The 115,343-nt window shown below is 68.7% G+C and carries 100 protein-coding genes and 2 pseudogenes (1 of these 102 running past the window's edge); 40 read left to right on the forward strand and 62 right to left on the reverse strand.

The annotated features are described in order from the left end of the window. The 7 genes from ACP7BP_RS00005 to ACP7BP_RS00035 all read right to left on the reverse strand — a co-directional run. Positions 1–3,011 (reverse strand): DUF7507 domain-containing protein (locus ACP7BP_RS00005; RefSeq protein ID WP_426241289.1); only part of this gene is annotated, 3,011 nt, incomplete at its 3' end. Positions 3,012–3,332: 321 nt separating this feature from the next. Further along, positions 3,333–3,851, reverse strand: coding sequence for a gluconokinase (locus ACP7BP_RS00010; protein WP_426241291.1), 519 nt, complete (start codon positions 3,849–3,851; stop codon positions 3,333–3,335). Further along, positions 3,848–5,251 (reverse strand): GntP family permease, encoded by a 1,404-nt coding sequence (locus ACP7BP_RS00015; protein ID WP_426241292.1) that lies wholly within the window; start codon positions 5,249–5,251, stop codon positions 3,848–3,850. The genes ACP7BP_RS00010 and ACP7BP_RS00015 overlap by 4 nt, the downstream gene beginning before the upstream one ends. A 113-nt stretch (positions 5,252–5,364) precedes the next feature. Beyond that, positions 5,365–6,483, reverse strand: a complete 1,119-nt coding sequence (gene prfB / locus ACP7BP_RS00020) for a peptide chain release factor 2 (RefSeq protein ID WP_426241294.1) — start codon at positions 6,481–6,483, stop codon at positions 5,365–5,367. Between the two features lie 81 nt (positions 6,484–6,564). Continuing rightward, complete coding sequence (locus ACP7BP_RS00025) at positions 6,565–6,933, reverse strand: nuclear transport factor 2 family protein (protein ID WP_426241296.1); 369 nt, start codon at positions 6,931–6,933, stop codon at positions 6,565–6,567. Positions 6,934–6,944: 11 nt separating this feature from the next. Next, on the reverse strand, positions 6,945–7,403 hold the full coding sequence (locus ACP7BP_RS00030; RefSeq protein ID WP_426241298.1) for an SRPBCC family protein: 459 nt from the start codon (positions 7,401–7,403) through the stop codon (positions 6,945–6,947). Further along, positions 7,396–7,743 carry an ArsR/SmtB family transcription factor gene (locus ACP7BP_RS00035; RefSeq protein WP_426241300.1) on the reverse strand — a complete coding sequence of 116 codons (348 nt, stop codon included), beginning with the start codon at positions 7,741–7,743 and terminating at the stop codon, positions 7,396–7,398. Before ACP7BP_RS00035 ends, ACP7BP_RS00030 begins: the two co-directional genes overlap by 8 nt. Positions 7,744–8,218: 475 nt before the next feature. Here ACP7BP_RS00035 and ACP7BP_RS00040 point away from each other — a divergent pair, with 475 nt between their 5' ends. Then, a complete protein-coding gene (locus ACP7BP_RS00040; protein ID WP_426241302.1) occupies positions 8,219–8,347 on the forward strand; it encodes a hypothetical protein in 129 nt (42 codons plus the stop codon). A 12-nt stretch (positions 8,348–8,359) separates the two neighbouring features. Here ACP7BP_RS00040 and ACP7BP_RS00045 read toward each other — a convergent pair whose 3' ends face one another. The 3 genes from ACP7BP_RS00045 to ACP7BP_RS00055 form a co-directional block, all read right to left on the reverse strand. Further along, entirely contained in the window at positions 8,360–9,721 is a 1,362-nt protein-coding gene (locus ACP7BP_RS00045) for a helix-turn-helix domain-containing protein (protein WP_426241304.1), read from the reverse strand. 164 nt (positions 9,722–9,885) lie between these two features. Next, positions 9,886–10,611, reverse strand: coding sequence for an ANTAR domain-containing protein (locus ACP7BP_RS00050; protein ID WP_426241306.1), 726 nt, complete (start codon positions 10,609–10,611; stop codon positions 9,886–9,888). A 37-nt stretch (positions 10,612–10,648) separates the two neighbouring features. Continuing rightward, positions 10,649–10,786 (reverse strand): hypothetical protein, encoded by a 138-nt coding sequence (locus ACP7BP_RS00055; RefSeq protein ID WP_426241308.1) that lies wholly within the window; start codon positions 10,784–10,786, stop codon positions 10,649–10,651. A gap of 644 nt (positions 10,787–11,430) precedes the next feature. Here ACP7BP_RS00055 and ACP7BP_RS00060 point away from each other — a divergent pair. Continuing rightward, positions 11,431–12,624, forward strand: a complete 1,194-nt coding sequence (locus ACP7BP_RS00060; protein ID WP_426241309.1) for a hypothetical protein — start codon at positions 11,431–11,433, stop codon at positions 12,622–12,624. A 95-nt stretch (positions 12,625–12,719) separates the two neighbouring features. Here ACP7BP_RS00060 and ACP7BP_RS00065 read toward each other — a convergent pair whose 3' ends face one another. The 8 genes from ACP7BP_RS00065 to ACP7BP_RS00100 all read right to left on the reverse strand — a co-directional run bounded on the left by ACP7BP_RS00065 (position 12,720) and on the right by ACP7BP_RS00100 (position 18,617). Then, entirely contained in the window at positions 12,720–13,187 is a 468-nt protein-coding gene (locus tag ACP7BP_RS00065; RefSeq protein ID WP_426241311.1) for a Tad domain-containing protein, read from the reverse strand. Beyond that, positions 13,144–13,650, reverse strand: coding sequence for a TadE/TadG family type IV pilus assembly protein (locus tag ACP7BP_RS00070; RefSeq protein ID WP_426241313.1), 507 nt, complete (start codon positions 13,648–13,650; stop codon positions 13,144–13,146). The genes ACP7BP_RS00065 and ACP7BP_RS00070 overlap by 44 nt, the downstream gene beginning before the upstream one ends. Further along, a complete protein-coding gene (locus ACP7BP_RS00075) occupies positions 13,647–14,051 on the reverse strand; it encodes a TadE/TadG family type IV pilus assembly protein (RefSeq protein WP_426241314.1) in 405 nt (134 codons plus the stop codon). The genes ACP7BP_RS00070 and ACP7BP_RS00075 overlap by 4 nt, the downstream gene beginning before the upstream one ends. A 2-nt stretch (positions 14,052–14,053) precedes the next feature. Then, positions 14,054–14,260 carry a hypothetical protein gene (locus ACP7BP_RS00080; RefSeq protein WP_426241316.1) on the reverse strand — a complete coding sequence of 69 codons (207 nt, stop codon included), beginning with the start codon at positions 14,258–14,260 and terminating at the stop codon, positions 14,054–14,056. A gap of 28 nt (positions 14,261–14,288) precedes the next feature. After that, the gene (locus ACP7BP_RS00085; RefSeq protein WP_426241317.1) at positions 14,289–15,230 is read right to left on the reverse strand and encodes a type II secretion system F family protein; all 942 of its coding nucleotides are present in this window, start codon (positions 15,228–15,230) and stop codon (positions 14,289–14,291) included. Continuing rightward, positions 15,227–16,081: a type II secretion system F family protein gene (locus tag ACP7BP_RS00090; RefSeq protein ID WP_426241319.1), complete on the reverse strand. Its 855-nt coding sequence runs from the start codon at positions 16,079–16,081 to the stop codon at positions 15,227–15,229. The genes ACP7BP_RS00085 and ACP7BP_RS00090 overlap by 4 nt, the downstream gene beginning before the upstream one ends. Then, entirely contained in the window at positions 16,081–17,346 is a 1,266-nt protein-coding gene (locus tag ACP7BP_RS00095) for a CpaF family protein (RefSeq protein ID WP_426241321.1), read from the reverse strand. The genes ACP7BP_RS00090 and ACP7BP_RS00095 overlap by 1 nt, the downstream gene beginning before the upstream one ends. Positions 17,347–17,579: 233 nt before the next feature. Further along, a complete protein-coding gene (locus ACP7BP_RS00100; protein WP_426241323.1) occupies positions 17,580–18,617 on the reverse strand; it encodes an AraC family transcriptional regulator in 1,038 nt (345 codons plus the stop codon). A 279-nt stretch (positions 18,618–18,896) separates the two neighbouring features. Between ACP7BP_RS00100 and ACP7BP_RS00105 the strand changes: the two genes are divergently transcribed. Genes ACP7BP_RS00105 through ACP7BP_RS00125 form a run of 5 tightly spaced genes read left to right on the forward strand, consistent with a single transcriptional unit; the run spans position 18,897 to position 23,015 of the window. Next, positions 18,897–20,120 carry an acyl-CoA dehydrogenase family protein gene (locus ACP7BP_RS00105; RefSeq protein WP_426241325.1) on the forward strand — a complete coding sequence of 408 codons (1,224 nt, stop codon included), beginning with the start codon at positions 18,897–18,899 and terminating at the stop codon, positions 20,118–20,120. An 8-nt stretch (positions 20,121–20,128) separates the two neighbouring features. Further along, positions 20,129–20,665 (forward strand): flavin reductase family protein, encoded by a 537-nt coding sequence (locus ACP7BP_RS00110; RefSeq protein WP_426241326.1) that lies wholly within the window; start codon positions 20,129–20,131, stop codon positions 20,663–20,665. Between the two features lie 45 nt (positions 20,666–20,710). Further along, the gene (locus ACP7BP_RS00115; protein ID WP_426241327.1) at positions 20,711–21,010 is read left to right on the forward strand and encodes an antibiotic biosynthesis monooxygenase family protein; all 300 of its coding nucleotides are present in this window, start codon (positions 20,711–20,713) and stop codon (positions 21,008–21,010) included. After that, positions 21,007–21,927: a dioxygenase gene (locus tag ACP7BP_RS00120; RefSeq protein ID WP_426241329.1), complete on the forward strand. Its 921-nt coding sequence runs from the start codon at positions 21,007–21,009 to the stop codon at positions 21,925–21,927. The genes ACP7BP_RS00115 and ACP7BP_RS00120 overlap by 4 nt, the downstream gene beginning before the upstream one ends. Further along, on the forward strand, positions 21,924–23,015 hold the full coding sequence (locus ACP7BP_RS00125) for an iron-containing alcohol dehydrogenase (protein ID WP_426241330.1): 1,092 nt from the start codon (positions 21,924–21,926) through the stop codon (positions 23,013–23,015). The genes ACP7BP_RS00120 and ACP7BP_RS00125 overlap by 4 nt, the downstream gene beginning before the upstream one ends. A 41-nt stretch (positions 23,016–23,056) precedes the next feature. Here the strand turns inward: ACP7BP_RS00125 and ACP7BP_RS00130 are convergent, their stop codons facing one another. Together ACP7BP_RS00130 and ACP7BP_RS00135 are read right to left on the reverse strand one after the other, a co-directional pair. After that, the gene (locus tag ACP7BP_RS00130) at positions 23,057–23,563 is read right to left on the reverse strand and encodes an SRPBCC domain-containing protein (protein ID WP_426241332.1); all 507 of its coding nucleotides are present in this window, start codon (positions 23,561–23,563) and stop codon (positions 23,057–23,059) included. A 14-nt stretch (positions 23,564–23,577) separates the two neighbouring features. Beyond that, on the reverse strand, positions 23,578–23,895 hold the full coding sequence (locus ACP7BP_RS00135; RefSeq protein ID WP_426241334.1) for an ArsR/SmtB family transcription factor: 318 nt from the start codon (positions 23,893–23,895) through the stop codon (positions 23,578–23,580). Between the two features lie 609 nt (positions 23,896–24,504). On the opposite strand from ACP7BP_RS00135, the gene ACP7BP_RS00140 reads away from it, so the two are divergent. Both ACP7BP_RS00140 and ACP7BP_RS00145 read left to right on the forward strand, forming a co-directional pair. Continuing rightward, positions 24,505–24,699: a methyl-accepting chemotaxis protein gene (locus ACP7BP_RS00140; protein WP_426241336.1), complete on the forward strand. Its 195-nt coding sequence runs from the start codon at positions 24,505–24,507 to the stop codon at positions 24,697–24,699. Beyond that, positions 24,696–25,124, forward strand: a complete 429-nt coding sequence (locus ACP7BP_RS00145; RefSeq protein ID WP_426241338.1) for a methyl-accepting chemotaxis protein — start codon at positions 24,696–24,698, stop codon at positions 25,122–25,124. Before ACP7BP_RS00140 ends, ACP7BP_RS00145 begins: the two co-directional genes overlap by 4 nt. Positions 25,125–26,580: 1,456 nt before the next feature. Here the strand turns inward: ACP7BP_RS00145 and ACP7BP_RS00150 are convergent. Together ACP7BP_RS00150 and ACP7BP_RS00155 are read right to left on the reverse strand one after the other, a co-directional pair. After that, a complete protein-coding gene (locus tag ACP7BP_RS00150; protein WP_426241340.1) occupies positions 26,581–26,829 on the reverse strand; it encodes a hypothetical protein in 249 nt (82 codons plus the stop codon). A 169-nt stretch (positions 26,830–26,998) separates the two neighbouring features. Continuing rightward, positions 26,999–27,487, reverse strand: coding sequence for an AAA family ATPase (locus tag ACP7BP_RS00155; protein ID WP_426241342.1), 489 nt, complete (start codon positions 27,485–27,487; stop codon positions 26,999–27,001). 324 nt (positions 27,488–27,811) lie between these two features. Here ACP7BP_RS00155 and ACP7BP_RS00160 point away from each other — a divergent pair, with 324 nt between their 5' ends. From ACP7BP_RS00160 to ACP7BP_RS00205, 10 genes are all read left to right on the forward strand, one after another. Further along, on the forward strand, positions 27,812–31,207 hold the full coding sequence (locus ACP7BP_RS00160) for a LamG-like jellyroll fold domain-containing protein (protein WP_426241344.1): 3,396 nt from the start codon (positions 27,812–27,814) through the stop codon (positions 31,205–31,207). Between the two features lie 166 nt (positions 31,208–31,373). Then, entirely contained in the window at positions 31,374–32,882 is a 1,509-nt protein-coding gene (locus tag ACP7BP_RS00165) for a helix-turn-helix domain-containing protein (RefSeq protein WP_426241346.1), read from the forward strand. Positions 32,883–33,057: 175 nt separating this feature from the next. Next, complete coding sequence (locus ACP7BP_RS00170; RefSeq protein ID WP_426241347.1) at positions 33,058–33,312, forward strand: hypothetical protein; 255 nt, start codon at positions 33,058–33,060, stop codon at positions 33,310–33,312. 62 nt (positions 33,313–33,374) lie between these two features. After that, positions 33,375–34,271, forward strand: a complete 897-nt coding sequence (locus ACP7BP_RS00175) for an ABC transporter ATP-binding protein (protein WP_426241348.1) — start codon at positions 33,375–33,377, stop codon at positions 34,269–34,271. Continuing rightward, positions 34,268–35,632, forward strand: coding sequence for an ABC transporter permease (locus ACP7BP_RS00180; RefSeq protein ID WP_426241350.1), 1,365 nt, complete (start codon positions 34,268–34,270; stop codon positions 35,630–35,632). Before ACP7BP_RS00175 ends, ACP7BP_RS00180 begins: the two co-directional genes overlap by 4 nt. Before the next feature lie 74 nt (positions 35,633–35,706). After that, on the forward strand, positions 35,707–37,284 hold the full coding sequence (locus ACP7BP_RS00185) for an alkaline phosphatase family protein (RefSeq protein ID WP_426241352.1): 1,578 nt from the start codon (positions 35,707–35,709) through the stop codon (positions 37,282–37,284). Between the two features lie 88 nt (positions 37,285–37,372). Then, the gene (locus ACP7BP_RS00190; protein ID WP_426241353.1) at positions 37,373–38,602 is read left to right on the forward strand and encodes an imelysin family protein; all 1,230 of its coding nucleotides are present in this window, start codon (positions 37,373–37,375) and stop codon (positions 38,600–38,602) included. Next, positions 38,599–39,810: an iron uptake transporter deferrochelatase/peroxidase subunit gene (efeB, locus tag ACP7BP_RS00195; protein ID WP_426241355.1), complete on the forward strand. Its 1,212-nt coding sequence runs from the start codon at positions 38,599–38,601 to the stop codon at positions 39,808–39,810. Before ACP7BP_RS00190 ends, efeB begins: the two co-directional genes overlap by 4 nt. Positions 39,811–40,748: 938 nt before the next feature. Continuing rightward, on the forward strand, positions 40,749–41,018 hold the full coding sequence (locus ACP7BP_RS00200; RefSeq protein ID WP_426241357.1) for a hypothetical protein: 270 nt from the start codon (positions 40,749–40,751) through the stop codon (positions 41,016–41,018). 283 nt (positions 41,019–41,301) lie between these two features. After that, positions 41,302–41,721: a hypothetical protein gene (locus tag ACP7BP_RS00205; RefSeq protein WP_426241359.1), complete on the forward strand. Its 420-nt coding sequence runs from the start codon at positions 41,302–41,304 to the stop codon at positions 41,719–41,721. A gap of 673 nt (positions 41,722–42,394) precedes the next feature. Here ACP7BP_RS00205 and ACP7BP_RS00210 read toward each other — a convergent pair. Beyond that, positions 42,395–42,733: a hypothetical protein gene (locus ACP7BP_RS00210; protein ID WP_426241361.1), complete on the reverse strand. Its 339-nt coding sequence runs from the start codon at positions 42,731–42,733 to the stop codon at positions 42,395–42,397. Positions 42,734–43,734: 1,001 nt separating this feature from the next. Here ACP7BP_RS00210 and ACP7BP_RS00215 point away from each other — a divergent pair. Continuing rightward, positions 43,735–44,469: a tyrosine-type recombinase/integrase gene (locus ACP7BP_RS00215; protein WP_426241363.1), complete on the forward strand. Its 735-nt coding sequence runs from the start codon at positions 43,735–43,737 to the stop codon at positions 44,467–44,469. Positions 44,470–44,475: 6 nt separating this feature from the next. On the opposite strand, the gene ACP7BP_RS00220 is transcribed toward ACP7BP_RS00215, so the two are convergent. Further along, positions 44,476–44,685: a hypothetical protein gene (locus ACP7BP_RS00220; protein ID WP_426241365.1), complete on the reverse strand. Its 210-nt coding sequence runs from the start codon at positions 44,683–44,685 to the stop codon at positions 44,476–44,478. Between the two features lie 194 nt (positions 44,686–44,879). On the opposite strand from ACP7BP_RS00220, the gene ACP7BP_RS00225 reads away from it, so the two are divergent. Beyond that, positions 44,880–45,416, forward strand: a complete 537-nt coding sequence (locus ACP7BP_RS00225) for a hypothetical protein (protein ID WP_426241367.1) — start codon at positions 44,880–44,882, stop codon at positions 45,414–45,416. Between the two features lie 120 nt (positions 45,417–45,536). On the opposite strand, the gene ACP7BP_RS00230 is transcribed toward ACP7BP_RS00225, so the two are convergent. From ACP7BP_RS00230 to ACP7BP_RS00240, 3 genes are all read right to left on the reverse strand, one after another. Beyond that, on the reverse strand, positions 45,537–45,977 hold the full coding sequence (locus ACP7BP_RS00230) for a hypothetical protein (protein ID WP_426241369.1): 441 nt from the start codon (positions 45,975–45,977) through the stop codon (positions 45,537–45,539). Positions 45,978–46,401: 424 nt separating this feature from the next. Then, positions 46,402–50,373, reverse strand: coding sequence for an Ig-like domain repeat protein (locus ACP7BP_RS00235; protein WP_426241371.1), 3,972 nt, complete (start codon positions 50,371–50,373; stop codon positions 46,402–46,404). Between the two features lie 213 nt (positions 50,374–50,586). Beyond that, the gene (locus ACP7BP_RS00240; RefSeq protein WP_426241373.1) at positions 50,587–51,972 is read right to left on the reverse strand and encodes a helix-turn-helix domain-containing protein; all 1,386 of its coding nucleotides are present in this window, start codon (positions 51,970–51,972) and stop codon (positions 50,587–50,589) included. Between the two features lie 1,295 nt (positions 51,973–53,267). Here ACP7BP_RS00240 and ACP7BP_RS00245 point away from each other — a divergent pair. After that, on the forward strand, positions 53,268–53,930 hold the full coding sequence (locus tag ACP7BP_RS00245) for a hypothetical protein (protein WP_426241375.1): 663 nt from the start codon (positions 53,268–53,270) through the stop codon (positions 53,928–53,930). Positions 53,931–54,239: 309 nt separating this feature from the next. Next, positions 54,240–55,463, forward strand: a pseudogene (locus ACP7BP_RS00250) (IS110 family transposase). Between the two features lie 724 nt (positions 55,464–56,187). On the opposite strand, the gene ACP7BP_RS00255 reads toward ACP7BP_RS00250, so the two are convergent. The 4 genes from ACP7BP_RS00255 to ACP7BP_RS00270 all read right to left on the reverse strand — a co-directional run bounded on the left by ACP7BP_RS00255 (position 56,188) and on the right by ACP7BP_RS00270 (position 60,892). After that, on the reverse strand, positions 56,188–58,794 hold the full coding sequence (locus ACP7BP_RS00255) for a PQQ-binding-like beta-propeller repeat protein (RefSeq protein WP_426241376.1): 2,607 nt from the start codon (positions 58,792–58,794) through the stop codon (positions 56,188–56,190). Positions 58,795–58,841: 47 nt separating this feature from the next. Next, positions 58,842–59,990 carry a HupE/UreJ family protein gene (locus tag ACP7BP_RS00260; protein ID WP_426241377.1) on the reverse strand — a complete coding sequence of 383 codons (1,149 nt, stop codon included), beginning with the start codon at positions 59,988–59,990 and terminating at the stop codon, positions 58,842–58,844. 90 nt (positions 59,991–60,080) lie between these two features. Continuing rightward, complete coding sequence (locus ACP7BP_RS00265) at positions 60,081–60,317, reverse strand: hypothetical protein (RefSeq protein WP_426241379.1); 237 nt, start codon at positions 60,315–60,317, stop codon at positions 60,081–60,083. After that, positions 60,314–60,892 carry a transposase gene (locus ACP7BP_RS00270; RefSeq protein WP_426241381.1) on the reverse strand — a complete coding sequence of 193 codons (579 nt, stop codon included), beginning with the start codon at positions 60,890–60,892 and terminating at the stop codon, positions 60,314–60,316. The genes ACP7BP_RS00265 and ACP7BP_RS00270 overlap by 4 nt, the downstream gene beginning before the upstream one ends. A 33-nt stretch (positions 60,893–60,925) precedes the next feature. On the opposite strand from ACP7BP_RS00270, the gene ACP7BP_RS00275 reads away from it, so the two are divergent. Both ACP7BP_RS00275 and ACP7BP_RS00280 read left to right on the forward strand, forming a co-directional pair. After that, positions 60,926–64,828 (forward strand): Pls/PosA family non-ribosomal peptide synthetase, encoded by a 3,903-nt coding sequence (locus ACP7BP_RS00275; protein ID WP_426241383.1) that lies wholly within the window; start codon positions 60,926–60,928, stop codon positions 64,826–64,828. Next, positions 64,825–66,129: a M1 family metallopeptidase gene (locus ACP7BP_RS00280; RefSeq protein ID WP_426241385.1), complete on the forward strand. Its 1,305-nt coding sequence runs from the start codon at positions 64,825–64,827 to the stop codon at positions 66,127–66,129. Before ACP7BP_RS00275 ends, ACP7BP_RS00280 begins: the two co-directional genes overlap by 4 nt. Here ACP7BP_RS00280 and ACP7BP_RS00285 read toward each other — a convergent pair. Together ACP7BP_RS00285 and ACP7BP_RS00290 are read right to left on the reverse strand one after the other, a co-directional pair. Next, positions 66,047–66,691: a 4'-phosphopantetheinyl transferase family protein gene (locus ACP7BP_RS00285; protein ID WP_426241387.1), complete on the reverse strand. Its 645-nt coding sequence runs from the start codon at positions 66,689–66,691 to the stop codon at positions 66,047–66,049. The genes ACP7BP_RS00280 and ACP7BP_RS00285 overlap by 83 nt on opposite strands. Positions 66,692–66,715: 24 nt before the next feature. Next, the gene (locus tag ACP7BP_RS00290; protein ID WP_426241388.1) at positions 66,716–69,151 is read right to left on the reverse strand and encodes an esterase-like activity of phytase family protein; all 2,436 of its coding nucleotides are present in this window, start codon (positions 69,149–69,151) and stop codon (positions 66,716–66,718) included. A gap of 167 nt (positions 69,152–69,318) precedes the next feature. On the opposite strand from ACP7BP_RS00290, the pseudogene ACP7BP_RS00295 reads away from it, so the two are divergent. The 3 genes and pseudogenes from ACP7BP_RS00295 to ACP7BP_RS00305 form a co-directional block, all read left to right on the forward strand. Next, positions 69,319–69,681 (forward strand): annotated as a pseudogene (locus ACP7BP_RS00295) (inorganic phosphate transporter); the annotation flags it as partial. A gap of 10 nt (positions 69,682–69,691) precedes the next feature. Then, entirely contained in the window at positions 69,692–69,982 is a 291-nt protein-coding gene (locus ACP7BP_RS00300) for a hypothetical protein (protein ID WP_426241390.1), read from the forward strand. Between the two features lie 3 nt (positions 69,983–69,985). Next, positions 69,986–70,651, forward strand: coding sequence for a DUF3349 domain-containing protein (locus ACP7BP_RS00305; protein WP_426241392.1), 666 nt, complete (start codon positions 69,986–69,988; stop codon positions 70,649–70,651). A gap of 10 nt (positions 70,652–70,661) precedes the next feature. Here the strand turns inward: ACP7BP_RS00305 and ppk2 are convergent, their stop codons facing one another. Further along, positions 70,662–71,552 (reverse strand): polyphosphate kinase 2, encoded by an 891-nt coding sequence (ppk2, locus tag ACP7BP_RS00310; RefSeq protein ID WP_426241394.1) that lies wholly within the window; start codon positions 71,550–71,552, stop codon positions 70,662–70,664. A 173-nt stretch (positions 71,553–71,725) separates the two neighbouring features. On the opposite strand from ppk2, the gene ACP7BP_RS00315 reads away from it, so the two are divergent. Further along, a complete protein-coding gene (locus ACP7BP_RS00315; RefSeq protein ID WP_426241396.1) occupies positions 71,726–72,856 on the forward strand; it encodes a glycosyltransferase in 1,131 nt (376 codons plus the stop codon). On the opposite strand, the gene mptB is transcribed toward ACP7BP_RS00315, so the two are convergent. The 7 genes from mptB to ACP7BP_RS00350 all read right to left on the reverse strand — a co-directional run bounded on the left by mptB (position 72,805) and on the right by ACP7BP_RS00350 (position 81,312). Then, positions 72,805–74,238: a polyprenol phosphomannose-dependent alpha 1,6 mannosyltransferase MptB gene (mptB, locus tag ACP7BP_RS00320; RefSeq protein WP_426241398.1), complete on the reverse strand. Its 1,434-nt coding sequence runs from the start codon at positions 74,236–74,238 to the stop codon at positions 72,805–72,807. The two genes, ACP7BP_RS00315 and mptB, sit on opposite strands and share 52 nt — an antisense overlap. Continuing rightward, positions 74,235–75,713, reverse strand: a complete 1,479-nt coding sequence (locus tag ACP7BP_RS00325) for a hypothetical protein (RefSeq protein ID WP_426241399.1) — start codon at positions 75,711–75,713, stop codon at positions 74,235–74,237. The genes mptB and ACP7BP_RS00325 overlap by 4 nt, the downstream gene beginning before the upstream one ends. A gap of 105 nt (positions 75,714–75,818) precedes the next feature. Then, positions 75,819–77,402: an ArnT family glycosyltransferase gene (locus tag ACP7BP_RS00330; RefSeq protein WP_426241401.1), complete on the reverse strand. Its 1,584-nt coding sequence runs from the start codon at positions 77,400–77,402 to the stop codon at positions 75,819–75,821. 65 nt (positions 77,403–77,467) lie between these two features. Then, a complete protein-coding gene (locus ACP7BP_RS00335; protein WP_426241403.1) occupies positions 77,468–78,739 on the reverse strand; it encodes a hypothetical protein in 1,272 nt (423 codons plus the stop codon). Further along, entirely contained in the window at positions 78,723–79,643 is a 921-nt protein-coding gene (locus ACP7BP_RS00340) for a lysylphosphatidylglycerol synthase domain-containing protein (RefSeq protein ID WP_426241405.1), read from the reverse strand. Before ACP7BP_RS00340 ends, ACP7BP_RS00335 begins: the two co-directional genes overlap by 17 nt. After that, entirely contained in the window at positions 79,640–80,344 is a 705-nt protein-coding gene (locus ACP7BP_RS00345; RefSeq protein WP_426241407.1) for a class I SAM-dependent methyltransferase, read from the reverse strand. The genes ACP7BP_RS00340 and ACP7BP_RS00345 overlap by 4 nt, the downstream gene beginning before the upstream one ends. Then, complete coding sequence (locus tag ACP7BP_RS00350; RefSeq protein WP_426241409.1) at positions 80,341–81,312, reverse strand: glycosyltransferase family 2 protein; 972 nt, start codon at positions 81,310–81,312, stop codon at positions 80,341–80,343. The genes ACP7BP_RS00345 and ACP7BP_RS00350 overlap by 4 nt, the downstream gene beginning before the upstream one ends. A 254-nt stretch (positions 81,313–81,566) precedes the next feature. On the opposite strand from ACP7BP_RS00350, the gene ACP7BP_RS00355 reads away from it, so the two are divergent. After that, positions 81,567–82,886: a hypothetical protein gene (locus ACP7BP_RS00355; protein WP_426241411.1), complete on the forward strand. Its 1,320-nt coding sequence runs from the start codon at positions 81,567–81,569 to the stop codon at positions 82,884–82,886. A 568-nt stretch (positions 82,887–83,454) separates the two neighbouring features. Continuing rightward, complete coding sequence (locus ACP7BP_RS00360; protein ID WP_426241413.1) at positions 83,455–83,898, forward strand: alkaline phosphatase D family protein; 444 nt, start codon at positions 83,455–83,457, stop codon at positions 83,896–83,898. Between the two features lie 31 nt (positions 83,899–83,929). Here the strand turns inward: ACP7BP_RS00360 and ACP7BP_RS00365 are convergent, their stop codons facing one another. The 11 genes from ACP7BP_RS00365 to ACP7BP_RS00415 form a co-directional block, all read right to left on the reverse strand. Beyond that, positions 83,930–84,235 carry a hypothetical protein gene (locus tag ACP7BP_RS00365; RefSeq protein ID WP_426241415.1) on the reverse strand — a complete coding sequence of 102 codons (306 nt, stop codon included), beginning with the start codon at positions 84,233–84,235 and terminating at the stop codon, positions 83,930–83,932. After that, entirely contained in the window at positions 84,220–84,768 is a 549-nt protein-coding gene (locus ACP7BP_RS00370) for a DUF4240 domain-containing protein (RefSeq protein ID WP_426241417.1), read from the reverse strand. Before ACP7BP_RS00370 ends, ACP7BP_RS00365 begins: the two co-directional genes overlap by 16 nt. Positions 84,769–84,906: 138 nt before the next feature. Then, positions 84,907–87,606 carry a choice-of-anchor D domain-containing protein gene (locus ACP7BP_RS00375; protein ID WP_426241418.1) on the reverse strand — a complete coding sequence of 900 codons (2,700 nt, stop codon included), beginning with the start codon at positions 87,604–87,606 and terminating at the stop codon, positions 84,907–84,909. Next, the gene (locus tag ACP7BP_RS00380) at positions 87,603–90,872 is read right to left on the reverse strand and encodes a DUF3616 domain-containing protein (RefSeq protein WP_426241420.1); all 3,270 of its coding nucleotides are present in this window, start codon (positions 90,870–90,872) and stop codon (positions 87,603–87,605) included. Before ACP7BP_RS00380 ends, ACP7BP_RS00375 begins: the two co-directional genes overlap by 4 nt. Before the next feature lie 161 nt (positions 90,873–91,033). Beyond that, positions 91,034–94,471, reverse strand: a complete 3,438-nt coding sequence (locus tag ACP7BP_RS00385; protein WP_426241422.1) for a lamin tail domain-containing protein — start codon at positions 94,469–94,471, stop codon at positions 91,034–91,036. Positions 94,472–94,706: 235 nt separating this feature from the next. After that, positions 94,707–96,095 carry a lamin tail domain-containing protein gene (locus ACP7BP_RS00390; RefSeq protein ID WP_426241424.1) on the reverse strand — a complete coding sequence of 463 codons (1,389 nt, stop codon included), beginning with the start codon at positions 96,093–96,095 and terminating at the stop codon, positions 94,707–94,709. Positions 96,096–96,515: 420 nt separating this feature from the next. Next, the gene (locus ACP7BP_RS00395; protein WP_426243363.1) at positions 96,516–96,995 is read right to left on the reverse strand and encodes an IS3 family transposase; all 480 of its coding nucleotides are present in this window, start codon (positions 96,993–96,995) and stop codon (positions 96,516–96,518) included. Between the two features lie 9 nt (positions 96,996–97,004). Then, on the reverse strand, positions 97,005–97,196 hold the full coding sequence (locus tag ACP7BP_RS00400) for an IS3 family transposase (protein ID WP_426241426.1): 192 nt from the start codon (positions 97,194–97,196) through the stop codon (positions 97,005–97,007). Next, positions 97,193–97,696 (reverse strand): transposase, encoded by a 504-nt coding sequence (locus ACP7BP_RS00405; RefSeq protein ID WP_426241428.1) that lies wholly within the window; start codon positions 97,694–97,696, stop codon positions 97,193–97,195. Before ACP7BP_RS00405 ends, ACP7BP_RS00400 begins: the two co-directional genes overlap by 4 nt. Positions 97,697–97,752: 56 nt before the next feature. Next, positions 97,753–97,959, reverse strand: coding sequence for a hypothetical protein (locus ACP7BP_RS00410; protein WP_426241430.1), 207 nt, complete (start codon positions 97,957–97,959; stop codon positions 97,753–97,755). A 241-nt stretch (positions 97,960–98,200) separates the two neighbouring features. Next, complete coding sequence (locus ACP7BP_RS00415; protein ID WP_426241431.1) at positions 98,201–98,659, reverse strand: ANTAR domain-containing protein; 459 nt, start codon at positions 98,657–98,659, stop codon at positions 98,201–98,203. 404 nt (positions 98,660–99,063) lie between these two features. Here ACP7BP_RS00415 and ACP7BP_RS00420 point away from each other — a divergent pair, with 404 nt between their 5' ends. The 4 genes from ACP7BP_RS00420 to ACP7BP_RS00435 are packed head-to-tail and all read left to right on the forward strand — an operon-like array spanning position 99,064 to position 101,690. Beyond that, positions 99,064–99,612, forward strand: a complete 549-nt coding sequence (locus ACP7BP_RS00420; RefSeq protein ID WP_426241432.1) for a dihydrofolate reductase family protein — start codon at positions 99,064–99,066, stop codon at positions 99,610–99,612. 11 nt (positions 99,613–99,623) lie between these two features. Then, positions 99,624–99,968, forward strand: a complete 345-nt coding sequence (locus tag ACP7BP_RS00425; protein ID WP_426241434.1) for a DUF1801 domain-containing protein — start codon at positions 99,624–99,626, stop codon at positions 99,966–99,968. Between the two features lie 17 nt (positions 99,969–99,985). After that, positions 99,986–100,411: a YciI family protein gene (locus ACP7BP_RS00430; protein WP_426241436.1), complete on the forward strand. Its 426-nt coding sequence runs from the start codon at positions 99,986–99,988 to the stop codon at positions 100,409–100,411. Positions 100,412–100,433: 22 nt separating this feature from the next. After that, complete coding sequence (locus tag ACP7BP_RS00435) at positions 100,434–101,690, forward strand: RNA polymerase sigma factor (protein WP_426241437.1); 1,257 nt, start codon at positions 100,434–100,436, stop codon at positions 101,688–101,690. 167 nt (positions 101,691–101,857) lie between these two features. On the opposite strand, the gene ACP7BP_RS00440 is transcribed toward ACP7BP_RS00435, so the two are convergent. Next, complete coding sequence (locus tag ACP7BP_RS00440; protein ID WP_426241439.1) at positions 101,858–103,240, reverse strand: MFS transporter; 1,383 nt, start codon at positions 103,238–103,240, stop codon at positions 101,858–101,860. A 253-nt stretch (positions 103,241–103,493) separates the two neighbouring features. On the opposite strand from ACP7BP_RS00440, the gene ACP7BP_RS00445 reads away from it, so the two are divergent. Beyond that, positions 103,494–104,099, forward strand: coding sequence for an NADPH-dependent FMN reductase (locus tag ACP7BP_RS00445; RefSeq protein WP_426241441.1), 606 nt, complete (start codon positions 103,494–103,496; stop codon positions 104,097–104,099). Between the two features lie 20 nt (positions 104,100–104,119). On the opposite strand, the gene ACP7BP_RS00450 is transcribed toward ACP7BP_RS00445, so the two are convergent. After that, positions 104,120–104,752 (reverse strand): TetR/AcrR family transcriptional regulator, encoded by a 633-nt coding sequence (locus ACP7BP_RS00450; RefSeq protein WP_426241443.1) that lies wholly within the window; start codon positions 104,750–104,752, stop codon positions 104,120–104,122. A gap of 138 nt (positions 104,753–104,890) precedes the next feature. On the opposite strand from ACP7BP_RS00450, the gene ACP7BP_RS00455 reads away from it, so the two are divergent. Both ACP7BP_RS00455 and ACP7BP_RS00460 read left to right on the forward strand, forming a co-directional pair. Next, positions 104,891–105,400, forward strand: a complete 510-nt coding sequence (locus ACP7BP_RS00455; RefSeq protein WP_426241445.1) for a DUF4863 family protein — start codon at positions 104,891–104,893, stop codon at positions 105,398–105,400. A gap of 98 nt (positions 105,401–105,498) precedes the next feature. After that, a complete protein-coding gene (locus ACP7BP_RS00460; protein ID WP_426241447.1) occupies positions 105,499–106,191 on the forward strand; it encodes a nitroreductase in 693 nt (230 codons plus the stop codon). Between the two features lie 46 nt (positions 106,192–106,237). Here ACP7BP_RS00460 and pcaC read toward each other — a convergent pair whose 3' ends face one another. The 5 genes from pcaC to pcaH are packed head-to-tail and all read right to left on the reverse strand — an operon-like array spanning position 106,238 to position 109,944. Next, on the reverse strand, positions 106,238–106,621 hold the full coding sequence (gene pcaC / locus ACP7BP_RS00465; protein ID WP_426241449.1) for a 4-carboxymuconolactone decarboxylase: 384 nt from the start codon (positions 106,619–106,621) through the stop codon (positions 106,238–106,240). Beyond that, positions 106,611–107,405: an alpha/beta fold hydrolase gene (locus ACP7BP_RS00470; RefSeq protein WP_426241450.1), complete on the reverse strand. Its 795-nt coding sequence runs from the start codon at positions 107,403–107,405 to the stop codon at positions 106,611–106,613. The genes pcaC and ACP7BP_RS00470 overlap by 11 nt, the downstream gene beginning before the upstream one ends. Continuing rightward, a complete protein-coding gene (locus tag ACP7BP_RS00475; protein ID WP_426241452.1) occupies positions 107,398–108,609 on the reverse strand; it encodes a lyase family protein in 1,212 nt (403 codons plus the stop codon). The genes ACP7BP_RS00470 and ACP7BP_RS00475 overlap by 8 nt, the downstream gene beginning before the upstream one ends. Beyond that, on the reverse strand, positions 108,606–109,187 hold the full coding sequence (pcaG, locus tag ACP7BP_RS00480) for a protocatechuate 3,4-dioxygenase subunit alpha (protein ID WP_426241454.1): 582 nt from the start codon (positions 109,185–109,187) through the stop codon (positions 108,606–108,608). Before pcaG ends, ACP7BP_RS00475 begins: the two co-directional genes overlap by 4 nt. Beyond that, positions 109,180–109,944, reverse strand: a complete 765-nt coding sequence (gene pcaH, locus ACP7BP_RS00485; RefSeq protein WP_426241456.1) for a protocatechuate 3,4-dioxygenase subunit beta — start codon at positions 109,942–109,944, stop codon at positions 109,180–109,182. The genes pcaG and pcaH overlap by 8 nt, the downstream gene beginning before the upstream one ends. Positions 109,945–110,014: 70 nt before the next feature. On the opposite strand from pcaH, the gene ACP7BP_RS00490 reads away from it, so the two are divergent. Together ACP7BP_RS00490 and ACP7BP_RS00495 are read left to right on the forward strand one after the other, a co-directional pair. Then, positions 110,015–110,797, forward strand: coding sequence for an IclR family transcriptional regulator (locus ACP7BP_RS00490; RefSeq protein WP_426241458.1), 783 nt, complete (start codon positions 110,015–110,017; stop codon positions 110,795–110,797). A 147-nt stretch (positions 110,798–110,944) separates the two neighbouring features. Continuing rightward, positions 110,945–113,005 (forward strand): FG-GAP-like repeat-containing protein, encoded by a 2,061-nt coding sequence (locus tag ACP7BP_RS00495; RefSeq protein ID WP_426241460.1) that lies wholly within the window; start codon positions 110,945–110,947, stop codon positions 113,003–113,005. A 12-nt stretch (positions 113,006–113,017) separates the two neighbouring features. Here ACP7BP_RS00495 and ACP7BP_RS00500 read toward each other — a convergent pair whose 3' ends face one another. The 3 genes from ACP7BP_RS00500 to ACP7BP_RS00510 all read right to left on the reverse strand — a co-directional run. Continuing rightward, positions 113,018–114,325, reverse strand: coding sequence for a DUF2088 domain-containing protein (locus ACP7BP_RS00500; RefSeq protein ID WP_426241462.1), 1,308 nt, complete (start codon positions 114,323–114,325; stop codon positions 113,018–113,020). A gap of 67 nt (positions 114,326–114,392) precedes the next feature. Then, positions 114,393–114,983 (reverse strand): TetR/AcrR family transcriptional regulator C-terminal ligand-binding domain-containing protein, encoded by a 591-nt coding sequence (locus ACP7BP_RS00505; protein ID WP_426241464.1) that lies wholly within the window; start codon positions 114,981–114,983, stop codon positions 114,393–114,395. Between the two features lie 83 nt (positions 114,984–115,066). Further along, positions 115,067–115,343, reverse strand: partial view of a nuclear transport factor 2 family protein gene (locus ACP7BP_RS00510; protein WP_426241466.1) — the 3' portion only. It continues 50 nt past the right edge of the window; only the last 277 of its 327 coding nucleotides appear in the window; its start codon lies beyond the right edge, outside the window; it ends in the stop codon at positions 115,067–115,069.

Raw genomic sequence — 115,343 nt, forward strand, 5'->3', positions numbered from 1 at the left:
TGCAACGGGGTCCCCGGCAGCGGGTCGGAGTCCTTGCGGGTCACATAGTTGGTGATCTCCCGACCGGCCGGGTCACAGTTGATCGTCGGCTTGACCGGAGCAGCATCCGCCGGGGTGTCCGCGGTCGCACACGCGGTGTTCACCAACGTGCCCGTCGCATCGCCGGGGATCACCGAGGAGAACTCGTGGCTCTGGGACTGACCCGGCGCCAACGTGTCCACGTGGAACGACCCCTGAGAGAACTTGTCGTCCTTGATGTTCAGGTTCCTCAACGTGCCCTGCCCGGTGTTCGTGATCACGATCCGGTAGTTCACCGTGTCACCCAGCTTGAACGCCGGGTAGTCCGCCACATCGTTCGCGTCACGCCACACACCCTGCGCGTCCTGCACGAACTTCTTCAGGTTCGCCGAGTAGAACGCCGCCACCGACATCGGCGCCGAGGTCCGCATCACCAACCGGGTGTGCTCCGCACGACCCTGCGCACGGTTCACGTACCGGTTGCCGCCCTTGGCCCCGTCGGTCGCGATGTGCACCCGGAACTGCTGGGTCGCACCCGGCGCCAGCGCCGGACCGATCACCCGGACCGCCGTCGGCTTCGCCGGCTTGGTCGTCGACCACAGCGCCGAGGGTGTGTTCGCACCGCCGTTGGCCGCCGCGTTCGGGTCGTCCGACAGCGTCGCCGGGTCGGCGGCGGTGTAGTAGACCGTCTGCCCGTCGAGCACCTCCACCTGTGCGAGTGCGTAGCTCCCCGCAAAGTCCGTTCCGCGCCGGTCACCCTTGTACGGAAGGATGTCGATCACGTCCGTGTACGCCTGCGGCAACGGGTCGACCGACCGCACCGTCACCGTCCACGACCCCTCACCCTTACCCGAACCATCCAGGTTCGGGATGAACGGCGTGTCGGTCGTCTTCGAGATCTGGGTGAACCCGTTCGTCTCGACCGTCACCTGCGCCGACGCTGGACCTGAGGTCTCCGTGCCCAGCGAGGCGGTGACGACGTTCGTCAGCGCCTGACCCGGGGTGACACTGCCGCCGGGGACCGCCTGGTAGGTCAGCGGGTGCTGGACGTTGGTGGTCACCCCGTCGAGATTCCACGTGAGGACCTGGTGACCGTCGCCGGCGTCGGTGGTGATCGTCGGCTCGGGGTTGGCGGATCCAGCGGTGTAGGTCATGCCGATCGGCAGGTGGTCGACGATCGTGTAGTCATCCACCGTGGCGGCGACGCCCGAGCCGTTGGCGGAGTAGGTGAGGGTATAGCTCACCGATTCCCCAGGGCGTACGACGCCGCGGTCGACGGTCTTCTGGACCGCCGGGTAGGCCCCGATCACGCGGACCTTGTCGCGTCCACCAGTGGTGTAGGGGTAGCGGGAACCAGGCGTTGGTGTGATGTCGAAGACGCTGGAGCCAGCGGGGCTGGTGTCGTGGGGGCTGTAGTCCCAGAAGCCGTTGATCATGTAGGAGCCGAACGTCCAGACGTCCTGACCGATCGAGGTCGTGGGGTTGATGGTGGTGAAGGTCTGCATGAAGATGTTGCGGCTGTCCGCGCCGTCGGCCGGTGCGGTCCAACGGACGCCCTTGACCAGGCTCTTGTCGGCCGGCTCGACGTTGGTCCACCCCACGGAGCCTCCACAGTCGGTGAACGCGTCGGGGTTGTAGCTGCCGCTTCCGGGGGTCATGAGGGGGTCGTTGCCGACGTAGTAGGCGTAGGTGCCGTAGCCGGGCAGATAGGCACTCCCCGAGCTGTTCGTGCCGTAGAGCGCGACATGGTCGTAGGTGACGAACTGGGTGTCCAGCGGCACACACAACCCCATGGTCGTTCCGGGCGGAGGGTTCTGGGCGCCGATCGTGATGTTGCTGGAGGAGATGATCGTCGCTCCGGCCGGCTCGGTGTAGCTGTTGTCCCACGGCGACCCGCCACGCGGGCGACCGTATGAGTGCGACCAGGTGCCAGGCAGCACGACCGCCCGGGACGAGACGTTGTTGGCCGCGTCGTCCTGGTCGGTGAGTCCGGTGGTCGCGGTGTAGACCGGCTCGTCGGAGTCCAACGTCACCGAGATGTTCTGGGCGAGCGGGCCTGCCTTCAGCCAGATCGACCCGGTCGCGACAGCAGTGCGGTCGACCGGCAGCGGCTGACCGGCGGAGTCGCGGGTAGGTGCCTGCGCCCGGGAGTAGTCGATCCCCGTCAGCGTCATGCGGAAGGTCGTCGGACCGGTCTGGGTCAGCAGACACTGGTCAACGAAGGGAGCCTGCTGGTTCGCGGCACCGACGCCGACGGTGTAGGGGTGTCCCGCGGCCACCCCGGTTGTGAACGGCGTACACGGCTGGTTGTACGGCGCTGCGGGCTCGCGCTGGCCGAGCTCGAGCGGCTGACCCTGCGGTGAGGTGATGGTGAGGTCGTACGTCACCTGGTCGGGGCCGTCGTCACTGCCGTTCTCCAGGAACAGCGTCCACTCGAAGTCGAAGTACTGCGAGTTGCCAGGCGTGGCGGAGGCCTGGGCGCTCGACGCGGTCTCCCACCTCATGTCCATGCCGAAGCCGTTCTGGATCGGGATCTCCGGCAGCGGCACCGTGAGCCCGTTGAAGGAACCGGTCGCCACGACGTTCGACCCGGTCGGACCGTCCACCACGATCGCGGTCTGCAGCACCGCAGCGGTGCCTTCGCGCATCGAGCCGAGGTTGCACACCAGTGTCCTCTTGTCCGCGGACAGGCTCGACTGCGGCGTGAACGCACCGCCGGTCAGACACACCGAGGGCAGCTGGGTGAAGTGGCCGTTCTCCAGCGTGACCGTGGCATGGACGTTGTCGACCAGCTCGTTGGTCGGTGCCGGGAGGTCGCTGTTGACGTTGAGTCGCCACACTGCGGTGACCACGTCGCCCTTTCCGGCGAACGGGTCCGGCACTCCGGGCTGACCTGGAGTCCCGGGCTCCCACTGGCCGTCCAGCTCATAGACGGGTGCAGCTGAGGCCGGTCCGCTGGCGCCAAGGGCGAGTACGCCGACTCCGAGGATCAAGGTGAGTAGGCCGAGCAGAATACGGCGGGCAAGCGACGAGCCCCGAGCCGTGGTTGCCGACGGTTGAGGTGGTCCCGCGGGGTGCGCCGAGGTCGTCATGAGAATTCTCCTGGGAGAGCGGACAGAGAGCCCGGGACAGCCCCGGACAACCATTCGCGCACAGCGTGCGTCGCGCACCGGGTGAAACAGATGGGGTTCGAGTGATTCCGGTCCTCCGACGGTCCCCGGACGGTCCTCGAGTGGTCCTGCGGCGGTCCTCCTCCGGTCCCGGCTAGAGCAGCAGTCGACGTGATCGCCGAGCCGGCAGCGGCCGAGCGGCGGTCAGGCCAGTCCGAGCCGAAGCAGCACCTGACCGGCGATCAGCTCGGGCGGGTCCGCGATGTCGGCGACCATGCCCGACTCGTCGGGCTGCAGCGGCTCGAGCGTGTCGAGCTGCGACTCCAGCAACGACGGCGGCATGAAGTGCTCCCGCGACCCCATGCGCTGCAGCATCAGCCCCTTGTCGCCGTGCAGGTGGACGAAGTAGGTGTGCTCCCCACCGGTGCGCAGGATGTCGCGGTAGGCGCGGCGCAGCGCCGAGCAGGCCACGATCGTCGAGCGACCGGCGCGATCGTGCTCACGGGTCCACGCGGCCAGCGACTCCAGCCAGGGCCAGCGGTCCTCGTCGTTGAGCGGCCGGCCGGCAGCCATCTTGTCGATGTTGGCCTGGGGGTGGAAGTCGTCGCCTTCGGCGAACGCCCATCCCAGGCGCTCGTTGACGGCTTGCGCCGCCGTCGACTTCCCCGAGCCGGAGACACCCATGAAGACCAGGTGCCGGACCGGCTGCGCCCCCGCGCTCATGGCGTGGCGTACCAGAGGATGAGTGACAGCATGAAGATCGTCAGGCCCAGCGTGGTCTCCATCAGCGTCCAGGTCCGCAGCGTGGTCTTCACGTCCATCCCGAAGAACCTGCTGACCAGCCAGAAGCCGGAGTCGTTGACGTGCGAGAGGACCGTGGCGCCGGCCGCGATCGCCAGCACCATGGCGACCAGGTCGATCGACGACAGGTCGGCGGACGCAGCACCGGCACTGAGCAGACCGGCCGTCGTGGTGAGGGCGACGGTCGCCGAACCCTGAGCAACGCGGAGCAGGGTCGCGATGAAGAACGCCGAGATGATCAGGGGCAGCCCGAGGTCGGCCAGCGAGTCCGACAGCGCCTCGCCGATGCCGCTGTGTCGGAGCACGCCGCCGAACATGCCGCCGGCGCCGGTGATGAGGATGATCGCGCAGATCGGCCCGAGGGCGTCGTTGAGGATCGTCTCGACCTGGGCGGCCGAGCGGCCCTTGGTGCCGAGCGCGTACGTCGCGAAGAGCAGGGTGATCAGCAGCGCGATGGGGGTCTGGCCGATGAAGACCAGCGCGTCGATCCAGGTGGCCTCCTCCAGGGTGCCGCCCTGCACGAGCGTGGTGAGCACGGTGTTGAAGGCGATCAGCAGCAGGGGCAGCAGGAGGACGAAGAGGACCAGCCCGAAGCTGGGGAGCGGGCCGGGGCGCTCGTCCGCCTTCTCCTCCTCCCCCGCCTTGCGACCGGTGAGAAGGCTGTCGTCGATCGGCACGTCGATCTTGCCGCCGTAGTAGCGCGTGAAGAGGAAGACGCCGACATACCAGGAGATGACCGCGACCGGCGTGCCGATCAGGAGGGTGAGGCCGATGCTGGCGTCCAGCTCTGCGGCCGCGGTGACCGGGCCGGGGTGCGGCGGCACGATCGCGTGCATGGCCGCAAAGGCACCGGCCGCCGGCAGCGCGTAGATGAGCACCGAGCCGCCGAACCGCTTGGCGACGGAGAAGATGATCGGCAGGAAGACCACCAGACCGGCGTCGAAGAAGATCGGGAAGCCGAAGAGCAGCGCGGCGACGCCGAGCGCGAAGGGCGCCCGCTTCTCGCCGAAGGCGTTGATGAGTGTGTCGGCGAGCACCTGGGCGCCGCCGGTCACCTCCAGCAGCCGCCCGATCATCGCCCCGAGCCCGACGAGCAGCGCGACGGTGCCGAGCGTCTTCCCGAAGAAGTACGTCGTCACGAAGGCGACATCGGAGAGCGGGATCTGCGTCGCCAGCGCAGTGAGCACGCTGACGAGGACCAGCGCGACGAACGCGTGCATCCTCAAGCGGATGATGAGGAAGAGCAGCACCAGGACCGCGACCGCAGCGATGGCGAGCAGGATTCCGGCGCCGTACGCCGGGGCGATCGGTGTGGGATCCACGCATACCTCCGAGGGTGTGACGTTCGTCACCAGACCCTAGGGCACTGCGGACACTGAGGCACGGAGCAACGCCCTGAGGCGCCAGCAGCGTCGAGCGGACCGCGGCGGTCTGCCTAGTTGGACTCGGCCTTCTCCGCGCCCCGGCGCCAGCGGATGCCCGCCTCGAGGAAGGGGTCGATGTCGCCGTCGAAGACCGCGCTGGGGTTGCCGCTCTCGTAGCCGGTGCGCAGGTCCTTGACGATCTGGTAGGGGTTCAGCACGTAGTTGCGCATCTGGTCGCCCCACGATGCCTGGACGTCGCCGCGCAGCCCGTCGAGGTGGGCCTTCTCCTCGGCCTTCTTGAGCGCGAGCAGCTTGGCCTTGAGGACCACCATGGCGCTGGCCTTGTTCTGCAGCTGGCTCTTCTCGTTCTGGCAGGAGACGACGGTGCCGGTGGGGATGTGGGTCAGTCGCACCGCGGAGTCGGTGGTGTTGACCGACTGCCCGCCCGGACCGCCGGAGCGGTAGACGTCGACGCGGATCTCCTCGTCGGGGATGTCGATCTCGTCGGTCTGCTCCAGCACCGGCACCACCTCGACCGCCGCGAAGCTGGTCTGCCGGCGGCCCTGGTTGTCGAAGGGGCTGATCCGCACCAGGCGGTGCGTTCCGGCCTCGACCGAGAGCGTGCCGTAGGCGTAGGGCGCGTGGATCGCGAACGTCGCGGACTTGAGGCCCGCCTCCTCGGCGTACGACGTCTCGTAGACCTCGACGGGGTAGCTGTGCTGCTCGGCCCAGCGCGTGTACATCCGCATCAGCATCTCGGCGAAGTCGGCGGCATCCACTCCCCCGGCTCCCGCCCGGATGCTCACCAGCGCCTCGCGGACGTCGTACTCGCCGTTGAGCAGGGTACGGATCTCGAGCGACTCGACGGACTTCTTGATCCGCAGGAGCTCCTTCTCGGAGTCCTCGAGCGTGCCGGCGTCGCCCTCCTCGGTGGCCATCTCGACCATGAGGGCGAGGTCCTCGATGCGGCCGTCGAGGCTGAGGAACCGGTCGAGCTCGCCCTGCAGCATCGAGAGACGCCCGGTGACGCGGGTGGCGTTGTCCTGGTTGTCCCACAGGTCAGGGGCGGCAACCTGCTCGCCGAGGTCGGCGATCTCGGCGCGCATGGCGTCGAGGTCCAGGACCTGACCGATGGTCTTCATGGTCGCCTGAAGCGTCTTGATCTCTGCGTCGAAGTCGGTGGCTGCCACAAGGGGCAACAGTACGGCGGGGCTGGGTGACGTGTCGAAAGAGTGCGGCGCACGGCCCGGCACCCTTCACGACCCCGTCGCCTACTGGTGCTGCGGTGGGGCGAAGGACAGGCGGTCGAAGACGAGCACGCTCTCCGTGATGACTCCCTCACGGAGGGTGAAGTACTCCGCGGCGGGCGCGGTGGTCGTCACCGCCGTGTGCGGGTAGTAGAACAACGCCACCCGGTCGTCGTCCGCGAAGCTCACCGCGTCACTCAAGCCGATGAGCTTGGGAGCGAAACCGGCGAGGAAGCCGCGGTAGGCCGCCTTGCCCACCAGGTCGCCCCCGGGTGCATGACACACGACGTCATCGGCCACGAGGGTCATGGCCTGATCGATGTCGCCGCCGGTCCAGGCGCGGTGGTACTCCCGCACCGTGTCGAGCGAGGTCGAACCGGTTGTCTGCGTCATGGAGTGCTCCTTCACGATGGTGTTCGGTGGTCGGCTCGGTCTTCGAGGGGCACCCAGTCGTCGTGACCGGCGCCGCCTTCACGGGTCGTGCAGCGCAGACGCATCAAGAAGTGTGTCCAGCCGTCGGCGTGACCGTCGAGCTTGGCGTCCGGCAGGTCGGCATGGGTCAGCTCGACCCGGGTGCCGTGCCGGATCGGGACGAGGGTGAACTCGACAGTGGAGGCGCCCGGTGGAAGATCCGCGCTGCCGACCACACCCCAGGAGACGACCACCCGATGCGGCCGTTCAACCTCCAGGTACTCGCCACGGACCGCGTGCCCGGCGATGTCGACCGCGAACCCGCCACCCGGACGCGCATCCAGGACGGCATGCTGTCCCATCCATGCCGTCAGACCGGCCTCGGTCACCAGATAGTCGAATACGACGCCCGGCTCGGCGTCGATGTCGATCGACGTGGCGAACTCAGCCATCGCGCCGTCCGTCCTGGGCTTCGATCGCGGTCTTGAGGGCAGCGAGCTTCGCCGGCCAGAACTCATCCAGGTACGACCGCACCGCCATCAGACCGTCGGTGTCCACCGCGAACAGGTGTCGGGTTCCCTCGCGCGTGCTGCGGGCCAGTCCCGCAGCGCGCAGCACGCCGAGGTGATGGGACGCCGTCTGCTGGGACAGCCCCACCTCCTCGGCGATCTGCCCCACGGGCCGCGGACCCGCGCGCACCACGGCAAGGATGGCTCGGCGGTTGGCGTCCGCCAGCGCACGCAGCGCCTGGTCGAGATCGGGATCGGCCGCTGCGGGGCTCGAGGAGGACATGCCGGTGAGGCTATCACAAACGCTCGTTTGTACTCATGGTGGCGCGTGCTCGGAATCACCGCGACCACGCTCGAGTACGGCGTCGATCCGCCGCCCCGCGTCGTCGCCGGACTAGACCAGCCGGGGCACAGGCCTCTCACTGCGTGGTATTCGACCCTCGCCCGTCGGTAGCGCCACCCACGCGGACAGGGCGGCAACCGGCGTCCGGAGCGTTGCTGAGAGCCCAGCTTCACGTCTGCAGACGCCCGGACAGCGCTCGACCCCGCTAGAGATCCGGGGGGGTGGGCTCTCCAGCGGGGTCGATGCGGTTTCTCTGTGCCGCGTCTGGGGCAAGCACCGCCAAATGGGGGGGTCGGCTGTGCATTCATGCCTCGAACGCGTTATGCCGCTATCCTGCCACATGCCTTGCCAAAATGTGACAGATTCTTGTCACAGCCAAATTTCCCCCGATGCCGGGGGCCAGAAAGGAAACATCATGAGCCCCACGCGCAGGATCCTCGTCGGAGTCGTCGCAACCCTGTCCCTGCTCGGCATCGGTGGAGCGGTCACCGCCGCGACGCCGGACGCCCCGACTACGGTCTCCGCAAACCGCTGGTGCTGCTGACGACTCGTTGTCTCAGCGCGTCGTCGCCGGAGTCATGCGGCGCGACGAAGGAGCCACCAGCCCGGTCGCCGCTGCTGCCCGTCGGTAGGCGTCGAGTGCGGCCGCAGGTTCACTCACGCTCTCGAGGAGCCCGGCCAGCTCGAACCACAGCTGGGCAGCCGCCCGGTCAGCACCCATGCCGCTGAGAAGCAACACCGCCTCCTGGAAATGGCTGCGAGCAGTGTCAAGCGCGTCCTCGTGCACCGCGATCTGACCGAGCAGCGCGAACGCGTCAGCCGCAAGGATCGGCATGCTGGAGCGAACTACGGTCGCGGTCTCACTGGCCTGGCGACGAGCGCCGTCCACGTCGCCGAGCAGGAAGCGCGCACGTGCCTGCGCGATCCGGTTGTCAGCCAGGTCTGCCGGCCCGGCACCGGTGAAGGCCAGCTCGTCAGCAGCGTGTGTCAGAAGCTCGAGGGCCTCCTGGGGCTCGGGCGGGTCGAGCCGCAGCTGCAGGATGCCCAAATGGGTGCGAAGCCGCGCGATGTTGCGCGCGTCCTCAGTGGCCTCGATGACGGCCAGGGCACGGCGGGTCATCGGCAGTGCGGCGGAGGCGTTGCCGCGCATGGACTCGATGACCGAGCTGTTCCAGTACGCCATGGCCTTGGCCACCGGTGACGCCACCGCCTCCGCGCGGTCGATCGCGCGCTGGCACAGGCGCGCGGCGTACGCCGCGTCGCCCTGCTCGTAGTAGGCAGCGGCGACGGTGAGGCTGAGCCGGATCGCCTCGTCGAGCCCGTCCAGCTCGTACTCCTCGATGTGGCGGGTTCCCTGAGTTCCGACCTCGATCGCGCGCCCGAGCTCGCCCGACTCCCGGTAGCAGCGGCTCAGTGCGGTCAGGCCGTCGATCCAGTCCAGGTCCGGCGGCGACGCCTCGGCCAGGTCCTCGAGCACGAGGATCGCCTCCTGCAGGTCGCCGGTCGCCTCAAGCGCGCTCGCGCGGACGTAGCCGGCGCTGCGACGCAGCTCGGCGAGGTCCTCGACCGCCGGGTCCACCAGGATCCGGCCGACGATCTCGAGCGTCTCATCAGGCGAGCCCGTGGCGAGCGCCAGCTCCGCGTGGTCAAGCTGGAGCCGGAGCTCGGCGATGCGATCGGGCGCGACACCCAGCAGCAGCTCGTCGACGGTGACGGCGAGCCGATCAGCGATCACGGCCATCAGACCGGTGTCCGGACGGCGCTGCCCACTCTCGATCCGGGAGACGTAGCCGACGGAGACCGCATCACCGGCCACCTGGGACTGGGTCAGCCCTGCGCGCAGGCGCGCGGTTCGGATCCGTTCGCCCAAAACGGCGGAATCGATCGTTCGAAGCAGGTCAACAAGGTCGTCGCGCATGCCTCCATTGTGACCGAAGATGACAAAAGTTTGTCATCTTCGGGAAGGATCAACCTTCTGTCGGCCTGATGGCCGCGGCACGGAGGCCGCCTCGCCGGCCAGACACGCTGGCCGAAGCCCCAGAACGATGCAAGCGCCTGTGTCGCCGCGCCGAACTCACCTTGTTACGGCGGCCGGTCGCTGTCGCGGTGCCGTTCGATGCGCTGCAACACCTCTGCTGCGACGTCGGCGAGCCGGCGGCGGGACGCGCGTGCCCGGGAGCGGAGGAGCTGGAAAGCCTCAGAGGGGCTCGTGCCCTCCAATTGGGCGACGGCACCCTTGGCCTGCTCGATCACGATCCGGCTGTTCAGCGCCCCTTGGAGCTGCTCAGTCACGGCTTCGGCTCGCCTGAGGTCGCGCTCCTGGAGGAGGGCGATCGTCGCGATGTCGGCGAGCGACTGTACGACCCGCACCTCCTCGGGGGTGAACTGGACCCCTGCGCGGCCGAACAGGTTGAGTGCGCCGATAGCCCGATCACGCAGCCGCATGGGGAAGGCGTGCACCGAGTGAAACCCGGCGGCGATCGCGGCCGGGGCGAACACCGGCCAGCGATCGCCAGCTGAGGTGAGGTCGGCGTTGACGACGGGTGCTCGGCTGAGGTAGCAGTCCAGACATGGGCCTTCATGGGCCTGCAGTTGCAAGAGCTCGAGCATCCTGCCGGACTCGTTGGATGAGGCGACGCACTGCAACTGGCCGTCAACGTCGGCCAGGAGAAGGCCCACCGCGTCGGAACCGCTGATGGACGCGGCGTGCCCGGTGAGGTGATGGAGGAAGTCGATGACATCGAAGTCGTCGACCAGAGTGTCGGCAACCTCGACGAATACGTCGGTGAGTCGTTCGATGGAGATCATGGCTGACTGTCCTCTCTCGGGTGCGCCCGGGCAGTCGTCATGAGTCGTCCCCGCGGTGGGAGAGTGGGAGGCGACCCTCGATGACCTCCACGGCCACATCGAGGCGGGTGCCGCTGGGCTGGGCGTAGGGACGACGTGCACGCGCCGAGGGGTCGGTGACGGATACGACGGCCACGAGGTCGCCACCTGGCACTCGAGCGATCGCTGAGCGCTTGGCCCAGGGGCTCGCCGAAGCTGCCCGATACGGCCGGCGCAGCCAGCCGACGCTGCGGCGCACGTAGGAGCACAGCAAGTGGGCGACGTTCGAAAGCGCCCATGCGCGATCGTCGCACGGGAGTCGCGGGTCCTGCTCGTCGAGACCGATGACGCGGCCTCCGTCCACGGAGCTCGGGCGCTCGGGCGTCGCGCCTGACTTCTCAGCGTAGCCGTCTCCGAGGCAGTCCGCGCCCGCCAATTTCCACGGACGAGGACGCGACGTCGACGACATACCCCGCGCACGCGTATATCAGGCTCTCGCTGATTACACATCCCCGAATCAGGTGGCGGACGCTCGGTTTGTCATTTCGCGGAACGCTGTGGTCGTGTGGTGGCGCCACAATCGTGGCGCTACCCCGGACTTCGGTGGCGGAACGTTCGCAACCCGAGCCGGGATTTCTCATTTCCTCCGCAAGGCCTCCGGGTCGCTGTCTCGCGCCGTCATCTGGTCTCTGACACAGAGGAAACCTCCCCCATATGCACGACAGACATCGTGATGGCCTGAACGAGGGCCCTAGCACCAGCAGCACATCGAACGAGCGCAGCAACATGAAGAGAGGGTCGGTGTCTCAGCCCACCGGCCCGGCGCGCCAGAGCGCCAAGCGGGGCTACCTGCTCTCGCTGATCGCCGTGATCGTGGCAGCACTGGCGATCCTCGCCCCGGCGCAGGCAAGTCCCGGTGGCGACGCCCCTGGATCGTCCCTCACGAACGAGGACGACCTCCAAGCACGAGTGGCGGCGCTGGAAGGTCGCGTGGATGCGCTGGAGGGCCACCCGGCCCCTGCCCCGACCCCGACGCCCACGCCGCCTCCCACCCCAGCTCCGTCTCCGACCCCGACTCCGGCCCCGACTCCGGCCCCCACGCCGACCCCCAGTCCGACTCCGGCGCCGGCTCCCCCGCCGCCGGCTGACGGCCTCCGCGGCTGGCAGCTCAACGCTTCCAACGTCGGGCTCGCTCCGCACGGCCTTTCGTGCTCGAGCCTCCCGGCGTACACCGGGCCGGCCAAGCCCGCCAGGGGCGCGCGCCTCACGCGCGTGCGGGTGACCGTGCCTCTCGACCTCTCGAACGGCGACATCATCGTCGACCAGTCGTGCATGCGGCCGACCAGTGTCGGATACCACAACAGCTTCCTGGTCACCACGACCGTCTGCGGGTCCAGCTGCTCGGCCAGCGCCGTCGGAAACGTCATCATCCGTGACTCCGAGATCGACGCCAGTGCTATGCCCGCGTCGTCGATCGCTCGTTCGTGCGCGTTCCTCGGCGTCGGGACCCTGCAGCGCAACTACATGCACGGCATGGGCTCGGGCATCTGCTTCTTCGAGACGGGCACGGTGCACAACGCACTGGCCGAGAAGAACTACGTGACCGGCCTGCGCTCCTCGGGCGACTCACACAACGAGGCCGCGACCATCCGCGACTTCCGCAAGAACGCGGGCGACACCCGCACGGTGAAGTTCGTCGACAACCGTCTCGACGCCTCGGGTGGCAACACCACCGGCGGATTGTTCATCCAGCCGACGTGGATCGCGATCTACAACGTGACGTTGACCGGCAACTACTTCGAAGGACAGGGCTACAACCTGTACATCGAGACGGCCGGCGGAACGTACGGCAACGTCCGCGCGATCAACAACCGCTTCCGCTCCACCGGCTGGGGCCCGCTCGCCACACGGGGCCCGGGCTGGAATGAGTTCCGGGAGAACTACAAGTTCGACTCGTCGAAGCCTGATGCCAAGGGGTCGTTGGTCACCCCCTGAGCCAGGCTCCACCAACGCCACCCGGGCGGGGTCCCTCCCCGCCCGGGTGGGCTCCTGTGGCCAGCAGGCGCAGAGCTTCAAGTCCGCCGTTGCGATCAGCGCAGGACCGTGACGGCGGCGGTGCCGGTGGCGCCGATCTGGGGCTGGTCGGGAGAGCCGGGGATGGTGAGCGGGAGCTCCAGCGGTGCGGTGAGCTGCACAGTGACCTTGGCCGCGACCTCATCGACGTGGGAGCGGTGAGTCATGCCGGGATACTTGAGAAAGGCGCCGGAGTCTCTCAGGTACGCCGCCACCGCGCGGTCGACCTGGCTCTCGATCTGGTCGAGGCGGTCGGCTGGGATGCCGTGCTCGTAAGTGCCGACGGACCCGAGATCGGCACCGCGGAGGGCCGCGCCGTCCGCCAGGGTGTCGAGGCCCTGGCGCTGGAGGTAGGCGGCGGAGGCGTCCACGACGACCGCGATGCCCATCATGAGCACCATCGCGAAGCCCACGATGAGGGGGATGGTGGAGCCGCGTTCGTCAGGGAGTCTCGTCCGGTTCGTCGGTGGGTTTCGGTTCGCCATCTTGGTCCTCCTCCCCACTCGCGGTCCCGGACTGGACGTACTGACCGATCGGCACCCGATGCGTGGCCGAGAGAGCGAAGCTCGGTCGGTCGCCACCGATGATCTCGGGCAGGAGGGGGAGGTCCACGCCCGAGGTGACCGTGACGGTGACCACCGACGTGCCCTGGTGGCACGGCGGACCTGGGTCACACGAGGAGACGACCTTTGCGACCATCCCCGGAGATCCCTGGTCCTTCAGCGTCAGGTCGGCCACTGCCTGTGCGCGTGCCCTGCCCTCCTGATCGTTGGGCGCCAGCGCGTAGGCGCGCCCGGCGGCGCGGGCCGCGGCGCTGACCGCGAAGGCACCACGCTGCACCTCGAACACCGAGAGGACGATCCAGAGCAGCGGAACGATCAGGATGATCCCGAGCCACACGAACTCGACCAGTCCACTGCCTCGCTCGTCCCGCCGTCGGCGCGTCATGAGCCGCCCTCCGGACCTTGCTCGATGATCGCGTTGCCGGACACGCTGAGCCGCACGCCGGGCCCACCGAGCCCGAGAGCCGGCACCTCGGCCCTGATGGTCACCCGATAGGCGGGTGCGCCGCCGATGTCGACTCTCTCGATGCTGATGTCCTCGGCGAACTTTCCGGACACGGCTCCCTCGATCTGCTCCCGAGTCCTCTGATGCCCAGCCGCCTCCGTCGCGCCCCACGTCGCGGCGTACCGCGCGCCCTCGGCTGCCGCGGAGGCCAGGGTGTTGCGGACGTGCATCACCAGCGCCACCTGGAGTACGCCCAGGAAGAGCGGCAGCAGCAGGATCAGGACGAAGACGAAGTCGACGACCGCCGATCCGCGCTCTCCTGAGCGAGCGCGATGCCCCACGACTACTTCACGGAGTTCAGCGCGTTGACGAGCATCTCCTTGAGCTGCGGGCCCGCGACGGTGATCAGGCCGGCGACGATCGCCGCCGTCATGACCGTGATCATCACCCAGCCCGGCACGTCACCTCGCTCGTCTCGCTCGCGCGGCGCGGTGACGGCCGCGTGGAGACAGAGATAGCCGCGCAGCAGGGCGGCGGTGAGGTCGTTCATGGTTCCCCCTAGGTGTCCGGTCGGTGGTTCACGGTGTGGTCAGGCTGAGGCCGATGGCGCCGGGATAGAACGCGAAGACGATGGTGATGGGCAGCACCAGGAAGACCACCGGCGCCATCATGAAGACCTCCTTGCGCGCGCCGGTCTCGATCAGCTCGCGACGGCCGGCCTCGCGCACGTCGGCTGCCTGGGCGTGCAGCACGTCGGCCAGCGGGGTGCCGCGTTCGACGGCTACAGCGACCCCGCTGGCGAACCTGGCCACGAGCGGCAGCCCGGTGGAGGCGGCGAGCCCGTCGAAGGCCGTGCTCACCGGCTCACCGGTGCGCACCTTGGCCAACACGTCGGCGAGGTCGGCCGAGAGCTCGCCGTTGCTGCGGCGTACGACGCGGTCCAAGGCGGCGACCGGGCTCTCCCCCGCTGCCACGGCCAGGGCCAGGAGCTCGGCTACCGTGGGGAACTCGGCGACGATCTGGCGCTCGCGGCCGGTGGCCTGGCTCGACAGCCGGTTGTCGCGAGCGATGACGCCCGCGGCGAAGCCGAGTCCGCAGATGACCAGCGCGAGCACCGGGTTGATCCCGCCGCCGAGCACCTTGAGCAGGCCGTAGGCGGCGCCGACGCCGAAGCCCACCAGTCCCCAGACGACCTGTTCGATGCGGAACTCGTGCACGGTCTTGTCGATGCGAGCACGCTGGAGCCGCCGCTCGATCGACCGGGCACCGCCCAGGACCTTCTCGACCAGGTCGGCGGCCGACCTGATGACGGGGCCGAAGACGCCGGCGACGGCTGCGGACGGCGAGGACGACACGACGCGCAGTGCGGGCACCCGGCCGACCTGCGGCAGGTCGCGCACGTAGGGCAGGACCCGGATGGCGAGCTGGGTACGGCGGATGACCAGCACCCGGGAGGCGACCAGCAGCAGACCACCGGCGAAGGAGCCGCCGACGACCACCCCCCAGAACGCGGGCGTCACCGCAGGATCCTCTGCTCCACCGGCAACCGGCCGATGCGCATCATGATCGTGTAGGCGACCACGCAGATCACGCCGCCGATGCCGAGCACCAACGCACCCCCGACAGTCGCATAGCGACGGATGACGTCGCCCTGGAACAACATGAACAGCAACACCACCCACGGGGCGGCGACCGCGAGCCGCGCGCCGTTGACGGTCCAGGCCTGCCGCGACTCGAGCTCGGAGCGGGTGCGAGCCTCGTCACGCAGATAGACCGACAGGTTGCGCAGGAGCCGGCCGAGCTCACCGCCGCCCACCTCCCGGGCGATGCGGAGGCCTTCGATGACCCGGTCGCCGACCGGATCGGCGAGACGCTGCTTGAGCCGCTCGAGCGACTCGTCGAAGCGGCCGGACACCTGGTAGTCGAGCGCGAACTGGTCGAAGTCGGGCCGCAGTGGCTCGGGGCCGTTGGTCGCCAGCGCAGACACCGCCTCGGGCAGCGACAGGCCGGCCCGGACGCCGGACGCGAGGTTGTCGACCGCATCGGGCCAGACCTCGGCGAACTCGGCCTGGCGCTTGCGCGCCCGCGCCTTGAGCACGCCGACGGGCAGGTAGCCGGCCATCAGCGCGAAGCACAGGGCGACCGGTGCTGCCCGGGTCACCGCCTGCACGACGACGAAGGCGATCACGGCCAGCACCGCGCAGAGCGCTGTCAGGCTCGTCGGCGAGACGTCGCCGAGACCGGCTCGGGCCAGCAGCTGTTCCGTGCGGCCTCCGCGCCGGTCGGGCGCCTTGGGCTGGCGCGGCAGGAAGAACGCCGACCAGATCAGCAGGGCGCCGATGCCGAAGCCCAGCCCCACCAGTGCACCCATCAGCGGCCACCCTCCAGGATCCGGTGGACGTCGATGCCGAGCCGCTCGAACCTCTCGAGCCGATGCGGCATGCCGCCGGCCCATCGAAGCTCGCCGTGCGTGCGGGTGAAGATCGACTCGATCTCGATGGTGTCGCCCTCGACCCGGCCCGGAACCGCGACGATCTCGTTGGTACGGCGTACGCCGGTGGTGTCGATGCCCAGGTGCACGACGATGTCGACCGACGCGGCGACCGTCGGCACCACGAAACGGGCCGAGATGTTCTCGCCGGCCAGCAGCGGCAGCGTGCACATCTTGACCAGTGCCTCCCGGGCGCTGTTGGCGTGCAGGGTGCACATCCCGGGGAGGCCGGCGTTGAGCGCGAGCAGAAGGTCGAGGCACTCCTCGGCGCGCACCTCGCCGACGATCACGCGGCTCGGCCGCATGCGCAGGGCTTCCTTGACCAGGTCGCGCAGCGCCACCTCACCAGTGCCCTCCAGGCCGGCCTGCCGGGTCTGCATCGGCACCCAGTCGGGATGCGGGAAGCGGAGCTCGAAGACCTCCTCGGCACTGATCACCCGGTCGCCGCCCGGGATGGCGGCGGCGAGGCAGTTGAGCATCGTGGTCTTGCCCGCCTGTGTGCCGCCGGCGACGAGGATGTTGAGCCCGGCGCGCACGCAGGCCTCGAGGAACGCAGCCGCGGACGGGGTCAGGCTGCCCAGCTCCACCAGCTGGTTGAGCTGGGCGGCCTGGAGCCGGAACTTGCGGATGTTGACGGCGGAGAAGCCACGGCTGATGCCTTCGAGTACGACGTGCAGCCGGTGGCCCTCGGGGAGCATGGCGTCGACGAAGGGCTGGCTGATGTCGATGCGGCGTCCGCTCGTCTTGAGCATCCGCTCGACCAGCTCGCGGACCAGCGCCGGAGAGAGCACCAGGTTGGTCAGCTCGTGGCGGCCGTTGCGAGCCACGAAGACCCGGCTCGGGTCGTTGATCCAGACCTCCTCGACGCTCGGGTCGTCGAGGAACGGCTGCAGCGGACCGAACCCCGCCACCCGGGCGACGAGCTCGCCCACCACCGCGTCGCCGTCGGGCACCGGCGCCACCGCGCCGGTCAGCGACCGCTCGTCGTGGTCGCGCACCACGCGTTCGGCGATACGGCGGACGAGATGGGCCTCCCGCTGAGGGTCGACGCCCTCGCTGCGCACGATCGAGCGCACCTGCCCGTCGAGCTCCTCGATCAGCTCGACATGTGCGCCATGGCCGGCGCCGGCGTGCGTCAAAGTCATGAGGTCCCCGTCCCGAGTGAGGTTCGGCCACAAATTACGCGAACCTCGGGCGCGACGACACCGGGTGACCGCCGGCTGTGGAAAACCTTTACCTTCCACGACTGCGGCAGGCGGCCGTTGACTCTGCTCGGATTGACCCCAACCTCGCTATGCACTCATCCACTGTGCTGCGCGTCTTCACCCTGATCTGCGGAGGGGAGCGACCCGCGTATCAGGCCGACGTCCAGACGACGTCAGAGCCGGGCGATGGTTGCGGAGGGGAGTTCCCCGAACCGTTCCTGGTACAAGGTGGCGAACCTGCCCAGGTTCGTGAACCCCCAGTGGTAGGCCACCTCGGAGACTCGGCCGCGACCGAGCTGAAGATCCTCATGCGCCCGTTCCAGACGAACCTGCCGTAGATAGGCCATCGGGCTGACGCCCATGTGCTTGTGGAACGACGCCTGCAGCGACCTGGCAGACACACCTGCGGCGCGGGCGAGGTCGGAAACCGTGTACGGCGACTCGGGCGCTCGCTGGACCAGCTCGACGACCTGCGCCACCTCCCGGTTGGAGATGGTCTGCGCCTCTGCGTTGAGCTCCTCGGAGTAGGAGTGCCGCTGTGCCATCACCAGATCAGTGAGCAGGCTGCGTTCGAGAAGCTCGACCACCGACCCCTTGTGCCCAGCGCGGGCAGCATGAGCATGCTGGAGCAAGGTCGTGAGGAGCGAGGTCCAGCGCAGACCCGCGCCCCTGTCGAGGGGGAATCCGAGGTCGAACTCGATAGGCCGGGTGACAGAGTGGCCGAGCAGGCCCGCAAGCTCTGTCTCCACGGCGTTGCGGTTGAGCTTGATGCAGAGCTGGGTGGCGTCGGGCTCCCACCGCGCAAGCATGGTGTGCGCTCCCGGGCTGAAGACGGCAGCCTCGCGGGGTGAGGCGGAGATGCGCTGATCGCCCCACCCGGACAAGACGATCCCCCGCAGCGGCACATTGACGTGGTACCCCGTGAGGTCACCCGGGTCGACTCGGGCGGCCGCACCGAACCGCACATGAGCGATGGTCATGTGGCGCAGGTGCAGGGCAGAGAGAGCCGGACCGACCAAGGCCGGGTGCTGATCGAGCGGCTCGACGCTCGCTGGGTAGAAGTGTGAGTTCAGTACGTCGCGGAACTGGTCGAAGTCGGCCCCGGCGACCTCGTTGGTCGCCGTGAAGATCTCTCGGACGACCCCGGACAGAGACCCGTCTGAGGGGAGGGCAGGCACGGCCGGGGAGGCCACGTCCTGATCCCAGTCCATCTCACAATCCCTCACTGATGCCAGCCCTGCCCATGCTATCCGCCACACCCAGTGGACACCGGATTCGACTCAAAGCCGCGATGACCTGCGGCGACGTACTGTCTGTCGGCAGCCCTCGATCGTCCGCGACACGGCTCTTCCGTCTCAGACGCCTACCGATCGCCCTGCTCGCGAATCGTCCAGCCGCCTTCGCACACCGGCTAGTGACCCACGGCACCCCAACTTAGCGTCGTGAGTGGTGGCAATCACAGCCACCCACTCACAGACGAAGGAGTCGCAATGACGGATCTGATGGAGGGGGCCTCCGCCCTGGAGGCCGAGAAGGTTGGCGCCGGTGTCGACGTCGACACTGAGCTCGTCGCGCGCGCCACTGCGCTGGTTCCGCTGATCCGCGAGCACGCAGCGGAGACCTCCGAGGCACGACGAGTCGTCCCCGAGGTGATGACCGCGATCGAGGACGCAGGCCTTCTGAACCTGTTCGTGCCCCAGCGCTACGGCGGCCACGGCGCCAACATGGCGACCACCGTGCAGGTCCTCGCCGAGATCTCGCGCGGGGACGGCTCGACCGGGTGGGCGACCTCGCTGCTCAACGTCTGCACGTGGTTCGCGACCACGTTCTCGGAGAAGGCCCAGGAAGAGATCTTCGGCGCCAACCCAGGTGCCAAGGTGTGTGGCATCTTCACCCCCGGCAGCAAGTCCGAGCGGGTCGAGGGTGGCTACCTGGTCACTGGCCGGTGGCCGTACAGCTCGGGCTCGTTCGCCGCAGACTGGGCGACGCTGGGAATCGGCATCGACGTCGCCGAAGGGGAGGACCCACGAGCGCTGGCGGCCATCCCGGCGAGTGCCTGGACGATCGATCCCACGTGGTACGTGACCGGCATGAAGGGCTCGGGGTCTGACACGATCGTCGTCGAGGACCACTTCGTGCCCGACCACATGGTGCAGCGTTTCCCGGACATGCGGGAAGCCAACTTCCTGACGCCGTACTCCGGTGACCAGAACTCGCACATGGCGTTCATCCCGGTCGCGGCCCTCATCCTGGTCGCCCCTCAGCTGGGGCTCGCCCGGCACGCGCTGGAGCGCACCCGGAGCAGCCTGCCGGACAAGCCCGTCGCGTACTCGGTCTACACGGCGGCGAAGAACTCCCCGACCCACCAGATCGGCGTCGCCAACGCCGCGACGAAGTTCCACATCGCCGAGCTGCTCACGAAGCAAGCGTGCCTGGACATCGACGCCAACGCCGCCGAGGGCCAGCTGCCCACGATGGAGGTCCGAGGCCGCATCCGTAACGACACCGGCGTGGTCGCCGAGCTGGTGAAGGACGGCATCGACGCCCTGTTGACAGCCAACGGTGCCGGCTCGTTCGCCGACGCCAACACGATGAGCCGGATCTGGCGCGACGTGGAGATCGCTGGTCGGCACGCCTACGTCAGCCCGGAGGTCGGCAAGGAGGTCTACGGCAAGCTCCTGCTCGGCAACAACGACCTCACGATGGACTTGTGAGGCATGCCATGAGCCAGAGCACGTTGACCCGAAGCACCGCCAGCGAGGACGCCATGACGAGCTACGACGCCGCGGACCCTGCCAACCCAGCCAACCTGCGACACGTCCTGAGCCATGTGCCCACCAGCGTCGTGGTCGTGACCGCCATGGCACGCGGGGTCCCGGTCGGTCTGACTGTGGGTTCGTTCAGCTCCGTCTCGCTCGATCCCCCTCTGGTCAACTTCTTCATCGACCTGAAGTCGAAGACGTGGCTGAAGCTCAATGAGGCGAACACGTTCACGGTGAACGTCTTGGGCAAGGACCACGAGCACCTCTGCCGCGCCTTCAGCCGGCCGGCCGCCGACCGCTTCGACGGCGTCGACTGGACCCCGTCGCCCTCGGGGGACCCAGTGCTGCGCGAGGCCACCGTGGCCCTGGAGTGCAGCCGCTACAAGATCGACATCCTCGGCGACCACGTCCAGGTCGTCGGCCGGGTCCGCGCCATGCAGGCACAGGCTCCTGACCTGCCGTTGGTCTTCTACCGCGGCGCCTTCCTCGAGCTCTGACCAGCTGACTCCCACTAGTACCGAACTCAAAGAGGTGAACGATCCGTGATCTACGAACACGCCTACCTCCGCGTCGCGGCCGACAACCAGGCTGCCTTCGAGCAGGCCGCGCCCAAGGCCCGGGAGATTCTGCTCTCCGTGCATGGCTGTCGCGAGGTGCTCATCAACAAGTCTGTCGACGTGAGAGACCTGTACCTGCTCCGGGTGGGCTGGGACCGAATCGAGGACCACCTGGAGCGGTTCGCGACCAGTGACCAGGGCGCTGCACTGGGAGACCTGATCGGCGGCCTCTTCGCGGAGCCGCCGGTCGTCGAGCACTTCGAGGACAGGGATCTGTCCGCATGACTACCGCGACGTCGTCCCGGGCCGAACACATCGACACCTCAGACGTGGAGTCCCTTCTCGCACAGGTTCGAGCGTCCTTCGCGAAGACGCCCGACCAACGCTCCCGGGCCATCCTCGACGCGCTCGTCCGCCACACCCATGCGTTCATGCGCGAGGTCGCACCGACGCTCGAGGAGTGGCAGGCAGGCGTCGAGTTCCTCACCCGGGTCGGGCAGGCCTGCTCCGACACCCGGCAGGAGTTCGTCCTGCTCTCCGACATCCTTGGCCTCTCCATGCTGGCTGAGACCATCAACGACGCCGATGTCGAGTCCGTCACCGACTCCACTGTTCTCGGCCCGTTCCACATGACGGCCTCCCCCGTCCGTCAGCTCGGCGACAGCACGGACCTCACCGGAGTCGGCACACCGTGTGTCATCACCGGGACAGTCCGAGCACCAGACGGGACGCCACTGCCCGGCGCAAGTCTCGACGTATGGCAGTGCGACGGAGACGGCTTCTACGACGTCCAGAAGTCCGGCGAGGTGCCTGCCGGGAACGGTCGCGGCCTCTTCAGCGCGAACCAGGACGGCGACTTCCACTTCCGCACCGTGGTGCCGAGTCACTACCCGATCCCCACCGACGGCCCTGTCGGGGACATCCTCGCCGTGGCTCGCAGGCACCCCTATCGTCCCGCGCACGTGCACTTCATCGCCGGTGCCGCCGGATTCCGGGACCTGACCACCCACGTATTCGTCGCCGACAGTCCCTATCTGGACTCCGATGCCGTCTTCGCAGTGAAGGACTCCTTGGTGATGACGTTCGAGACCAGCGACGATCCTGACCTCGCCGCAGCCCACGGGCTCGCCACACCGTTCACCCATGCCCACGTGGATCTGGTCCTCGCGCCGCTCGAGACCCCTGCGGGGACCTCTCGGTGACCGCAGAATTCGTCCACTCCGAGACGAACCGGACCGTTCACTTCGGACGTGATCTGCTCTCGCAGGCCGAGAAGCTTCTCGGGGCAGACTTCGACGACCTCTACCTGATAACCACTGAACGCCTCGCTGAGCCGGTCGATGAACTTGCTCGGCGACTCGGAGTCCGGCACGCGCACACCCAGGTCGGCGCGCCCATGCACACGCCTGTCACCGCCATCGACAGGGCTCTCCATGCGTTCGACGAGAACGGCGCGGGTTCCGTGCTGGCCGTAGGCGGCGGCTCGGTCATTGGACTGGCGAAGGCGCTGGCGCGGCGGCGGCAGATACCGATTGCGGCTGCGACCACCACCTACGCCGGGTCGGAGATGACCCCCGTCTGGGGAGAGACCTCCGATGGCCAGAAGACCACCGGCCGCGACGAGAACGTGCGCCCCCGGGTCGTCATCTACGACGTCGCGCTGACCGAGACGATGCCGCTGACGGCATCGGTCGCGAGCGGCTTCAACGCCCTGGCCCACGCCATGGAGGCCATGTACGCCCGCGATGCGACACCCGTCTCCGACGCGATCGCCACGCGCGCAGTCGCCAACTTGTGCGCCTCGGTGACCACGTTCAGTGAGGTCGCGGGAGCGATTGAGACCGGCGGACAGGATGGCCATAGATCGTTGATGGTCGTGGCACGCAGCCAGGCCCTCCAAGGGGCATGGCTGGCCGGTCACGTCCTCGGTTCAACCACGATGTCGCTGCACCACAAGCTGTGCCACCTTCTCGGCGGGTCTTACAACCTGCCGCACGCCGAGACCCACGCCGTCCTGCTTCCCCATGTCCTCGCACTCTGCGCCGAGACCGCACCCGGGGTCTACAGGACCTTCGCCAACGCCCTGCAGACCGCCGCGCCTGACGCCATGCTTCACCGGGTAGCGACAGCTGCGAGGGTGCCGACGACGCTGCAGCAGCTCGGCGTCTCGGAAGACGAGCTCAACGCACTCGCCTCCCGCCTCATCGCGGACACCGGCGACCGCGGGCACTACGACTTCGACCCGTCGCTCGCGGTCACTGTGCTGCGGAACGCCTGGTCGAACCCTTGACAGCGCCCCACGCGGGAACTCCAGCCTGATGCCGTCGGACATCAACCGATCGTCGTGTCGTGGTATTCAGGGGTGAGCTCGGTCCAGCGCGCGTGCCAGGCCGAGGCAGGCGTCTGTTCCGACCAGCCGCCGACGTGTGCGGGGCCGTCGCTGGCAATCGAACGTCCGAGGTCTTCCACGTGGACCTGCCAGCCGGCGCCGTAGAAATGGAGCGCGTCGACCGGCAGCCCACGCTCCTCGACCACCAGCCTGGTCCGAGGCCCCTCCGGGGTCAACCAGACCTCGATCTGGGACTCGTCGTCCGCGCCCGGTGCCGTCGTGAGCAACAGATGGTGCGGGGCATCGCAGACCTCGACCTTCGCCGGGCCGCTCCACGTGCTCGTGAAGACGGCGTGAACCGTCCCTCCCTCGCGCAGGTCGCCGGACACGTCGGCGATCCATCGGGCAAGGCGCTCCGGCGTGGTGCACGCCTCCCACAGGTCTTGGATGTCGGTGTCGTACACCTCTTCGACGCGCACCGCTCCCCGCGTCTCGTCGAGTGCCCGCATCGTGCCGATGATCCTCATTTCCGAGCCTTCTTTCCTCGTGCGATCTCCGTGTGCAGGGCATCGAGTCGGTTCTGCCACAGCGCGCGGTATTGCTCCAGCCATTCGTCGACCTCTACGAGTGCCTCGGGGCGCAGGCTGTAGATCCTGCGTTGCGCGTCTCGGCGTACGTCGACGAGCCCGGCCTCCCGCAGAACCCTCAAGTGCCGAGACACGCCGGGTCGAGCGATCGGCAGTGCGTCGGCAAGCTCGCCCGCCGTCGCCGGGTGATCCCGCAGAATCCCCAGTACTGTCCGGCGGCTCTCGTCGGCGAGCGCCTGCAACAACGCATCCATGGGTGGAATGTACCTACACGGTTACGTAACCACAAGGGTACATTCCGGGTGGATCGGCGGCTCGAAGACGGGGAAGGCACGGCGGGTCCCTGCCGAGTACGTGCACACACTCGGCTCGTCCGTACCTGCCGCCGGGCGGATCGGTCGTCCACCGGCTCGATGGACGCAACTGCCGTTCGCCGTTCATAGAAGACCGCTGGCCGATTCCCGCCCAGTCCAGCTTCATCTCGGCCGTCGACCGATGCTCGCCGCTTCGCAGGAACTGCTCGTACCAGCCGGGTGGCAACGAGGTCGGCGACGTCGTCGTCGCTGTAGCCGTGTTTGCCCAGCTGTTTGGAGCATCCGACCCGCATCTGCTCCGCCGGTGAGACACCGCAACATGAAGCGCAGATCAAGAACGCAACACTGCCCGGTTCGAGGGCGGCCGCCAGTGGTCGCGGTGGGCGAGAACGCCACGACGCTGGCGGGTTCCAGCGAGCAGCTCTCGCAAACGGCACAGCGCCTCGGCGCTGCAGCCGAGGAGACGTCGGCCCAAGCGACCTCGGTCTCGGCGGCGACCGAGCAGGTGTCGACGAACGTGACCATGGTGTTGCGGCCGGTGCCGAGCAGATGGGTGCCTCGATCTCGGAGATCTCCCAGTCGGTCAGCGCGGTTACCCGCGTGGCCGCCTCGGCGCAGGAGACCGCGCAGGAGATGACCGCGGTGGTGGCTCAGCTCGACGGGTCCTCCGCGGAGATCAGCAGCGTGGTCGACGTCATCACCAAGATCGCCGAGCAGACTCACCTGCTGGCCCTCAACGCGTGATCGAGTCGGCCCGGGCCGGCGAGGTCGGCAAGGGCTTCGCCGTCGTGGCCAGCGAGGTCAAGGAGCTCGCCGAGCAGACCGCCAACGCCACCGCGGACATCACCGCCAAGGTCGCGGCAATCCAGTCCGACTCCCGGGCGGCGTCGACCGGGATCGACAAGATCAACAGCGTGATCCGCGAGGTGAACGACGCTCAGGTCACGATCGCCGCGGCCATCGAGGAGCAGTCGACCACGACCAACGAGATGACGCGCTCGGTCACTGAGGTCGCCAAGGGCTCGGAGGATATCTCGGCCAACATCACCGGTGTCGCGACGGCGGCTCGTGACACCTCGGCCGATGCCTCGACGACCCTGACCGCGGCCGACGAGCTCGCCACGACTGCGGCGAACCTGCGCAACCTGATCGGCGCGTACCAGGTCTGACCTTAGGTCAGGCCCCGCCCGACCCATCGCTCCGTCCGCTCGAGTACGCCAGCGCGGTCGCCCTCGTGGCGACCGCGCTGCCGGTCGTGAGGGCCTGGGGCCGGCTGGTTCGAGCCGGACGTCGAACGGGCGCGAGCTTCGGCGAGACCGCCGCGGCGGGTGGGTGATGCAGCAGGTGAACTCCTTGATTACCTCGGGTTCGTGCTCGCCGGGCGTTCCCTCATCGCGCAGCATCAGTGGAAATCGTCGAACTGCACGACACTCGCCGCCGTTGGGAGGCCCCGCGCACGATGCGTCCGCGTGGGCCGACTCGGCCGACGCGGACGCGGCGTCGTACATCCGTGCAGGGCCGACTACTTCCGGTCGCGATGCCACGACGCCAGCAGCGAACAGCCGACTGCAAGGCCTGCCGCAATCAGGAGCCACTGTGCGTACTCGGGCATCGCTCAGACCGCTCGTCGCCGGAGTCTGAATGCTTTTGCGGCCGCGTACTGCTCTGCATGCTGACGTCGCACCACCAGCGACCCACCATGGCGTGTGGCCGGGAGCCTCGCGTCCCTGGCGAGGCGCCCGACGTAGTGCGCCGAGCACCCGAGGAGGGCGCTGACCGTCGTGACATCGAGCCAAACGTCGTCGCGGTCGGGCGGACCAATCGGTTCGGGCGCCGGCCCTGCATCGCGCTGGGCCTGGGCCGCCACGCGTGCCCGCTGTCGAGCCTCGCTCCATTCGAGAGCGGAGTCGAGGTCGACGCTCGGCCGGGGGCCGTGTGGCGGGCGATGACGGATCTTGACCGCAGTGTTAAAACCACTGCACGCTGACCTGGGCAGACGTCCGCTTGGCTCCGCCTGCTCAACCTCCTCGAGCCTGGGGTTAGATCCAAGCAGGGCGCAGCCAGGGAGGAGACGTAGCCTTGGCGCCGCCTGTCGGCGCGTACCGGACGTCCGGATCTGCCGATGAGCGGACGCGGTCACAGCGGCTACGCCGAGTTGAACACTGCCCAAGCGACGAACACGCCCAGGCCCGACAAGCCCGCCAACAAGCAACCAGCGGCGACCGCAGAAGCCGCGAGCCAACGGCGTAGGGCCAACCCCGAGAACACAACTAGCATCGCCGCGCAGATGGCGCTCAGCGTTGCCCATTGCTCGAAGTCACTATTTACCCAAACGCCACGGCCGCGTGACTTGTCGTTGACCAGGAACCATGCGACAAGGGACACCGACGCCTGCACGGCGAAGGCCGCGGGTACGAGCCGACGCCAAGCATGGGTGTGGGGCGCAGGTCGCAGCGACATGTTCATCATGACGCAACGGAACCACGTGACGCGTGCTCCGCGGGCATCCGGATCTGCCGCGATGCGTGCGCACATGCCGACGAGTGGGTCCAACCGGCGGCCGTAGGAAGCGGCTGTGAGCGGCGAACCTGAGCCAAGCAGTGAACGGACGAAGCCGAACAAGTCTCAGATGTTCATCTTCGGCACGGTGATCGTCGCAACCGTCTTGCGCTTGCCAGGCCGGGAATCTGGTGCGCTGTTGTGGGTCAACTTGATCTTGCTCATCGTTGGGGTGATCGCTTCACTCTCGCTGCCATCAGGGCAAGGACCTTCGAGCGCCAGCAGAAAGAGCCCCCAGACCTGCCTCGTTGAGGACGGGTGAGCTGGCCCGCTCATCCCGCAAGGAGGGCAACCATGGTCGATAAGCGCGGTCACGACAGGACGCCACATAGTGTGGGCATGACGCTAGACAGAGGGCGCGAGTGAAGCCAGAACGCGCGTCCCGCTCCGTCTGGCCGTAGTCGTGCGGGGCGGTCTCTGTTGATCGGAAAGGGTCTGCTGCACGATCAGGTGACAGTGGAGGCTGATCCACGCCGCCTCGAAGTCATTGGCCGTGATCTTGTCTAGGGGCCAGTTCTCGGCCTCGTCCAGGCGCGCCCCTTACCGAGGAAGCCGTACTCATCCTCGTCGTGGTCGGGCCCGTAGCGAAGAGATGGCCAGCGCGAAGTTCGAGGTCTGGTACGCCCACACAGTGGGCGACGGAGTCGTGCTGGCGTAGGTCGATGACCGTACCGCCCGCGTGCCGCCACGCGTCGGTCAGCACAGCCAGTGCGGTGATCTTGCCGGTCCCCGCCGGCGCGAGCGCGAGTTGCACGCCTCGCCCTGATGCGAGCTCGGTCACGAACAGGCGTTGGGAGGTAGTCAACGGCAGTGGTGAACGGTTCATGGCTTGAGCCAGGTGGTGAGGGGCGACTACTTGTCGGCCGTGCTCGGAGGCTGCTTCAAGACGATCGCTTCGGCTCGAAGAACTCGCTGAGATGTGAAGACGTGACTTGTGAGTGGGCGTGTAGACGCTGCTGCCGTCAGAAGTCATCCTGACGATGCCGCGGATGCGAGCAGCCTGCCGAGCACGCGAGGCTTGGCGACGGGTTTCGAGGCTGTTTCGGGGTTGTTGTTCGCCTGGGCCGTACTCGATGTCGACTCCGGGCCGTACTAGGTCGACGGTTGGCCGTCTTGGTTGGGGTGTCGGCGCGGGTTGGTATCGCGTTCACTTCGCGCCGACTGACTTGGACCGTGCGCAGTCGCGCACTGACGCGGCTGGGGCGGACCTCGCCGCCGGCAGCTCGACATACCAGCGTCAAGGCTCCGTCTTGTGCTGTCCCCCACGTGGAAGGACACTGCTTTGCGTTTCTCTAGGATGACCAGGCGCGTTCGCCTGGCGACGGCTATCACGGCCACGGCTGCCGTCGCCGTGTGCGGCGTCGCGACCGCCGCCGTCGCGGGACTTCCGCTGAACCCGTTCGGCACCGCTCAGATGGGCCACCATGACAACGGTCGGATCCTGCTGAGCACCAACCAGTGGATCTCCCCCCTCGGCGACCGGACCACCTTCTCGTCTCAGTCCATGGGGGCGGCGATCAGCCCGGACGGCACGAAGGTGGCCGTGCAGACCGGCGGCACCACCAGCGGCTCGCCGGCGCTCAACGTCCTCGACGCCTCGACCGGGGCCGTGCTCCAGACCATCGCCGGCGCCGGTCTCGCCGCGCCGGTCTACTCGCCCGACGGCACGGCGCTCTACGTCACGTCGACGACGAGTGTCCGCAAGTTTGCGGTCGGCGCCGACGGCAAGGTCACCAACCCGACCGCGCCGGTGACTATCGGACTCTCCCTTCCCATCAGCATGGCGGTTTCCGCGGACGGCAAGAGCCTGTATGTCGCGGAGAACGGCACCAACAAGCTGGCCATCGTCGACACGGCGACCAACGAGGTCACCGGCGAGGTCGCCGTTGGGAACGCGCCGGACGGGATCGCGGTCGTGGGCAACCAGGTCTTCGTCTCCAACCGTGGCGGCCGCACCGCGGTAGCGGGTGACACCACGAACAACTCCTACGGGACCGCGATCGTGTCCGACCCGAAGACCGGTGCCTCCACCACGGGCACCGTCTCCGTCGTCGACCCGACCAGCATCGACAATTCGGTCACGGTTCCGGCCACCCCGGACACCTCGACCACGCCACCCGACGTCGTCAACATCGATTTCGCTGACGGCACGCCGGCCGAGCACGCGCAGAACCTGCCGGCAAAGACCTACGGCACTCCGACGATCGCCATGGACGCCGGTCTGGGCCAGAACGTCGCGACGTTCAACGGCGTCACGGATGCCTACACCTACCCGTTCGCCGACCAGTTCTCCAAGGTCTCCAAGAGCTTCACTGTCGAGTGCAAGTTCCGCTGGAACGGCGCACCGGCCCCCACCAGCGGCACCCTCGGCACCTGTGAGTCCCTCAACGGCGGCGGCATCGGGGTCGACATTCTCAACGGTCACACGACGACGTATGCACACGTCGGCGGCGGGTACAAAACGGTAGTCGACCCGAAGCCTGTGGTGCCCGGTACGTGGTACCACGTGGTCGCCACGTGGGACGGCTCGATGCTCCGTCAGTACGTCAACGGCAAGCAGGTCGCCGCGGTCGCGGCCTCCGGTGCCCTCGGCCTGCCGAACCCGGCCAATACTCGGAACTGGACCATCGGCGCCAACGCCGCTGCCACCTTCGAGGGGCCGGCGCGCGTGAGCGTCGCGGTCAGCAAGGTCTGGAGCACTGCCCTTCCGTCGTCGGGCACGGTCTCGGTGCCCACGGTCGGCAAGTTGACGGACACGATCGCCGTCGGTCTCCAGCCCACATCGGCGACCGTGCACGACGGGTCGGTCTTCGTGGCGAACACCAACGACGACACGGTCTCGGTCATCGACGCTGAGACCCACGAGGTGACGCAGACGTTCAACGTGGAGCCGCTGCCGGGCAACCACGTCGGCGCCTCGCCGAACTCGGTCACCTTCGCCGGCCCGAACACGCTTCTGGTGAGCTCGGGGTCCAGCAACGCGATCGCGCAGTACGAGTACAAGGGCCCGCGCATCCCGGTCAAGTACCTGGGTCTGATCCCGACCGACGCCTACCCCAACCAGGTGCTCTTCAACGAGAAGCTTGACAAGGTCGTCGTCAGCAACCAGCACGGCATCGAGACCGACGGCGCGCCCCAGACCTACGCCTACAAGGGCACCGTCACCTCCTTCACAGTGCCGGACGACGCCGACTTGGCCACGACCACCCGCCAGGTCTTCGTCAACAACGGGTGGGACAACGCCACGACCTCACAGGGCCGGTCGGGCAACTCCGACGCCGCAGCCGGCAAAGGGCTTCCGGCCATACCGAAGAATCTCGGGCAGCCCTCCGCGATCAAGCACGTCTTCCTGCTGATCAAGGAGAACCGGACCTACGACCAGCAGTTCGGTGACATCGCCAAGGGCAACGGCGACCCGACCAGGACCAACTTCGGCGAGCGGGTCACCCCCAACCAGCACAAGCTCGCCAACGACTTCACCCTGTTCGACAACTTCTACGACAGCGGCATGCTCTCCGCCGACGGCCACAACTGGCTCGTCCAGGCCGACAACAACGACTACCAGTACCAGAACGGTGCGTCCGCCTGGGTGCGCAGCTACCCGTACAACGCCGGCGACGCGTTGACCTACCAGCGCAACGGCTTCATCTGGGACGCCGCCCTGGCCGCCGGTAAGACGGTGAAGAACTACGGCGAGTACGAGGAGATCGGGCGCGGCTCGCGCGGCACCTGGCAGCAGTACTACGCCGCTTCGCAGATTATGGAGGGCAAGGCGACCGGTGACCTGCCGGTCTCGCAGGACCAGTTCCAGTCCTCCTCCGACGTGCCCTCGCTCAACGAGATCACCAACCCGGACTACCCCCTGTTCGACAACAACATCCCGGACCAGTACCGCGTCGATGTGTGGCTCCAGGACTTCAAGAAGGCCGAGGAGACCGGCGAGCTGCCGAACCTGACCATCATGCAGCTGCCCAACGACCACACCGGTGGCCGGCCGACCCCGGCCGCGCAGGTCGCCGACAACGACCTCGCCACGGGTCGCGTCATCGACGCCGTCTCGCACAGCCGCTTCTGGAAGGACTCGGCCATCTTCGTGCTCGAGGACGACACCCAGGCCGGCTCCGACCACGTCGACGGCCACCGCGGCCCGCTGATGATCGCCAGCCCGTACGCGAAGCGGGACGTGGTCAACAGCGAGTACATCTCGCAGATCAACCTGGTGAAGACGATCGAGCAGATCCTCGGCGTTCAGCCCATGAACCAGATGGACCGGGCCGCGCTGCCGATGTTCAGCTCCTTCACCAACACCCCGGACAACAGCCCGTTCGAGGCGGTTGCCAACCAGGTCCCGCTCACCGAGGGCGTGACCGGGCTGCTCCCGCTGACGCCGGCCGCCTCGGCGACCGCTGCCGAGGCCGCCGCCCTGGCGTCGACGACGGGCGCTCCGGTTCCCGCGGCTCCGGCCGGCAAGAGGGCCATCGCGGCGGCCTGGGGCCAGTGGTACAAGACGGTGGCCATGCCGATGTCGACGGGTCCGCACGGCCGCGTCGACGCCGTCAACCCGGCACAGATGAGCCGCTACGGCTGGTACACCAGCACCGGCTGGGCGAAGGCATACCCGGGCGACACGGAGATCCTGGGGCCAACCGAGGTGCCCGGCCGCAACGTGTTCGGCAACCTCGCAGGTGAGTGACTCCTAGCCCCACTCGGCAAGAAGCCGATGCCGGTCAGGGCCAATTCTCCCCTGACCGGCATCAGCCGTTCTGCGAGACGGTCCCGCCCGTTCGGCAGAAGTTCAGGTGGGTGCCCTTCGATCGTTCTCGGTCATTCTGGTGGCGGGTGCTCTCGGGAGTCGGTTGATGCTCAGCTCGGCGGGTGCCCTACTGCGCGCGTGGCGCACGGAGCACGGATGGTCCCAGGCTGAGGTCGGTCATCGGCTCTACGTCTCCACGGCCTCGGTCAGCGCCTGGGAGCGCGACAGCCGTCGGATCCCCAGCCTCGCGCTGGCCCAGCTCGACGACGAGTACGACGCCGGGGGCTGCCTGGTCGACCTGGTCCGCGCGATAGGGACCCCGCACGGCCACGATGCGGACGAGAACGCCCTACCCGTGACGGGGCCACGGCGCTACTGGCCACGTGTCTTCACCGGTGACGACGGACCGGCCTGGGTGTGGATCCGAGGGGTCGACCGGGCCCGTCTCGGCGGCTACCTGTTCTCCGGGCCGCTGGGCATGTCCTTCGAGCTGCCACCAGCGCCGGAGACCGCATCGGGACCCGGTGGTGTCAAGGGAGTGTTCGTGACCCTGCCCTGGTGGCCGCGGATATGGCCGCTGCACGTGGTCCTGCATCGGCCCGGATGGGTCGACTTCGGCCGGGGTGTCCCACCGGGCTGGATCGACGGCCCAGCACTGGTGACGCGCGGGGTGGACTCCCTCGAGCTCCTCGACCGCAGCCACCGGCAGGTCGACTACTTCGCGACCCGGGTCTGCGAGCTCGACAACGGCGACCCCGCGACCCTGGCCGCACGAATGCGGGGCCTGCTCGGCCACGATGTGTGGGATCGACTGGTGCGCGGCTGGCGGCACGGCTCACCACTCCCCGGGGCCGCCCATGTCAGCGGAGAGACCGCCGCGGCGGACCGGACCGGGACGGCACCAGGGATCAGGCCGCCGTCGTCGGCCGAGGAGCGCCGCGCGGCGCATCGCCGGCTGCGCGAGGGGCGCGGTCTCACCCAGGCCGAGGCGGCCGTTCTCGCCAACAAGATCCTCGGCGGCGACCAGGTCAGCGAGCACCAGATCTACAACTACGAGGCCGGGCGCCACAGCCGCATCCGCCACCTCCCGGCCGTCCTGGACCTCGCCTATGAGGCAGGCGGCTGGAGCTGCTTCGAGCCGACTCGGGTGCGCCGGGTGATGCCGGACCGGTACGAGGTCGACTTCCCCGTCTGGTGGGCCGGACCGGTGACCATCAGAATCGGTGCCGCCAAGAGCCCTGACGCCGAGGGCATCCTCAAGCTGAGCACCGACGACTGGCACAACGAGCGGCTGGTCGGATCCCAGACAGCCGGCCTCACCTACTGCCGCGTGCCGAACACACAACCGCTGCAGGTCGCCGTACCCAACCTGAGGACCGTGCGCGCCTTCATGGGCCAGGACGCCGGCGCGATCGACGCCAACCCCGACTGGCTACCGACCCCAGCCCACGCCGACGACGCTGTCCGCGCCTACCTCGCCGCGGCGATGACCCTGATCGGCAGGACCAAGGCCGACCTGGACCGAGCCCTGAACCGTGCCCTGAACCACGCCCTGGTCCCGCTGCCTCGCCCGGCCGTGCCGGAGGAGGCGGTCTCCACACTTCGCCGTATGTGAGGTCGACGCTCGGCCCTATTGCATCAACGGCTGGCCGTCTTGGCCGGGGCGTCGAGGCGGGTTTGCGTCGCGTTCACCTCGCACTGACCAAAATGGAAGCGCGCTCGCGGCACGGCCCGTGAGTGAGGGGTCCAGCGGGTCACGCCTGTCTTCCAACCGAGAGGCACCACTCTTCATGTTCAGAAACATCGCGGCGCCACGCCGTCGTGGGCCCATCGCCGCCGCGGCGGCCACCGCCGCCCTGGCCCGCGGCATCGGGGCTGCGGCCGGCGCCGGCGTACAGATCAACCCGTTCGGCACCAGCCACGTGGGCACCCAGGCTGACGGCTCGGTTCTGCGGCCGAGCAGCCAGCGGATCGCGCCGTTCGGCCAGCGCACCAAGCTGTCCTCGGCGGATCTCGGGATCGTCGGGCGTGAAAGGAAGTCATGATGGGAGACCGGTTCGCGCTCGAGGCGCGAGGCCTGAGCAAGAGGTTCGGCGAACACAGGGCCGTGGACGGTCTCGACCTGGCGATGGTCGAGGGCAGTGTCTATGGTCTGCTGGGCCGCAACGGGGCCGGCAAGACAACGCTGATGCGGATCGTGCTGGGCCTGCTGAGTCCGGACTCGGGCTCATTGCGTCTGTTCGGACAGGCGAGCGCGGTCGGCGAGATGGCGGCACGCGACGCGGTGGCGGGGTTCGTCGACGAGCCGCGCTTCTATCCCTACCTGTCCGCGCAGCGGAACCTGGAGCTCTTCGCCCGGCTCGACGGCAGCGGTTCGAGGGGCCGGCTGGCTCCCGAGGCGGCGTTGGAATTGGTCGATCTGCTTGACCGGCGTGGGGACAAGGTGGGGAACTTCTCCACCGGGATGCGGCAGCGGCTGGGTGTGGCCTCGGCGTTGCTGCGTGCGCCTCGGCTGCTGGTGCTCGATGAGCCGACCATCGGTCTGGACCCGGCGAGTGCGGCCTCGGTGCGTTCGCTGGTGCGCGACCTCGCCGACCGTGGGGTCGGGGTGCTGCTCAGCAGCCACAACATGGCCGAGGTCGACGAGGTCTGCGACAGCGTGACGATCATGCACGAGGGCCGCACGGTGTGGGAGAGCACCCAGGCCGACCTGCGTGCCGCGGTGCCGGCGCCGGCCTACCGGGTGTGGACCACCGACGACGCCCTGGCCACCACCCTGGCCCGGCAGCGGGCGCTGCTGGTCGAACCCGTCCGGCGGCGCCCCGGCATCCCGACGGTGACGATCCGTGGAGAGGACACCGATCGCGACGCCTATCTCATCGAACTGCACCGGCTCGGGGTCGCGGTACGACAGCTCGAGCCCGACGTACCGCCTCTGGAGTCGCTCTTCGCGTGTCTGACCAACCCCGAGGCAACTGACGAGAAGAGTGAAGACGCGGCATGAGCACCTATTCCGACGCCTTCGCCGATGCCGGGTCGTTGGCCAGGTCCGCGGGCAGCCCGACGCGACCCGCAGGCGTCGGCCCTGTGACCGTGACCCGGGTCGAATTGGCCAAGCTCACCGCGCAGCTGCCGCTTCGCATCGCGTTGGGCGTGTGCGTGGTCGCACCGATCGCGGTCGCGGTATTGATGCATCTGGTCGCGGTCCGTCCGGCTGACACGCTCTTCGGCCGTTGGGCGGGTACGACGGGGTTCGCGACCAGCCTGCTCGAGCTCAACTGGGTGGCCACCTACGGGGTAGCGCTGCTGGCCGGTCTGGCCGCAGGCGACATGTTCGCCAGCGAGGACCGCCACGGCACCTGGAAGTCGATCCTGACCCGGTCGGCCACCCGCAACCAGCTGTTCGTCGGCAAGGCCGTGGCCGCGACCCTGTTCGTCTGGGCCGGGTTCGTCCTGCTCGGCGCGGCGAGCATCGTGGCCAGCCTGGCCATCGTCGGCCACGACGCGCCGCTGGGGCTCTCGGGGCAGGAGATCGCCAGTGGGCGCGCTGTGGGCCTGGTCGTCGCCTCGTGGGCGCTGAGCCTGCTGCCCACCACTGCGTTCGTCGCGCTCGGGCTGCTCTTCTCCATCGTCAGCCGCAACACGATGGTCGGCATGCTGGGGCCGCTGCTGGTCGCTCTGGTCATGCAGCTGCTCGACACTGCGGCCTCGGGCCAGATCGTCCGCTCGCTACTGCTCTCCACGCCGTTCAGTGCCTGGCATGCCCTGTTCACCGACCCGATCCACACCGAGACCTTGACCTGGGCCGTGCTGATCAGCCTTGCCTACATCGTCGTCTTCGGCGGGGCGGCCTGGCTGGGTTTCCGAGGTCGCGAGTTCGCCGGCGCCGACGCGGTGCCCGCAAGCCTGCGTCGTACGACGATCCGGGTCGGTGGCACCATCCTCGCCCTGACCGCCGTCCTCGCCGGCCTGGCCAGCGTCGGGCCGACCGCGCTCTCGGCCGGGCGACTCGAGGAGTCGATCACCACCACCTTCGGCAACCTGACCGAGGTGCGCTACCACTGGCAGACCGGGCAGGCCGCCGACAGTGCGACCCCCTGGAAGGCGACCTGCAACCGTGGCCAGATCCGCCAGCTCGAGAGCGGGGGCAGCGGGCCCGGCGACGACTGGGCCTGCACCATCATCGACACCCGTCCCGAGGACGGCCTCGCCCCCACCGTCCTCGACGTCAGCCTCAAGGCCAACGGCTGCTTCACCGCCCAAGCCTCACCCGGCGCCGTCGGGCCGCTCTACGTGAACGACGAGGACGGCGAGAAATTCATCAACCCCATGTACGCCTTCGACGGGTGCCTCGGAAGCCCGTGAAGGTCCCGTTCGCGCGGGCGTCGGACTTCGATTCGACAACTGCTTGTGACACCTCGATCGAAAGGCAACAAGTCATGTTCAGAGGCACTACCGGGAAGCGTTCCCGGATCGTGCTCGGCGCCAGCGTGGCCGCCGTGTGCGTCGCCGCGGTGGGCTCGTTGGTCGCCGAGACGGCGCAAGCCGACCCCTCCCACGGCGCGGCCGGCCTGCCGGGCGGCTACAAGCACCTCGTTGTGATCTACGAGGAGAACCACTCGTTCGACAACCTCTACGGCGGTTGGGGTGACGTCAACGGCCAGGCGGTCGAGGGACGCACCGCCACCGGCACCCCGCAGGTCGACAAGGCTGGCAACGTCTACGGCTGCCTGGAGCAGAACGACGTCAACATCCTCGCCGCCGGCCCGACCTCGGGTGATGCCTGTGGCACCGACCCGACCAAGTTCGCGAACAAGACCTTTCAGGTCAACGACTACATCCAGCCCTCGGACAAGACCTGCGCTCTGAACGGTGCCGTAGCCTTCCCGGCGCAGGCACATGGCCTTCGGCCGACCGACGCCAACGCGGTCGCCGGCGGCTGCACCGAGGACATCGTGCACCGCTTCTATCAGGAGCAGTACCAGATCGACGGCGGCAAGCAGAACCGCTACGTCGCTGGCTCTGACGCAGCCGGCCTGACGATGGGCTACTACGACACCAAGCAGCTCCCGATCTATAAGTACCTGCACAGCGCCGACGCGCCGAACTACGTGCTCGCCGACCACTTCTTCCAGGCGGCGTTCGGCGGTTCTTTCCTCAACCACCAGTTCCTGGTCGCCGGCCGCGCCCCGGTCGACTCCAGCAACGGCGCGCTCGGTGGCGTGAACTCCGTACTCGACGCGTCCGGCTTCCCGACGACCGACAGCCAGGAGACGAAGGTCTGCGCACCGCCGACGGTCAACGACCGTGAGGCCGCCTGCGGCCACTTCGCCGTCAACACGATCCAGTCCACGAGCGCTCCGCACGGCGGCGGCGCCGCGATCCCTCTCATCGACGACGCGGACTACCCCAACATCGGTGACCGTCTCACCGACGCGAAGGTGTCTTGGAACTGGTACTCCGGCGGTTGGGACGACGCCGTGGCCGGCCACCCGGGCGCCGCGTTCCAGTACCACCACCAGCCGCTGAACTACTTCAAGAACTACGCCGAGGGCGGTTCGGGTCGTTCGCACCTGAAGGATGAGAACGACTTTATGGCCGCCGCCGCGTCGGGCGAGCTGCCGGCCGTCTCCTTCGTCAAGCCGTACGGCACCGAGAACGAGCACCCGGGCTACGCGAGCGAGACGACCGGTAGCGACCACCTCGTCAACCTGATCAAGACGATCGAGAACGGCCGTGACGGCAAGGACACCCTGATCGTGGTGACCTACGACGAGTTCGGTGGCCAGTACGACCACGTGGCTCCTCCTGCTGTCGACGCGTGGGGCCCGGGCACCCGTATCCCCGCACTCGTCATCGGCGCGAAGCTAGGCAAGTCGGGTGTGGACCACACGGTCTATGACACGACGTCGATCCTCGCCACGATCGAGCACAGTTATGGCCTGCGGCCGCTCGGCACACGAGACGCGGTGGTCAACGACCTGACGTTCGCGACGAAGGTCGGCGACAAACACTGAGGCAACCGGGTGCGGGGGGGGGGGGGGGCGCCCCCCCCCCCCCCCCCCCCCCCCCCACCCCTCCAACCCCTCACCGAGGATGTTCCTAGTGACCGACCGACGTGCCGCCGTCCTGATGCTCGTAAGCTGCGGGTGGTTGCTCGTCGCGTGCTCCAGCCACACGGCCGATGCCGTCGATGCGGTTGAGGCCCTCGTGAGGTCGCCCTCATCCACAGTCAACGTCTCGGTCCTCGGGTGCGGGAAGGGCTGGCAACCGAGCAGCACCGGGAGCTTCCACCTCTCATTCACCAACTCCGACAACCAGAACGGCGAGGTCCGCATCGTCGGCGTCGGCCGGGCGGGAGCTCCCACGGGCGCGATCTTCGCCGACATCGAACCGTTGGCAGCGGGCTCCACAGCCAACCTCGACATCGCGCTCAGTCCGGGCGACTACGCGATCCAGTGCTTGCTTGAGGCCTCCAGCGCGGTTCGCGGACCCACGCTCCACCTCACCGGCGAGACGCCGCCGGGTGCGGCCACCGGGGTGAGTGCCGTGACGCTCGACGATCTCGCGCAACCGATACGCGACTACCAGACCTGGGTCAGTTCCCAGCTTCCCGCACTAGTCCGCGACGTGCAGAGCATGCGCGCCGCGCTATCGACCGGAGACAGGGTCAAGGCACAGGCGGCGTGGCGCGACGGACACGCCCAGTACGAACGGCTTGGCGCAGCCTACGGCGCCTTCGGCGATCTCGATTGGTCTATCAACGGCCTACCGTACGGACTACGGCGGGGCACGCATGACCCGGCTTGGACAGGATTCCACGCGATCGAGTATGGGTTGTGGGGCGCGGCCAAGCCGCAGGCACTGGTCGCCCTCGCCGACCGGCTGGTGACAGATGTGCGTGGCCTGGCCGCGCTGATGGTGCTGCCCCCCGAGGAGAATCCCACGGCTCCAGAGATTAAGGTCGCGCCCGGTTCCATCGACGCATTGACGTTCTCGATCCGTGCCCACGAGATCACCGAGAACTCTCTGCAGATGTCGCTGACCGGCGAGGACGACTTCGGCTCCCACGCGTCACTGGAGTCCGTGGCTGCAAACCTCGATGGCACGGTGCAGGTGCTCGACATCATGCAGCCACCTCTGGAAGGCAGGATCGACCTCCGGCCCATCGACGCCGGCATCGCTGCAGCACGGGACGCGATCGCCCAGGCCGGCTCCAGCGACATCCGCGAGCTGGCCCGACCTGCCCGCCAGCGCGTGAACGCGGCGATCTCGCAGCTGACTGAACTGCTCGCGCCCGTCTCCGTCGTACTCGAGCCCAGGAGGGCCTCATGACGATGAACCGCCGCAACTTCCTCCGCGGCGCGGCTGTCGGCAGCGCTGTCGGACTCACCGCTGCTGTCGCCGAGACCGCGGCTGACGGTGCTGATCCCGCGGCCGGTGTCCGCACCTCCTACGACTTTGAGGGTGCGCACCAGGCAGGAATTCTCCAGCCGCGCCAGGCCGCCGCCGCCTTCCTCGCCATGGACGTGGTCGTCGATTCCAAGGCCGAGCTCGCCGAGGCGATGAGAGCGTTGACCGACCGGGCTCGCTTCCTCGCCTCGGGGGGCACCCCTCCACAGATGGGCAACACCGCACCACCCGCAGACTCGGGAGTGCTCGGTCCGGACGTCCCTACGAGCGGCCTCACGATGACGTTCGGGTTCGGCTCGAGCGTGTTCGACGAACGCTTCGGCCTGGCCGACCAGAAGCCAGCACGGCTGCGTCCCATGGACACCTTCCAGGACGACAACCTTGACCCCGCGCGCTGCCACGGCGACGTCCTCGTGCAGGTATGCGCCGAGAACCAGGACGCCGTCCTGCATGCGCTGCGCGACTTGACCCGACACGCCCGCGGAGCACTCCAACCGCGTTGGCGCATCGACGGCTTCGCCTCACCGCCGCGGCCCGACGGGACACCGCGCAACCTGATGGGCTTCAGGGACGGCACCTCCAATCCCGACGTCAACAATGCCAAGGAGGTGGACCGCCTCGTCTGGACTAGCGCTGGCGAGCCCGCCTGGGCGAACGGCGGGACCTACCAGGTAGTACGGATCATCCGAATGTTCGTGGAGTTCTGGGACCGGGTCACCATCGGCGAGCAGGAGAAGATGATCGGGCGCCGCCGGGATACCGGAGCCCCGATGGGCGGCCGGAAGGAGACCGACATCCCCGAGTTCGCCACCGATCCGACCGGAGTCGTCACCCGCCTCGACTCTCACATCCGGATGGCCAATCCGCGCACCCACGAGACCGAGGCCAACCGCATCCTGCGCCGCGCCTACAACTACGACGCCGACATCGACCTCAACGGCAACCTCGAGATGGGCCTGGTCTTCGTCGCCTACCAGCGCAACCTGGACGCCGGATTCGTCACCGTGCAGAAGCGCCTCGCAGGTGAGCCGCTGGTCGACTACATCTCGCCCGTCGGCGGCGGATACTTCTTCGCACTGCCCGGCGTGAAGAACGCCGAGGATTGGCTCGGCTGCGAACTCTTGACGTGACCTCCGACCCGCCGCGGAACTGCTCGGGCGAATAGGTCTGCGCCGACCTGTCTCGACTCTCCGTTCACTGGCGCGGCTCGCTCCCGATGCTCGGTAGCGCTGGGCGATCTCGCGGCGGTGCTGTCCCGACAGGCGGACTTGCCGCTGACCCAGTTGTGGGAGGCCCCGGTGTTTGCCGAGCGTACGAGCGTTGGGCTCGACGTGCACGCCCGATCGGTCGCGGCAGCAGCGATCGATGGCGTCACGGGCGAGCTGGTCCAGGCGAAGCTGACCCCCTCGCACGAGCACATCCGATCCTGGCTCGGTGACCTGGCCGGGCCGGTGGCGGTGGCCTACGAGGCCGGCCCGACCGGGTTCGGGCTGTCCCGGTCGTTGAACGCGGCCGGGATCCGGTGTGAGGTGGTCGCGCCGTCCAGACTGCAGCGACCCAGTGGGGATCGGGTCACGGGCCGCCACGTCTCAAGGGAACGCCCCAAAGTTTCGCCGAGCCGCTCACCAATGACGCATAGCGTCTGTTCCCACAGATGTCCGAACGCGCCCTTCGGAGAGGTCCTCGGTGCTCGACTGGACGGTGGGGCCGACCGCACCGCGGATGCGTCGCTCGTGTCCGGCGTACGCCTCCGGCCAGGCGGCGTCGTAGTCAGCCAGGACGAGATGGCGCTTCTCAACGCCTCCAATGAGTTCGGCTGCAGCGACATCGGGCCGACGGGGTCTGCGCGCAGTAGGCATCGCTACGAGTATCCCATCGCCGCAGGATCCTGTTGTGCTCGTCGTTCTCGTACCCACGCGACGAGGACTTCCCGGCAGGCACCAACTCACTTGCCGTCGCGGCGACTGAACGGCTATCCACCTAAGCATCTAGAACTGGCACAGGGTCGACGCGCCGCGAGCGGCCACCGTCTGGCTGACCTTTCGGTCGACGCCAGCCGCTTTGATCCATGTCGGTCGAGATGCGTGTGCGCTCGACCACCAGTGAAAGGCAAGATGAACGGGTGCGGCCCAAACAACAACGTGACGAGAAGACAGTCGTGATCGCAAGCGCTGTTGGCTTGTTCTGTCTCGTCCTCGTGATCGGTCTCGCCGGACTATGGGCCGCCAACTATCTGTTGGACCTGAACGATTCAGTGACGAACCCACTCGTCAACGCGTTCGTCATTGCTGCAGGAGTGGCGCTGGTTGTCTACCTGATTCGCGCCCGCAGACGGTGACATAGCCTCAACATGAAGCGATGCACGCGTTCAGCCCTGCGTCTATCCACCGCGCCCCGGAACTGACCTAGCCCGATGAGCGTGCGTAAGTCGAGCGACACGTGCAGGCCGCATCCGCCACACTGCCCGAGTGAGGACGCCGACCAGCCAGCCCTTCCGAACCCCCGCCTTGTTACTCATCGGCGCCATGGGGACCGGGAAGTCGGATACTTCGTACCACGTGTTCTCTCGCCTCTACCAGGGTGGAACACCGACGGCGCGACTCGACTTGGATGACGTAGGCATGTCCCACCCTGCGCCTGCGGACGACCCGGACAACTTCCGGGTCAAGGCCGCCGCCATGTCGGCTTGTTGGGAAGTCTTCCGAGCGCACGGCGCTCGGTGTCTTGTCGTGTCTGGCGGACTGGACTCGGCCAGCCTCATCAACCTGGTGACGAGCCAGATACCCGATGCGGACTGGACCGTAGTCCGGCTGCGCATCGGCTCCGAGGAACGGCGACGCCGGGTGCTCCGACGAGGCATGCTGCTGGGGTACAGCGCGCACGAGATGGAACCCACCGTTGCAGCCGGGGACGCGGATGAGGCCCGCGTCACCAGGCAACCCTTGCCAGGGGTAGTGATCGACACTGATGGACTCACGTCGCAGCAGGTTGCAGACCGCGTCCTCGATACCACCGGCTGGAGCGCGAGTGCCACCAGGTGAGACCGATCATGCCGCTGTCAGGGCAAGGGCGACCTTGCCGCCAAGAGCCCGCGCTGCTGCCGTGTGCCTGAGCTGGGACAGCAGCTTGGCTTGGAGGCTGAGTTCGGACGAACTCCTTCATTGGCGCCATGGATTGCGACGACCACCAGGGGCGCCGCGTTGAGCACGGCCCGCGACCGGGACGCTCCAGACGGGTTCATGCAGCTAGTCCTCGGCTCGGTTGATGAGGCGGGCGACGTCGCGGAGAAGGTCACGGGGTCTGCTTCACGGTCAGGTGACAGAAACGCCTGTCAGCCAGCACGGCACGGCAAAGGTCGCAATTCTTCGCCGCGATTTGATCTCCCGGCGTCCTCGCCACATAGGTGGATAGGACCTCTCATCCGCCCAATCGCGGATGTTGACCGCAGCAACGAAAGTCACTGCATCTCAAAGGCCGCGGCGGATTGGTGCCACTCCGACATCCGAGCGCCGATGCGGGGGCAGACCCCCGGTGAGGCTGACCTTCAGGCGTCGTAGGCCGCCCCTAGTCACACCGCCGCGTGTGCACTCTCATGCCGATGTCCGTGCATCCTTTGCCCGTTGTCGAGTGGTTGACAGGGGTGAGGTGAAGGTTCGTGTCGGTGGGGGCGATCTGCGACGCCCCGCCCACTGCATCCCTGCTGGGATAAGCGGTTCAGCCCAAACCATCGGCACCTTCGCCGCTGAAGTTCACAGAGATGAGCTGCCAGCGTTCCCTGTCATGCGTCATGCGGCAGCTGTAGTAGTTGCGGACCATCGCCCCGAACCCGTTCTCCGAATCAACCCCGCCTTCCACGACCCACAACTGGCCGTCCGGCACACGCTCAAACGGGTCGTTGGTCCCCTCTGCGGAGGCTTCTCCAAACTCTGCCGTGGAGGGAGCTCTCAATCGGTCCCGTACGGCTTGCTCGCACTTGTTGGTCGCGGCACGCTCGTCGCCGGAGCTCACGAAGGCGAAGATCGATCCGGCCAGGACCACCGCGAGCGTGGCCACAGCTAAGCCCCGTTGCCAAAACCTAAGTCCAGCCCCCTGCTGGACGACCCACAGACCCGCCTGCGGCCCCCTCCGGCTGCGAGGCGCTGGCCCTTCTTCGCTCATCTCGTGTCCGCCCGTCCGCGTTTGATGTCGCTTCCCTTGCTGTCAGAGCTCCTCAAGCTCGCCCGGGACCCGTGCTTCGGTTCAGGAAGTAGAGGGGCGGCGCGGGCCGCGGCTGCGAGCCACGAACAAGCCGACGACGACGAGAGCCACGAGCCCCGCAATCAGGACCGAGGTGGCGGCGGCCCACCCGAGGGCGAAGGCCAACGCGCGCGCCACCACCCAAAAGCCCACGGCGGCGACAGCTACGCACATCGCTGCGAGCCCCGTTGAAACCACTCGCGATGCCCGATCCGTCGTCATGTCGTGATCGTGCCACAGGGCAGCACTGACGCAGCCACCGAAACGAACGGACGCCGCGGCTTCCGATGCCGGCGCCGGAACCGAGGAACCGTCGGTGGTCGTGACACGGTCCTCGAAGGCGGGTCCTGGTGTGGGGCGGGGCGGGGCACGCCGTAAACGTGACGGTCCTCGACCCGGATGCCCACGGTTCCGACGGTTCCGACGGTTCCGACGGCAAGGCTCCCCCGCGCGCACTCAACTGCGGGTCGGGCGGCTATCTTGCCTTCGCCCGTTCGGAAGCGTCCGCTCCTGCCGCGTGCGGGCGGCTACGCTTGCCCGGATCTGCCGCGGATCGTGAGTTCTGTTGCTGCTTGACGAGCGGGCCGGTGGCTTGAGCAATAGGGGGTGCAGAACTCTCACTCGGGCCCGGCCGTCTCCGGTGTCGTCGTCTCCACGACCCCTGTCCTGCGGCTGGCCGTTGCTGCCTATCTGGCGCGGTTCGAGGGTCAATCCCGTGTCCACACCGAGTCAGACCTCAGGGGCCACCTCACCTGGTGCGAGTCCCACGGGCTCGACCCACTCGTTGCCTCACGGCCCCATGTCGAGCTGTACGTGCGATGGCTTCAAGAGGTGCGCCGGTACCGACCATCGACGGTGTCTCGTCGGATGTCAGTGGTCGCGGGGTTCTATCGCACCTGCGTCATCGACGGAGCACTGGAGCACTCGCCCGCCGAGTACTTCCGGCGACCCAACGTCCCACCGGAGTCCCCGACCCTGGACTGAGCCACCTCCAGTTCGAGGCACTGCTCAGCGCTGCCAAGGATTCGATCAACACCTACGACTTCGCATTGGTCACCATGCTTGGCCTACTTGGGCTACGGATCTTCGAGGCCACTGGCAGCAACATCGACGACCTGGGTGAGGAGCACGGTCACCGGGTTCTGCGTGTGTGCGGGAAGGGCGGCAAGGTTGTGCTCGTGCCGCTCCCTCCGGCCGTAGGTCGCGCCATCGAGCGAGCCGTCGACGCTCGCGAGGACGGCCCGATCCTGCTGACACGACGCGCGACCCGGATGGATCGACACTGCGCAACGCGACGGCTCAGACGACTGGCCGAGACCACCGGGATGGAGCTCCCGCGCGTGCACCCCCACATGCTGCGACACTTTCGTCACCACGATGTTGGATGCCGGGGTGGACCTGCGCGACGTGCAGATCGCCGCATGCCACGCCGATCCGCGAACCACCATGCGCTAGGACCGTGCCCGCAAGAACCTCGATCGCCATCCCAACTACATCCTCGCGGCCTACATGGCCTCAGGCAGCTAGCCAAACATCCGAACGTGCCGAGATGAGGACGTTCACCGGCGATCGATCCACGCCGCCTCGAACTCATTGGCCGTGATCTCGTCTAGGGGCCAGTTCTCGGCCTCGTCCAGGCGCGCCTTACCGAGGAAGCCGTACTCAATCTCGTCGTGGTCAGGGCCGTAGCGAAGAGATGGGCCAGCGTCGTATATCTCGATCTGGCGGAGCGGCCAGGAGTCGGCGTCGACCTCGAAGAGCCATGTCAACGGACCCCAGTGGCCGTACTCGTCACCTCGGGACTCGTCCCATCGCCATCTGAACCAACGGCTCGCCAGGCACCGGTCCTGGGTCAATGAAACAAGTAGCCGATGAGCGGATGTGCGGCCTATCGGTATCGGGTGTCGTCCGCGTTGGGAATCTGGACGTCCTACAACAGCCGTGGGGCGCTATGTTCCTGACCGTGAGTTGGTATGCCATGTGCGCGGCTGCTGCGACTAGAGATCTGTGGGTGTCGTTAACAGGGCCTTCGGCGCCCGAGTACGGCGTCTGGGAGGCACCGTCGGGAGAGCCGGTTCACGAGATCCTGGCCATCGAAGGACCACCGGGAGTTCACGACGTCGAGTGGTACTTCATGCCGCTTCCGGGGCATTACGGCAAGCGCCTGGTTGACGCGTTGTGGCAGTACGGGGACGGGCTGAAGGTCTACAGCGAACGCATGTGTGCGGTGCTCGAGTCGTGCGGCGCTCGTCTACAGACCTGGCCAGCTGACATCCGCTACAGGAACGGATCGCCCGTCGAAGGTTATCTGTCGGTACTGGAGGACGTCGATACTCCCGGCCCGGTGCACAGCATGTACCGAGGCCGACGCACGGGCCGAGTGGCGATCAGCGGGGAGGTCCGGAAGGTCTTGCTTGATGCTGGCATGACCGGCCTAGAGGTTGTCGAAGCCGACTGTGCCTTTCCTGGCGATAACGGCTTCTACTCCGGGTCCGACTGACCACGCTTCAGAGACCCTTGCTGCAGTACCTGTTGCCACGTCGGGATGCAACGTCCCGATCTGCCGCGATGTGCGCGGGTCTGCCATTCCGTGGCCTCGTGGCGGAGTTGGCTTGCGACATCATTCAGCGAGGCTGCCCCCCGCCTGTTCGTAGTGGCGTTCCATCACCCAGGCGTGCCCCGCGCCACCCACCACCAGTGCGACCGTCCCAAGCATCATCCACTCCATCACGCTGGACGAAAGCGATCGGGCAAGAATCAAGCCGGCACCCACGAGACCGGCCACGTAGGAACGAGCGGCGGACTTGGACACGGCACGGCGGCTTCTGCGTCCGCGGTGACCAGTCCGCTTGGGCCAGCTCAGCACAGCCACTTCTCGTCGCCCGGCCAGGAGGTCAAGGGCCCCACCGAGAAGGATGGCCGGGACGAAAAACGCCGGGTGCGTCTGGTGAGTCGTGGACACAGCCCGGATGCCGAAGTACAGGGCGACGCACATCGCGCCAACCAGCAGGAAGCGCCACCAGGCAATGGGAACCGGTCCCAGGTCGGTGCCTTTCTCCATCTGCGCATCATAGGAGTGATCGTGGTTGGGCTGTGTCCGCGTCGAGGGCGGCCGCGCTCGCCCGGATCTGCCGCGATGAGTGCGTCTCCGCCGCGACCGGGTCAGCCGAATTGGATGGCGATGATCGTTCCGAGCACCGCTCCAAGCACCGCGAGCCCGGCCCGTTTTTTGAGCAGGCGGTAGAGGTCGCGGGCGACGTAGCGGGTTAGGCAGCGCTTGATTAGCCCGAGCCTCCATCATACAAAGGGCGATTCAAACCTAAGTGCCCCGGCGAGATACGACGGTGGCATTGAGCCGTGATACCGGCGCGATCGAGCAGGTACGTTCTGTGGCCCGTTGCCGGCGGGGTCATGCTCTGCTTCCTCAACCACGTGCCTGGTCCCGCCCTCCTCGCGGAGGGCGGGACCAGTGTGGTGCTGTGGCGCTAGTTCAGGATGGGCGCCATCTTGGCCCGCCACGCGCTGGCGGTGAGCCCGGTTCCGGTCGCCCGGCCGTGCTTGTGCTTCTTCTTCTTGGCCGGGTTGACCTTGACCTTCACGATGCTCGTGGCCTCGGACAGGTCGGCGTTGCCCGCGTAGGAGAGGAACACCGCGCGGTTGCCCGCGCTCTTGAAGGTGACTCGCACCGTGGCGCGGCCGTGGGTCAGTCGCACCGTGGTGGCCTTACCGCCGGCCAGGACCGTGACCAGGCCGGTGGGCGTGATGCCCACCGGACCCTTGACCGTGACCTTCAGTGCCGCCTTCCTCTTGGCGACGACCTTGCCGGTCGGCTTCGCGGTGACCTTCGCCGTGGCCTTGTCGACGGTCACCAGGACCCGCGCGCCGGAGCCGTTGTACGCCGAGTCGCCGGCGTACTCCGCGGTGAACAGGTTGACCCCGTCGCTCAGAGCACTGGCCGGGACCGTGAGGGTCGCCGAGCCCAAGGCCAGCGTCGCCGAGCCGACGCTCTGGGCGCCGTTGCGCAGGGTGACCGCACCGGTCGGCTGGGCCGACCCGCTGCCGGTCACCTGCACCGTGATCGACGCCGGCTCGCCCGCCGAAACCGTGGTCGAGCCCGCGCTCACCGCGGGGTTGACCTTCTGCGGGACGGTCGGGCCACCGCCACCGCCACCGCCACCGCCACCCGGCGGCGCGGCGATCGCCTTGCCGGTGAGCGGCACCGTGCTTTTGCCGCCGGGGACGTCGCTCTCGACCACGAGCTCGGCCTCTGACGTGGCATTCACCCGCGACGGGGCGAACCGCACCTGGATGGTGCAGGTCTCCTCGGGATCCAGCGTCTTGCCGGTGCAACTGTTGCCGGCGACCAGGAAGTCGGTCGCCGACTCATCGGCACCGGAGGTGGAGACGGCACCGACGTACAGCAGGTTCGAGCCGGCATTCGTGACCGTCACGGTCCGGGCCGAGCCGATGCTGTTGACGACCTGGTCGGGGAATGCACCCGGGTCGGACAGGTCGGCGACTGTGCCGGCCGGGCCGGCGAGGGTGACAATGTCGGTGCGGGCCTTGTTGGTGTAGTCGTTGCCGTCGTCCTTGTTCTCGCCGCCGCCCCTGTAGAGGACGTCGTAGCCCTGGTCCATGATCAGGCGGACCGGGGCGCCGGGGGTGAGCCGCTCGGGCATCTCGCCGATGCCCTCCCAGGCGCCGGCATTGTCGGTGTACTCGGGCTGGACATCGAAGGGGACCTGGGTGGTGAGCTTGCGCGGGGCGGTGCCGGGCTCGCCGTTCCAGGCCCACAGGGTCTGGGGCTTCGGGCCCTGTTCGCCCGCGGTCGGCTCACCGGGCTTGCCGGAGAGGATGAGGTACTCGTCGCGGGCGTTCTTGCGGATCTCGCGGATGCTGTCTCCGCCCAGGTCGAGCAGGATTGCCTCCCCGAAGTGGGCCTTGGTCGCGGTTCCGGCGGTGAGGTCCTCCAGGTTGGTGACGGGCACGATCAGTGCCTTCCCGCCCGGGGTGGTCGGGGAGATCGGGGCCCGGAAGCCGAGGTAGAGCGCACTGTCGTTGGGGGAGAACTCGGCGGCCTCGATGTTGAACCCGTCGAGTGCGTTGACCGAATGACCCTGTTCGCTGCCGCCCGCGGCGAGGTCGAACCGGTTGCCGTGGTTCTGGTCCCACTCGATGAGGTCGTTCTTCAAATTGGTGTAGACGGTGCCGGTCTGGGTGAGGCGGGCCTCGGCGCCGGTGCCGGTCAGCGTGGTCTGGAAGATCTGCTGACGCGACGGCTGGTTCTTGTTGTCCTTGTCCTTGCCGTGGGAGCCGAACCACCAGATCGAGTCGCCCTTGCGGGCCGCGGACTCGGCGTCGAGCTCGCTGGTGTCGCCGCGGCTGCCGCCCAGGAGCCCGAACTCGGAGACCTCGCGGCCGGAGACCTCCGCGTTGTAGAGCCGGATCGAGCGCTTCTCGTCGTCGGCGACCATCAGGTAGCCGTCGCCGACCCCGATGGCGCTCGAGGCGTCGCTGACGCCGAGCAGCACCCGCGAGGTCTCGGTGGTGGCCATCGAGGTCTTGTAGCCCACCTCGAACGTGGTGGTCGTGCCGGTGGTCCCGGTCACTGTGAACCTGAGGTCAGCCACCGCCGGGGCCTGGGTGGGGGTGATCACGATGGTCCGCTCCGCGCCGGTCCCGGTGATCGCCACCTCGTCGGCCGAGATCACTCCGGGCGGGGGGCACGCCTGGCACCCGCTCACCGGGTTTGCGACGTTGCGGATGTTGGTCAGCGCGACCGTGAGCTGGGTGGGGTCGACCAGGGTGCCGTTGGCGCCGAGCTGGCCGATGTAGATCGGGATGGTCGGGTTGGTGGGGTCACCCACCACGCCGGACCGAGGGGCGGACCGGTAGGTGCGGTCCTCGCCGGTGGTCTGCCCGAACGTGGTGGGGGCCTCCAGGTCCTGGACGACGGGCTTCTCGGGTGCCTCGGCGGTGACCACCGCGGTCGGGGTCGAGGAGCTCGTCACACCGGTGGCATCGCAGGTGACGCGGACCGAGAGCACGTGCCCGACGTCGGTCGCCGACACTGTGTACGCACCGCCGAGAACGTCGTTGTCCTGACCCGAGCCGCCCAGCTCGTCAGAGCCGGTGAAGACATCGCTTCCGAAGTCGGAGTTGTCCACGACCCAGTTGCGGACCGGTGCGAACTCCTCGCCGTCGCGCAGCCATCGGTAGGAGAACTCCGCACAGGGAATCGTGGCCCAGGTGGAGCCCGGGTCGCTGACGCGGAGCGTCTGGCCGATCTGCGGGGCGTCCGTCAGCGGCGCATAGGGGGGGGTGGTTGTGGGCCACTCGGCCACCTCGATCTGGGGGCCGGTCTCGTCGCCCGGGTCGACGGGCGGATTGTTGAAGAGCACCGTCCAGTTCGGGGAGACCACGACGCTCTCGGCGGCGGGGTCGGTGATCGTCAGCTTGCCGGTCGCCGGGTCGTAGGCGCCGGCGGCCGGGTCGACGGTGGGAACGACGGTCGCGTCCGCGTCCTTCAGCGTGACGCTGATCCCACCGGCCCGGTAGGGGCCCGCGTAGACCGACTGCTCGTTCACCTGACTCGACGTGGGGGGCTTGACCCAAGACGAGAAGGCAGAGAAGTCCTTGATCCGGTTCCTCGTCAGGACCAAACCTGTTCCCGAGCTCGACGAGGCACCGAGCCTCGCGCCGTTCTCGCCGAGCGGGGCCAGCGCGGAGGCGTTGGTGACCTTGTTGCCGGAAAGGTTGATGGTGGCGAGTACCTCGGGGTCGAACTTGCCGACCAGCGGAGTGACGTCCTTGATGCCGTTGTTGAGCAGGTTCAACGTGACCAGCTTCGGAAGGCTGGGGATGCCGGCCAGACTGGTGATCTTGTTGTTGCTCAGGGTCAGCGCGGTCAGGTTCGGCAAATCAGGCAGCGTGCTCAGGCCGGTGAGCTGGTGGCTGCCGACGGTCAACTGCTGCAGTGCGGTCAAGTTGGCCAGCGGAGACAGGTCGCTGACCTGCCCTGCCGAGCCGGCTGCCGTCCCGTTGAGTGCCAGGATGTTCAACTTCGTCAGCCCGGCGAACTGGGACAGGTCACCGAAGGTGTCATAGCGAGCCACCGCGACGGGCCGGACGAAACTGGTCAGGTTCGTGAACGCCCCCAGCCCAGTCAGGTCAGCGATCCCAGCCGCGGCCCCGGTGTTCCCGCTGTTGGTCAAGCTCGTCAGCGCCGCAGCCTCGGCGTAGGTGATGTCCTGCGTGGCGGAACGACTCGTGCTGATCGACTTGTTGGCCGCCGCCTTCAAGTTCGCGTCGGGGATCGCGACGACATCGTCGTCAGCCGCATGAGCGGCTGTGGGCGCGACGCTCAGCCCGGCGATGGCCACCAGGGTGGCGACGAGGAGGGCGACCACGTTGCTGACCGGGCGTGACCGCCGGCGCTGGGGTTGCAGAACCCGCATGAGAAGAGTGCTCCTGACTGGTGGGTGGTTGCCGACGATCCGGCAGCGACAAGGCGGGCCCGAGCAACCGCGCGAGTGCACGAGTGACAGGTCCGGACCCTCCGGGCGGTACGTGAACGGCGGGGGAACACGACCGGTCCTCATCGTTGACTGGCGGCCAGTGCAGTGATGTGTTGAGCTAGGTGAAAGAACACGTTGCGCGAACCGGGTTGACTAGGAGCCGTCCGGCTCGCAGTTACCGGAAAGGGCATGGCGCACGTCACACGCGGTGATGCCGAACGCTCCGAGCACGTTCGCCTCGAGCAGTTCGACGGCCTGGTCCTCGGCCTCCGGGCCGTACGGCACCCAGTCGCCGAGGGCGTCCGTGGCGTCAGGGTCGTAGCCCATCCAGGCCTCGACCAGCCAGCCCGCGGGCGTCTCCACGGTGAGAGTGCCGTCACCGGGGCGCCGGACGAACCCCAGCACCCCGCCGTGGGCCGGAAGTGCCCGGTCCCGTCTGCGCGTGGGCCAAGTCAGGGTGAGACCCCCGGGGTGCGCGACGCCGGCCGGCCGCACAGCGAGGGTGACCGGCCCCAGCCAGAAGCCGGGGAACGGGACCTCGAACCTCGTGCTGCTGCGCCGGGCGACCGGGACGCGCTCGAAGCAGGTCCACCCGTAACCGCCGTAGGCTAGGTCGAGCAGTGCCGGCAGGTGTCGGGTGCGACTGGTGCGTCCGTGCTCGTAGTTGTGGACCTGCATCGCGGTCACCGGCCGCACCGACGGCGCCGTCGGCGGGCGTGAGGTACGGGCGATCCGGGTCGCCATCTCGGCCGCGTCCACCTGGGACAGTCCGCGGGTCTCGCGCAGCAGTCGGTGGAGCCGGCGTCGTTCCTCCGCGGTTCGCGGCGGCCAGGGGGCATCGGGCGGCCCCGGGGGCTCAGTCGGCGGCGCGTCCGTCGCGAGCACCTGCCGTTCCAGGATATCCCATCGCTCGGCGCCGATGAGGATTCGGAGCCGGTCGCGCAGCGTGTCGGGGTCACCCCGGTCGCGCCGGCGCACGGCCTCGATGTAGAAGCCGACGCCCTTGTCCCGGGGCCTAGTGAGCACGAGCGCGACCGACGACAGCATCGGCAGGTCCAGCCACGACGGCGGCGTACCCCGCCCGAAGTCGACCCAGGCAGGTCCCTCGAGCTCCACCCGGACGTCCCACCGCGGGTCGGCCATCGGCAGCGCCGCGAAAACTCCACCTGGCCCGGGCGGGTGATCGATCGCGTACCCCAGGAGGCCACCGTGGCAGGTGCCCCGCAGCCTCGCCCCGTCGGCCGTTCGGAGCCACACCCACGCCGGCCCGGGCTCCGCGAAGATGTGGCCCCAGCGGCTACGCGGCTCGAGCGCGCACGAGCCGATCGCACGAACAAGATCGATCAGGCAGCCGTCGGCGCCGAGGACTGCATCGAGCCGGACGAGAGAGTCGAGCATGATCCGGCGGGACCCAGTCTCCCAGGCGCTGACCGCTGCGGCAGTCACGCCGACCACGTCGGCCAGCTCGCTCTGAGTCCATTCGTTCCGGATGCGCCACTCCCGGAGCAGGGATCCAGGCGACTCGAGCGCGCCTACCACCGGTACTGACGGACCGCGAACGGCGGAAGAACCGTACAGGCGACGCCGCGCGGAAGCAGGACGGGTCCTTCCATACGCGCCAAGACTCTCCTGTCAGACTGGCAGTGCCGCGGCGGTGTCAGTAGTAGCTGGACCCGAGCCCACCGCGCTGACACGACAACGAATGGAGACCACGCTCGGGGTCGGCAATGAACACGAGGGAAACGGCCTCCGTCTAGAGCCTTAGGCGCCCTCAGTGCGAGGGATTGTTGATCCCAGTGCAAGAAGGAGTTGATGTTCCCGACGTTGGATCCGGGCCGAACCTCCTGGCTGTCGCGTGGGAGACACTCCATCGCGGGCTCGAATGTTTGGACCCGCCAGCAGCGGCAGGGTCCACATCTTCACCAGAGCCTCGCGGGCACTGTTGGCGTGCAGGGTTCACATGGATGTCATGCACTACCCGCGTCCAAGCGTGTCCTCCCCCGTCTCTCGCGCGACCGCGCAGGGCTCCCGTCCAGCCACCCCCCGCCTACCCGCCCGCGCCCCCGAGCGGTCTGAGACTGTCCGGGGGGGTGGGGTACCCCCGCGGCGGACCCGAGCCCGAGCAACCCTCGGCCAGGGATTTGTGCGCGCGGACAAATTGTCGCAAGCGTTGTACCAACGCGCGTCCGGATCTGCCGATAAGCGGGCGTCTCTGCTGACATGATCCGCTAGTGGACGTGCGATCTCAGTGGGACGGGTCTCTGTGGGTGCGGGTGAGGGCTTGGGAGTTGGGCGACCAACCCGTTGCCGGAGGAGTCCTTTCGAATGAAGCAATCCGTGTCAGCGGAACGGTCGAGCCGTCCCTAGCCCCGGCGCGAGAGCGCATCTCACCAGTTAACTGAGCCCCCGCCGACCCCGATGCGGTCGAGTATGTCGTGACGGGCTCCGTTGTCACGGCCACGGACTACCAATCCGACATGGGCTCCGGACCTCGTCATGCGGGAACCGACGTGGTGTTGTCGGTGAACGGTGACCTACTGCAGTGCCAGATTACGGGACCTGCATCAGACATCGAGATCGGCTCGGACCTGACTGTGCGGGGCCGACTCTCGCACATCGGGGACTACGAGTGGGATGCCTTCGGGTTGTTAGACACTCGCCGGGCGTGGTCCATCGAGGAAGTGCAGCGCCTACCCGACGACGACCTCATGCTTCGACTTCGTCCCGTCGCATCACCCGCGTAGCCCACGGCCCGAACGCCCGGATCTGCCGCGACGAGCGCACCATCGTGCGGATGAGCGAGCGGGCGCCCAGACTGCCGTAGCCTCGACACCGTGGCGACCGATGACGACCGTGAGCCGTTGATTCGGACAGCAGGTGAGCAGGCCGAGGACGACGCATTCCTGGCTCTCTACGGCGACTGGGATCCGCTGACCCCGACCGAGGCGGCCAACGAATTCGACGGGTTCGAGCGTCCATGGTGGGTGGTCGGTGGCTGGGCGATCGAGGCTGCCACCGGTTACCGCCGCGAGCACGAGGACACCGACATCTCTATCCTGTCGACCGACGTGGGGTCCCTGGTGGAGCACTTCCGGGGCCGGTGGCATGTGTGGAACAACGTCGGAGGTGTGCTGCACCCACTCGGTGACAGGTGGATGCAGGTGGACGAGCCGCGGAGTCAGCTCTGGTTGAGGAGGGACGCACGCTCGCCGTGGGTTCTCGACATTCCACTGACGCCCTCCTCGAGCGGCGAGTGGACCGACAAGTTCCTGGATGATCACCTGGCACAGGTATCGGAGGTGACCTGGACGGCCTCCGACGGCATCCGCTATCTGCTGCCGGAGATCGTCCTTGTTTACAAGGCCCGATTGGGGCGGCCTAAGGACCAGCCCGACTTCGAGGCGACCTTGCCTCTGCTCACCACCGAGCGCCGGGCGTGGATGCGATCCGCATTGGAGGTCGTGGCTCCGGGCCATCACTGGCTCGACTCCCTGTAGCCCGCTTGCGGACCCTCGCAGGGAGCACTCTTCGGCCGCGATCCGCGTAGTAGGAGCGAGTCATGCCGACCACCTAATGGGTGCGCACCACCGCGGTTTCGACCAGAGTGGTGGCCGAGTCCACCGGTGGATGAGCACTCGCGGCTACTGGCCCTCGAGGTCTATGTCTAGATCGTGCCTCTGCCGGTGAACGAGGAGGCGTGATGGCTGCTGGGATGCCGTGCCCCGCTACGTGTGGTGAGCACTGAACCATTAGGGCGCTGCAGGCTTCCTCTGGACGAATCTGTTCCACGACGGAAAGGGAAGCCGGTGCTGTTTCTGGGTGACGACTGGGCCGAGGCGCATCACGACGTTGAGCTTCAAGACGAGCACGGCCGTGTGCTCGCTTGACGGCGACTGCCTGAAGGGGTAGGCGGGCTGGCACAGCTGCATGCGTTGCTCAGCGCCCACTTCGACGATGATGCCGAACCTGCCTCGGTGGTGGTCGGGATCGAAACCGACCGTGGTGGATGGGTCCAGGCACTGGTCGCGACCGGGTACGTGGTCTACGCGCTGAACCCGCTACAGGTCGCCCGATATCGCGAACGACACACCACCTCGGGTGCCAAAAGCGACCCCGGTGACGCACACGTGCTCGCCGAGATCGTCCGCGTCGACCGTGGCCACCATCGGCCGTTGGCCGGTGACAGTGAGCAGGCCGAGGTCATCAAGACATTGGCGCACACCCACCAGACGTTGATCTGGAACCGGCAGCGCCAGGCCAACCAGCTCCGCTCGATGCTGCGAGAGTTCTATCCCGCCGCGCTGGAGGCATTCAGCAATGACCTGGCCGGACGAGACGCGTTGGCGGTGCTGACCATCGCGCCAACACCCGGGACGGGCAGAGCACTGACGTGTACACGCGTGGTCAGTGTGTTGCGCAAGGCGGGCCGGCAGCGCAACTTGCAGTCCCGCGCCGAAGAGATCCTTGGCGCGCTCCACAGCGAGCAGCTCGAGTTGCCTGAGGCGTTGACCGAGGCATACGGCATCAGCGTCCGGTCGATGGTCGCGGTGCTGACCACGATGGTCGCCCAGACCGCAACGCTCGAAGCCGAGGTGCAGCGGTGTTTTGGCCAGCACCCGGACGCTGAGATCCTCACCAGCCAACCCGGGCTCGGTGTGGTTCTCAGTGCCCGGGTGCTAGCCGAGTTCGGTGACGACAAGGACCGCTTCCTCGATGCGAAAGCCCGCCGCAACTACGCCGGCACTAGCCCGATCACCAAGACCTCAGGAACCCGACGAGTCGTCCTGGCCAGGTACGCCCGCAACAGACGTCTCGGCGACGCGTTGCACCAACAAGCCTTCGCCGCACTGAACGGCTCACCCGGCGCCCGAGCCTTCTACGACCACCACCGAGCCCGCGGAGCCACCCACCATCAAGCACTCCGGGCCCTATCCAACCGCCTCGTCGGCATCCTCGACGGCTGCCTGCGGCACCGCACCAACTACGACGAAGCCACCGCCTGGGCGCACCGCGCTGGTGTCGCCGCTTGACGCGTTAGCCACCTGGGATATCTAGACAACGCATGACCCAGCCGTATCTCGCAGAACAAGTGCCCCGGCCCAGCATGGGCTGGCGGGCCCACTCCTGGGTTTCCCGGCCAGGCGCACGGCTCAGCGTTGGGAGTAGGTACTTGCGGTGTTGACCGCAGTGACGAAAACCACTGCACGCTGACCTGGGCAAACGTTCGCTTGGCTCCACCTCGGCCTGCTCAACCTAGTCGAGCCTGCGGTAGTTCCATGCAGGGCGCAGTCACGTTGAAGACGTAGCCCTTAGTGCCCACTATGACGCGGACGAGCGGAGCAGATCGAGCCGAAGGTGGGCGGTCCCGTCGCCCTTCGTTGGCCGCTGTGGGCAACCCGGCCTTCCAACCGCGAAAGATGCTCTCGTGGCGCGTCGCCTGCCCCCAAGCTCTCCGTAGCCCAGACCTCGTCCTTGATCCGCACGACGGAGTCCGACAGAGCGACATCGTGACGTCTGTACCTGTCACCATTTGCCTCGAGGCGCCTGCTGCAAACCACTGTGGATGAGTTCCACGCCCGTGACGTGATGGTCGCGCACCGGCTCGCCCCCGCTCTGTGAGGGGCGCCAAGACCGGGAGCCGTTTGCTCGGCAGCACGTGCTGGTACCGCGCGCCGCGTTGTCCGTGACGGCCTGCATGAATCGCGGGCCACGCGGGTGTGGGCCGGCCACCGCAGTGACCGGCCCACGGACGACTCAGTCGCCCTTCGTGAAGGCGTACAGGTTGCCGTCCCACGAACCGAACACCAGCGTGTTGCCGGTCACGGCGAAGCCGGTGGCGTTCCAGGCTCCGGTCTCGTAGTCCCAGACCTGCTGACCGGTCGCCCGGTCGAAGCCGTACATGTGGCCGTTGTTGGCACCGATGAAGAGGGTGTCGCCGCTGATCACTGGCGAGCCGAACACGCCGCCCTGGTCGATGTTGCCCGGCGTCATCGTGCTCCAGACGACCTCACCGGTCGCGGCGCGCAGCGCGGTGACCCGGCCGTCGGGGAAGCCCATGTACACCGTGTCGCCGGCGATGGCCGCGGTGGATGGGGTGGCGTCGTTGGACTGCAGCGAGGGACCGCCGCTCCGGTGGACCCACAGGTCGACGCCGGTCACGGCGTCACGGGCCACCAGCGAGTTGTCCTCACCCACGTAGACGCGGCCGTCGGCGACCGACGGGGTGCCGCTGCCAGTGCCGCTGAGCACGTTGGACGACTCCCAGATCCGTGCGCCGGTCCTCAGGTCGTAGCCGAGGACCTTGCCGCCGTTGCCGCCGCCATTGCCGACGAAGACGCGACCGTCCTCGACGACCGGCGTGCCGCCGGCCATCTCGTTGTTGACCATCGGCGAGCGCCAGATGTTCTCACCGGTCTTGGGGTCAAGTGCCTCGAGGGCGCCCCGGCTGCCGAAGCCGTAGCGCTCGGCGTGGGCCCAGAGGACCTTGCTGTCGGCCACGGTAACGCCCCAGCCGCCCAGCTTGCGCTGGGTGTAGGGCGTGGGGGCCGCCTCGGGCGAGCGCTTCCAGAGCAGCTTGCCGGTCGTGGCGTCGATTGCGTACAGGTTCGCCCGCATGCTCTGGGCGTAGACGACGCCGTCGTGGACGGCGATGGTCCGGCTCACCGACGTGTCGGTGGCGAACTCCCAGACCTGCTCGCCGGTGGCGAGGTCGACGGCGTGGACGGCGCTGTTGCCGTGGCCGTTCTCGTCGCGGGTAGCGGCGTAGACGACGCCGTCCACGATCGTCGGGGAGCCGTTGAGGAACGTGCCGGGGGTGTTGTAGATCCAGGCCAGATCGAGGTCGCGACCGAGGTCCTGCTCGGCCACGCCGCGGTGCTGGGCGCTGCCCTGGTGCTGCGACCAGTCGTTGGTCGCCGTCGGTGCCGGCGCGGGGCCGTCGGTGACGGTGAACGAGTACGTCTCCGACCACTCGCGGCCACCGGGCGCCTCGGCCCTGACCTCGATGCTGTGCTCACCGACCGTCGCACGCGGACCCCGCCATGCCGCGGACCACGACAACTCGCCGGAGGCATTCAGGTGGCGCCACGGGCCTTCGCCGTCGAGCTGGTACATGACCCGGCTGACCTCGTCGGCCGTGTGGTACGCGTTCACCTGGATCTCGTCGAGTGCAGCCGCCGCCACCGGGCGGTTGGGCACCGGGTTGGTCAGGGCCATCGTCTCGACCATGTCGTACATGCGGAACGGGTTGGTGAAGTGGTTGCCCGTCATGTGTACGTAGCGGAAGCCGCGCGGGGACTGGTCGACCGTGTAGGAGCTGGAGTTGGTCTGCACGTGCTTGGCCGTGGAGATGAACTCGCTGTTGACCTCGGTGTCGTTTGAGTGCGCGTGACCGACGAGGACCAACTCGGCGCCGTACTGCTCAAGCAGGTCGCCGTACTGGTCGTAGGTCGAGTTGGCGCCGAAGGTTATGTTCATCGGCTGGTGCGTGATGACCACGACCCGCTTGTCCTTGGCGTTGGCCGCGAGGTCGGTACGGAACCAGTCGAGCTGCTCCTCGAACGGGGCAGCGCCGTTGTTCTCGATGACGACGAAGTGGCGGTTGCCGTAGTCGAACGAGTACCACTCCGGGCCGACGGCCCTGCGGTAGCTGTCGATCCGGGCCGCGTACCCGGTGCCGTTGCGGCTGTTGTACTCGTGGTTGCCGACCGCGGGCCAGATCGGCAGCCTCGACCCGGCCGCGGCGGCCTTGTACTTGTCGAACTCGGCGTCGGTGCCGCCCTCGGTCAAGTCACCGCTGATCTGGATGAAGTCCAGCTTGGACCTGGTCGAGTTGATCTCGCGGATCTGCTCGGGCAGCTGCGGGTTGATGTGCGGGTCGGCGATGTTGGCGAAGGTGAACTCCGCACTCTCCGAGCCCGGCTTGCGCTCCAGGGCGAAGTCGGCGGTGCGCTCGTCGCCGAGGGCGACCTCGCCCAGGTTGGCGTAGAACTTGGGGGTCATCGACTCGTCCGGGGGCGCGATGTAGCCGGCCGGCTGAGTGATGAAGACGAGGTCGGTGATCCGACGCGCCGGGTCGAGCTCGACACGGTAGGCGCCGCGGTTGTCGGTGCGCACGATGTTGAGGCCGTCGGACACCATGACGTCGGCGACGCCGGGCTCGCCGTCGTTGCGGACGCCGTCGCCGTTGCGGTCCTCGAACACGGTGCCGGACACGATCGCGCTGTCCGGGCCGACGGTCGCTGCGACTGCTGACGAGAGGGGGGTCGCGAGCACGGCGGCGACCATGGTGGTGGTCCCGAGGGCGAGGACCAGTCGGGCCCTGGCCATCGCCTCGGCCGAAAATTGGTCGGAGAAGGACATGACGGGGTGTCTCCTTGTGTTGTGGGGGAAATGTGACGGGGCGGCACTCAGACGAGTGCGACCCGCTCTGCGAACCACACGAGGCCAAGACCTGCGACGACCACGGTGGCTCCGACATGGACCGCCGTGGCCAGCGGGACGCGGCGGATGGTGGGCAACCGGCGAGACAGCAGCACGACCGGGAAGACCAAGAGGACCAGTGCTGCTTGGCCGAGCTCGATGCCGACGTTGAAGCTCGCGAGCGAACCGAGGAGGCTCCAGCTCAGCGTGTCGGTGAACTGCAGGGTGCTCGCGAAGCCCAGCCCATGGAGCAGTCCGAACGCGAACACAACCGCGAGCCGATGGCGGACGCGGCCGGCCAGCAGACTGTCGATCGCGACATAGACGATCGAGACCGCGATCAGCGGCTCGACGATGTCGGCGGGCAGGTTGACCCAGCCGAGCGCGGCCAGCCCGAGCGTCAGGCTGTGGGCCAGCGTGAACATCGTGACGACCTTCGCCAGCGAACGTATCGAGGTCGCTCCGAGCATCAATGCCACGACGAAGAGGACATGGTCGAGCCCGGTGAGGATGTGTTCGAAACCCAGCGTCACGAAGCGCACGATCGAGGCGACGGCTGCGCGGTCACCGGCGACGATGTCTGTCACGTCCCAGTCGAAGATCGCCTCGCCACTGACGTCACCGAGGTCGTACTCGACCAGGTTGAGATGACCGTCGATCATGCCCTCGTTGGACGCGAACATGGCGTAGTGGACCCGGTAGGAGCCGGTCGAGGTGCCCGGGCAGGTGAACCTTAGGTCCAGGACCGCGTGCGGCACCGCGTCGCGCGTCTCCAGGTCGGTGTCGACGAGTCCACCCTCGCAGGCGACGTCGTCGAGAAAGATTGCCACCCGTTCGGCCACATAGTCGTGCACGACGTCGAACCGGTCATTCAGGGCCGCCCGCCGCTGCGCGTCGTCGACGGCGTCTTCGGCCGCACCGCCCATCGACGATGACCGGGCGAGGAGTTGGTAGTCGACGATGAGAGTCCAGTCGACCTCGCCGCCGTCGGAGCGGATGACCGAATAGCCGGTGCTCGACTTGACGTGCGCCTGCGCCGAAGCCGGCGCCAGCACGGCGAGGACGGCCGCGAGGCCGAGAACCAACAGTCCGACATGAACGACGAAGCGACTTCTGTGCCCGATCACGGCGCTCACGAAATCAGTGACGCAGGAATAGGTTGTGAACGCTCCGGCAGTGCGGACCCGAACATCGCATGAACTACAGCCGGGTCACCGATGGGCCACTCACGTCGGCGTCCGATCCTCCACCCTCCCTGCGGGTTTGATCTCGGTCACGATCGAGATCCGGAGGCCTGGTGACCACTCGAACAGCAGCTGACAGCCGAACACGGGGGCTTCGCGGTGGACGCTGAAGAACGTGATGGCCAGGCGGGCCTCCTCGTACTCGGCATCGGCATCGGCATCGGCGCACGATGCCGCGAGGCGCGCGTGTAAGAACTGCGACGCTCCCATCTTCGTCAAGCCGCGGCGGCTCCGCTTTCAAGCATGCGGTAGAGGGCTCGGGCGACGTAGCGGGCGAGGCCCCGTTTGATCTCTCGGCCGGTCTTGCCCGCGGCAGTGCGGCAGGCGACGTAGTCGCGGGTTGCTGGCTGGTACTGGATCCGGCTCTGGACCACGGTGTGCAGTGCGTTGAGCCGATAGCGGGTGGTGACTTGCCCACTGTTCGCTGGGATCGGTGCCACGCCGGCGAGCATCGCGCACGCCGCCTCGGAGTGGATACGGCCGGGGTGGGGCCAGGCGCACAACACCGTCGCGGCCACGATGGGTCCGACGCCGAACTCCTCGAGCAGGTCAGGACGCCAGCTGCGGATGATGACCACGATCGCCTTCTGTAGCTCTCGTGCCTCTTTCAGCATCGCGTGCGCGCGACGAGCCAGGGTCCGCAGCGCCACCACGGTGCTGTTCGTCTCGGTGTCCCAGGAGGCGTGCACTCGCAGGTTCGCGGCGGTGTTGAGCATCGCGGCCAGCCCGGAAAGCGCCGCCCCGCACGAACCTGCGCCGCTGGTCTCGCGGGTAGCAGCGCGGGCGATCGGCACCTGCTGTTCACCTAACTGCTCCACACTCCCGGCGTGCCGACCGACCCCCTTGTTAGCCCGGTCACCACCCCAAGCGCTGTGCTCCGCGGTCAGGATGCGGCGCCGCCGCGGACTCTGGTCGACATCTTCATGCAGACCGTCGCCGACCACCCCGGGGCTCGCGCCCTGGAGAGCGGTGCCGAGCAGCTCACCTACGCCGAGTTCGCCGAGGCCGCTGAAGCAGTCGCCGGCGAGCTGAACGACACGGGTATCGGGCGTGGCGACCGGGTCGGAGTGCGGGTCAAGTCCGGCACCTCCGACCTGTACGTCGCGATCATGGGAGTGCTGATGGCGGGGGCCGCGTACGTGCCCGTCGATGCCGAGGACCCCGACGACCGCGCGCGCCTGGCGTTCAGCGAGGCCGCGGTCGCCGCCGTCATCGGGAACGACCTCGCCATCGCCCTGAGGCGACCGGCCGGGCCCGCGAGGACCAACGAGCAACCCCTGCCCGGCGACGACGCATGGGTGATCTTCACCTCCGGCTCCACCGGGACCCCCAAGGGGGTGGCCGTCTCCCACCGGTCGGCGGCCGCGTTCGTGGACGCCGAGGCGACGATGTTCCTGCACCACGATCCGGTCGGCCCTCGCGACCGGGTGATGGCCGGTCTGTCGGTCGCGTTCGACGCCTCGTGCGAGGAGATGTGGCTCGCCTGGGCGCACGGTGCGTGCCTCGTGCCGGCGCCCCGATCCCTGGTGCGCAGCGGCGTGGACGTCGGACCCTGGCTGGTCGCGAACGCGATCACCGTGGTGTCCACGGTGCCGACCCTCGTCATGCTGTGGCCGACCCAGTCACTGGCCGCCGTCCGGCTGCTGATACTCGGCGGGGAACCCTGCCCGCCGGAGATCGGAGAGCGTCTCGCCCACGGCTCTCGGGAGGTCTGGAACACCTACGGCCCGACCGAGGCGACCGTGGTGGCGTGCGGGGCCCGGCTCGGAGCAAGCGGACCCGTACGGATCGGGATGCCGCTGGCCGGCTGGGACCTGGCCGTCGTCGGCCCCGACGGGCATCCGGTGGAGCCGGGCGAGGTCGGCGAGCTGATCATCGGCGGCGTCGGACTGGCCCGCTACCTCGACGCCGAGAAGGACAAGGAGAAGTTCGCGCCGTTCCCGTCCCTGGGTTGGTCACGCGCCTACCGCAGCGGAGACCTGGTGCGGTTCGACGGTGAAGGGTTGCTGTTCCAGGGGCGCGCGGACGACCAGATCAAGCTCGGCGGCCGCCGGATCGAGCTCGGCGAGCTCGACAGTGCGCTGCTCCGGCTGCCCGGCGTCGTCAGCGCCGCCGCGGCTGTCAGGAGGACGCAGGCGGGCAATGACCTGCTCGTCGGCTATCTCAGCGTCGCCGACACGTTCGAGATGGCCCGGGCCGTCGCGCTGCTGCGCGAGTCGCTGCCGGCAGCGCTGGTCCCCCGCCTCGCCGTTGTCGACTCGCTCCCCACACGCACCTCCGGGAAGGTCGATCGGGACGCCCTGCCGTGGCCTCTCGCCGGCGCGAGCCGTGCAGCGGAAGCGCCCCAGCTCGACAAGGGCACCGAGCGCTGGATCGCGGAGCTCTGGCTCGAGGTGATCGGCGCCGACGTCCGGTCGGGCGCCGACAACTTCTTCGACCTGGGCGGCGGCAGCCTGACGGCGGCCCAGATCGTGTCCCGCCTGCGGAGCCGCTTCCCGGAGACGACCGTTGCCGACCTCTACGAGCATCCGACTGTCACAGGGCTCGGCACCGCACTAGACAGCATGGCGGCCCCGGCGACCGTCACCTCACGCCGGGTCCGCCCCACGCCGACCAAGACCCAGGTCGGTCAGCTCGCCTTCACGATCCCGCTGCGCACCATCACGGGGCTCCGCTGGCTGACCTGGACCGCCGCGGGCAACAACCTGGCCACGAGCACCCTCGGGATGACGTTCCTCCCCACCGTCTCGTGGTGGGCGGTGCTCGCCGGCTGGCTGCTGTTCGTGTCCTCCCCGGGCAGGATGGGGGTGAGCGCGCTCGGTGCCCGCATCCTGCTCTCGCGTGTGGTGCCGGGGGTCTACCCGCGAGGTGGGAAGACGCACCTCCGGCTGTGGCTGGCAGAACGCCTCGCCGACGAGTGCGGTGCCACCAATCTGGCGGGCGCCCCGTGGTTCTTGCACTACGCCCGGGCCCTCGGTGCGACGGTGGGTGAGGACGTCGACCTACACTCGGCGCCACCCGTCACCGGGTACCTGACCCTGCGCGACGGCTGCTCCGTGGAGCCCGAGGTGGATCTCACCGGGCACTGGCTCGACGGGGACGAGCTCCACATCGGCACCGTCTCGGTCGGCACCGGCGCCCGGATCGGTACCCGCAGCACCCTCAGCCCTGGAGCCGACGTTGGGGGCCACGCGGAGGTAGCGCCGGGCTCCTGCGTGCACGGCCGGGTGCCTGCCAGCGAGTTCTGGTCGGGCTCACCGGCCGAACGCGTCTCGGCCGCGCGTGGCCCCTGGTCCGCCGAACGCCCCGCCCGAACCCGGGCCTGGGCCGTCCGGTATGCCGCGGGGGCCGCGCTGATCTCGGCGCTGCCGCTGCTCGCCATCGCTGCCGCCGTCCTCGTTGTCCTGCCCTTCCTGACCGGGGCGGACGAGTTGTCCGATGTCGTGCTGCGAGCGCTGCTGCTCGTTCCTGTCGGGACGATCGTCGCCCTCGTGTCCCTGGCGGCGCTGGTCATCGTCACCGTGCGCGTCGTCGGAGCCGGGCTCGAGCCCGGGCACTACCCGATGCACAGTCGCCCGGCCTGGCAGGCGTGGGCCATCCTCCGGGTGCTCGACGAGGCACGGACCTGGCTCTACCCGATCTACGCGAGCACGCTCACCCCGTGGTGGCTCCGAGGGCTCGGAGCACACGTGGGCAGCAATGTCGAAGCATCCACCGTGCTCCTGATCCCCCAGCTCGCGAGCATCAACGACCAGGCCTTCCTCGCCGACGACACCCTCATCGGCAGCTACGAGCTGGGAGGCGGGTGGCTGCGCGTCGAGCGGGTCAAGATCGGCAAGCGGGCATTCGTCGGCAACTCCGGGATGGCGGCCGCAGGTCGCAAGGTGCCCAAGCAGGCCCTGGTGGCCGTGCTCTCGGCCGCACCACGTCGCAAGCAGGCCAAAGCCGGTTCGTCCTGGCTGGGCAGCCCCCCGTCCAGGCTGCGACGCGACAGCGACGACGCGGACACCAGCCGGACCTACGACCCGCCGCCCCGGCTCCGTCGCGCCCGCACCGCGGTCGAGATCTGCCGACTGCTCCCGGTCATACTCTCCGGCGCCCTCGCGCTCGGGTTCGTCGCCGCACTGGAGCTCCTGACCGACCGCTTCGGTCTCGCCCTGACGGGCGTCTTCTCCGGTGTCACGCTGATGCTGGTGGGCCTCGTCGCCGCGGCTGCCACCACCGCGGCGAAGTGGCTGCTCGTCGGTCGCCACAGTGCCGGCGAACGACCGTTGTGGAGTGCCTTCGTCTGGCTCAACGAGCTCGCCGACACGTTCGTGGAGCTGGTCGCGGCGCCCTGGTTCGCGCGACCCGCCACCGGCACACCAGCCCTCAACGTGTGGCTCCGCACCATGGGCACGACCGTCGGCCGGGGAGTGTGGTGCGAGACCTATTGGCTGCCCGAGCCCGACCTTGTCGAGCTGCGCGACGGCGCAACCGTCAACGCGGGCTGCGTCGTGCAGACCCACCTGTTCCACGACCGGGTGATGAGCATGGACAACGTGGTCCTCAAGGCGGGCGCCACACTCGGGCCCAACAGCGTCGTCCTCCCCGCGGCGACCATCGGTCGGAACGCTACGGTTGGTCCGGTGTCCTTGGTGATGAGAGGTGAGCTGGTGCCCGACAAGACCCGCTGGGTCGGGAACCCGATCGGTCCCTGGCCGGACGACCTCACCGCCCCCTCCTCATGAGCACCGATGTCGACCCCTACGTCCCCGGGCATGGAGACCTCTCCTACGACGTGGTCCACTACGACCTGGACCTTGCATACGACGTTCCCGGCAACCGCCTCGACGGCACGGCGACGATCTCCGGCGTCGCGCGCGAGGTCATCTCCGAGCTCCGGCTGGACCTACACGCACTCGACGTCACGAAGGTCGCCCTCGACCACAAGCCCGTCAAGTACCGCGATCGCAAGGACACCCTGACCGTCCGCCCGGCCACGCCGATTCCGGTCGGCGAGTCCTTCACCCTCACTGTGCGCTACGCCGGTCGTCCGACGCCGATCGCGTCGCGCACGCTGGGCTCGTCCGGCTGGGAGGAGCTCGAGGACGGCGTCATCGTGGCGGGACAGCCCCACGGGGCACCGAGCTGGTTCCCGTGCAACGACCGTCCGTCCAACAAGGCGACGTACCGGATCAGCCTCGCGGTGCCGACGGACTACCGCGTCATCGCCAACGGCCGCCTGACCAGCAGCCGCCGTCGCTCGAGCTCGGTCGTCTGGGTGCACGAGCAGGACCAGCCGATGGCGACGTACCTGGCCACCGTCCACGTCGGGCGCTACGAGCTGCGCACCGACGAAGGGGACGTCGACGTCCACACCGCGTTACCCCGCCGACTCCAGGCGATGTACGACGACACGTTCGGCGACCAACGCGCCATGCTCGACACCTTCGTTCGACTGTTCGGGCCCTACCCGTTCGAGGCCTACACCGTCGTCGTCACCGACGACGACCTGGAGATCCCCCTGGAGGCGCAAGGTCTCGCCGCGTTCGGCGCGAACATCCTCACCGGGGAGTGGAGCTCGATCAGGCTGGTGGCGCACGAGCTCTCGCACCAGTGGTTCGGCAACAGCCTGACGCTGGATCGCTGGCAGGACATCTGGCTGCACGAAGGGTTCGCCTGTTACGCCGAGTGGATCTGGTCCGAGGAGTCCGGCGGCCGGACCGCGCAGGACCACGCGGAGGAGCACCACGCGAGGCTCAGCGGTCTCGGGCAGGACCTGCTGCTCGCCGATCCTGGTCCGGAGCTGATGTTCGACGACCGGGTCTACAAGCGTGGTGCCCTGCTGCTGCACGCGCTGCGGCTGACCGTCGGGGACGACGCGTTCTTCGGCTTGGTGCGCGCCTGGACTGCCAAGCACGCCCACGGCACCGTCAACTCTGCTGGGTTCATGGAGTTCGCCGACCTCACCACGGGTCGTGAGCTGGTCGACCTGTTCGACCGGTGGCTCTACCGGGCAGCTCTTCCGGAGCTACCTCCCGCACCGTGAGCTCGTCAGGCCCAGCGCCACTGCCCGCCACGGCGACCCGAAGCTGAGGGTCCAGACGGATGTCGCGCACCCAATAGGGACTTCCGGAGGCCGGCCCCTCGATCACCGTCGGCACCTCGCCGGGCGCCGCCAGCCGAATCGTGCGCGGGTCGAGGGCCAGCCCCACGCCGTGCGCCTTGAGCACCGCCTCCTTGCGCACCCAGGTGGTCGCAAGCTCGCTCGGCGTCGACGCGCTCTCGTCAGGATGCAGCAGCACCTCAGCCAGGAGCACGTCGTCGAAACGGACAAGATCCTCCACGTCCACGCCGATCGAGCCGTCGGAGGTCACCGCAATGACGGTGATCCCGGTAGTCCGCGCCGCACTGATCGCCGGTGCTCCTGCCCCCTGCCAGCCGCGCACGAACGGGCGACCATGCCGGTCGCTGCCACACTGCGGGCAGAGGTGTCCGACGGTCAGCGAGCCGACGCACCGCGCGCTGCAGAGCGAGATCGCGTGACGCACCAGGTGATCGGCCGCACGCGGCTCCCCGGTGCGCGCCCACGACAGCCGGGCCCAGGTCATGGCCCACTCTCATGCACCCTGGTGTCAGTGTCGCCGTGTCAGCACGTCCACCCACACCAACCGGTGGTCGCTCGTCGGGAAGGGGAACACCCCGGTCAGCCGGGAGAGCGGGTTCGCCTGCGTGGGCCAGAACACCTCGGAGTCGAGCAGGTCGAGGCCCCGGCTCGGCAGCACGTAGTCGGCGCGCAGGTTGCCGGGCGTGCCGTCGGCGAAGTCGGCGGTGTCGAAGCGCGCGGTGCTGAGGTGCGAGGCGTTGATCCCGCCCTGCAGGACGGCCGCTTCCTCGGCGCCGGCGCTGGACGGCGTACCGCGGGCGTTGATCGCTCGGTGGTCGAGCAGCTGCTGGGCGGCGCCCGGCACGGAGTCGCCATCACGCGGGTCGGAGTTCTGGTCGCCAGCGATCACGAACTCCGCACCCTGACGGAGCCCACCGCGGTCGCCCTCGTCGTCGTAGATGTACGACGACGCGCGACGTCCGCCGACGTAGTCGGCCCAGAAGCCGATCTCGTCGAAGTTGCGCGCACCGTTGCGGTCCTCGGGCCCGTCGAACACCGGCGGGGTCGGGTGCGAGACCAGGAAGTGCACCGTCTGGTGGCGACCCACGCGGATCGGAAGATCCCAGTGCGACTTGCTCGACAGCCGTACGACGTCCAGCTCGGCCGGCAAGTACCAGTCGGCGGGCGCCGGGGTGGCCGGGTCGTCGGGGAGTGAGGCCCCAGGCATGTCCTTCCAGAGGAAGCTCTGGAAGGTGCGCACGTCGCGATGGTCGATCGGGTACTTGGAGTACACGACCATGCCGTACTGGCCCGGGAAGTCGCCGAAGCCGAACGCGTCGTTGCCGCCGCCGATGGTGCCGCTGTTGTCGAGGTCGAGACCGCTCGGCACACCGGTGTTGCTGGGCGCGACGAAGTAGTAGGGGTAGTCGGCCGGAGCCGCGCCGTTCTGCGACACCGCGAGGTAGTTGTCGCGGAACAGCTCGGCGGCCTCGCCGTCCGGGTAGTAGTCGAACTCGTTGACGAGCAGCACGTCCGGCGCCGCCCGCTGGATCACCTCGGCGACGGCACGGGCCTGCGCGTTTGTGCCCGTCGAGAGATCTGCGACCAGCTGTCCCGCGGCGAGCCGGTTGAGCGAGGCGTTGTAGGTCGCGAAGCGCACGCCCTCCGGCCCCGCTGGCCCGGACTCCAGCAGCCGGCGGTCGACCCGCAGGTCGACGCCGAGGTCGATCGTCAGGAACTCGTTCACGTCCTTGACGCCGGCTCCGCGGCCGCCGGTGCCCGGGTAGTTGTTGTCGTTGAGCACGGCGATGGTGTCGCGATCGATGATCTCAACGTCCTCGATCGTCACGTAGGGGAACGTGAACGGGTCGCCCTGGCCGCCCAGCCGCCGACGGTTGCCGAGGTCCATCAGGTCGGCGACGACCGTCTTGTCGACATACGCGTCGCGGTTGCGGTCGCGCAAGTCGACGAGGTAGATGCGCTTGAATCTCGCGGCGGCACCCGAGAGGTTGTCGCGCTCGATCACCAGGAACTCGTTCTTGTTCACGGCGATGAAGTCGCCGACGGCGTTGTCGGGCGACTCGAGGCGGTAGCGCGTGAAGCCGCCCGTGTACGACGCGTTGCCGGCGCGGCCGAGGCGCGCCTCGTAGATCCGCAGGTCCGACGCCCGGCCGTTCGCTTTGTCCTCGGCGGTGGCACCCTCGAGCATCGGGTAGAGCGTGCGGCCGTCGGGGCTGATCGCCATCCCCTCGAAGCCCTTGGAGTCGGGCAGGTTGGGCGGCTGGGTGGGCGCCGGGTTGGACGGCGACGAGACCCCCGGGGTCGGCACGGGCGCCTCGAGCACCTGGCCGCGGGCGTCGGTGTGCAGCAGGTACGGACCGAACTCGTCACCGAACCAGTAGCTGCCGTCCGGCGCGATCTGCATCGACTCGATGTCGAAGTCCCACCCGGTCAGCGTGCGGTCCGGGGCCGGGCAGGTGTAGCCGGCCGGCAATGTCGCCGCGCCAGCGCAGCCGCCGTCGCGCCAGAGTGTCCACGGCACGTGCCCGTCGGGGTCGGAGAGGTCGAACCCACCGAGTACGTCGACCGTCGCGCGTCGCGCGTCGGGCCGGATGCGGTGCACCCGCAGCCGGAAGTCCTGGCTGGTCGCCTTGGTGCCGAACCCGTTGTCGCTCATCACCAGGTAGGTGCCGTCGCGCAGCGAGTGGATGCCGGAGAAGCCCTGCACCGGTTGCCCCGCGAAGGGTGCCGCCGCGTTGCCGGTGAAGTAGCCGGACGTCTCGCTGCCCGGCACGAACGTGTCGGCGGGCAGCGATGCCCATCCGACGAGCTCGGCGTTCGCGTTGTGCCCGTGCCCGTGGCCGTGACCGCGATCGGCGGAAGCCGGGGCGGTCGTGCTCAGTGCGGACGTGACGGTCACGGCCAGGACGAGGCCCAGCCCGACCCGCAGGGTGTGGGTGCGCATGCCGGCCAGACCACCACCCGCACCTTGCCGCCAGGTGACGGCTGCGTGAACCCTTCGACTCGCCAGGATACGTCCATGAAGGGTTGTCGTCGCCGTGGCATCAGTCAGCCTTCTGCGACCAGAGATCGCTCGTGCGAACAGGTGGTGAACCTCTACGCCACGGGGCTGCCGTGATCCTGGCGTCCAGCCACCTGGGCTTCGCGCTCTCGACGACGCACGTGGCCACCGGTTCCATCCTCGGCTCGGGTCTCGGCCGGCCTGGCGGCGAGGTCCGCTGGCGGGTCGCCGGCCGGATGATCCTGGCTTGGTGCATCACGTTGCCGGCCGCCGCGCTGATCGGGGCGATGATGTGGTGGATCGGAGACCTCATCGGAGGCGTGACAGGCGGTCTGGCCATCACCGCCATCCTGGTCGCGCTGTCCGGGTTCATGTTCATCCGCTCCCGCCGTACGCCGTTGGGAGCCGACGATGTCAATGACGACTGGCAGGACACCCGCGCGTCCAGCGGATCCTGGCCGGCAATCGTCTGAGGAGGACACCATGCTCGAGCTCTTTGCCGAGACGGCGTGGAAGGTGGTGCTGGCGGGGCTCGTCCTGTGTGCCGGACTGCCTGCACTCTTCACCCTGGGCGTCCGCTTCTCGGCGGCCGGCTCCGACGCGTCCGGTGGCACCGCCACCGCCGTCCGTGGCGGGCAACGGGCCCTCGGCGTGCTGTGCTTCCTGGCGGTCGCCGCGGGTGTCGCGCTCGGGATCACCGTCGTCGGGGCCTCCGGCTTCGGCCAAGCCGTGAGCTTCGACCACGTCTACCCGACTCTCGTGACGGCGGACTGAGCGGTGGCCACCGCGGACGGCGAGCGCGCAGCACCCGTCGAGCGCGACCACCTGATCGCCCGCGTGGTGCGGTGGCTCCGGGCGGGCTACCCCGACGGCGTACCGCCTCAGTGCTACGTCGCCCTGCTGGGGATCCTGCGCCGCGCACTGACGGCGAAGGAGCTCGACGACGTCGTGGCCGAGCTCACCAGTGAGGCCGCCACAGGTGAGGAGACCCTGACCGCACAGCTGGTGCAGCAGCGTATCGCCGAGGTCGTGAAGGGGCCGATCGACGATACGGACGTCGCGCGGGTCTCCGCGAGGTTGGCGGCCGCCCGGTGGCCGCTCGGGTCTCCTCTCGCAGCCGAGGCGGACCCGGGTGCGGGCTTCGTCGACTCGCGACGGGGACTGGTGGCCCGGATCGTCGCCTGGCTTCGCGACGGCTATCCGGCGGGTCTCCCCACCCAGGACTACCTCCCGTTGCTCGCCCTGCTGCGTCGGCGGCTCAGTGACGACGAAGTGGTGGAGGTGGGTAACGCGCTGGCCGTGAACGGTGTCGTGGAGCACGATCGGCTCGACATCGGCTCGGCCATCGCCTCGGTGACCGCCGAGCTTCCGTCCGAGGACGACATCGAGCGGGTCCGTGGCTACCTGGCCGAGCACGGCTGGCCCACCGAGTTCACCAGCTGAGCGGGTCGCTTCAGTCGCCGACCGCTTCGATGCCTCGAGTCACCAGACGCTCGTCGGGCTCTCCGACGACTCCGTCGTCCTTGCCCGGGTAGTCGAAGCGGGACAGGAAGTAGCGCATCGCCTCGAGCCGAGCGCGCTTCTTGTCGTTGCTCTTGATCGTCATCCAGGGCGCTGCATCGGTGTCGGTGCGGAGCAGCATCTGCTCCTTCGCCTCCGTGTAGGCATCCCACTTGTCCAGCGACTCGAGATCCATCGGCGAGAGCTTCCACTGCCGCACCGGATCCACCTGCCGGATGATGAAGCGGGTGCGCTGCTCGGACTGGGTCACCGAGAACCAGAACTTCGTCATCGTGATGCCGCTCTGCACCAGCATCCGCTCGAACAAGGTCACCTGGTGGAAGAACTCCTCGTAGTCCTCGTCCGACACGAATCCCATCACCCGCTCGACACCAGCGCGGTTGTACCAGGACCGATCGAACAGCACCATCTCTCCCGAGGTGGGCAGATGGGCCACGTAGCGCTGGAAGTACCACTGGTGCAGCTCCCGGTCGCTCGGCTTAGACAGTGCCACGGTCCGGGCGTAGCGCGGGTTCAGGTGCTCCATGAACCGCTTGATGGTGCCGCCCTTGCCCGCCGCATCACGTCCTTCGAACAACAGGACGTGCTTGCTGCCGGTGTCCTCGGTCCACCTCTGGAACTTGAGCAGCTCCACCTGGAGCAGGTACTTCTGCTCGTCGTACACGGTGCGGTCGAGTCGCTCGTCGTACGGGTAGTTCTCCCGCCACGTGTCGACTGCCTGGCCGGCTGCGTCGATGAGGACCGGGTCGTCGTCGTGGTCGTCCCCCAGCGAGTGACCGTCGATGTGGAGCTTGTCGATGTACTCACGAACGTTCTGCAACATGCCAGCACGCTAGACTGCCAGGTTGAACACGTGGGGTCCCCCAGCCCTCCAGCTGCGGGAGGATTGGTGCGCTCGGCCCGTTGAGCGGCGACCACGCGCAAGGGCCGCCAGCGTTCACCGAACCCGCGAGCCGCCGTCATGGAGTGTTCACGGCGCTCGACGACCCTGACCCCGTGCGCATTGCCCAGCTCGCCAACTTCATCGGTCCCGCCTCCGGAGGCATGAAGACCGCCGTACAAGCCCTTGGCAACGGGTACGCCGCCGCGGGCGCCGAGCGTCTGCTCGTCGTTCCCGGACCTCGTGACGCCCGGACGAGTACAGCGGCTGGGGACGTCGTCCAGGTACGCGCACCGCGGGTCGGGGGTGGCTATCGGCTCATCGTCGAGCCCTGGCGGGTGATCGAGGCTCTCGAGTCCTTCGCGCCGACGTCGGTGGAGGTGTCGGACAAGTCCACCCTGCTCCCCGTGACCGGCTGGGCGCGCCGCCAGGGCGTGCCGTCCCTGTTGTTCTCGCACGAACGGCTGGACGCCATGCTCGAGCTCCGGACGGGGTGGGCGGGTGTCGCGCCGCCCGTGCTCGCCTTGAACAGGTCGCTCGTCCGCCGCTTCGACGGGATCGTGGTGACGTCAGCGTTCGCGCGCCGCGAGTTCCACGACCTGGCGGCCACGGCCGGGACCCCGGTGCACCAGATCCCGCTCGGGGTCGACCTGGAGACGTTCAGACCGCGAGTCGGCGCTCTGGGTGCCGGTGACGGCGTCCTGCGACTGGTCCACTTCGGTCGGCTGTCACGGGAGAAGAGCCCTCAGCTGGCCCTCGACACAGTGCTCGCCTTGGAGCATCGCGGGGTCCGGGTGCGACTCGACGTGTACGGCGATGGCCCTCAGCGCGGGCAGCTGGAACGCGCTGCTTCCGGGAGTCCGATCTACTTCCACGGGCACATCGCCAGCCGCAGGGAGCTGAGCCGGCTCGTCGGCCAAGCAGATGCCGCGCTGTCAGTGTGCCCGGGCGAGACATTCGGGTTGGCAGTCCTCGAAGCCCTGGCCTCGGGCACACCAGTGGTGACGGCCGATGTAGGGGGTGCCCGTGAGCTCGTCGACAGGGTCTCGGGTGGGTGGGCGGAGCCGACACCTGCTGCCCTCGCCGATGCCGTGCTCAGGGTCGCGGCTAGACCACGCGAGGTGCGTCGTACCGCGGCGCGTCGTCGAGCGGAGCAGTTCGGATGGGACCGCACGGTCGAGGCGATGCTCGAGCTTCACCGGCGGAGCGCGGACGAACCGACCGCGCTGGCCGGGCGCTCCGCCTGACGGGCGGACTTCCGGTGGGCGAGTGCCTGCACGACCGCCGTGCCGGTCACCACGGCGACGCCGACGGCGATCACGTCGTCGGCACCCGCCAAGGACGAGTCCAGCGGTGCGACCAGGCCACCCACCCACGACACGTGGAGCAACACTGCTGCGCCGCGCCGGTCGAGCCGACAGACGGCGACCAACGGCAGACACCACAGCAGGTACCAGAGGTGCACCACGGGACTCATGAGCACGGCCGCCAGCGCGAGCAGGGCACTCGCTCGGATTCCGGCCGCAGCAGAGCCCGTTGGCGCTCGGATGGCCACCAGCGCGACGAACAGCACGAGCGCCAGCACCCCGATCGTCCGCGCCGGTCCCACCGCGTCGAACCCGGTCATCGCACCGAACAGCCGGCCGGCCTGGGTTGGGATCGACAGTGGTGTCTGGACCTGACCCGGGACCCCCAGTGCGTGGCCCCAGCCGACGCCGAGACCGCCCAGGACGCCCACGCCCACCAAGGTGCCCACGGCCACGGTCCCGACGGTCGTGAGTCGCATCAGACGGCGGCCCATCGTGGCGGCGGTCGGCAGCGACACGAGCACGACGGCCACCCCCACCAGGCCCGCTGGCAGCTTGACGGCCGATGCAACGCCCACGAGAACCGCACCCAGGAGCCAGCTCCGCTCGAGGGCTACGACGAGTGCTACGGCCATCAGCCCCACCATCAGGACGTCGTTGTGCAGTCCGGCGACGCCGTGCGCCATCATCAGCGGGCTGGCGATCACCAGGGCTGAGGCCCGGGCACCACTCACGCCCGATCGGGCAGCGAGCCGCGGCACGGCGTAGGCCAGCAGCCCCAGACCGACGAGGGCGAGCAGCCGGTGGGCGATCACCAGCAACCACGGGTCGACCGTCAGGTCGGCAGCCACCGCGCCCCACAGCAGTGGAACCGGTCCGTAGGGAGTCGTGGTGTTCCTCCACATCGGATCCACCGCCTCCCAGATAGGCCCATCGAGCACCGATGGCGTCCACACGTACGGCGAGAGCTCCAGGTGCGTCAGCGTCCCCTGTGCGGCGTAGCTCCAGCCATCGCGGGAGAACATCGGCGGCGCCAGCAGCAGCGGCAAGCACCAGGCCACGGTGGCTCGCCGGACCCGCGCGAGCCGCTGAGTCTCCCCCGAGGGGTCGCTCGTGCTGAGCCTGACCAGTCGGAGCCAGGCAGACGTCGCGAGCCCCAGACCCACCACCACGACAGCCAGACCGAGCATCCTGCCGCTGGTTGTCTCCCTCAGCGTCGACAGCACGGGGAGTGCTGTCACGCGGCTGGAGTCCGGAAACACCGACACGACCATTCCACCCACCAGCACCAGCCCGTACCCGAGAAGGCCGCGACGTATCACGGCGTCAAGGTAGGCCGCTCGGGATGGCGTCGGACGACGGGAGCGTGAACCTCGGAGAACGTCCGAGGAAAGTCGCGGCGCGCCGCGGCATCGCCGTCGTGGCGCGGAGCACCGCACAGGGGTGGGGCCTGTCGCGCCCTCCCTACCATGACCGCGACCACGGCCGCCCCTACGGCGACCGCAAGCACCACGAGCACGTCCGGGACGGGGCCGTCTACCGGCGAGCCGTCCTGACGGCTGAACACGTAGTAGCGCTCGAGCGCTACGAGGGCCCCGGCCAGCCACACGAGGAGCAACGCCGACCATCCGGCCGCCAGCCACCAGTCCCGTCGTTCCGCGACCATCCCCAGGCCAGGTCGAGGCCCCCACCACCGGCCGACCTCGAGCATGCCGACGGCCGTCGCAGTGGCCAGGAGCGGCATCACCTGCATCAGGTATCGGTCATGGAACCCACCGCCGACCACGAGGAACGAGACCACGTTCTGCAGCGTGACCAGGGCGTGCACCACCAACAGCGTCCAGGCTGCGTCCGGGCGAACCCCGTGTCGGCGCACCGACCCGACGAGCGCCACCGGCACCAGGACGATCGCCGCGACGATCACGATGAGGGTGGACAGCGTCGGCTCGGTCAGGCCCGGGATGTTGTCGATCCTGTCCAGGCTCGTCACCGGCGACCGGCCGAACTTCGACAGCAGGGCGTCCTGACCGGTGAGGTCGCCGTACAAGTGCAGGTTGCGGAGATAGAACCAGCCGAACGCGGCCGCCGGGATCCCGCCCACGGACGCGAAGACCCCCATGCCACGGCGCCACAGCCCCTGCCCGACCAGCACGAGCAGGAGCGCCCCCGCGCACAGCGCCACCACCAGCACCCCCTGGGCACGGGTCCCCGCAGCCACCACTCCTGCGCCGACGGCGACGGCGACCCGAGCCGAGGTGACGCCGCCACGCAGCATCCGGACCGTCATCAGCAACAGGAGCAACGCTGAGGCGGACGCCCAGCCGTCGTTGATGAAGAACGCCGATCGCAACACCAGCGTCGGGGCGGCGGCGACCACCACCGCTAGCGCGGACACCGCCTGGCGCCGCGGTAACAGCTCGCGGGCGAGCGCGCCCACGAGGAACAGCCAGCAGGCGAAGCCCAGCGTGTTGGCGAGTCGCATCACGATGATCATGGCGCTCTGGTGATCGGAGGCGACCCACCAGACGGGCACCATCGCCAGGTGGAACAGCGGCGGGTGGTTGGCGGTCCAGATGTCTCCGTGCTCCTCGTCCCAGCCGCTGAACTCGATGGCCGTCCCCGGGAACCGCGCCGGGTCGTCGACGATGTCCGACTCGATGGTCGGCAGCCGTCCCTCGGCGAGTGCGGCGACGTAGCCGGTGTGGGCAGGCTCATCGTTCCCCCAGCTCGGCACCTTGAACACGAGCGCGATCTGCGCGCCGACGAGCGCGAGCAGCACCGCGGCGAGCAGAGGCACGGCGTACGGCTGGCGGCCGAAGCGACGGGCGCGGCGCGCGAGCCGTCCTCGCGGGCCGGAAGGGTCTGAGGCGTGGATGACAGGTCCTCTCGGTCTCGCCGGCGGTCAGGGCGTCGAGCAACCGCGGAGGCGGTACAGCTCGATGACGGGTCCGGGGCGGCGATGCGCGGGCGGGTAGTAGTTGAAGCTGAAGTCGTAGGAGAACCTCGTCGGGGTGGCGCCGACGGCGAAGGGGCTGGCCCGGAGGACGAGGTCGCTCTCGTCTGCCAGCGTGCGGTAGTACGCGACCGCCCCCGGGAGCCCGGCAGCGATGCCGCGATCGTGCTGCTGACCGTTGACCATCACCCAGCAGAAGCCTGCCGTGCGGTAGTCCTCGACCAGGCCGGGGTGAAGGGAGTGCTCGTAGGCCTGGAACGGCCGGTCGACCGGGTGGAGCTCGAGCCCGGCACTCCGCAGCTCGCGGCGGTAGGAGCCGGGCACGGCCGGCTCCACCACGATCAGGTCGCCGGCCGGCACCAGCTCCCGGATCCGGGTCAGGGCAATGTCACGGGTGTCGGTCCGCGTCAGCAGCACGTCACTGCGGACGACATCCACGACCGGCTGGGCCAGGGCGACCGTGGCCACGAGAACGAGCGCGGCGCGTTGCCCGAGCCCGGGGGCGCGCGCACCGAGGAAGTCGACCGTCCGCACCGCGCCGTACCCCGCCAGCACCGCGAGCGCCGGATAGGCGGGCAGCAGCCAGCGTCCGAAGTACCTCTCCTGCATGGCCATCGCCACGTAGAGGACCACCGGGAACGCGACGACCAGCAAGGCCCTGGCCCGCTCCCGCCGCCATGCCACAACCGTTCCCACCGCGGCAAGGACCAGTGGGATCAGCCCGAAGCCCCATACCAGGGACAGCGGGTAGCCGATCCATGGCGATCCGGTCTGTCCGAGCTTGGTGGTCGCGGCCTGGCCGGACTGGCCGGCGAGGTTGGCCCAGAACTTGTCGATCTCGATGACGATGAACGGGTTCAGGGCGAGCAGGCAGACCAGGCAGGACAGCGCCGCCGCCGCGAGTCGGGCAAGACCTGCCACCGTCCGGGTACGCCCCTCGACGACACGGAGCATGAGGGCCAGGGCCACGACCAGCGCCATGGGCGCGGCGAGGTACTTGGTCGCGGCGGCGACTCCGACGGCAGCGCCGGCGAGCAGTACATCGGGCCACGACCCACGCGCGTGGACCGCCAGGCACGCCACCAGCGCCACGCTCAGCGGCAGCAGCGTCGGCACGTCGTTGAGCGCCTGGTGGCTGTAGAAGACAGGTAGGTAGGCGAGGCCGAAGAACGCAGCCGCCCAGACACCCGCCTTACGCCCGGAGAGTCGTCGACCTCCGAGGTAGACCGCGGCCACTGTCGCGGTCCCGAGCAGTGCAGCCACGACGCGCGCCATCGTGAACACCGCGGCAGGGTCCTCGACCAGCATCCTGGACATGTCCCGACCAGGGAACACGATCCGGAACAGCACGGCCACGAGGTAGGTGAACCCACTCGGGTTCTCGAAGTAGCCGGAGTACCAGTCACCGTCTGCGGCGCGTGCCGCCTGGGGGACGTAGTGCAGCTCTTCGTCAGCGTTGTAGGCGTGTGGCAGGCCGTGCCGGATCGCGACGAGCCGCGCGGCCAGCGAGAGCACCATGACGAGCAGGAACACCACGCGGAGCGGATCGGGGCGGCGGCTCCTCGTCCACGATGGTGCGGCGGTGGGGGCAGACGCGATCACGACCACGTCCACGCACCTGCCCAGCCACCGTCGTGCCGGGGGTAGCCGACGCTCTGCGTCGCGGCGACCAGCCAGACGGCCACGCTGAGCGCGGCCAGCGCCACCAGGGCCCGATCATCGCGGCGGACCCACCGTGACGCGTCCCGAGGCTGCGGGGACGGGTTCCTCCGACTCACGAGCAGCAGCCAGCCCAGGAGCATCGGCTCACACCCCCAGCGCAGGTAGGCCTGCCCGCGGTCCCACACGGGAAGGCAGGCCACGACGACGAGGTAGCCGACCAGGGTGACACGCTCGTGGACGGGCTGGTCGCGGTGCCGCAGGGCTGACGCCGCGATGGCCAGCGCCGCGAGCGTCGGCACCAGCAGCACGAGGTTCGACCACTCCGCCGCGGGGTGGGTCAGCGCATGCCCGAGCTGGTTCAGCAGCGCGGTGACCGGGGCACCGAACGGGTTGTCCGCAGGCGGCTCCGGCACCTGCTCCGCCCATCGGGCACGCACCCACGTGCGCCACCCGGCGTAGCCGACCAGGGGCACAGCGCCGACCCACCAGGGCGGAGTCGTCCGGCGACCTCCAGAGTGACGCCTGCCGACCACGAGGCCAGCGAGGAGCACAGCGACGGCCAGCACCAGCGTGGTCTCCCGGGTCAGCGCGGCAGCGGTCAGGGCCAGGGTGGCGAGCACGAACCGGCGCGCACGCAGGGCGCACAAGGACCCGAGGAGGAGGGCGCACGCCAGGGGTTCCGTCAGATCCTGGCCGACACCGACGACGTACCCGCCCCAGGCCGCCGGGATCGCGCCCCACCACGGGTTGCGTCCGACGTCGCGGGCCACCCGGACAGCGAGGATGACGAGGGCGAGCGCGGAGAGCAGGTTCACCAGCAGCATCGCCTCCGCGACCAGACTGCCCCTGCCGCCGGCCGAGGCCACCCACGCCACAGCCGGGTAACCGATGCGTGTCTGCCAGTAGGCGGGGCGGGTGAACGTGATCCCGTCCGCCGTGACCTCATCGGTCAGGGGGTCGCGGGCCAGTCGGTAGTAGGCCTGACCGTCGTACCCACCGGTCCCCTCGGTGACCAGCAGGGAGTCGGGAGCGGCGGTGATGTCGGTCGTGTGCTCGCCGGCCGTGACGAATCCGCTCGCGTCGCCGGCGAAGACGACGAGCCGGGCACCGACGAACATCAGGTACGCCACCGCCACCACCGCGACGACAACGCCGACACCCGCGCGCCGCCCGGCCAGCCCCGGCACGCCCTCACGCGTTGCGGACACCGGCGGCCTCCCGAGCCCGGGTCCGTGCTGCTGAGGCCGCGGCCCCGGCGGCGAGCGCGAAGTCGGCGAAAGTGTGGGCCGCTCGCGCGAGCAGGGCTGCGGCAGCAGCAGCGGGAACGCCGACCACCGGGGACAGCAGGGCGACGAGCACCGCCTCCCGGGCGCCGAGCCCAGCCGGCGCCAGCACCAACATCACCCCAGCGGCGTGGGCGAGGGCGAACGCCGCCACCGCCGTCAGCACATCCTCGGGCGCGAGGCTGGCCGAGGGCACGAGAACCCACAGGCACGCGCCGTAGCAGGCCCAGGTGCCCGTCATCAGCGCCAGGGACCGGACCAGGTCCACCGCAGTCAAGCTCATTGGGACCTCCGCGCCGGACATCCGGTCGCCCAGGAAGCGGAGCACCGGTGGCGCCAGAGCGGCGGTCGCGGCGCCGGCCAGGAGCAGCAACCACGCCCGGCCGAGGTCGATGTGGATCGCTCCCCCGGCGGCAAGCACGCCACCGAGCGACAGCCCACTGAAGGTGTGCAGCACCAGGAACAGCGCCGAGGCGGTGACGCTCGACCGCACGGGCACGCCGTACCGACGACCCAGCTGCGCCTGCGCCGCGAAGCTCCACACCGAGCCTGGCACGTACTTGCCGAGCTGACCGACGAAGAAGACGGCGCCGGCGCCGCGGAGGTCCACGCGCGACCCGACGGCGGAGAGCAGGTTGCGCCAGAGCACGCCGGTGAGCGCCAGTCCGGCGAGCGCACCCAGCACCGCCCCGCACAGCCGGGCCGGGCCGGTCTCGGCGAGCGCGTCGCCGATCTCTTGCCATCTCCCTGCGAACCCCCACCAGGCGAAGCCGATGGTGGCGAGGACGAAACCGACTCGGGCGCCGCGCAGCGCCTGCGCACGCGTCATGCGGTTCCGGTGGGACGCAGGAGAGCCGTGCGCGTGGGGTAGGGCAGGGCGGGCGTGAGGCCCCGCGTCATGGTCACGGCCAGTCGGTCGCCGACGGTGTCGATGGCCTCCATGTACCGGCGCCGGTCGACGTTGTCGAAGACGATGATGCCTCCTGGGGAGAGCCGATCCACCGCGCGGGCCAGACATGCTTCGCGGGCGCGTCCGTCGATGACGACAAGGTCGAAGGTGCCTGCGACGTCGTCGATCGCCCAGACGTAGTCGGCGAAGTCCAGGCCGGCGTGACCGGGCTTGGCCGATGAGGCGACCGGGGAGGCACTCACCTCCGGCTCCACCACCTGCAGGGTCACGTTCCCGGGCAGTCTCGGCGCAAGGCTGGCCGCCCAGTCCGCGTGGTGTTCCACCGAGTGCACCGACCCGGCGCGCGATGCCAACCACAGCGTGGACGCGCCGGAGCCCCACTCGAAGACGCGCGCCCCGGGGTGCGCACGCAGGTGGGCGGCCACGAGGCGAGCGGACTCGAAGGTCCACCAGGGAAGGTCCAGGCGACCCAGTCGGTCAAGGTCGTGGATCGCGAACAGCGAGACCAGCCAGGTCACCATCCGCGACCGCGGGGCGAGCCGCTCGAGCGCTGAAAGAACGCCGACCGCGCGCAGCGGGCCTCCGATGGCCCGCACGCCCCGGACATAGAGGTGCTTCACAGCATCCCCGCGGTGTCCGGCACACGCAGGATGTCGAAGCGTGCGCGCTTGGTGTGCTCGAGGTTCGTCTCGATCAGCGCCCGGTTGGTGCGGATGAGGTCGGAGATGATCCCGAGCATCAGGCACAGAGACGACATGACGATCAGCGCGGCTCCGACCAGCAGGGACTGGACGTGCCCACCGCCCTCGCCGAGCGCCGTCAGGATCGCGTAGCGGACGTACGGTGCCACCCCGAGCAGTCCGAACAGGCCGGCCATCAGACCGAAGATCACGTACGGCCGGTACATCACGTACGCCCGGACGATCGCCGCGCTGGACCGGAACACGTGCTGGCGGGTCGAGGAGAACAGACGGGACTCGCGCGTCTTGGGGTTGGTCAGCACGGGTATGCTGGCGATCGCCAGGTTCTTGTTGCCGGCCTGGATGATGGTCTCCATGCAGTAGGAGAACCGGGTCACCGTGTTGAGACGCATCAGGCTCTCGCGCGAGTAGGCGCGGAAGCCGCTGGCGGCATCCGGCAGTTCGGTGCGGGCCGCAAGGTTCACGACCGACGATCCAAGCCTCTGCAAGGCCTTCTTGGACGGGGAGAAGTGGTCGATCAGTCCGACCTGACGGTCCGCGACCACGATGTCGGCCTCGCCGCGAACGATCGGTTGCACGAGGTCTGCGATCCTTTCCTGGGGATACTGGTTGTCGCCGTCGGTGTTGACCACGATGTCCGCGCCGAGGCCGAGGGCGTGGTCGATGCCGTCGGTGAATGACCGGGCCAGGCCCTGGTTGCGGTGGTGCCGAACGAACTCGGTGACGCCGTGCGCACGGGCGACCTCCACTGTCCGATCAGTGCAGCCGTCGTCGATGACGAGCACCACGATCTCGTCGATCCCCGCGATCGCGGTCGGGATCGACGAAAGGACGCGCGGGAGGGTCTCCTCCTCATTCAGACAAGGAATCTGCACGACGAGCTTCATGCGGGCCTCACCGGGTCGGGCGGTCTGCAGCTTCGGTCCGAGCGAGACTAAGGACGGCTGTGGGCCGGGACGGGGCCTCGGAAGTGACGGCCCGACGAACTCTGGGCGAGCACCTGCTACGCCGCTCGCCCGCCACCGGAGATCGCCCCGACAATGGGTCCATGTCTGGCGGCCGTGGCACCCCACGGCACCGTTCCCGGTGGCTGCTGCCGACGGCACTCTTCGGTGTGTGCGCGGTTGTCTACGGGCTCACGGTGAGTACCAACCCGAGCCCCGACGCGTTCACCGCAGACTTCGCTGCGTGGCACATTGCCCGCACCGGCGACCCGGTGCCCGACATCTCCGACTTCCCCCTGCTCGACGACAACCTCATCCGGGAGACCTGGATCGTCGAGACCGACGACGGACGCGAGGCGGTGGGCCGGGCACCCGGGGTGATCGCCCTGGCCGTGCCGGCGTACGCCCTGATGCGCTCGACCGGGATCAGCGCGGTGCCGGGCGGCCTGACGGCTGCCCTGCTCAGCGCTGCCGCCGTCGTGCTCTTCTTCCTGCTGCTGCGCGACCGGACCGGCTCCCGCACTGCGTTGGTCGCGGCCGCGCTACTCGCGTTCGCCACCCCGGTGTGGTCCGTCGCCGCTGACGCGATGTGGCCGCACACGCTCACCACCGTCGGCATCGTCGGCATGGCGTGGGCAGCCGACAGGCGTCAGTGGTGCCTGGTGGGCTTGTTCGGTGGCGTCGCGTTGTGGGGCCGGCTGCACGCTGCCCTGGTGTGCGCCGTGCTCGGGGTCGGCCTGGCGTTCTGCCGCCGCCGGCCGGCCATCGCGCTCTTGGTCGGGGTGACCGCGGGGACGACGCTCTTGCTCATGGCGGTGTGGACGGAGTGGATGTACGGCTCGTGGGACCCGACGTCCGGCTACCGCGCCGGGGACTTCAGCGAGCATGTGCGCGACAACGTGCTCGACCTCCCGAACTACCTCGGCTTCGTGGTCTCGGCGGACCGCGGGCTGCTCTGGTGGTCGCCGCTCCTCGTGCTGCTCTTGCCGGCGGCGTGGCGCACCCGACGCGAGCTGCCGGACTGGAGCCGATGGCTGGCTCTCGGAGGAGTGTCGTACCTGCTGAGTCAGGCGGTGCTCAACCGGTTCAGCGGGGGCGACCAGTTCTACGGCTACCGGACCAGTCTCGAGCTCGTGGTGTCGCTCGCGCCGGCGATGGCATTGAGTGCTCACACCATGAGCCCACGTGCGCGACGCTGGTTCACGCCGCTGGCTGTTCTGCAAGTCGTCCTCATCGCCCCGGGTGCGCTGCTCGATGGGTTCTACAGCCCGGTGGCCGACGTGTGGTGGCGCAACGCCTTCCTCGACGCGCTGGTGCGACGCCCCTCTGACCTGCTGCCTCTGGCCACCGGTGCCTTCGTGGCCACGCTGCTCGCCGTACACCTGCTCAGACACCCTCGAGTGGTCGGCACGCTTGAGGCAGACGCGCCAACTCCGAGGCGCGGCGGCGACAGCGGCGCGCGGCCGCCACAGGTCCATCCGCGCCCTCACCGGCCAACCAGCCGTGACTCTCGCTAGGCATGACCACCCACACCAGCACGCGGCCAGCTGCGAGGTGACCTCGAGCTTGGAGAGGATCGATTTCACCTGGGTGCACCGTAAGAACGTGCACAACAGCAAGGAAAGGGTCCGGGAGACAATAATCGCTAGCTGCCGGTGCGCCGGTTGGCGCTCATACCACGTTGGGGAACACGACACACGCAGGACTTCGACTCGATAGCCGACACGTGTGGCATCAAGGCATGTCTCAGCTCGGTAGGCGATCGGCTCTTCTCGCGGGTGTGGGCATCGGCGCCACGCCGCCCGTTCCGGGGAGGTGACCACCAACTCCGCCGACCTGTGGGCGCGGTCATCCGGTCCGGCCGGATGACGGTGAGGCTGGAGAGCAACGGACGCAGGCTCCGGTCGCTCCGCGGCCCCTGGGTCGACGAGCGCACCGATCACACCGGGCGAATGCACCTGCGAGTCCGCGCCTGGCCGGCGATACGGCGCAAGCATCTGGTTCACCCGCGAGAACGGAGCTATCGGCCAGACCGAGCGGGTCAGCTTCAGCACCGCCCCCATCCACGCGGCACCCACCTCCTTGGTGTGGTCAGGCGACACCTGTGGCCAGGGGTTCGGCATCAACGAGGAGCTGCGAGGACTCGCCACCTACGCCGCCATCCTCCGCACCCGGCCCGACCTCTTCGTGCACTGTGGCGACACGGTCTACGCCGACCTCGAGATCCCGCCTCCCTGCAGGAGGAGTCGGGCCAGGTCTGGCGCAACCTCGTCAGCGACGGCGTCGAGAAGGTCTCCGAGACACTCGAAAAAGTTCCGGGGCCGTCACCGTTACGTGCTCCAGGACCAGCACGTCCGGACGCTCTACGCCGAGGTTCCGACCATCGCCCAGTGGGACGACCACGAGACTTTCCACGCAAGGAGGGATTGCTCGACAGGACCTTCGGCCCCAGGTGGTCTTCTCGAAGGGCAACGACTCATCCCTGAGACAGTCCCCCCGCGACGGGAACCAGCTTGGGGGAGTCTCTAGATAGCCCAGATAGACGCACACCGGCCGGCGTCTATCTCGCGAGCTTGCTCAACTTCTCCCGAACGGCATCTTTGACTGCCTTGACGACAGCCTCGATCTCGCGATCGATCTGTTCGCGCACCCCGGACCTCAGGCGAGCGATGTCACGCACCATCTGCACGTCCCAGTAGTCGCGATGTCGACGCACCCTCGTCAACTCGTTGCCCCTACCTGAGTGCAGACCGGGGTCCCGCGGCAACTGGTCGTACTCCAGACCAATCGACACTCGCGGGATCACTCCGCTTTCCCGAGCGTCGAGGAGCCACTGCTCGCGTGCGTCGGTCAGCCCAGTCTCCACCCGCATCCAGAAGCCCGCATGAACCATGGCTGTCGACACCTCGTGCGATGCATCCTGTTGTACTCCCACGCCCAGTCGACCCACGGCTCACGACGATCGAGCGGGATCTTGGGTCCCCCAGGCATCTCGACCGCGTCCGGAATCGCATCGCCCGAGGAATTCCTCATGTCCAGGGCCTGAGCCGCGACGGCGGCCAGATCCTCGGCGTCATCGAGGTCCCAGGAGCCCGCCACCGCATGAGGTTGTTCCAAGATTCCCTCGAAGCGCTCCCGACCTGCTGCGATGATCGCGTACTTCAACGAGTCGATCGCATCGTCGGTGAGCGGCGAGCCAGTGCCGTCGTCCACCACCTCTCGTGCCGCGCGGTAAAAGGTTGTGGTCTCCAACTCGTTAAGAGCAGGGACCATCCCGGCCTCGAAGTCCCAGATCTCTTCGAGTCGACCTTCCGCCAAGGCTGTGGCTAAACGGACGACCCCGTCCTCAGAGACGGTCCCGCCCAATATGGCGATCTGGTTCCAGAACACTTCGTTCACGTGCAGACCCTTCCCTTATGACCGAAGGGACAGTGGCCATTTCGTGTGAAGTCTTCGCCCTCCGGCCGTACGACGTAGAGCGCCCAGGTCGACATGCCATCCGGTGGCCGCACACACCTGGTCGAACGTCCTGCAATATCAACGACGTGCCGTGATGGTTCGCTTCTTCGTGGCTTCTGCCACCTGATAGGTCGTCACGGCACTTCCCGTGGCGACGCTCGTGGTGAGCTTCGGCACCTGCACGGTCACCCGTACCTTGCGGCCGACCTTGACCTTGCCTGCCTTTGTTCCTGTCAGCTTGATCGTGGCGGTGCCCCTGACCAGCTTGACCCTGTACGTCTTCTTGGCACCGGCGATCCTGACGGTGATCTCCTGGTTCAGGCGCGGCGCCGGCACTCCCTTGGCGCGGACCGTCACCCGCACCCGACGCTTCGACAGCGCCTTGACCGACACCGCCGCGTTGACGATCCGGGTGACATTCGTTGTCGTGGCGAGAACCCTCTGCGTGGGAGCTGAGTTCCGCGAATCCGTGACATACCCGGCCGCTGCGCCACTCACCGTCACGCTGAGTGCACGGCCCACATCCGTGTTGATCACGGTGTACGACGGCGACACCGCGCCAACGATCGGTTCACCATCGTGCAACCACTGGTAGGAGAACTCCGCCACCGGCGTCCAGGCCGGCACCGACGCCCGGAGCGTGTCTCCCACGTTCGGCGACAGATCGTTGATCGACGGGGTTGACACGTTCGTGAAGACAGCCGTGGATCTACCCGACAGCGTGAGCGAGCCGAGGCCCGTGCCCGAGCTGGCGGCGATCTCCAGTCTGGCGGTCGAGAGCTGCCCCGCCCGGGTGGGCGCGAATCGCACGTGTGTCTCGCACGTCGCACCGACCGGGAGGGTCGCGTCGACGCAGGACTCGTCCTCGACCTGGAAGTCGCGCGCGGACAACGCGTCGTCGTCGGTCAGCGCCACGTCGCCGATCGTGAGCGGTTTGGCGCCCGTGTTCGTGAGCGTCACCGTGCGCTCGGCCGACCTCTCGCCCACTCGTTGCTCGGCGAACTCACCCGAGCCGGTCACGGTCGCGCGCAGGCCCATGGAGCCGGCCAGGGTGACGACGTCCGTGCGAGCCTTGCGCAGCAGGTCCGCGGCGATGTCCTTCTGCTGGGTCGTCAGGTACTTCGCGTCGAAGTCTTCCTGACCGCCCGGCCAACGCAGTCCGGATGGGGCGTAGGGGCAGCCGTAGCCCTGATCCATGATCAGCCGCACCTGGGATCCGGCGGTCAGCTGGGCAGGCATCTCCCCGATGCCTTCCCACGCGCCGGCTGTCCCGTAGCACTCCTCCACGTCGCGGGGCACGACGGTCGTGAGTCTCTCCGGCACGGTTGTCGGGTTGCCGTCCCAGTACCAGAGCAGCTGGTCGCGCTTGACGTCGGTGGGCGTGTTGTGCGGCACGGCATCGGCGGTCAGCAGCAGGTACTCCCCTGCCGCGTTCTTGCGGATCTCGCGCAGGGAGTGCCCGCCCAGGTCGAGCTCGATCGGTGGCCCGAAGACCCCCTTCGTCGCCTGGCCACGGGTGAGCTGCTTGATGTTGGTCACCGGCACGATCAGCGCCCTGCCACCGGCGGCCCGGCCGGTGAGGGGCCCTCGAAAGCCGAGGTAGAGCGTGCTCCCGTCGGGGGCGAACTCCGAGGCCTCGATGTTGAACTGTGAGGGCCCGTCCGGCCCGTTGCCCTCAGCCGCAGCGGCGGCGAATCCGTAGCGGTTGCCGTTGGCCTGGTCCCAGGCGATCAGGTCCTTGCGCAGGCCGTTGTACTTGCCGACCGGTGTGAGCTTGGCGTCCGCACCGCTGCCGCTGATCGTGGTCTCGTAGACGACGTGCCGGCTGGTCTGGACCTCGCCCTTCTTCGAGTTGCCGTGCGCCCCCAGCCAGAACACCGAGTCGCCCGTGCGCGCCGACGACTCGTAGTCGTCCTCCCCGGTGAGGGGGCCGGGATCGAACACGGCCACGGGTGGCCCTGAGACCTCGTCGTCGTAGAGCCGGATCTCGTGGCGCTCGTCATCGGCGACGAACAGGTAGCCGTCACCGGCCGCGATCGCCGTCGACGCATCGGACGTCATCTGCATGACCCGGCTCGTGGGTGTTGTCGCAGCCGATGCGTAGTAGTCCAGCGAGTAGCTTCCGGTCGCACCGGTCGTGCCAGTCACCGTGAACACCAGCGTCACGTTGCCGCGCTCGGTGGGCGCGAACGACACGTGCCGCACGCTTCCCGTGCTCGTCACGCTGACCCCACTGGCATCGAGCGGCTGCACCCGCTGTCCCTTCTGGATCGCCTCCACCGACACCGTCAACGTCGAAGAGTCGACCAGCGTCTGGTCGTCAGCAGCCAGCTGCCCGACGAACAGGTCGACTCCCGGGTCGGTCGGGTCGCCGATCACGCTCGACTGAGCGTCCGGACCCATCAGCGAGACCTGCCCGAGCGGTGGCTTGGCCAGTGTCCCGATCACCGGTACCTGGGATCCCGAGCTGGTCACGACGCCAGAGTCGGGCGTCCGCAGGGTCTCGCCTGTGCCCGCACACACCCGCTCGACGCTCAGCCGTCGCCCCAGGTCCTCAGCGCGCACCGTGTAGGTGTTGATGACCTGCCCCTCGATGAGTACGCCGTCGCGGAACCATCGGTCCGGAGTACTGAAATCGCAGGGGAACGAGTAGTCCATCACCTGACCGACCTGCACGACCTCGTCGATCGTGGGGGCATCGGCGGCCTGGGCCGCGATCGGCATGAGGGTCAGACCCACCAGTCCGGCAAGGACGCCCGCTGCCGTCGAGGTCTTCACTTGCGCACCTTCACGTTCTGCCACTTCGACGCATTGGGAACTGTGTAGTCGGTGACCAGCATGCTGCTGGTGGCGACCCTCACGGTCAGGGTGGGCACCGACACCCTCACGCGGACCTTCGCGCCGGGCTTGATGGTGCGGGCCCTCCTACCGATGAGCTTGACGACGCCTTTGCCGTCGGTCAGCTCGAGGCGGTATGACCCCTTGACCCCGGCCACCTTGACGCTCCCCTGCTGGTCGAGAAGCCGATTGTCGAGGCGGCCGGCCGAGACCGTCACCTGCACCCGGCGCTTGGGCATCGCCTTCACCGACAACGTGGCCTCGACCGACGTGGTGATGATCGTGCCGGGAGCACCGGGGGTTCCATCGGTGCCGTCTTGGCCGTCCTTGCCGGGCTCCCCCTTCGGCAGGGTCGTCGAGGTGCCCGACAGGTCCACGGTGCGGCTGGGGCCGGCGAGGTTGGACTCGATGACCAGCCGGGCCTTCGATGCCGTGCTCACCCGGGCAGGGGCGAAGCGCACCGCGATCCGGCATGAGGCACCGGGCCCGGGATCGGTGTAGGCGCACGTGTTCTGGCTGACAAGGAAGTCGCTTGCCTGATCGCCGTCACCGTCTACGTAGACCCGTCCGACACGCACGCGCTCCGAGCCCGTGTTGGTGATCGTGACCACCTGTGGGGCGCTGACGGTGGTGGCCGCCTGCTCGGGGAACCGTCCGGAACCGGTGACGGTGCCGGTCAGGCCGAGGTTGCCGGTCAGGGTGAACACGTCAGTGCGGGCCTTGCGCGTCAGGAGATCGTCCTTCTTGTTCTCGGTGTTGTCGCTCGCGATGTCGTAGAGCGCGTCGTAGCCCTGGTCCATGATCAGCCTGACCTGTGAGCCGTTGGTCAGGTCGTCGGGCAGCTCGCCGATGCCCTCCCAGGCCCCTGCATTGTCGGTGTGGAACGGCTCGACGTCCTTGGTGACCTCGGTGGTCAGCGGGACGGCCGGGTCTTCGGGGAAGCCCGTCCATGCGAAGAGCATCTGGGTGCTCTGCGGGGTCCACATGCCGGGGGTGCCCGAGACGATGAGGTACTGGCCGGCGTCGTTCTTGCGGATCTCGCGGATGTCGTGCCCGTCGAGGTCGAGCAGGATCGGCTCACCGAACTGAGCCTCCGTCGCCTTGCCTGTGGTGAGCGCCGGGAGGTTCTCGACCGGCACGATCAGCGCCAGCTGCTTGCCGTCCTTCTCGACCACCGGCGAGCGGAACCCCAGGTACAGCTCGCTGCCATCGGGCGAGAACTCGGCTCCCTCGAGGTTGAAACCGTTGGCCAGGTCGGGCTGGACGCCGTCAGCGGCCGCCGCGGCAAGGCCGAGCCGATCGCCGTGCGCACGGTCCCACGCGATGACGTCCTTGCGCAGGCCCTTGTACTCGCCGGTCTTGACCAGGCGGGCGTCCGCGCCCGTGCCGGAGACCTTCGTCTCGTACACGACGTGCCGGCTGGTCTGGAGGTCTCCGTCCTTCTTGTTGCCGTGCGAGCCGAACCAGAACATGGTGTCGTCATGGCGGGCCGAGGACTCGAAGTCGACCTCGCCGTTGACCAGCAGCGTCTCGGACTCCCACACCGCAGACCGGGAGACTTCCGGGTCGTAGAGCCCGATCTCGCTGCGCTCGTCGTCGGCGACGAACAGGTAGCCGTCCCCGGCCGGCAGTGCCGTCGAGGAATCGCCCTGGCCGATCAGTACGCGACTGGTGGGGGTCGTCCGGACCGAGACGGCGTACTGCAGCGGCGTCGTCGACGTCGTGCCGTCGGGACCGGTCACGGTCAGGCTGAGGTTGGCGCGGCCGCGGCCGACCGGCGAGAACGACACAGCACGCACCGGCCCCGACCCGGCGATGCTCACCCCGGACGCCGGAATCACCGCGGGTGCCTCGGATGCCGCTGTCACCGTGAGCTTCGAGGGGTCAACCCGGTTGCCGGCCGCGTCCGTCTGACCGACGTTGATCGTGATGCCGGGGTTGGTCGGGTCACCCACCACGCCAGTCTGCTTGGCCTGGCTGGGCACGATCGCCGGGGTCCCGGCGGTCGTGCCGGTCACCGACGTCGTGGGGGCGGAGACGCCCTCCTGCCCGCCACAGGTCACGCGCACCGTCAGGCGGCTGCCGACATCGGCGGCGACGACCTGGTACCGCTCACCCGTGGCGCGTGCGATGTCGACGCTCTCGCGCTGCCACTGGAAGGCGGGCTCGCACGTGGCCCTGACGACGCTGCCGCCCGCGGCCTTGAGGGTCTGGCCGACGGCTGCGGCGCCGGCCACAGTGGGATCGGTCGGCGTGTCGAAGAGGTGCACCGTCCAGCTGGGAGAGATGGCGATGCTCTCCGCTGACGAGTTGGTGAGGGTCAGCCTCTTCGTGGTCTGGTCGTAGGCGCCCTCGTTGGGGTTGGTCGCGGTGATGGGCAGCACGCGAGAGTCCGCGCGAACCAGCGGCACCTGGATGCCGCCGGCCTGGTAGGCGCCGCCGTAGACGGACTGACCTCCGCTCGTGGGCCGGCCGGTGAAAGGGATGAAGGTCGACAGGTCACTGACCCGGTTGCCGTCGAGCTTCAATGCCCCGGCAGTCGTCCCCAGCCTCGTGCCCGCGTAGCGAGCGAGTGGCGTGACGTCCTCGATCCGGTTGTCGGACAGGCGCACGCCGCTCGCGTTCGTCAGTCCGGAAAGGGGAGTCACGTCGGTGATGCGGTTGGCCGACAGATCCAGAGTGAGGACCGACGAGAGCTGTGCGAGCGAAGAGACGTCGGCGATCTGGTTGTCCGAGAGCTGGAGTGTCTCAACCCGATCCAGGCCTGCGAGCGGCGAGACGTCGAAGAGCCGGTCGTCGGCCAAGCTCACGGATCTGAGCGTGGTGATCGCGCCGATGCTGTCGAGGGTCCCCTGAAGTGCGCCGCCGGTGAGAGTCAGCGTGGTCAGCGGCAACTCGGTCAGCGGGCTGGCGTCTGTGAGCGCCCGGTCACCGACGACGCTCAGCGTCGTGAGGCGGGTGAAGGCCCCGAGCCCGGTCAGGTCGGACACTCCCTCCTGGTCGGAGACCGACAGGGAGGTCAGGCTCCTCGCCTCGGCGACGGTGACGGGCTGATCGACAAGGCGACCCGAGCCGAGAGCTGAGTTGACCGCCTTCTTCAGCACGGTGTCGGGGATGTCGACCAGGTCGTTGTCGGCCGCCTGGGCGACCGGCGCGGCCACCGTCAGGCCGGCAACCATCAAGGCTGCGGCGAGCGTCGCGGTCATCGGGCCACGCGCGCGGCGAACAGAGGGGTGTCGAAACGCGAAAGAGCGCATGGAGGGTCTCCTGGGCGTGGCCCGGTGTCAGGCGTGGGGAGGTGGACGTGAGTGCTTGGGGGCAGGCCCCGCCCGCCGGACGACGGGCGGGGCTGCCGTGAAGTGGGGTTCTACTTGAGCCGGACCTTGACCGTCTTGGTCGCCTTCGCGACGGTGTAGGTCGTGGTCGTGACGGTCGTGCTGGTCGACGACTTCGCCTCGGTCGTCAGCTTCGTGAGCGTCAGCGTGACCTTGACCTTCGTGGTGTTCTTCGGGTTCTTTGCCTTCGAGCCCAGCGCGAGGGTCGCCTTGCCGTCCCTCAACTTCACCGGGTAGGAGCCGTCGACCCCTGCGACCTTCACGGTGATCTTCTTGTCCAGCAGCGAGACCGGCACGTTCATCGCCGTGACCGACAGCCGCAGCTTCTTGCCCTTCGCCGCGGTGACCTTGACCGAGTACTTCGACGTGACCGACTTCTTCACCTGGGTCGGGGGCTTGTTCACGACCTGGGCGGTGGCCGCACTGGCCTTGCTCGCCGTCTCGTAGCCCTCGGCACTGCCGGTGACCTTGACGCTCAGCGTGTGTCCCTGGTCGTCAGCGGCGACGGTGTACGACGCGGACGTCGCACCCGTGATCGGCTGACCGTCACGCAACCATTCCCACGTGAAGGACGCTACCGGCGCCCACGCCGCGACCGTCGCCGTAAGCGTGTCGCCGACGGTCGGCGTGCCGCCACCGATGACCGGCGCCGGAGCGCTGCTGAACACGAGCTGGGCGACCTTCGCTGTGGCCCCGGACGTCTTCTCCGCAGTCGCGTGACCCTCCGCGGTGCCGGTCACCTTCACGCTCAGCGCATGACCTGCATCAGCGGCCGTCGTCGTGTACGACACCGACGTCGCACCCGCGATCGACTCACCATCGCGCAACCACTGATAGGCCATCGACGCCACCGGCGACCACGCCATCGTCGAGGCCGTCAACGTGTCCCCGACCTTCGGCGACACATTGTCGATCGTCGGAGCCGGGGCACTGGTGAACGCACCCGCGGTGACCGCGGCGGTGGAAGCCGACTCAGTCGACGAACCGGCGAACTGGGAAGCGATCCTGATGCCGCGCACCTGCAGAGAGATCTTGTGCCCGAGGTCCGCGGGAGTCACAGCATAAGAGACCTTCTTGGGTCCGGCCCCTCCGATGCCTTGCGTCGCCTCATCAGTCGCACCCGCGATCGGCTGCCCGTCGCGCAGCCACTGGTACGCATAGCCCGGCTGGTAGTTCAGCGTGGCGGGGAGACAGGTGGCCCATGCCTCATGGGTCGCGGTGATCGTCTCGCCCACCTTCGGACTGGTTGTGCTCAGCACCGGCGTCCTCTTGGACTCCGTGCTCCACTCATCAGCCCCCACGGCTGCGGTCTGCAGCGCCCAGGACTTTGCCGCGTAGCCGGGCCGGTACACCGTCACCAGCAGCCGGTAGGCCCGCTGGAGCGTCACGTCCACCGTGGTGCCCGAGACCGTGTACATCGGGTGACTCGGGCTGGTTGCCCCGGCGATGTCGTCGTATCCGGAACCACTGCCATTGATCAGCTGCCATTGGTAGGTGACCCGGTCCGGAGCCGGTGTGATGCCCGTGATGGCGGACGTGACGGTGTCGCAGTAGCGCGGAGAGGTGGTCGAGAGCGTCGGGGCACCGGCGAACTCACCCACCGTGACGGTCACCGTGAACGGCGCGCTGGACACCGAGTCGTCGTACGGGTCGGCGTCGCCGGAGGAGACGTAGCGGGCGGTGACCTGATGGGCGGTGCCCGACGGCGAGCCCGCCAGGCCGTCGGCCGTCCAGTCGGCCTTGCCGGCCGTCACCGTGACGGGGCCGGAGACATCGTTGCCGTCGACTGCGAAGACGACGGTGCCGCCCGCGTCCGTGGCCAGATCGGTGCTGTCAGGCTTGGTCACCGTTGCCGTCAGGGCTGCCGACCCGGTGGTGCTGGTCGCATCACCGGTGACGGCGACGGTCGGGATGACCGTCGGCGGGGGAAACTCGTTGACCGCACCGAGCGTGCCGCCACTGGTCGTGGCCCACACGCCGGCGCCCGGCAGCGTACGACCGTAGGTTGTGGTCGCGTGGGCGGTCCATGTGTACGCGTCGATCGGAGCGGTGGTCAGATCGGTCGTACCGGGTGCGAAGATACGCACCGAATCGCCGCTGCCCAGGCCGAACTGCCCGGTCACGGCCGGGTCGTCGGTGCGGATCGTCTCGTATCCCTTGGCCGGGATCGTGGTGCCGGCCGGCACTACGATCTTGTGGGTGTCGTCGCTGTCCGCGACCACGAGCCCGCCCAGGTCGACCGCGACACTGGCGGGGTTGTAGAGCTCGACCCAGTCACCATTGGCCGCGTCACCGTTGGACTCGACCTCGTTGACCCGCAGGCCCGCGAGCCTTTCCGGGGCCTCGGAGAAGTACACCGTCCACATGTAGTTGCCGTCGCCGATCACGTCCAGGAAGGGCGCCGCCGGGTCGTTGGAGATCAGCCGATCGGTGGCGTTGTCATAGGATCCCGCATCCGTGGGAAGTACGACAGTCGGGTATTCCCCCTGCCAAGTGCGCAGCTTGATGGGCACACCCCCGTCTTGGTAGGGCCCGGCGTAGAGCTTCTGCCCGAAGGTGCTCATCGAGGGACCCCCGATGAATCCGACCAGCGGCGACAGATCGGCCACCCGATTCTGCGAGACGTCGATGGTCTGGCCCGAGAAGTTGAGGTCGTACTCGCTCTTATCGGCGAGCAGCGAGAGCGGCGAGACGTCCTCGATCAGGTTGTTGCTCAGGACAAGTCCCGTCAGCGCCTTCATGTCCGCGAGGAAACTGATGTCGGCCACGGAGTTCTCAGGAGCGGCGAGCTGCCGCAAGTCGGACATCGCTGCGACCGGAGAGAGGTCGCGGATCTGGTTGCCCTGCACGTCGAGGCGGGTGAGATTCGCGAGCTTCGTCACGGGTGAGACATCGGTGATCCCGGCGTACTGCGCAATGAAGTCCTGCAGGGTCGGGATCTCTGGGAGTGTCTGCAGCTTCGCGTCAGGCAATGAGTAGTACCTCAGCGTGAGGTAGTCCAGGTTGCTCATCGACCCCAGCGCCGACAGGTCCGACGAGATCGTCCCTGCGCTGTTGGCGGGTTGCAGACTCAGCGTCTGTATCGAGCTTTCCGCGAACGGCTCCAGCGAGATCGTGCCGGCCGCGTTGTAGATGGTGAGGTCATTGAGATTCGGGAACGCGGCGACTCCGGTGAAGTCCGCGATCGGACTCACCACACCGTCGTCGTAGCTCTGGACTGATGTCACTGTCAGCGCATCCGCCGGGCTGATGTCCTGGTCGGGCGTGCGGCTCGTGCCGGTGGTCGAGGCGATCGTGTTGTTGAGCACGGCCTTGAAGGTCACGTCCGGCACGTCGACGACGTCGGCGGCCCGGGCCCCCTGCGGCATTGCGACCAATGCCACGAACGAGAGCGCGAAGACGACGAGCGTGCCGACGAGCTTGCGGGTGTGAGGGGCGGTGTGCCTCTCGCCGGCCGGGGGCCGGGACATGACTGGGTCCATCGTGGATGATCTCCTCGGTCTGGAGCTTCCGCCCCGCACAGCGTGGGATTGGCACAACTCTTCGAAGGTAGGCCGTCTGTCGCGGACGGCGAGGAAACAGGTCGAAGACAGGTGACGAACGCTTGTCGTCAGCCCTTTGGGCGGTGCGTACATGGGTGCTGCCGGGGTCCGCAGACCCCGGCAGCACCGGTGGAGCTATTCAGTTGTCAGTCATGCGCGACGATCAGTTGTTGGCAGAGCCGAACGTGCCGGCCGACGTCGTGGTGAACGCGCCGGTGCCGTTCGGGATGCGCCCGTAGGTCGTGGTCGCGTGCGACGTCCAGCTGTAGGAGTCGACCGGTGTCGCCGTGGCGATATTGATCGTGCCGGCGTTGAAAAGCCGCGCCGATTCGACGTTCCCCAGGCCGAACGAACCGTCGACCGCCGGGTCGTCGACGCGGAAGGCCCTGTAGGCCCCCGGAGCCAGAGCGGGAGTGGTCGCCGGGATGCCGAACACGTGAGTGTTGTCAGCGTCGGAGATGGCCGCACCGGCGATCACCTGAGAGACCCCGCTCTTGTTGTACAGCTCGACCCAGTCACCGTTGGTGGAGTCGTTGTTCGACTCGACCTCGTTGATCACGACGTTGCCGGCAAGCGACGGGGGTGTCGCAGCCGAGCCGTTGGCCGTTCCGAAAGTGGCCGCCGCCGTGTTCGTAAAGGCGCCTGAGCCGTTAGGGACGCGTCCATACGTCTTCGGCGAGTGCGTGTTCCACGAGAACGAGTCGACCGGGGTCGCCGTCGCGAGGTCCACGGTGCCGGCGACGAACAGGCGTGCCGAGTCGACGTCACCGAGGCCGAATGCCCCGACTTCGGCAGCGTCCTGCACGACGAACGCCTTGTATCCGCCAGCCGGAATGGTGGTGCTGGCCGGGATGGTGAAAATGTGGCCGTTGTTGTTGTCCGACAGAATCGCCCCGGACACGTCGATCGCGGCCCCCGTGACGTTGGTGAGCTCGATCCAGTTGCCGTTCACCGCGTCGCCGCTGGACTCGACCTCGTTGATCTTGATCTTGTTGAGGAGCGCCGCCGGGCTCGGGTTCACGGACCCGGCGTAGGAGTTCGGCCCGTTGTGGGTGCTGGCCGTCGTCGTGACGAAGGGGCCGGTCCCGTTCGGGAAGCGACCGTAGGTCGTCGATGCGTGGGTGGCCCACGTGTACGAGCTTACCGGGGTGCCCCCGACCGCGGCGGCCGAGGCGTACAGACGTGCCGCGTCGGCGCCGCCGAGACCGAAGTCACCCTGCGGGCCCGAGGCGTCCGTCTGGAAGGTGGCGTAGCCGTGTGGTGCGATCGTCCCGCTGATCGTGACGACGTGGCTGTTGTCGTTGTCGGTGAGAACCGCGCCGTTGAGGCTGACGCTGTCGGTCGGGTTGTTGTTGTACAGCTCGATCCAGTCGCCGTTGGTCGCGTCGCCGTTCGACTCGACCTCGTTGATCACGACGTCGTTGATGGTGCCGACCGCGTTCGCCGACGGAGCGGCCAACAGGGCCACCGCACCGAGCGACGAGACCAGGCCCGCGACGGCGAGCGCTGCCACACCGGACCGCGAGGCCCGGCGCATTGAGATACCCTTCATGATGACTCCTTCAGAGTCGCTGATGAGGCGCCACGGCAATGGCCGCCTCGTGAGAGTTACAGTGAGTGTTGAGGGGCACCGCCGAGGCGGTGCCCCTCAACGCATTTGACGCTAGGGCCCGGTCCCGTGTTTGGCTAGAGATCCAAAACGACACCTTGGTGGAGACTGAACTAACACTCACTCAGCGGGCCGTCGCGGTGCCGCAGTGGGGTATATGTGTCATGGCCGGAAGGGTCGGGTCGTGCCCGAGCTGTGACGAAGGTGGGCCTTCGCGTCCAAGGAGATGTGGCCCCGAGGATCAGCTCGAGATCTCGTCGCAGGCGCACGAGCCGGCTCCAGTGGCCGACTTCTCCTCAAGCCAGCCGTCGAATGACGCCATGACGTTCACCCCGGCTTAGGCCACCCGTGAAGTGACACCCGTCAGGTGCACACCTCGTTGTGTGTCAGGTGCATCTTCTCGTAGTCGTCGGGGCTGAGGTTGTTCAGTCGGGAGTGCCGGCGTCGGGTGTTGTAGAAGCCCTCGAGGTAGGAGAAGACCTCCATCTGCAGTTCGTGGTGGCTGGGCCAGGCCCGGCGGTGGACGAGCTCGGTCTTCGGGGTGGCGAAGACGCTCTCGGCCATGGCGTTGTCGAACGCGGATCCGACCCGGCCCATGGAGGCGAGCAGGCCGGAGGCGCACAGGGTCTTGCCGAACTCATACCAGGTGTATTGGCTGCCGCGGTCGGTGTGGTGGAACAGCCCGGGCTCGGGTCTGCGGGTGTGGATGGCCATGCCGACGGCGTCGAGGACCAGTTCGGAGCGCAGGTGGTCGACCATCGCCCAGCCGACGACCTTGCGGCTGAACGCATCGACGACCACGGCCAGGTAGACGAAGCCCTCCCAGGACCGTAGGTAGGAGATGTCGGTGACTCAGAGCTGGTTGGGTGCGGTGGCGGTGAACTCGCGCTGCACCAGGTCCGGTGCGGTCGCGGTCGAGCCGGTCTTCTTCCCGTACTTGCCGCGGCGCCGGCGGTGCACGCCCTCGATCGCGCCCAGGCGCATGAGCCTGACCACCCGTTTGCGGTTCCAGGGATGGCCGCGGTGGTTGATCTCCGCGGTCATCCGACGGGCGCCGTAGGTGCGGCGGTGCTCGACCCACGCGCCGTGAAGGGCGTGGATCGCATAGGCTCGTCCAGTTCGGCCGGCGTCGGGCCGCCACCGCGTCGAGCCCAGGCAAAGAAGGTGGTCGGGCTGATGCTGAAGACCCGACACAGACGACGCACTCCATAGATGGTCTTCTCCGCGGCGATGAACGCACACACCTGCCCGCGGCCACCCGCCGTCTCCTTGGCGAAGAAGACCGCGGCTCTTTTCAGAATCTCTCGTTCCGGCTCAAGCTCGGCGACCTTGCGACGTAGCCGCGCCAGCTCCATACGCTCATCACAGGACAACCCGGCCGGTCTTGCGGCCTGCTGTCGCTTGGCCGCGTTCACCCAGTTGCGTAGCGTCTCGGGGTTGATGCCCAGCTCGTTGGCGACATCGCGGATGCTGCGATGACTGTCGATGACCAGCTGCGCGGCACGCAGCCGGAACTCCTCGGGGTACTGGCTCCGTCGGCCCATCCGGGCCCTCCTTCCATGGCGCTATGCCAATTCTGGAGGTGTTCAGCCAACGGGTGTCACTTCAATTCGCCTTGATTGATCGCTCCCGCACTCCGAGTTCCCATAGGTGAATAGGGGCTTTGTGCGGCCTGCTTGCGGATCTTGACGGCGGAGAAGCCACGGCTGATGCCTTCGAGCACGGCGTGCAGCCGGTGGCCCTCGGGGAGTATGGCGTCGACGAAGGGCTGGCTGATGTCGATGCGGCGTCCGCTCGTCCTGAGCATCCGCTCGACCAGCTCGCAGACCAGCGCCGGCGGCTGGAGCGGGCAACCCGGGCGACCAACTTCCCCACCACCGTGTTCACCGCGCGTCCGGCGATCCGGCGTACGAGATGGGCCTCCCGCTGCAGGTCGACCTCTCGCTACACACGATCGGACACCCGGCTTTGACGCGAAGCTCGGGCGCGACGACACCGGGCGACCGCCGGCTGGGGAGACCTCTAACCTTCCACGCCGGCGCCGACAGTCAGCTGGTCGGTGCCTCTTCCGCGGGGAGGTCGTGCAGGAGCACGTCGAAGGTCTTGCGCATCCCGACGTCGCTCGTGGCGCCGGCGCTGGCGGCGTCGCCGAGGCGCTTGGCCAGGTCGCGGACCTTCACGTTCTTGTTCTGGGACCACCAGCGGAGCAGATCGAAGGCCTGCTCGGCGTCGAGGCCGTAGGCGAGCATGAGGCAGCCCACGGCTCGCTCGATGGTCGCCCGGTGTCGTGCCGACTCGGTGACCGCCTCCTGGGCGAGCTTCTCGCTCTCCTGGCGGAAGTCCTCGGTCAGGTCGACGTAGTAGCCGTTGATGGCAGTGACGTCCCGACCCACTCCCTCGCGGAAGCCGCCTTCGCACACCAGCAGGACCTTGCGCTCGACGCCGTCGGAGGCGTTGCGGCGATACGAGATGCTGAACGGCGCGCCGTCGATCGCGGCTCGGGCCAAGACCCAGCCACGCGTTCGCGGTCCTCCGAGTGCTTGCACGCGAGCATGTACTCGGTCGTCGGGGTGATCGCCCCGGGCTGCAGTCCGTGGATGCGGAACACTTCGTCGTCCCAGTCCCAGACGCCCGACACCGTGTCGTAGGAGAACGCTCCGACGCGAGTCTCGGTCGTCGGGTGCGCCCTCGGCTCGTCGTTGCTCTGGGTCGCAGTCACAGACGGCCTTGCTGAGAGTTGGTGAGCCCGCTGCGTTGCGATGCCATCCTTCCTGATTCTACCGAGGCGCGAGACGAACCGTGTGAAAGGCGTCTCCAGAATCTTTTCCAGCAAGTTGTCGAAGAACCTGGGGCTCGCACGAAGGACGGGTGAGGACCAGAGCGGCTGGTCCACCAGCGGACGGAGTCTCACATGCGACGCATCATCGCCTCGACCTACACCACGCTCGACGGATTCATCGACAACCCGCACGAGTGGTCGCTGCAGTACACCGACGCCGGCGCCCAGCAGTACTCCCTCGACCTCACGCTCGGCGCGAGTGCTCTGCTGCTCGGCCGGGTCACCTATGAGGGCATGGCGCAGGCGTGGCCGCACATGGGGGGCAACCCGTTCGCCGATCACATCAACTCGATCGACAAGTACGTCGTGGCCTCGGAGCCCGTCGACAGCGCGGCCTGGGGCCCGACCACCGTGGTTCCTGGCGGCGACCTACTCGACGGCATCGAGCAGCTCAAGCGGGAAGGGGACGGCGATGTCCTGATCTGGGGCAACGGCCGGCTGACCGACGCCCTGGCCACCGCGGGCCTGCTCGACGAGTACCGTCTGTGGGTCTGCCCGGTCATCAAGGGCGACGGCGAGCCCGTGTTCCGACCGGAGAGCCGCACCGGCCTCGAGCACGTCGACACCACGACGTTCGACTCGGGTCTCGTCGTCCTGTCCTACCGCGTCACCGCCGCGTGAAGGGGCAGGGGATGAACAACGACGTCAGCGCCTACATCGACGCCACTCTGCCCTGGCAGAACACCGTCTGCACCGCCCTGCGAGCGACCGTGCACAGCACGCTTCCCGAGGCCGGGGAGACCCTGCAGTACGGCAAGCCGCACTTCACCGCCGACGGCCGGAACCTCGCCGTCCTGCACGTGGCCGCCACTAAGGTGTCGTTCATGGTCTTCGACGCGGCGGACGTCGAGCCAGTGCCGGGGCTGCTCCGTTCGCTGGGGTCCGGCGACCGCAAGGTCGTCGACTTCCGTGAAGGCGCGTCCGTCGACCCCACCTTCATTGCCGACCTGCTGCGCCGCACGGCCGGCCGCGACTGACACGAAAGGACCGAACCATGCGCGTGATGGTCATGACCAAGGGCGATGCTGCCGACGAGGGCAAGGGACAGCCGACCCAGGAGATGTTCGAGAAGATGCACGCCTTCAACGAGCAGCTGGTCAACGCCGGCATCATGCTCGGCGGCGAGGGCCTGAAGCCCACCGAGGCTGGTGCCAAGGTCTCGTTCTCGGCGGCGGGGACCTCGGTCGTGGACGGCCCGTTCACCGAGTCCAAGGAGGTCATCGCCGGCTACTGGATCTGGGAGGTCAGCTCCATGGCGGAGGCTGTCGAGTGGGCCAAGCGGTGCCCCTTCGACCCGTCGTACGGCGACTCGCAGATCCTGGAGATTCGTCCGCTGTTCGACATGGAGGACTTCGCCGAGACCGTGGACGCCGAGACGCTCGCCAGCGTTGAAGAGCTGCAGAACCGCGCCTCGCAATGAGTCCGGGACAGACGACGGCCTGATGATGGAGCTGCGTGACTCGGTCGAGGCGCTGTGGCGGATCGAGGCGCCGCAGCTGATCGCCACACTCGCCCGACGCATCGGAGACCTCGACATCGCGGAGGACCTGGCCTCCGAGGCGTTCGTGGCTGCCCTGGAGCAGTGGCCCGTCGACGGGATGCCGCCGCGGCCGGGCGCGTGGTTGATGACGACCGCGTGGCACAAGGCGATCGATCGTGCCCGGCGTGAGGAGACGGCCCGCAAGAAGGCGCCGCTCCTCGTCGCCGGGCACGCCGGCGAGCTCCCGGACGTCAGCGACGAGGCACTCGCGCCGATCCCCGACGACCTGCTCACCATGGTGTTCACGACCTGCCACCCCGTGCTCTCCCCCGAGGCCCGGGTCGCCCTGACACTGCGGCTGTTCGGGGGCCTGAGCACCGACGAGATCGCCCGCGCGTTCCTCGCGCCCTCGGCGACCATCGGTCAGCGCATCTCGCGCGCGAAGCGGACCCTGGCCGAGGCCCGCGTGCCAGTCGAGGCGCCGACCGCCGAGGACCTTCCCGACCGCCTCCGCGCGGTTCTGGAGGTGCTCTACCTGATCTTCAACGAGGGCTACTCAGCCTCCTCGGGCGACACCGTCGTCCGCGTCGACCTCGCGGTGGAGGCGATGCGCATGGGACGCGTCCTCGCCGGACTGCTGCCGACCGAACCCGAGGTCTTCGGCCTCGTCGCGCTGATGGAGCTGCAGGCCTCGCGGTTCCGGACTCGCGTCGACGAGGACGGCATCCCGGTCCAGCTCGAGCACCAGGATCGCCGCCGGTGGGACCGCACCCTGATCGACCACGGCCTCGGCATGCTCGACCGCGCCTTCGCCCTGGCCCGCCCCCTCGGGCCCTACTCCCTGCAGGCCGCGATCTCAGCCTGCCACGCACGGCCCGCCACCTTCGCCGACACTGACTGGACAGCGGTCCTCGCCCTCTACGACGCCCTCCTCCAGCTCACCGCCTCGCCGGTCGTCGAGCTCAACCGAGCCGTCGCCCTCCTCCACGTCGACGGGCCCCAGGCCGCACTCGACGCCACCGAGTCCCTCCTGGACGATCGCAGACTGGCCGGCTACCACCTCCTCGGAGCCGTCCGCGGTGACCTCCTGTCCCGCCTCGGCCTGCACGCGGATGCCGCAGCAGAGCTGGAGCGCGCATCCGAGCTCGCCCCGACGAAGCAGGAGCGGCATCTGCTCCTCGGCCGCATGACCGACGCCCTCGCCGCGGCCGCTCGCTGACCAGAGGCGGGCCGGGGCCGCCACCCGCCTGCGTCGTCGTCACGCCGCCCAGGTCCCGGCTGCTCTTTCGCCGCCATTGGCCCTCAGATCACCTCAGAAGACGCCTCGACGCCGGCGCCTGCCCTGAGGCAAGCGCCGGCGTCGAGCGGCTCCGCGTCGCGTCGCGGCTACCGGGTCCGGCGTGCGGTCTCGGCAGCGACCGGCGAGGCGAACATGTCCCCGCGCCGGACACCCTCCACGAAGGTGTCGACAGGACGCACCGCGTCGGCAGGCGCCGCACGGGGCGCGTCGTCGCAGATGTCGACGTGCTGGGTCTCCGGGATCGCCAGGACACACGCGCTGCTGATCACGCCCAGGGCGGCGAGGTACATGCCGACACCCATTCCGCCGTACGCCTGGGTGAGGCTCGGCGCGATGATCAGCGGAATGGCGCCGCCCAGGATCCCGGCCAGGTTGTAGCCCATGCCGGCACCCGTGTAGCGGTACTTCGTGCGGAAGAGCTCGGGCAGGAGGGTCGCGGCGCAACCGTAGGGGATGCCGAAGGGCACGACCAGGACCGCGATGCCGACGACGAAGCTGGCGGTGTTGCCCGGCTCCATGACCAGGAACGCCAGCGGACCGGCGAAGATCGATGCGACGGTGCCGACCAGGACCACCCGCTTGCGTCCGAACGTGTCGGCTGCCCGCGCAGAGGCGACCACGGTCGCGCAGAGAAGAAGCCCGGCGAAGCTGCCACCGACCAGGACGGTGGTCCGCGTCAGCCCCAGGACCCCCACGCCGGGTGCGTTGCCGGCGTAGCTGGTGAGGTAGACCGAGACGACGTAGAAGAACCCGAAGCTCATCGTCAGGGCCCCGCCCGCGAGCAGCATGCGGCGCCACTCGAAGCGCACCGCCTCGACGATCGGGAGCTTCACGATCTCGTCGCGGTCGCGGGTCGCCGTGAAGGCCGGCGTCTCCTCGATCTTGAGCCGGATGTAGAGGCCGACCATCAGCAGGACCCCACTGAGCAGGAAGGGGATCCGCCAGCCCCAGCTCGCGAAGTCGGCCGGGCTCAGCGTCAGGCTGGCCGCGAGGAAGGTGCCACCCGAGAGCGCCATCGCGATGCCCGCGCCCAGCTGGGGGAACATGCCGTAGAACCCTCGCTTGTGCGCGGGGGCGTACTCCGCGGTCAGCAGCGCGGCGCCGGCCCATTCACCGCCGACCGCCACTCCCTGGGCGGCCCTCAACACGACGAGCAGGACCGGCGCGACCCAACCCCAGGTCGCTGCGGTGGGCACGACACCGATCGCTGCCGTCGAGACGCCCATGATCGTGAGGGTCGCGACGAGCGTCTTCTTGCGACCGAGGCGATCCCCGAGGTGCCCGAAGAAGATGGCACCGAGCGGCCGGAAGAAGAAGGCGACCCCGAAGGTGGCGAAGGACGCCACCGTGCCCGCGGACTCCCCCAGGGCGGGGAAGAAGAGGGGACCGAACACCAGCGCGGCCGCGGTCCCGTAGATGAAGAAGTCGTAGAACTCGATGGTCGTGCCGACCAGCGAGGCCCCGGCCACGCGGCGCAGCATGCGCCGGGACGTGAGCGGGCGAATTTCAGACGTTGCATGGATGGCCATGGGCGATCAACTTTCGTGGAGGAGGACTCGCCGGTCCTCGTGGATCGCGACGGCTGCCAGCCCCCGGTCAGACACCGCCGGCCAGCTGAGCCGGTTGTGTCTGTCCTGGTGTCGCGCATCACAGACGCTAGGCCGATGATTACGTTACAGTCAAGACCTGTAACGTAACTTTCCGCCGAGCGAGGACCCACCTATGCCTGTCACCCTGCCCATCGTCCAGGTCATCATCGCCAGCACCCGCCCTGGGCGCGTCGGCCCCGCCGTCGCCGCGTGGGCGGCAGCCAAGGCGGAGGCCCTCGGCAGCTTCCAGGTCGAGGTGGTCGACCTGGCGGACGCCGGCCTCCCGATGCTCGACGAGCCCAACAACCCGCGGGCGCGCACCTACACGCGGCCGCACACCCACGCGTTCAGCGACGTCATCGACCGGGCCGATGGCTACATCATCGTCATGCCCGAGTACAACCACGGTTACAACGCCGAGCTCAAGAACGCGATCGACTACCTCTACCACGAGTGGACCAACAAGCCGGTCGGTCTCGTGACCTACGGCGGCATCGCCGGTGGCGCACGGGCCGCCCAGGCCATCAAGCCCGTCCTCGCGGCCGTGAAGCTGATCGCCCTGCCCGACGACGTCCCGATCCCCCTGGTCTCCAGCTTCATCCACGACGACGGCCAGGAGCGCACCTTCGTGCCCAACGCTGCCATCGACGGCGGCATGGACCACCTGCTCGGCTCGCTCGAGACCTGGGTGTCGATCTTCCGGGACGCCTCGTCCCTGCAGGCGGCGAACGCCTCCTGAGGGCGGGGGCGACGGCCGTGCTAGGCGGCGTCCCCCGGGACGGCGATGGCCGGCCAGATCGTGGACGAGAGGCGCTCGGCCAGGCCGTCCGCGTGGTCGTCGTTGCGAAGGAAGGCAGCGAAGTACGCGCCGAAGCACATGGTGGAGATCGTGCGCACGTCGACGTCGTCGCGCACGTGGCCGCGTTCCTGCAGGCTGGAGAGCACCCCCTCGAGCAGCCTCACCCGCGGCTCCACCGCGTGCTCACAGACCATCGCGAGGAGCTCGGGAGTACGCCGGACCTCGGCCATGAAGTTGCCCATCAGGACCATGGCATCGGGGTTGAAGTAGCACGGGTCCAGCCGCTTGATGGCCTCGGTGAGCGCCTGCTGCGGCGGCACGTCCTCCAGGCTGGTGGTCGGGTAGGAGTTCCGCTGAGCGCGAAAACCCCAGTCCAGAGCGTCCATGACGAGGTCGAACTTGCCCGGCCAACGCCGATAGACCGTCGGTCGGGTCACGCCCGCATCGGTGGCGATGTCCCCGATGTTCATGCGTGAGTAGCCGTCCTCGACCAGCCGACGGCGGGTCGCGATGATGATCGCCTCGTCGAGCTCCGGATCCCGCGGTCGTCCCCCACGCTGAGCGCTCGTCTGCGGCGCGTCGGTGTCGCTCATGGCCACGATCATCCCCTGTTCGCAAAGATTGTTACGTTACAGTCATTGACTGTAACGGAAGTCCGCTCCTACAGTCGACCTATCCCCGAAGGCTAAGGGCCGATCCCTTCGAGACGCCCGCTAGGAATGGAGTACATCGTGGACGCACAACGCGAGCTCATCGAGCGAAGCATCCCCTTCCTCACCGAGCTGAAGAACAGGACCGCCGGCGAGACCCTCGAGGAGTGGCTCAACACCAACTACGCGCCCGGCTCCGACTTCTACGACAACGTCTCCCGGCTGATCACCCAGGGAGTGGCGGACGGATGGGCGGCCAACATCGAGGTGGACGGCCCCCACTACCGGCGCAGCAGGATCGCCGACCCGAGCGAGGAGCTGCACTACTTCAGTATCACCGCGGTGTACATGGACAGCGTCGCGCCGTTCCGCGGGCAGTACCACCAGCACCCCTACGGTGAGCTCAACATGGTGGTCCCCCTCGACGAGGGAGCGGAGCTCGCGGGCCCGCGGGGATGGTCCGGTGCCGGCTGGACCGCGCCGGGCCCGGGCAGCCATCACTACCCGGAGGTCCGGGGTGGCGCACTGATCGCGTTGTTCTACCTGCCCGCGGGCCGCATCTCCTATGACATCGAGGCGCCGGCGCAATGATCAGCGCGATGAGTCCGACCCTTCGCTGCGAAGAGCAGGATCGCCTCTCGAGCCCCTGGGGAGAGCCCGCCGTCGAGGACCAACCAGAGGACGCGGTGATGCCGTCCCCGTCCGAGGGCTGCACCGTCGAAGAAGCGCTCCTGGGCCGGCACAGCGTGCGGGCGTTCCTGCCCCGGCCGGTCCCCCGCGACCAGGTCGAGCGCCTCCTGGGCCTCGCGGCGCGCTCGGCGAGCAACTCCAACATCCAGCCGTGGCACGTCCACGTGCTCACCGGTGCGAGCAAGAAGCGGCTGAGCGCGGCGATCCTCGAGGCGCTGGTCGCCGAGGGTCGGGGCGAGGGCGACTACCCCTACCAGCCTGCGCCGGACTCGTGGCTGGAGCCGTTCAAGACCCGCCGCCGAACCTTCGGGGAGAAGCTGTACGGCGAGACGCTGGGCATCCCCGCGACCGACACCGAGTCCCGCGAGCTCTACCGTCGACGCAACTACGACTTCTTCGGCGCCCCCGTGGGCTTGATCCTCACGGTCAGCCGTCACCCGCAGCACAGCGCGCTCATCGATGCCGGTCTGTTCCTGCAGGCACTCATGCTGGCGGCCCGGAGCCTCGGCCTGGACACCTGTGCCCAGGCATCGTTCCTCGACTTCTCCCCGGTGCTACGACGGGAGCTCGACATCCCCGACGATCACATGGTCATCTGTGGCGTGGCGCTCGGCCATGCCGATACGACGCACCCGCTGAGCCGTCAGCTGACCTCCCGCGAGCCCGTCGAGTCGCTGGCGACCTTCCACTGAAGCACCCGCCGAGGCAGGCGTTCCCGTCCTCGGAGGCCTGGGCGGCTCACTCCTCGCCCTGCATCTCGTCGAGGACCTTCTGCGCCACGGCGAAACCGTGGTTCGCGATCGGCACGCCGCAGTAGACGGCGCTCTGCAGGATCACCTCCCCGATCTCGCCCTCGGTGAGTCCGTTGCGGCGTGCGGCGCGCACGTGCAACGCGAACTCCTCCCAGTTGTGCAGCGCGAGCAGGGCAGTCAGCGTGGCGACGCTCCGGGTCCGCCGGTCCAGGCCGGGACGGGTCCACACCGAGCCCCAGGCATACCGGGTGATCAGCGCCTGGAACTCCTCGGTGAAGGCGGTCTTCCTGGCCTCGGCGCGATCGACGTGGGTGTCGCCGAGCACCTCGCGGCGCACGCGCATGCCGTCGGCGTACGGGTCAGTGGTCATGGGCACTCCTGAGGTGTGAGAGCAGGGCGGCGGCTGTCCCCGCGGGATCCTCCGCCGCGGGCAGGTGTCCGCATCCGGTGGCCACCGAGAACTCGCCGTCTGGGACGGCGTCGGCCACCTCCCGGACCGACGAGGTGGGCACGACGACATCGAGCTCCCCGGCCATCGCCAGGACCGGGACGCGCGCCTCCCCCAGCCGGTCGCGGACGTCGAACTCGGCGAGGGCGTCACAGGCGAGTGCGTAGGAGTCCCGGTCGGCGTCCATGAGCGAGAGCAGCAGCTGGTTGGCGGTCTCGGGGTTGCGCTCGATGTAGCCGGGGGCGAACCATCGCTCGGCCGACCCGGCGACCATGATCGGCGTCCCGGCCGTGCGGACGAGCCGGCCCCGCTCGCGCCACATCGCCGACTCACCGATCTTCGCGGCGCCGGCGATGCAGGCGACCTGGGAGAACGGGCCTGGCTCGAGGGCGAGCTGCAGCGCGACCGCGCCGCCCATGGAGACGCCCGCGTAGGCAACCCGGCGCCCCTCGGCGCCGGCGAGCTGCCCGGTCGTCTTCCGGACCGCCCCGGCCAGGTCTGACACGGCGAACGGCTCGGTGGCGGCCTTGCTTCGCCCGTGGCCGGGGAGATCCCATCCGACCACCTCGAACCGGTCGCCCAGGTGGCTGGCGGCCTGCGCCCAGAGCGCGCCGACCGAGGTCCCGAGTGAGGGGCCGAGAACGAGCAGCGGGCCCTGCCCGACGGTGCCGGCGAGATGGCTGAACGTGAGGTCGAGGTCAGCCATGCCGGCCGCCCTCCGAAGGCATGCGTGCCAGTACGACATCCACGAAGGCCATGCTCGAGCCGAGGTACGCCGCCGGGTCGCCCGGCGTGCCGCGCTCGGCGAGGAGGTCGGCGGCGGCGCGATCCGCGCGCTGCCTCATGACCTCGGTGTCGACCTCCAACCCAGCGACGAGCTCGGCGCTCTGGGAGGTGGCCGTCACGGTGAGCTGGATCAGGCGCCGCAGCGCCGGCCACTCGCTGTGCCAGGCGCCGTCGGGCCGCTCGTCGACGGCTTGGGCGGACGCGAGGTGGAGCTGGGCACCGAGCATCGGGGCCTGGAGCGCAGCGCTGCGGACCAGCACGCTCAGCACGGGGTTCTGCTTGTGGGGCATCGTCGAGGACCCACCTCGCCCCGGCACCGGGCGCTCGCGGACCTCTCCGAACTCCGGACGAGCCAGGAGCGCGACGTCGGTGGCGATCACGCCGAGCGCGTCGCTGACCGTGACCAGGGCATCCCCGAGGCGGGTGACCGGGCCGCGACGGGTGTGCCACGGCAGGCCGGGCCAGCGCAGCCCGAGCTCGGCGGCGAAGGCCTCCGCCGCGGCCACCGGATGCTCGGTGATCTCCCCCGCGAGCGCGAGCGTCCCGGCGGCACCACCGCACTGCACCGGCAGGCCCGCCCGGACCACGCTCAGGTCGTGCGCGGCATCCAGCACGCCCGCCAGCCACTGCGCGGCCTTGAGCCCGAACGTCACGGGGACGGCGTACTGCGTCAGGGTCCGGCCGGCCATCACCGCACCTCGGTGCTCGTCGGCCAGCGCCGCCAAGGACTCCGCGACCAGCGCGAGGGCCGAGCCGACCCTGTCGAGGGCGCCCCGCGCGATGAGCATCAGCGCCGTGTCGAGGACGTCCTGGCTGGTGAGGCCCCGGTGCACGACGCGTGCCAGGCGCTCGTCGTCGCAGGCGACACGCAGCGCCCCGACCAGCGGGACCACGGGGTTCCCGGCTGCCTCCGTCTCGGCCGCCAGCGCTGCGAGGTCCGGGCGGAAGCCGGCGATCACGCTGGTGACGTCGGCGAGATCCTGCGAGGAGACCGCCTGCGTGGTCGCGAGCGCGCTCACCCAGGCGCGCTCCACCTCCAGCATCGCGCCGACCAGGGCGTGGTCGTCGGCCAGTCCGGCAGCCCGGTGCGAGCCGGGCACGAGAAGCCCGAGGTCTTCGCTCACAGCTCGCCGTGCCGGGGGAAGGTGAGGAACGTGGTCTCGAGATCACCCTGCAGATGCACGTCGAACCGCAGGTGGCCACCGTGCGGCGATCCCTCGTCCCCCGGCTCACGCGTGGCGACGAGGGTGGCGCGCCGCTCCTCGGGCAGCGCTGCGAGGAACGGGTCCTGGTCGAGGTCCGGCCCGGGGAGATAGATGCGGGTGAAGAGCCGATCGAGCAGCCCTCGGGCGAACACCGTGAGGGCGAAGAACGGTACGGCGCCCGGCCGGGTGGGGCCGGGCTCGACGGTGGTGAACGAGTAGCGACCCCCTGCGTCCGTGGCAGCCCTCCCCCAGCCGGTGAACGCGGTGCGGCCGCCGATGGACCCCTCCACCGAGGAGATGCGCCCGAAGGCGTCGGCCTGGCGCAGCTCCAGCAGCGCGTCCGACACCGGGTCGCCCGCTCCGTCGTACACCGTGCCGTGGAGCTGGATCGCGCCCGTCGAACCCGGGGGCACCAGGGAGGCTCCACCCTGGAAGGGCAGCGCGTAGTGGAAGAACGGGCCGACGGTCTGGCCGGGAGTGGGGCTCAGCTCACCCATGGTCGGCCTCCCGCTCGAGCGGCGTCATGTGCGAGCCGGTCAGGACGACGTCCCACCGATACCCCGTGGACCACTCGTGCACCGTCTTGTCGTGGTCGTACGTCGCGACGAGCCGGTCGCGGGCCGCCTGGTCAGGGATCGACTGGTAGATCGGATCGAGGGCGAGCAGCGGATCGCCCGGGAAGTACACCTGGGTGACCAGTCGCTGGGTGAACTCCCGGCCGAACAGCGAGAAGTGGATGTGCGCGGGCCGCCAGGCGTTGTGATGGTTGCGCCAGGGGTACGGTCCCGGCTTGATCGTGGTGAACGTGTACGTGCCGTCGTCGTCGGTGAGGCAACGGCCGGCGCCCACGAAGTGCGGGTCCAGGGGCGCGGGATGCTGGTCCCGCTTGTGCACGTAGCGCCCCGCCGCGTTGGCCTGCCAGATCTCGACCAGCTGGTTGCGCACCGGTCGGCCGTCGCCGTCCAGCACCCGGCCGGTGATCACCAGGCGCTCCCCGATCGGCTCCCCCTGCGGGTGCAGGGTCAGATCGGCCTCCGTGGGGTCGATGTCGGAGTGCCCGAACACGGGAGCGAGCAGCTCCACGTCCTCGGGGTCCACGCTGCGCCGCGCCTTGGTGGGGTGTCGCAGCTGCGAGCTTCGGTAGGGCCGGAAGTCCAGCCGGGGCCCGGTGGTCGCCGCCGTCTCGGTCTGGATCCGTTGGATCTCCTCGCTCACCAGAGCCTGGGAGTCGAGCGTCAGTTCCTGTGTCGTCACGCCGCCATTCTGCGTGGCTCGGAGGCGGCAGGAGTAGGGTCGCTTTCCACTCAGTGGAAAGGCTTGAGCGATGGCCGGCAACACCTCCCAGCCCGGCGCGACGGTGGTCTCTCGCACCTTGGCCCTGCTCTACGCGTTCGACGAACGGCATCGCCACCTGACGCTGTCGGAGCTCGCTCGCCGGGCCGACCTGCCGGTGGCGACCGCGCACCGCCTCGTGGGCGGGCTGGTCGCCGGGGGTGCGCTCGAGCGCGGGAAGGACGGGCGGTTCAGCGTGGGTCGACGCCTGTGGGATGTCGGCCTCCTCGCGCCGGTCCAGTACGGCCTCCAGCAGGTGGCCTCCCCGTTCCTGAACGACATCCATGCCGCGACGCGCGCGACAGTCCATCTCGCGATCCGCGACGGCATGCAGGTGCTGTACGTCGACCGTCTCTCAGGCCGAGCGTCCGTGCCCATCGTGAGCCGGGTCGGGTCGCGGCTGCCCCTGCACGCGACGGGGGTCGGCAAGGTGCTCCTGGCCCATGGGCCCACGGACGTCCAGGAGGCGGTGCTCGCCGATCTGCGGCGGCTGACGCCGTACACGATCATCCAGCCGGGCCGGCTCCGTCAGCAGCTGGAGCGCGTGCTTCGGGACGGCTATGCCACCACGGTCGAGGAGATGAGCCTCGGTGCGTGCTCGATCGCGGTGCCGATCAGGGTGCAGCCCGCCGACGACGAGGAGGACGGAGACGTCGTGGCCGCTCTCGGCATCGTGGTCCCGTCCCTCGAGGGCGAGCTGACCCGGCTGTTGACGGCGCTGCAGGTCGGCGCCCACAGCATCGGCCGCGTCCTGCAGCGGGCGCCGTCTCGCTGACGGCAACGGGCGCTGTCGAGCCCTCGGGCGAGGCCCCGGATCTTTTTCGCCGAATGGCTGAAAGCAAGGATCGGCCGGTGGTCTACTGACTGCGTCAGACCGATGCTCGGGGAGGGGAATCGGCGCGCCCTTCCGCTAGGAGTAATCGTGTTTGCACGTTCAGCAAAGTCGCTCCGCCGACCCGCGCGCTGCGCGCTGATGCTTGGCCTGGCGTTCGCCATGGTCCCGGCGATGACGACGGCCGCACAGGCGGCGCCGGTGACGTTCCAGGCCCCGGCGGTCTACCCGGTGGGTGATCAACCGGGCGCCGTCGCCACCGGGGACCTGGACGGTGACGGAGTCCTCGACCTGGCGGTGGTGAACCGCACCGCCGGCACGGGAACGATCAGCATCCTGATCGGCACCGGCGACGGCGGGTTCGCCCCTCAGGTGACCTATTCCGCAACGGCCATCCCGGGCTGGTTGGAGCTGGCGGACCTCGACGACGACGGCGATCTCGACCTGGTCTACATGAGCATCCTCGCCGGCGCGGCGGTGAGGCTCAACGCCGGAGACGGGACCTTCGGGCCACCCGTCCCGGTCATGATGCCCGCCAACCCCGCCGGGCTGGTGGTGCGGGACCTCAACGGCGACGCGGTCCTCGATATGGCCGTCGGGAGCAGCAGCAGCCTCAGGCTCACTGTCACGATCCTGCTCGGCCACGGCGACGGCACGTTCGCCGGCGGGACGCCCACCGACGCCGGCACCCGGTCGAGCGATCTGGCGGCCGGGGACCTGGACGGCGACGGCGATGCCGACGTGGTCCTCAGCGCCGGACCCACCGGTGGATCCACGGGCCGGGTGCTGCTCGGCAACGGGGACGGCACGTTCGCGGCGCCCGCGACCTTCGCCACCAGCGGCCTTCCGCGATCTGCGGCGATCGGCGACGTCAACGGCGATGCTCTTCTCGATGTGATGGTCGCTGCCGGCACCGGGATCGACGTGCTGCTCGGCAACGGCGACGGCACCCTGGACCCGGCCGTGCCCTACGCCGCCGGCACCGCACCGCAGGAGGTGGTCGCCGCCGAGCTCGACGGCGACGACATCCTCGACCTCGCCGTCACCGATCCAGGCAGCGACACCGTCTCGGTCCTGGTCGGCAACGGCGACGGCACCTTCGACTCTTCGGTGACGTTCGCCAGCGGCGACGGCGCGCGAGGGCTCGCCACCGGCGACCTCGACGACGACGGCGACCTCGACCTCGCCGTGAGCAACAACCTCGCCGACACCGTCTCGGTCCTCCTGCGGACCAATCCCGCCTTCGCCGCGGACCCCAGCAGCAAGGGATTCGGCGCCTATCTCGTAGGAAGCACCTCCCCGGCCCAGACGTTCACGGTCACCAACACCGGCGAGGAGCCGATGTCGCTGGGGACCGCCTCGATCGCGGGCCAGGACCCTGACCAGTTCGCCATCGGCACCGACACCTGCACCGCACAGACTCTTGTCCTGGCCGCGACGTGCAGCGTCATAGTGACCTTCACGCCCACTTCGGCAGGAGCCAAGAGCGCCGACCTCCGGTTCCGTCACGACGCCCCCGGGCGAGTGTCGAACGTGCCGCTGACCGGCACCGGCAGCGCCGCCGACGTGCCCGACGCCCCGCTGCCTGATGCTCCTTCACCCGACGGCGACGGCGACGGCGTCCCCGACTCCCGCGACAACTGCCCCGCGGCCGCAAACCCGGGCCGGGCCGACACCGACCATGACGGCGTGGGCGACGCCTGCCAGACCCCAGCAGCGGACCCCGCTCCGGCAGCCCGCTGCCATGGCGAGGACGCCACCATCGTGGGCACCCTCGGTGCCGACGTCCTTCGCGGGACCCCGGGGCGCGACGTCATCGCCGGGCTCGGCGGCGACGACCGCGTCGTGAGCCTCGACGGGGACGACCTGATCTGCGGCGGCACCGGCGACGACCGCCTCCAGGGAGGGCGCGGAGCCGATCTGGTCATCGGCGGCGCCGGCGCCGATGAGCTCAGGGGTGGCAGCGACGACGACCGACTCGTGGGCCGCAAGGGCGACGACTCCCTCACCGGCGGCCGCGGCGCCGACCGGTTGACCGGCAACCACGGCCAGGACCGGCTCGGCGGCGGCTCGGGCAAGGATGTGTTGGCCGGCGGGCCGGCCACCGACGAGCTGGCTGGCGGGCCCGGAGACGATCGCCGCCCACACTGACCTCTGCCTGAGCTAGGCCCACCCGCCCAGCTGTCCGCCTGAGCCGAAGAGCGTCGCCTGCTCACCCAGGTCGTCGTAGCTGTGTGCTTCGGCGAGCAGCGACTCGGTCACCATCAGATCGTCCAGATGCAGGGTGTCCCGGATCCGAGCGATGCGCAGCCGGCTCGGGTCGGAGACGTCGCAGGTGAGTACGGCGGCAGCCACTGCATCGGCGTCGTCGGCGAGCGTGATCGGGATCTGGGCGCGCTGCACTCCCTGCGACCCGGCGGTGAGGGTGTTGGCGTACGTCGCGGCCAGGTCGACCCCGGCCAGAGCGCGTTCGGGGATGAAGTCGGCCAGACCCAGACCGATCGCGTTCCCGTGCGACTGGGGCGTGACCTCGAGGCAGACGATGTTGGTGATGCGCGGAGTCGGGATCTCGGGCATGCCCCTGACCATCCGGCGACCGATCACGTTGGTGTCCATGCCGGTTCCGGAGAAGTTCTTGCCCATCGCGTCCACGATCAGCACGTCCAGCTGGTCGAAGGGCAGTCTGGGTTCGTACCGCTTGGCCTGGACGAGCAGTTCGGCTTCACGGTCGCCGCCGATGCCGTCGGGCGCGACGAACTCGACCACGGCCAACTCCTTGGTCTCACTCTCGACCAATGCGATCCCACCGAGGACCGGCTTGGTCGCGCAGATGTGCCGGGCCGCCGCCCGGATGCGGCGCTCGATCTGGGTAGGGCCGATCCGGTGGAGCTCCTCGGCGCCGTGCTGCTTGCCGAATCCGATCGCGAGCATCTTCGCCAGGCCCGACTCGAGCTGACCGCTGAAGGACGTGTGGCTCTTCAACCGGTTGGTCAGCACGATGTGGTCGGCCTGCGCGGCGTACGCGTCGAGGGCGACCTCCACGTCGTCGGCGAGTCCGAGCGGGACCGTGTCCATCGTGGCGCGGACCGGGGCACCGACGGCCTCCTCGGTGACCCCGAGCCAGGCGAGCGTCTGGCGTTGACCGTCCGCGTCGGCACCACCGTGCGAGCCCATCGCGGGGACGATGAACGGCTCCCCGCCCTGTTCCCGCACTGTGCGGACGATGCCGGCCACGACCTCGCCGATGTGGTTGATGCCGCGGCTGCCGACCCCGATCGCCACGCTGTCGCCGGGGCGTACGACGCCCACATGGGGTCGCAGAGCGGCGTAGGCCCGCTCGGCAGGGTCGCCGACCGGTGGGGCTTCGGGGGTACGGCGGCGCAGCTGGTGCAACGACAGGTTGGGGACGCTGCGTCCGAGGATGTCCGCGAGTCGCGGGGCCTTCAACTGGGGTGCGACGAAGTCAGGCATGTCCGCTCACATGAACTCGAGGTCGCCCAGATGGCCTGCTGCACGGTCCGGGCGGGCCTCGATCATGTCAGGATCCGTCGGCGATCCCCCGGAACAGGTTGTCGACCAGCGCCTCCAGGAACTCCTGGTTCACCGGCTCGTCGGGGATCAGGAGCCGGTGGTAGACCGCCCCCCACAGCTGGTCGACGAGCACCTGCACGTCGACCCCGGCCCGGATCTGCCCCAGCTCCTGCGCGCGCGACAGCCGCTCGCCCGCGATGCGCCGTCGCTCCGAGGAGTAGAGCGCCCGGTACGACGACGCGAGATCGGCATCGGTCTGAGCCTCCCCGATCAGCTGGGTGAGGAGCCTGCCGCCGGCGGTCCGGGTCATCACCCGGGCGAAGGCCCGCAGCTGGGTGAGCAGATCGGTGCGGATATCCCCGGTGTCGGGGAAGGCCAGGCTGTCCTCGACCGCATGGAAGTACCCGTCCAGGGCGAGCGCACCTCGGGAGGGCCACCACTTGTGCAGCGTGGTCTTGCTGACGCCCGACAGCCTCGCCACGCGCTCGATGGTCAGGCCCGCCATTCCCTCGTCGAGCAGCAGGTCACCGACCGCTCGCAGCACGTCGGCTCGGACCGTCTCGGCCGGACGCCGTCCGCGACCCCGTCGCTCGGGCACGCTCACCCCCTCGGTCGACACAGAGGACCCCTCTTGGTGGCGGTTGGCCGGTTCGGTTCTCGCGGAACGAGTCGGGCCTCCGCTCATCCGCTGATCTCCAAGCTCGCGATCCGTCCCTCCCGCAACCGGAAGGTCAGCGGGGACGTGCCGTTGTAGCCGTTTCCGCTCACCCGGACCTGCGCCACGTAGGTGTCACCTGCAGCGACCTCCTCGACACCCAGCAGGTCGAAGTGAGCCTGCACGCCGATGTTGTCGGTGGAGTCCCACGCCCGGACACCGTCGTGTCCGCGGAACTCGCGTCCCCAGTCATTGAGGTACGCGTCGTCGGTGAAGGCAGCGACGAAGGCGTCGGAGTCACCG

The sequence above is a fragment of the Nocardioides sp. LHG3406-4 genome (assembly GCF_049897745.1).
GTDB lineage: Bacteria > Actinomycetota > Actinomycetes > Propionibacteriales > Nocardioidaceae > Nocardioides.

Bases quoted from the DNA above. Each gene is read 5' to 3' on its own strand.
- ACP7BP_RS00165 (WP_426241346.1), top strand. From the start codon at position 31,374: ATGCTCAGCTCGGCGGGTGCCCTACTGCGCGCGTGGCGCACGGAGCAC.
- efeB (WP_426241355.1), top strand. From the start codon at position 38,599: ATGACGATGAACCGCCGCAACTTCCTCCGCGGCGCGGCTGTCGGCAGC.
- ACP7BP_RS00300 (WP_426241390.1), top strand. From the start codon at position 69,692: ATGCTCGAGCTCTTTGCCGAGACGGCGTGGAAGGTGGTGCTGGCGGGG.
- ACP7BP_RS00135 (WP_426241334.1), bottom strand. From the start codon at position 23,895: ATGGATGCGTTGTTGCAGGCGCTCGCCGACGAGAGCCGCCGGACAGTA.
- ACP7BP_RS00445 (WP_426241441.1), top strand. From the start codon at position 103,494: ATGCCTGTCACCCTGCCCATCGTCCAGGTCATCATCGCCAGCACCCGC.
- ACP7BP_RS00380 (WP_426241420.1), bottom strand. From the start codon at position 90,872: ATGACCGCGACGCTCGCCGCAGCCTTGATGGTTGCCGGCCTGACGGTG.
- ACP7BP_RS00170 (WP_426241347.1), top strand. From the start codon at position 33,058: ATGTTCAGAAACATCGCGGCGCCACGCCGTCGTGGGCCCATCGCCGCC.
- ACP7BP_RS00090 (WP_426241319.1), bottom strand. From the start codon at position 16,081: ATGGGTGCACTGGTGGGGCTGGGCTTCGGCATCGGCGCCCTGCTGATC.
- ACP7BP_RS00095 (WP_426241321.1), bottom strand. From the start codon at position 17,346: ATGACTTTGACGCACGCCGGCGCCGGCCATGGCGCACATGTCGAGCTG.
- ACP7BP_RS00255 (WP_426241376.1), bottom strand. From the start codon at position 58,794: ATGTCCTTCTCCGACCAATTTTCGGCCGAGGCGATGGCCAGGGCCCGA.
- ACP7BP_RS00235 (WP_426241371.1), bottom strand. From the start codon at position 50,373: ATGCGGGTTCTGCAACCCCAGCGCCGGCGGTCACGCCCGGTCAGCAAC.
- ppk2 (WP_426241394.1), bottom strand. From the start codon at position 71,552: ATGTTGCAGAACGTTCGTGAGTACATCGACAAGCTCCACATCGACGGT.
- ACP7BP_RS00425 (WP_426241434.1), top strand. From the start codon at position 99,624: ATGAACAACGACGTCAGCGCCTACATCGACGCCACTCTGCCCTGGCAG.
- ACP7BP_RS00430 (WP_426241436.1), top strand. From the start codon at position 99,986: ATGCGCGTGATGGTCATGACCAAGGGCGATGCTGCCGACGAGGGCAAG.
- ACP7BP_RS00340 (WP_426241405.1), bottom strand. From the start codon at position 79,643: ATGACGCGTGCGCAGGCGCTGCGCGGCGCCCGAGTCGGTTTCGTCCTC.
- ACP7BP_RS00065 (WP_426241311.1), bottom strand. From the start codon at position 13,187: ATGGCGAACCGAAACCCACCGACGAACCGGACGAGACTCCCTGACGAA.
- ACP7BP_RS00500 (WP_426241462.1), bottom strand. From the start codon at position 114,325: ATGCCTGACTTCGTCGCACCCCAGTTGAAGGCCCCGCGACTCGCGGAC.
- ACP7BP_RS00185 (WP_426241352.1), top strand. From the start codon at position 35,707: ATGTTCAGAGGCACTACCGGGAAGCGTTCCCGGATCGTGCTCGGCGCC.
- ACP7BP_RS00460 (WP_426241447.1), top strand. From the start codon at position 105,499: ATGCCGTCCCCGTCCGAGGGCTGCACCGTCGAAGAAGCGCTCCTGGGC.
- ACP7BP_RS00450 (WP_426241443.1), bottom strand. From the start codon at position 104,752: ATGAGCGACACCGACGCGCCGCAGACGAGCGCTCAGCGTGGGGGACGA.
- ACP7BP_RS00420 (WP_426241432.1), top strand. From the start codon at position 99,064: ATGCGACGCATCATCGCCTCGACCTACACCACGCTCGACGGATTCATC.
- ACP7BP_RS00435 (WP_426241437.1), top strand. From the start codon at position 100,434: ATGATGGAGCTGCGTGACTCGGTCGAGGCGCTGTGGCGGATCGAGGCG.
- ACP7BP_RS00080 (WP_426241316.1), bottom strand. From the start codon at position 14,260: ATGAACGACCTCACCGCCGCCCTGCTGCGCGGCTATCTCTGTCTCCAC.
- ACP7BP_RS00400 (WP_426241426.1), bottom strand. From the start codon at position 97,196: ATGACCGCGGAGATCAACCACCGCGGCCATCCCTGGAACCGCAAACGG.
- pcaG (WP_426241454.1), bottom strand. From the start codon at position 109,187: ATGGGTGAGCTGAGCCCCACTCCCGGCCAGACCGTCGGCCCGTTCTTC.
- ACP7BP_RS00490 (WP_426241458.1), top strand. From the start codon at position 110,015: ATGGCCGGCAACACCTCCCAGCCCGGCGCGACGGTGGTCTCTCGCACC.
- ACP7BP_RS00385 (WP_426241422.1), bottom strand. From the start codon at position 94,471: ATGTCCCGGCCCCCGGCCGGCGAGAGGCACACCGCCCCTCACACCCGC.
- pcaC (WP_426241449.1), bottom strand. From the start codon at position 106,621: ATGACCACTGACCCGTACGCCGACGGCATGCGCGTGCGCCGCGAGGTG.
- ACP7BP_RS00285 (WP_426241387.1), bottom strand. From the start codon at position 66,691: ATGACCTGGGCCCGGCTGTCGTGGGCGCGCACCGGGGAGCCGCGTGCG.
- ACP7BP_RS00215 (WP_426241363.1), top strand. From the start codon at position 43,735: ATGGCTTCAAGAGGTGCGCCGGTACCGACCATCGACGGTGTCTCGTCG.
- ACP7BP_RS00050 (WP_426241306.1), bottom strand. From the start codon at position 10,611: ATGATCTCCATCGAACGACTCACCGACGTATTCGTCGAGGTTGCCGAC.
- ACP7BP_RS00290 (WP_426241388.1), bottom strand. From the start codon at position 69,151: ATGCGCACCCACACCCTGCGGGTCGGGCTGGGCCTCGTCCTGGCCGTG.
- ACP7BP_RS00025 (WP_426241296.1), bottom strand. From the start codon at position 6,933: ATGACGCAGACAACCGGTTCGACCTCGCTCGACACGGTGCGGGAGTAC.
- ACP7BP_RS00120 (WP_426241329.1), top strand. From the start codon at position 21,007: ATGACTACCGCGACGTCGTCCCGGGCCGAACACATCGACACCTCAGAC.
- ACP7BP_RS00405 (WP_426241428.1), bottom strand. From the start codon at position 97,696: ATGGGCCGACGGAGCCAGTACCCCGAGGAGTTCCGGCTGCGTGCCGCG.
- ACP7BP_RS00280 (WP_426241385.1), top strand. From the start codon at position 64,825: ATGAGCACCGATGTCGACCCCTACGTCCCCGGGCATGGAGACCTCTCC.
- ACP7BP_RS00470 (WP_426241450.1), bottom strand. From the start codon at position 107,405: ATGGCTGACCTCGACCTCACGTTCAGCCATCTCGCCGGCACCGTCGGG.
- ACP7BP_RS00350 (WP_426241409.1), bottom strand. From the start codon at position 81,312: ATGAAGCTCGTCGTGCAGATTCCTTGTCTGAATGAGGAGGAGACCCTC.
- ACP7BP_RS00200 (WP_426241357.1), top strand. From the start codon at position 40,749: ATGTCGGTCGAGATGCGTGTGCGCTCGACCACCAGTGAAAGGCAAGAT.
- ACP7BP_RS00140 (WP_426241336.1), top strand. From the start codon at position 24,505: ATGGGTGCCTCGATCTCGGAGATCTCCCAGTCGGTCAGCGCGGTTACC.
- ACP7BP_RS00410 (WP_426241430.1), bottom strand. From the start codon at position 97,959: ATGCTCAGGACGAGCGGACGCCGCATCGACATCAGCCAGCCCTTCGTC.
- ACP7BP_RS00155 (WP_426241342.1), bottom strand. From the start codon at position 27,487: ATGACTTCTGACGGCAGCAGCGTCTACACGCCCACTCACAAGTCACGT.
- ACP7BP_RS00110 (WP_426241326.1), top strand. From the start codon at position 20,129: ATGAGCCAGAGCACGTTGACCCGAAGCACCGCCAGCGAGGACGCCATG.
- ACP7BP_RS00180 (WP_426241350.1), top strand. From the start codon at position 34,268: ATGAGCACCTATTCCGACGCCTTCGCCGATGCCGGGTCGTTGGCCAGG.
- ACP7BP_RS00045 (WP_426241304.1), bottom strand. From the start codon at position 9,721: ATGCGCGACGACCTTGTTGACCTGCTTCGAACGATCGATTCCGCCGTT.
- ACP7BP_RS00105 (WP_426241325.1), top strand. From the start codon at position 18,897: ATGACGGATCTGATGGAGGGGGCCTCCGCCCTGGAGGCCGAGAAGGTT.
- ACP7BP_RS00230 (WP_426241369.1), bottom strand. From the start codon at position 45,977: ATGGAGAAAGGCACCGACCTGGGACCGGTTCCCATTGCCTGGTGGCGC.
- ACP7BP_RS00390 (WP_426241424.1), bottom strand. From the start codon at position 96,095: ATGAAGGGTATCTCAATGCGCCGGGCCTCGCGGTCCGGTGTGGCAGCG.
- ACP7BP_RS00070 (WP_426241313.1), bottom strand. From the start codon at position 13,650: ATGACGCGCCGACGGCGGGACGAGCGAGGCAGTGGACTGGTCGAGTTC.
- ACP7BP_RS00160 (WP_426241344.1), top strand. From the start codon at position 27,812: ATGACCAGGCGCGTTCGCCTGGCGACGGCTATCACGGCCACGGCTGCC.
- ACP7BP_RS00100 (WP_426241323.1), bottom strand. From the start codon at position 18,617: ATGGACTGGGATCAGGACGTGGCCTCCCCGGCCGTGCCTGCCCTCCCC.
- ACP7BP_RS00035 (WP_426241300.1), bottom strand. From the start codon at position 7,743: ATGTCCTCCTCGAGCCCCGCAGCGGCCGATCCCGATCTCGACCAGGCG.
- ACP7BP_RS00130 (WP_426241332.1), bottom strand. From the start codon at position 23,563: ATGCGGGCACTCGACGAGACGCGGGGAGCGGTGCGCGTCGAAGAGGTG.
- ACP7BP_RS00205 (WP_426241359.1), top strand. From the start codon at position 41,302: ATGTCCCACCCTGCGCCTGCGGACGACCCGGACAACTTCCGGGTCAAG.
- ACP7BP_RS00040 (WP_426241302.1), top strand. From the start codon at position 8,219: ATGAGCCCCACGCGCAGGATCCTCGTCGGAGTCGTCGCAACCCTGTCC.
- ACP7BP_RS00010 (WP_426241291.1), bottom strand. From the start codon at position 3,851: ATGAGCGCGGGGGCGCAGCCGGTCCGGCACCTGGTCTTCATGGGTGTC.
- ACP7BP_RS00030 (WP_426241298.1), bottom strand. From the start codon at position 7,403: ATGGCTGAGTTCGCCACGTCGATCGACATCGACGCCGAGCCGGGCGTC.